117 protein-coding genes, 1 tRNA gene and 1 pseudogene (2 of these 119 only partly in view) are annotated in these 108,721 nt (G+C 63.7%); 49 read left to right on the top strand and 70 right to left on the bottom strand.

What is annotated here, in order from left to right; all coding sequences use genetic code 11:
• The 7 genes from CK230_RS09085 to CK230_RS09060 form a co-directional block, all read right to left on the bottom strand.
• Positions 1 to 458 carry the beginning of an anti-sigma factor gene (locus CK230_RS09085; RefSeq protein ID WP_095816825.1) on the bottom strand. It extends 478 nt beyond the left edge of the window, so the window shows 458 of its 936 coding nt (coding positions 1-458); it begins with the start codon at positions 456 to 458; its stop codon lies beyond the left edge, outside the window.
• Positions 445 to 1,017, bottom strand: coding sequence for a sigma-70 family RNA polymerase sigma factor (locus CK230_RS09080; protein ID WP_095816824.1), 573 nt, complete (start codon positions 1,015 to 1,017; stop codon positions 445 to 447). Before CK230_RS09080 ends, CK230_RS09085 begins: the two co-directional genes overlap by 14 nt.
• A gap of 16 nt (positions 1,018 to 1,033) precedes the next feature.
• A complete protein-coding gene (locus CK230_RS09075) occupies positions 1,034 to 1,243 on the bottom strand; it encodes a hypothetical protein (RefSeq protein ID WP_095816823.1) in 210 nt (69 codons plus the stop codon).
• Between the two features lie 3 nt (positions 1,244 to 1,246).
• Positions 1,247 to 1,369: a hypothetical protein gene (locus CK230_RS33985; protein ID WP_280952524.1), complete on the bottom strand. Its 123-nt coding sequence runs from the start codon at positions 1,367 to 1,369 to the stop codon at positions 1,247 to 1,249.
• A 123-nt stretch (positions 1,370 to 1,492) separates the two neighbouring features.
• Positions 1,493 to 2,881: a chromate transporter gene (gene chrA / locus CK230_RS09070; RefSeq protein ID WP_095816822.1), complete on the bottom strand. Its 1,389-nt coding sequence runs from the start codon at positions 2,879 to 2,881 to the stop codon at positions 1,493 to 1,495.
• Positions 2,878 to 3,696, bottom strand: a complete 819-nt coding sequence (locus tag CK230_RS09065; protein WP_095816821.1) for a sulfurtransferase/chromate resistance protein — start codon at positions 3,694 to 3,696, stop codon at positions 2,878 to 2,880. The genes chrA and CK230_RS09065 overlap by 4 nt, the downstream gene beginning before the upstream one ends.
• 180 nt (positions 3,697 to 3,876) lie before the next feature.
• Positions 3,877 to 4,665 (bottom strand): 3-hydroxybutyrate dehydrogenase, encoded by a 789-nt coding sequence (locus tag CK230_RS09060; RefSeq protein ID WP_095816820.1) that lies wholly within the window; start codon positions 4,663 to 4,665, stop codon positions 3,877 to 3,879.
• 225 nt (positions 4,666 to 4,890) lie between these two features.
• On the opposite strand from CK230_RS09060, the gene CK230_RS09055 reads away from it, so the two are divergent.
• The 3 genes from CK230_RS09055 to CK230_RS09045 all read left to right on the top strand — a co-directional run bounded on the left by CK230_RS09055 (position 4,891) and on the right by CK230_RS09045 (position 7,902).
• On the top strand, positions 4,891 to 5,679 hold the full coding sequence (locus CK230_RS09055; protein WP_095816819.1) for an acetoacetate decarboxylase: 789 nt from the start codon (positions 4,891 to 4,893) through the stop codon (positions 5,677 to 5,679).
• Positions 5,672 to 6,832 carry a patatin-like phospholipase family protein gene (locus tag CK230_RS09050; RefSeq protein ID WP_095816818.1) on the top strand — a complete coding sequence of 387 codons (1,161 nt, stop codon included), beginning with the start codon at positions 5,672 to 5,674 and terminating at the stop codon, positions 6,830 to 6,832. The genes CK230_RS09055 and CK230_RS09050 overlap by 8 nt, the downstream gene beginning before the upstream one ends.
• Positions 6,833 to 7,020: 188 nt before the next feature.
• Entirely contained in the window at positions 7,021 to 7,902 is an 882-nt protein-coding gene (locus tag CK230_RS09045; protein ID WP_095816817.1) for an MFS transporter, read from the top strand.
• 12 nt (positions 7,903 to 7,914) lie between these two features.
• On the opposite strand, the gene CK230_RS09040 is transcribed toward CK230_RS09045, so the two are convergent.
• Positions 7,915 to 9,525 (bottom strand): inorganic phosphate transporter, encoded by a 1,611-nt coding sequence (locus tag CK230_RS09040; RefSeq protein ID WP_095816816.1) that lies wholly within the window; start codon positions 9,523 to 9,525, stop codon positions 7,915 to 7,917.
• Positions 9,526 to 9,616: 91 nt separating this feature from the next.
• Entirely contained in the window at positions 9,617 to 10,150 is a 534-nt protein-coding gene (locus CK230_RS09035) for a TetR/AcrR family transcriptional regulator (RefSeq protein WP_095816815.1), read from the bottom strand.
• Positions 10,151 to 10,295: 145 nt separating this feature from the next.
• On the opposite strand from CK230_RS09035, the gene CK230_RS09030 reads away from it, so the two are divergent.
• Both CK230_RS09030 and CK230_RS09025 read left to right on the top strand, forming a co-directional pair.
• Complete coding sequence (locus tag CK230_RS09030) at positions 10,296 to 11,591, top strand: efflux RND transporter periplasmic adaptor subunit (protein ID WP_245429865.1); 1,296 nt, start codon at positions 10,296 to 10,298, stop codon at positions 11,589 to 11,591.
• Positions 11,588 to 14,671, top strand: a complete 3,084-nt coding sequence (locus CK230_RS09025; RefSeq protein ID WP_095816814.1) for an efflux RND transporter permease subunit — start codon at positions 11,588 to 11,590, stop codon at positions 14,669 to 14,671. The genes CK230_RS09030 and CK230_RS09025 overlap by 4 nt, the downstream gene beginning before the upstream one ends.
• Positions 14,672 to 14,791: 120 nt before the next feature.
• On the opposite strand, the gene CK230_RS09020 is transcribed toward CK230_RS09025, so the two are convergent.
• Positions 14,792 to 15,244 carry a L,D-transpeptidase gene (locus CK230_RS09020; protein WP_095816813.1) on the bottom strand — a complete coding sequence of 151 codons (453 nt, stop codon included), beginning with the start codon at positions 15,242 to 15,244 and terminating at the stop codon, positions 14,792 to 14,794.
• Positions 15,245 to 15,594: 350 nt separating this feature from the next.
• Here CK230_RS09020 and CK230_RS09015 point away from each other — a divergent pair, with 350 nt between their 5' ends.
• Together CK230_RS09015 and CK230_RS09010 are read left to right on the top strand one after the other, a co-directional pair.
• Positions 15,595 to 15,927: a hypothetical protein gene (locus CK230_RS09015; RefSeq protein ID WP_095816812.1), complete on the top strand. Its 333-nt coding sequence runs from the start codon at positions 15,595 to 15,597 to the stop codon at positions 15,925 to 15,927.
• 32 nt (positions 15,928 to 15,959) lie between these two features.
• Complete coding sequence (locus CK230_RS09010) at positions 15,960 to 16,124, top strand: hypothetical protein (RefSeq protein ID WP_095816811.1); 165 nt, start codon at positions 15,960 to 15,962, stop codon at positions 16,122 to 16,124.
• Positions 16,125 to 16,196: 72 nt separating this feature from the next.
• Here CK230_RS09010 and CK230_RS09005 read toward each other — a convergent pair whose 3' ends face one another.
• On the bottom strand, positions 16,197 to 16,898 hold the full coding sequence (locus CK230_RS09005; RefSeq protein WP_095816810.1) for a response regulator transcription factor: 702 nt from the start codon (positions 16,896 to 16,898) through the stop codon (positions 16,197 to 16,199).
• Between the two features lie 93 nt (positions 16,899 to 16,991).
• Here CK230_RS09005 and CK230_RS09000 point away from each other — a divergent pair, with 93 nt between their 5' ends.
• The gene (locus tag CK230_RS09000) at positions 16,992 to 17,720 is read left to right on the top strand and encodes a response regulator transcription factor (protein WP_245429864.1); all 729 of its coding nucleotides are present in this window, start codon (positions 16,992 to 16,994) and stop codon (positions 17,718 to 17,720) included.
• A 151-nt stretch (positions 17,721 to 17,871) separates the two neighbouring features.
• Complete coding sequence (locus CK230_RS08995; protein WP_245429863.1) at positions 17,872 to 19,980, top strand: ATP-binding protein; 2,109 nt, start codon at positions 17,872 to 17,874, stop codon at positions 19,978 to 19,980.
• A 263-nt stretch (positions 19,981 to 20,243) separates the two neighbouring features.
• Here CK230_RS08995 and CK230_RS08990 read toward each other — a convergent pair whose 3' ends face one another.
• Positions 20,244 to 20,654, bottom strand: a complete 411-nt coding sequence (locus tag CK230_RS08990) for a hypothetical protein (RefSeq protein WP_095816808.1) — start codon at positions 20,652 to 20,654, stop codon at positions 20,244 to 20,246.
• 468 nt (positions 20,655 to 21,122) lie between these two features.
• On the opposite strand from CK230_RS08990, the gene CK230_RS08985 reads away from it, so the two are divergent.
• Positions 21,123 to 22,325: an aromatic ring-hydroxylating dioxygenase subunit alpha gene (locus tag CK230_RS08985; RefSeq protein ID WP_095816807.1), complete on the top strand. Its 1,203-nt coding sequence runs from the start codon at positions 21,123 to 21,125 to the stop codon at positions 22,323 to 22,325.
• A 260-nt stretch (positions 22,326 to 22,585) separates the two neighbouring features.
• On the opposite strand, the gene CK230_RS08980 is transcribed toward CK230_RS08985, so the two are convergent.
• Positions 22,586 to 24,004 carry an aminotransferase gene (locus CK230_RS08980; protein ID WP_095816806.1) on the bottom strand — a complete coding sequence of 473 codons (1,419 nt, stop codon included), beginning with the start codon at positions 24,002 to 24,004 and terminating at the stop codon, positions 22,586 to 22,588.
• 289 nt (positions 24,005 to 24,293) lie between these two features.
• On the opposite strand from CK230_RS08980, the gene CK230_RS08975 reads away from it, so the two are divergent.
• The 3 genes from CK230_RS08975 to CK230_RS08965 are packed head-to-tail and all read left to right on the top strand — an operon-like array spanning position 24,294 to position 27,140.
• Positions 24,294 to 25,211 carry an ABC transporter permease gene (locus tag CK230_RS08975; protein WP_095816805.1) on the top strand — a complete coding sequence of 306 codons (918 nt, stop codon included), beginning with the start codon at positions 24,294 to 24,296 and terminating at the stop codon, positions 25,209 to 25,211.
• On the top strand, positions 25,208 to 26,029 hold the full coding sequence (locus tag CK230_RS08970; protein WP_095816804.1) for an ABC transporter permease: 822 nt from the start codon (positions 25,208 to 25,210) through the stop codon (positions 26,027 to 26,029). The genes CK230_RS08975 and CK230_RS08970 overlap by 4 nt, the downstream gene beginning before the upstream one ends.
• 37 nt (positions 26,030 to 26,066) lie before the next feature.
• On the top strand, positions 26,067 to 27,140 hold the full coding sequence (locus CK230_RS08965) for an ABC transporter ATP-binding protein (RefSeq protein WP_095816996.1): 1,074 nt from the start codon (positions 26,067 to 26,069) through the stop codon (positions 27,138 to 27,140).
• On the opposite strand, the gene CK230_RS08960 is transcribed toward CK230_RS08965, so the two are convergent.
• From CK230_RS08960 to CK230_RS08935, 5 genes are all read right to left on the bottom strand, one after another.
• Positions 27,104 to 28,402, bottom strand: a complete 1,299-nt coding sequence (locus CK230_RS08960; protein ID WP_095816803.1) for a flavin monoamine oxidase family protein — start codon at positions 28,400 to 28,402, stop codon at positions 27,104 to 27,106. The genes CK230_RS08965 and CK230_RS08960 overlap by 37 nt on opposite strands.
• Positions 28,399 to 29,475, bottom strand: coding sequence for an extracellular solute-binding protein (locus CK230_RS08955; RefSeq protein ID WP_095816802.1), 1,077 nt, complete (start codon positions 29,473 to 29,475; stop codon positions 28,399 to 28,401). The genes CK230_RS08960 and CK230_RS08955 overlap by 4 nt, the downstream gene beginning before the upstream one ends.
• Positions 29,476 to 29,893: 418 nt before the next feature.
• On the bottom strand, positions 29,894 to 30,976 hold the full coding sequence (locus CK230_RS08945; RefSeq protein ID WP_095816801.1) for an ABC transporter substrate-binding protein: 1,083 nt from the start codon (positions 30,974 to 30,976) through the stop codon (positions 29,894 to 29,896).
• A 58-nt stretch (positions 30,977 to 31,034) separates the two neighbouring features.
• On the bottom strand, positions 31,035 to 31,724 hold the full coding sequence (gene betI, locus CK230_RS08940) for a transcriptional regulator BetI (protein ID WP_095816800.1): 690 nt from the start codon (positions 31,722 to 31,724) through the stop codon (positions 31,035 to 31,037).
• 6 nt (positions 31,725 to 31,730) lie between these two features.
• Positions 31,731 to 32,525, bottom strand: coding sequence for a methyltransferase domain-containing protein (locus CK230_RS08935; protein WP_095816799.1), 795 nt, complete (start codon positions 32,523 to 32,525; stop codon positions 31,731 to 31,733).
• Between the two features lie 252 nt (positions 32,526 to 32,777).
• Here CK230_RS08935 and CK230_RS08930 point away from each other — a divergent pair, with 252 nt between their 5' ends.
• From CK230_RS08930 to CK230_RS08915, 4 genes are all read left to right on the top strand, one after another.
• Positions 32,778 to 34,397: an NAD(P)/FAD-dependent oxidoreductase gene (locus tag CK230_RS08930; protein ID WP_095816798.1), complete on the top strand. Its 1,620-nt coding sequence runs from the start codon at positions 32,778 to 32,780 to the stop codon at positions 34,395 to 34,397.
• Positions 34,384 to 35,958 (top strand): NAD(P)/FAD-dependent oxidoreductase, encoded by a 1,575-nt coding sequence (locus CK230_RS08925; RefSeq protein ID WP_095816797.1) that lies wholly within the window; start codon positions 34,384 to 34,386, stop codon positions 35,956 to 35,958. Before CK230_RS08930 ends, CK230_RS08925 begins: the two co-directional genes overlap by 14 nt.
• Before the next feature lie 211 nt (positions 35,959 to 36,169).
• Positions 36,170 to 37,399: an aminomethyltransferase family protein gene (locus CK230_RS08920; RefSeq protein WP_095816796.1), complete on the top strand. Its 1,230-nt coding sequence runs from the start codon at positions 36,170 to 36,172 to the stop codon at positions 37,397 to 37,399.
• Between the two features lies 1 nt (position 37,400).
• On the top strand, positions 37,401 to 37,652 hold the full coding sequence (locus tag CK230_RS08915) for a hypothetical protein (RefSeq protein WP_095816795.1): 252 nt from the start codon (positions 37,401 to 37,403) through the stop codon (positions 37,650 to 37,652).
• Between the two features lie 107 nt (positions 37,653 to 37,759).
• Here the strand turns inward: CK230_RS08915 and CK230_RS08910 are convergent, their stop codons facing one another.
• The 5 genes from CK230_RS08910 to CK230_RS08890 form a co-directional block, all read right to left on the bottom strand.
• The gene (locus CK230_RS08910) at positions 37,760 to 38,176 is read right to left on the bottom strand and encodes a VOC family protein (RefSeq protein WP_095816794.1); all 417 of its coding nucleotides are present in this window, start codon (positions 38,174 to 38,176) and stop codon (positions 37,760 to 37,762) included.
• Positions 38,177 to 38,234: 58 nt separating this feature from the next.
• Positions 38,235 to 39,293: a dipeptidase gene (locus tag CK230_RS08905; RefSeq protein ID WP_095816793.1), complete on the bottom strand. Its 1,059-nt coding sequence runs from the start codon at positions 39,291 to 39,293 to the stop codon at positions 38,235 to 38,237.
• 253 nt (positions 39,294 to 39,546) lie between these two features.
• Entirely contained in the window at positions 39,547 to 39,846 is a 300-nt protein-coding gene (locus tag CK230_RS08900) for a GNAT family N-acetyltransferase (protein WP_095816792.1), read from the bottom strand.
• Between the two features lie 58 nt (positions 39,847 to 39,904).
• On the bottom strand, positions 39,905 to 40,540 hold the full coding sequence (locus CK230_RS08895; protein ID WP_095816791.1) for an alpha/beta hydrolase: 636 nt from the start codon (positions 40,538 to 40,540) through the stop codon (positions 39,905 to 39,907).
• Positions 40,541 to 40,544: 4 nt separating this feature from the next.
• Complete coding sequence (locus CK230_RS08890; RefSeq protein ID WP_095816995.1) at positions 40,545 to 41,477, bottom strand: VOC family protein; 933 nt, start codon at positions 41,475 to 41,477, stop codon at positions 40,545 to 40,547.
• Positions 41,478 to 41,688: 211 nt separating this feature from the next.
• Here CK230_RS08890 and CK230_RS08885 point away from each other — a divergent pair, with 211 nt between their 5' ends.
• Positions 41,689 to 43,251 carry an alkaline phosphatase family protein gene (locus CK230_RS08885; RefSeq protein ID WP_245429862.1) on the top strand — a complete coding sequence of 521 codons (1,563 nt, stop codon included), beginning with the start codon at positions 41,689 to 41,691 and terminating at the stop codon, positions 43,249 to 43,251.
• A 76-nt stretch (positions 43,252 to 43,327) separates the two neighbouring features.
• On the opposite strand, the gene CK230_RS08880 is transcribed toward CK230_RS08885, so the two are convergent.
• Positions 43,328 to 44,692: a PRC-barrel domain-containing protein gene (locus tag CK230_RS08880; RefSeq protein ID WP_095816789.1), complete on the bottom strand. Its 1,365-nt coding sequence runs from the start codon at positions 44,690 to 44,692 to the stop codon at positions 43,328 to 43,330.
• Between the two features lie 246 nt (positions 44,693 to 44,938).
• Between CK230_RS08880 and CK230_RS08875 the strand changes: the two genes are divergently transcribed.
• Positions 44,939 to 45,859 carry a diacylglycerol kinase family protein gene (locus CK230_RS08875; RefSeq protein ID WP_095816788.1) on the top strand — a complete coding sequence of 307 codons (921 nt, stop codon included), beginning with the start codon at positions 44,939 to 44,941 and terminating at the stop codon, positions 45,857 to 45,859.
• Between the two features lie 10 nt (positions 45,860 to 45,869).
• Here CK230_RS08875 and CK230_RS08870 read toward each other — a convergent pair whose 3' ends face one another.
• The 4 genes from CK230_RS08870 to CK230_RS08855 form a co-directional block, all read right to left on the bottom strand.
• Positions 45,870 to 46,091, bottom strand: coding sequence for a hypothetical protein (locus CK230_RS08870; protein WP_095816787.1), 222 nt, complete (start codon positions 46,089 to 46,091; stop codon positions 45,870 to 45,872).
• A 206-nt stretch (positions 46,092 to 46,297) separates the two neighbouring features.
• Positions 46,298 to 46,762, bottom strand: coding sequence for a phage holin family protein (locus CK230_RS08865; RefSeq protein ID WP_095816786.1), 465 nt, complete (start codon positions 46,760 to 46,762; stop codon positions 46,298 to 46,300).
• A gap of 6 nt (positions 46,763 to 46,768) precedes the next feature.
• Positions 46,769 to 47,095 (bottom strand): DUF883 family protein, encoded by a 327-nt coding sequence (locus CK230_RS08860; RefSeq protein ID WP_095816785.1) that lies wholly within the window; start codon positions 47,093 to 47,095, stop codon positions 46,769 to 46,771.
• A 221-nt stretch (positions 47,096 to 47,316) separates the two neighbouring features.
• Positions 47,317 to 48,078 (bottom strand): Crp/Fnr family transcriptional regulator, encoded by a 762-nt coding sequence (locus CK230_RS08855; RefSeq protein WP_095816784.1) that lies wholly within the window; start codon positions 48,076 to 48,078, stop codon positions 47,317 to 47,319.
• Positions 48,079 to 48,225: 147 nt separating this feature from the next.
• On the opposite strand from CK230_RS08855, the gene CK230_RS08850 reads away from it, so the two are divergent.
• On the top strand, positions 48,226 to 48,606 hold the full coding sequence (locus CK230_RS08850) for a response regulator (RefSeq protein ID WP_095816783.1): 381 nt from the start codon (positions 48,226 to 48,228) through the stop codon (positions 48,604 to 48,606).
• Positions 48,607 to 48,640: 34 nt separating this feature from the next.
• On the opposite strand, the gene CK230_RS08845 is transcribed toward CK230_RS08850, so the two are convergent.
• Together CK230_RS08845 and CK230_RS08840 are read right to left on the bottom strand one after the other, a co-directional pair.
• Positions 48,641 to 49,192 (bottom strand): RNA polymerase sigma factor, encoded by a 552-nt coding sequence (locus CK230_RS08845; protein WP_027166584.1) that lies wholly within the window; start codon positions 49,190 to 49,192, stop codon positions 48,641 to 48,643.
• A gap of 3 nt (positions 49,193 to 49,195) precedes the next feature.
• The gene (locus CK230_RS08840; RefSeq protein ID WP_095816994.1) at positions 49,196 to 49,399 is read right to left on the bottom strand and encodes a NepR family anti-sigma factor; all 204 of its coding nucleotides are present in this window, start codon (positions 49,397 to 49,399) and stop codon (positions 49,196 to 49,198) included.
• 218 nt (positions 49,400 to 49,617) lie between these two features.
• On the opposite strand from CK230_RS08840, the gene CK230_RS08835 reads away from it, so the two are divergent.
• The 6 genes from CK230_RS08835 to CK230_RS08815 all read left to right on the top strand — a co-directional run bounded on the left by CK230_RS08835 (position 49,618) and on the right by CK230_RS08815 (position 53,086).
• A complete protein-coding gene (locus CK230_RS08835) occupies positions 49,618 to 50,412 on the top strand; it encodes a response regulator (RefSeq protein WP_095816782.1) in 795 nt (264 codons plus the stop codon).
• A gap of 174 nt (positions 50,413 to 50,586) precedes the next feature.
• The gene (locus CK230_RS08830; RefSeq protein WP_095804584.1) at positions 50,587 to 50,751 is read left to right on the top strand and encodes a DUF1328 domain-containing protein; all 165 of its coding nucleotides are present in this window, start codon (positions 50,587 to 50,589) and stop codon (positions 50,749 to 50,751) included.
• 153 nt (positions 50,752 to 50,904) lie between these two features.
• Positions 50,905 to 51,936 carry a sensor histidine kinase gene (locus tag CK230_RS08825; RefSeq protein WP_095816781.1) on the top strand — a complete coding sequence of 344 codons (1,032 nt, stop codon included), beginning with the start codon at positions 50,905 to 50,907 and terminating at the stop codon, positions 51,934 to 51,936.
• A gap of 137 nt (positions 51,937 to 52,073) precedes the next feature.
• Positions 52,074 to 52,244, top strand: coding sequence for a hypothetical protein (locus tag CK230_RS33065; RefSeq protein WP_176480052.1), 171 nt, complete (start codon positions 52,074 to 52,076; stop codon positions 52,242 to 52,244).
• Positions 52,245 to 52,429: 185 nt separating this feature from the next.
• Positions 52,430 to 52,756, top strand: coding sequence for a hypothetical protein (locus CK230_RS08820; protein WP_095816780.1), 327 nt, complete (start codon positions 52,430 to 52,432; stop codon positions 52,754 to 52,756).
• Between the two features lie 84 nt (positions 52,757 to 52,840).
• Positions 52,841 to 53,086, top strand: coding sequence for a YMGG-like glycine zipper-containing protein (locus CK230_RS08815; RefSeq protein ID WP_027166589.1), 246 nt, complete (start codon positions 52,841 to 52,843; stop codon positions 53,084 to 53,086).
• Between the two features lie 84 nt (positions 53,087 to 53,170).
• Here CK230_RS08815 and CK230_RS08810 read toward each other — a convergent pair whose 3' ends face one another.
• The 4 genes from CK230_RS08810 to xylF form a co-directional block, all read right to left on the bottom strand.
• Positions 53,171 to 54,793: a CHASE domain-containing protein gene (locus tag CK230_RS08810; RefSeq protein WP_095816779.1), complete on the bottom strand. Its 1,623-nt coding sequence runs from the start codon at positions 54,791 to 54,793 to the stop codon at positions 53,171 to 53,173.
• A gap of 130 nt (positions 54,794 to 54,923) precedes the next feature.
• A complete protein-coding gene (locus tag CK230_RS08805) occupies positions 54,924 to 55,724 on the bottom strand; it encodes an ATP-binding cassette domain-containing protein (RefSeq protein ID WP_095816778.1) in 801 nt (266 codons plus the stop codon).
• 15 nt (positions 55,725 to 55,739) lie between these two features.
• On the bottom strand, positions 55,740 to 57,092 hold the full coding sequence (locus tag CK230_RS08800; RefSeq protein WP_095816993.1) for a sugar ABC transporter permease: 1,353 nt from the start codon (positions 57,090 to 57,092) through the stop codon (positions 55,740 to 55,742).
• A 144-nt stretch (positions 57,093 to 57,236) separates the two neighbouring features.
• On the bottom strand, positions 57,237 to 58,277 hold the full coding sequence (xylF, locus tag CK230_RS08795; RefSeq protein WP_095816777.1) for a D-xylose ABC transporter substrate-binding protein: 1,041 nt from the start codon (positions 58,275 to 58,277) through the stop codon (positions 57,237 to 57,239).
• A gap of 269 nt (positions 58,278 to 58,546) precedes the next feature.
• On the opposite strand from xylF, the gene CK230_RS08790 reads away from it, so the two are divergent.
• On the top strand, positions 58,547 to 59,782 hold the full coding sequence (locus tag CK230_RS08790) for an ROK family protein (protein ID WP_095816776.1): 1,236 nt from the start codon (positions 58,547 to 58,549) through the stop codon (positions 59,780 to 59,782).
• A 160-nt stretch (positions 59,783 to 59,942) separates the two neighbouring features.
• Here the strand turns inward: CK230_RS08790 and phoB are convergent, their stop codons facing one another.
• The 7 genes from phoB to CK230_RS08755 all read right to left on the bottom strand — a co-directional run bounded on the left by phoB (position 59,943) and on the right by CK230_RS08755 (position 69,352).
• On the bottom strand, positions 59,943 to 60,632 hold the full coding sequence (gene phoB / locus CK230_RS08785) for a phosphate regulon transcriptional regulator PhoB (RefSeq protein WP_010911896.1): 690 nt from the start codon (positions 60,630 to 60,632) through the stop codon (positions 59,943 to 59,945).
• 17 nt (positions 60,633 to 60,649) lie between these two features.
• Positions 60,650 to 61,357, bottom strand: coding sequence for a phosphate signaling complex protein PhoU (gene phoU, locus CK230_RS08780; protein WP_095816775.1), 708 nt, complete (start codon positions 61,355 to 61,357; stop codon positions 60,650 to 60,652).
• A gap of 20 nt (positions 61,358 to 61,377) precedes the next feature.
• Positions 61,378 to 62,181: a phosphate ABC transporter ATP-binding protein PstB gene (gene pstB, locus CK230_RS08775; RefSeq protein ID WP_095816774.1), complete on the bottom strand. Its 804-nt coding sequence runs from the start codon at positions 62,179 to 62,181 to the stop codon at positions 61,378 to 61,380.
• Entirely contained in the window at positions 62,178 to 63,029 is an 852-nt protein-coding gene (gene pstA / locus CK230_RS08770; protein WP_095816773.1) for a phosphate ABC transporter permease PstA, read from the bottom strand. Before pstA ends, pstB begins: the two co-directional genes overlap by 4 nt.
• A 3-nt stretch (positions 63,030 to 63,032) precedes the next feature.
• Positions 63,033 to 64,019, bottom strand: a complete 987-nt coding sequence (gene pstC / locus CK230_RS08765; protein ID WP_095816772.1) for a phosphate ABC transporter permease subunit PstC — start codon at positions 64,017 to 64,019, stop codon at positions 63,033 to 63,035.
• 64 nt (positions 64,020 to 64,083) lie between these two features.
• Positions 64,084 to 65,142 carry a phosphate ABC transporter substrate-binding protein PstS gene (pstS, locus tag CK230_RS08760; protein WP_095816771.1) on the bottom strand — a complete coding sequence of 353 codons (1,059 nt, stop codon included), beginning with the start codon at positions 65,140 to 65,142 and terminating at the stop codon, positions 64,084 to 64,086.
• A 490-nt stretch (positions 65,143 to 65,632) separates the two neighbouring features.
• Entirely contained in the window at positions 65,633 to 69,352 is a 3,720-nt protein-coding gene (locus tag CK230_RS08755) for a PAS-domain containing protein (protein WP_245429861.1), read from the bottom strand.
• Positions 69,353 to 69,592: 240 nt separating this feature from the next.
• On the opposite strand from CK230_RS08755, the gene CK230_RS08750 reads away from it, so the two are divergent.
• Together CK230_RS08750 and CK230_RS08745 are read left to right on the top strand one after the other, a co-directional pair.
• Positions 69,593 to 69,952: a hypothetical protein gene (locus CK230_RS08750; protein WP_095816770.1), complete on the top strand. Its 360-nt coding sequence runs from the start codon at positions 69,593 to 69,595 to the stop codon at positions 69,950 to 69,952.
• A 165-nt stretch (positions 69,953 to 70,117) separates the two neighbouring features.
• On the top strand, positions 70,118 to 70,351 hold the full coding sequence (locus CK230_RS08745; RefSeq protein ID WP_095816769.1) for a hypothetical protein: 234 nt from the start codon (positions 70,118 to 70,120) through the stop codon (positions 70,349 to 70,351).
• Between the two features lie 17 nt (positions 70,352 to 70,368).
• Here the strand turns inward: CK230_RS08745 and CK230_RS08740 are convergent, their stop codons facing one another.
• From CK230_RS08740 to CK230_RS08725, 4 genes are all read right to left on the bottom strand, one after another.
• Positions 70,369 to 70,713 carry a hypothetical protein gene (locus CK230_RS08740; RefSeq protein WP_245429871.1) on the bottom strand — a complete coding sequence of 115 codons (345 nt, stop codon included), beginning with the start codon at positions 70,711 to 70,713 and terminating at the stop codon, positions 70,369 to 70,371.
• 282 nt (positions 70,714 to 70,995) lie between these two features.
• Positions 70,996 to 71,844, bottom strand: coding sequence for a glutathione S-transferase family protein (locus CK230_RS08735; RefSeq protein ID WP_095816767.1), 849 nt, complete (start codon positions 71,842 to 71,844; stop codon positions 70,996 to 70,998).
• A 22-nt stretch (positions 71,845 to 71,866) separates the two neighbouring features.
• Positions 71,867 to 72,448, bottom strand: coding sequence for a VOC family protein (locus CK230_RS08730; protein WP_095816766.1), 582 nt, complete (start codon positions 72,446 to 72,448; stop codon positions 71,867 to 71,869).
• A gap of 242 nt (positions 72,449 to 72,690) precedes the next feature.
• Positions 72,691 to 74,232, bottom strand: a complete 1,542-nt coding sequence (locus CK230_RS08725) for a winged helix-turn-helix domain-containing protein (RefSeq protein WP_095816765.1) — start codon at positions 74,230 to 74,232, stop codon at positions 72,691 to 72,693.
• 564 nt (positions 74,233 to 74,796) lie between these two features.
• On the opposite strand from CK230_RS08725, the gene CK230_RS08720 reads away from it, so the two are divergent.
• On the top strand, positions 74,797 to 75,048 hold the full coding sequence (locus CK230_RS08720) for a hypothetical protein (RefSeq protein ID WP_095816764.1): 252 nt from the start codon (positions 74,797 to 74,799) through the stop codon (positions 75,046 to 75,048).
• A gap of 42 nt (positions 75,049 to 75,090) precedes the next feature.
• Here CK230_RS08720 and CK230_RS08715 read toward each other — a convergent pair.
• From CK230_RS08715 to CK230_RS08705, 3 genes are all read right to left on the bottom strand, one after another.
• Positions 75,091 to 75,165, bottom strand: a tRNA-Glu gene (locus tag CK230_RS08715).
• Positions 75,166 to 75,250: 85 nt separating this feature from the next.
• A complete protein-coding gene (locus CK230_RS08710; protein WP_095816763.1) occupies positions 75,251 to 75,664 on the bottom strand; it encodes a VOC family protein in 414 nt (137 codons plus the stop codon).
• Positions 75,661 to 76,044 carry a fimbrial protein gene (locus tag CK230_RS08705; RefSeq protein WP_095816762.1) on the bottom strand — a complete coding sequence of 128 codons (384 nt, stop codon included), beginning with the start codon at positions 76,042 to 76,044 and terminating at the stop codon, positions 75,661 to 75,663. Before CK230_RS08705 ends, CK230_RS08710 begins: the two co-directional genes overlap by 4 nt.
• Positions 76,045 to 76,070: 26 nt before the next feature.
• On the opposite strand from CK230_RS08705, the gene CK230_RS08700 reads away from it, so the two are divergent.
• Both CK230_RS08700 and rpoH read left to right on the top strand, forming a co-directional pair.
• The gene (locus CK230_RS08700) at positions 76,071 to 77,135 is read left to right on the top strand and encodes an RluA family pseudouridine synthase (RefSeq protein ID WP_095816761.1); all 1,065 of its coding nucleotides are present in this window, start codon (positions 76,071 to 76,073) and stop codon (positions 77,133 to 77,135) included.
• A 215-nt stretch (positions 77,136 to 77,350) separates the two neighbouring features.
• Positions 77,351 to 78,262, top strand: a complete 912-nt coding sequence (gene rpoH / locus CK230_RS08695; protein ID WP_095816760.1) for an RNA polymerase sigma factor RpoH — start codon at positions 77,351 to 77,353, stop codon at positions 78,260 to 78,262.
• 259 nt (positions 78,263 to 78,521) lie between these two features.
• Here rpoH and CK230_RS08685 read toward each other — a convergent pair whose 3' ends face one another.
• The 3 genes from CK230_RS08685 to CK230_RS08675 form a co-directional block, all read right to left on the bottom strand.
• Positions 78,522 to 79,181, bottom strand: a complete 660-nt coding sequence (locus CK230_RS08685; protein WP_095816758.1) for a peroxiredoxin — start codon at positions 79,179 to 79,181, stop codon at positions 78,522 to 78,524.
• Positions 79,182 to 79,372: 191 nt separating this feature from the next.
• A complete protein-coding gene (locus CK230_RS08680; RefSeq protein ID WP_042641578.1) occupies positions 79,373 to 79,738 on the bottom strand; it encodes a cell division protein ZapA in 366 nt (121 codons plus the stop codon).
• Between the two features lie 18 nt (positions 79,739 to 79,756).
• Positions 79,757 to 80,029: a DUF4164 domain-containing protein gene (locus CK230_RS08675; RefSeq protein ID WP_023763725.1), complete on the bottom strand. Its 273-nt coding sequence runs from the start codon at positions 80,027 to 80,029 to the stop codon at positions 79,757 to 79,759.
• 274 nt (positions 80,030 to 80,303) lie between these two features.
• On the opposite strand from CK230_RS08675, the gene tkt reads away from it, so the two are divergent.
• The 7 genes and pseudogenes from tkt to CK230_RS08640 all read left to right on the top strand — a co-directional run.
• Entirely contained in the window at positions 80,304 to 82,292 is a 1,989-nt protein-coding gene (tkt, locus tag CK230_RS08670) for a transketolase (RefSeq protein ID WP_095816757.1), read from the top strand.
• Between the two features lie 155 nt (positions 82,293 to 82,447).
• Positions 82,448 to 83,458, top strand: a complete 1,011-nt coding sequence (gene gap, locus CK230_RS08665) for a type I glyceraldehyde-3-phosphate dehydrogenase (protein WP_095816756.1) — start codon at positions 82,448 to 82,450, stop codon at positions 83,456 to 83,458.
• Positions 83,459 to 83,865: 407 nt separating this feature from the next.
• Entirely contained in the window at positions 83,866 to 85,755 is a 1,890-nt protein-coding gene (locus CK230_RS08660) for a potassium/proton antiporter (RefSeq protein WP_245429860.1), read from the top strand.
• Between the two features lie 162 nt (positions 85,756 to 85,917).
• Complete coding sequence (locus CK230_RS08655; RefSeq protein ID WP_095816755.1) at positions 85,918 to 87,114, top strand: phosphoglycerate kinase; 1,197 nt, start codon at positions 85,918 to 85,920, stop codon at positions 87,112 to 87,114.
• Between the two features lie 138 nt (positions 87,115 to 87,252).
• The gene (locus CK230_RS08650; RefSeq protein ID WP_095816754.1) at positions 87,253 to 88,278 is read left to right on the top strand and encodes a class I fructose-bisphosphate aldolase; all 1,026 of its coding nucleotides are present in this window, start codon (positions 87,253 to 87,255) and stop codon (positions 88,276 to 88,278) included.
• A gap of 153 nt (positions 88,279 to 88,431) precedes the next feature.
• Positions 88,432 to 89,172, top strand: coding sequence for a thioredoxin family protein (locus CK230_RS08645; RefSeq protein WP_095816992.1), 741 nt, complete (start codon positions 88,432 to 88,434; stop codon positions 89,170 to 89,172).
• Positions 89,173 to 89,207: 35 nt separating this feature from the next.
• Positions 89,208 to 89,390: pseudogene (locus tag CK230_RS08640) on the top strand (SGNH/GDSL hydrolase family protein); the annotation flags it as partial.
• A 14-nt stretch (positions 89,391 to 89,404) separates the two neighbouring features.
• Here the strand turns inward: CK230_RS08640 and CK230_RS08635 are convergent.
• Positions 89,405 to 89,566: a hypothetical protein gene (locus CK230_RS08635; protein ID WP_095816991.1), complete on the bottom strand. Its 162-nt coding sequence runs from the start codon at positions 89,564 to 89,566 to the stop codon at positions 89,405 to 89,407.
• A 204-nt stretch (positions 89,567 to 89,770) separates the two neighbouring features.
• Between CK230_RS08635 and CK230_RS08630 the strand changes: the two genes are divergently transcribed.
• The 3 genes from CK230_RS08630 (at position 89,771) to CK230_RS08620 (ending at position 91,290) form a co-directional block, all read left to right on the top strand.
• A complete protein-coding gene (locus tag CK230_RS08630; protein WP_095816753.1) occupies positions 89,771 to 89,935 on the top strand; it encodes a hypothetical protein in 165 nt (54 codons plus the stop codon).
• A 206-nt stretch (positions 89,936 to 90,141) separates the two neighbouring features.
• The gene (locus tag CK230_RS08625) at positions 90,142 to 90,552 is read left to right on the top strand and encodes a hypothetical protein (protein WP_176480051.1); all 411 of its coding nucleotides are present in this window, start codon (positions 90,142 to 90,144) and stop codon (positions 90,550 to 90,552) included.
• 18 nt (positions 90,553 to 90,570) lie between these two features.
• The gene (locus tag CK230_RS08620; RefSeq protein WP_042641559.1) at positions 90,571 to 91,290 is read left to right on the top strand and encodes a YafY family protein; all 720 of its coding nucleotides are present in this window, start codon (positions 90,571 to 90,573) and stop codon (positions 91,288 to 91,290) included.
• A 158-nt stretch (positions 91,291 to 91,448) separates the two neighbouring features.
• On the opposite strand, the gene CK230_RS08615 is transcribed toward CK230_RS08620, so the two are convergent.
• The 3 genes from CK230_RS08615 to CK230_RS08600 all read right to left on the bottom strand — a co-directional run bounded on the left by CK230_RS08615 (position 91,449) and on the right by CK230_RS08600 (position 93,848).
• Positions 91,449 to 92,141: a DUF1013 domain-containing protein gene (locus CK230_RS08615; protein ID WP_095816752.1), complete on the bottom strand. Its 693-nt coding sequence runs from the start codon at positions 92,139 to 92,141 to the stop codon at positions 91,449 to 91,451.
• A gap of 254 nt (positions 92,142 to 92,395) precedes the next feature.
• Entirely contained in the window at positions 92,396 to 92,536 is a 141-nt protein-coding gene (locus CK230_RS08610; RefSeq protein ID WP_095816751.1) for a DUF1127 domain-containing protein, read from the bottom strand.
• Between the two features lie 301 nt (positions 92,537 to 92,837).
• The gene (locus CK230_RS08600) at positions 92,838 to 93,848 is read right to left on the bottom strand and encodes an NAD(P)H-quinone oxidoreductase (protein WP_095816749.1); all 1,011 of its coding nucleotides are present in this window, start codon (positions 93,846 to 93,848) and stop codon (positions 92,838 to 92,840) included.
• Positions 93,849 to 93,961: 113 nt separating this feature from the next.
• Here CK230_RS08600 and CK230_RS08595 point away from each other — a divergent pair, with 113 nt between their 5' ends.
• The 3 genes from CK230_RS08595 (at position 93,962) to CK230_RS08585 (ending at position 95,792) form a co-directional block, all read left to right on the top strand.
• On the top strand, positions 93,962 to 94,156 hold the full coding sequence (locus CK230_RS08595) for a DUF1192 domain-containing protein (protein ID WP_095816989.1): 195 nt from the start codon (positions 93,962 to 93,964) through the stop codon (positions 94,154 to 94,156).
• Between the two features lie 81 nt (positions 94,157 to 94,237).
• Positions 94,238 to 95,485 (top strand): MFS transporter, encoded by a 1,248-nt coding sequence (locus tag CK230_RS08590; protein WP_095816748.1) that lies wholly within the window; start codon positions 94,238 to 94,240, stop codon positions 95,483 to 95,485.
• 31 nt (positions 95,486 to 95,516) lie between these two features.
• Positions 95,517 to 95,792 (top strand): metalloregulator ArsR/SmtB family transcription factor, encoded by a 276-nt coding sequence (locus CK230_RS08585; protein WP_095816747.1) that lies wholly within the window; start codon positions 95,517 to 95,519, stop codon positions 95,790 to 95,792.
• Between the two features lie 17 nt (positions 95,793 to 95,809).
• Here CK230_RS08585 and CK230_RS08580 read toward each other — a convergent pair whose 3' ends face one another.
• The 4 genes from CK230_RS08580 to CK230_RS08565 all read right to left on the bottom strand — a co-directional run bounded on the left by CK230_RS08580 (position 95,810) and on the right by CK230_RS08565 (position 98,206).
• Entirely contained in the window at positions 95,810 to 96,274 is a 465-nt protein-coding gene (locus CK230_RS08580) for an SRPBCC family protein (protein WP_095816746.1), read from the bottom strand.
• Positions 96,275 to 96,285: 11 nt separating this feature from the next.
• Complete coding sequence (locus tag CK230_RS08575; RefSeq protein WP_095816745.1) at positions 96,286 to 96,621, bottom strand: metalloregulator ArsR/SmtB family transcription factor; 336 nt, start codon at positions 96,619 to 96,621, stop codon at positions 96,286 to 96,288.
• A gap of 6 nt (positions 96,622 to 96,627) precedes the next feature.
• Positions 96,628 to 97,284, bottom strand: coding sequence for a glutathione S-transferase family protein (locus CK230_RS08570; RefSeq protein WP_095816744.1), 657 nt, complete (start codon positions 97,282 to 97,284; stop codon positions 96,628 to 96,630).
• Between the two features lie 94 nt (positions 97,285 to 97,378).
• Complete coding sequence (locus CK230_RS08565) at positions 97,379 to 98,206, bottom strand: alpha/beta hydrolase (protein WP_095816743.1); 828 nt, start codon at positions 98,204 to 98,206, stop codon at positions 97,379 to 97,381.
• A gap of 88 nt (positions 98,207 to 98,294) precedes the next feature.
• Between CK230_RS08565 and CK230_RS08560 the strand changes: the two genes are divergently transcribed.
• Positions 98,295 to 98,828 carry a helix-turn-helix domain-containing protein gene (locus CK230_RS08560; RefSeq protein ID WP_095816988.1) on the top strand — a complete coding sequence of 178 codons (534 nt, stop codon included), beginning with the start codon at positions 98,295 to 98,297 and terminating at the stop codon, positions 98,826 to 98,828.
• Positions 98,829 to 98,892: 64 nt separating this feature from the next.
• On the opposite strand, the gene CK230_RS08555 is transcribed toward CK230_RS08560, so the two are convergent.
• On the bottom strand, positions 98,893 to 99,513 hold the full coding sequence (locus tag CK230_RS08555; protein ID WP_095816742.1) for a hypothetical protein: 621 nt from the start codon (positions 99,511 to 99,513) through the stop codon (positions 98,893 to 98,895).
• Positions 99,514 to 99,677: 164 nt separating this feature from the next.
• Positions 99,678 to 99,803 (bottom strand): type B 50S ribosomal protein L36, encoded by a 126-nt coding sequence (ykgO, locus tag CK230_RS08550; protein ID WP_040974291.1) that lies wholly within the window; start codon positions 99,801 to 99,803, stop codon positions 99,678 to 99,680.
• 242 nt (positions 99,804 to 100,045) lie between these two features.
• Here ykgO and CK230_RS08545 point away from each other — a divergent pair, with 242 nt between their 5' ends.
• Positions 100,046 to 100,471 carry a lysozyme inhibitor LprI family protein gene (locus CK230_RS08545; RefSeq protein ID WP_095816741.1) on the top strand — a complete coding sequence of 142 codons (426 nt, stop codon included), beginning with the start codon at positions 100,046 to 100,048 and terminating at the stop codon, positions 100,469 to 100,471.
• A gap of 4 nt (positions 100,472 to 100,475) precedes the next feature.
• On the opposite strand, the gene CK230_RS08540 is transcribed toward CK230_RS08545, so the two are convergent.
• The 8 genes from CK230_RS08540 to CK230_RS08505 all read right to left on the bottom strand — a co-directional run bounded on the left by CK230_RS08540 (position 100,476) and on the right by CK230_RS08505 (position 106,975).
• A complete protein-coding gene (locus CK230_RS08540; protein WP_095816740.1) occupies positions 100,476 to 101,552 on the bottom strand; it encodes a 5-(carboxyamino)imidazole ribonucleotide synthase in 1,077 nt (358 codons plus the stop codon).
• Entirely contained in the window at positions 101,549 to 102,046 is a 498-nt protein-coding gene (purE, locus tag CK230_RS08535; RefSeq protein WP_095816739.1) for a 5-(carboxyamino)imidazole ribonucleotide mutase, read from the bottom strand. Before purE ends, CK230_RS08540 begins: the two co-directional genes overlap by 4 nt.
• A 76-nt stretch (positions 102,047 to 102,122) precedes the next feature.
• A complete protein-coding gene (locus tag CK230_RS08530; RefSeq protein ID WP_095816738.1) occupies positions 102,123 to 103,328 on the bottom strand; it encodes an aminotransferase class V-fold PLP-dependent enzyme in 1,206 nt (401 codons plus the stop codon).
• An 18-nt stretch (positions 103,329 to 103,346) separates the two neighbouring features.
• Positions 103,347 to 103,808, bottom strand: a complete 462-nt coding sequence (locus tag CK230_RS08525; RefSeq protein WP_095816737.1) for a RidA family protein — start codon at positions 103,806 to 103,808, stop codon at positions 103,347 to 103,349.
• A gap of 37 nt (positions 103,809 to 103,845) precedes the next feature.
• Positions 103,846 to 104,640 carry an amino acid ABC transporter ATP-binding protein gene (locus tag CK230_RS08520; protein ID WP_095816736.1) on the bottom strand — a complete coding sequence of 265 codons (795 nt, stop codon included), beginning with the start codon at positions 104,638 to 104,640 and terminating at the stop codon, positions 103,846 to 103,848.
• Positions 104,641 to 104,644: 4 nt separating this feature from the next.
• Positions 104,645 to 105,295, bottom strand: a complete 651-nt coding sequence (locus CK230_RS08515; RefSeq protein ID WP_095816735.1) for an amino acid ABC transporter permease — start codon at positions 105,293 to 105,295, stop codon at positions 104,645 to 104,647.
• Position 105,296: 1 nt separating this feature from the next.
• Complete coding sequence (locus CK230_RS08510) at positions 105,297 to 105,962, bottom strand: amino acid ABC transporter permease (protein ID WP_095816734.1); 666 nt, start codon at positions 105,960 to 105,962, stop codon at positions 105,297 to 105,299.
• 182 nt (positions 105,963 to 106,144) lie between these two features.
• Positions 106,145 to 106,975 carry a transporter substrate-binding domain-containing protein gene (locus CK230_RS08505; protein ID WP_210201473.1) on the bottom strand — a complete coding sequence of 277 codons (831 nt, stop codon included), beginning with the start codon at positions 106,973 to 106,975 and terminating at the stop codon, positions 106,145 to 106,147.
• A 164-nt stretch (positions 106,976 to 107,139) separates the two neighbouring features.
• Here CK230_RS08505 and CK230_RS08500 point away from each other — a divergent pair, with 164 nt between their 5' ends.
• Positions 107,140 to 107,940: an IclR family transcriptional regulator gene (locus CK230_RS08500; protein ID WP_095816732.1), complete on the top strand. Its 801-nt coding sequence runs from the start codon at positions 107,140 to 107,142 to the stop codon at positions 107,938 to 107,940.
• 166 nt (positions 107,941 to 108,106) lie between these two features.
• Here the strand turns inward: CK230_RS08500 and CK230_RS08495 are convergent, their stop codons facing one another.
• Positions 108,107 to 108,310, bottom strand: a complete 204-nt coding sequence (locus CK230_RS08495; protein WP_040985243.1) for a DUF465 domain-containing protein — start codon at positions 108,308 to 108,310, stop codon at positions 108,107 to 108,109.
• Positions 108,311 to 108,551: 241 nt separating this feature from the next.
• On the opposite strand from CK230_RS08495, the gene CK230_RS08490 reads away from it, so the two are divergent.
• Positions 108,552 to 108,721, top strand: the 5' portion of a protein-coding gene (locus tag CK230_RS08490) for a YdcH family protein (RefSeq protein WP_095816731.1). Its footprint extends 10 nt past the window's final position; the window shows 170 of its 180 coding nt (coding positions 1-170); the start codon lies at positions 108,552 to 108,554; the stop codon falls past the right edge of the window.

The raw sequence follows: 108,721 nt of genomic DNA, 5'->3' as shown, positions 1-108,721 counted from the left end.
TGCGTCGCGCCGCTGGCGAGAAACGCCGTCAGCACGATCGAGGCCGCCATCTGGCGCCAGTCGAAGGAGTTGAACCAGCGCGACGCGCGTGGCCGCATCTCTATGACTTTGCCCTGTTGCATTTGCGGCTGCTGCTCCGCCTTTGCGGAAGCGGCTTCCGGCGCCTCCGCTTCTTCCGGGCTTTTCACCTCGGCAATGGCGGCGATGCGCGCCAGGAAATCGTCGCTGAGGGCCGGACGCGGCAGATTGGCGACAGCGCCGCGCAGCGCCACAAGGCGTGCATGCTCGGCGGCAAGGTCAGGATCGGCGGCCATGCGCCGCTCGAGGGCCAGTGCGGCCGCGGCATCGAGCTCGCCATCGACAAGGGCGTGGATCATCAGCTTCATATCCTGCGGGTCTTTCGGCAATCCATCCTCACGCGGGCGATTTTCATGCGGGCCATTTTCATGCGGGCTCATGGTGGCGCCCTCCAAGTTCCGTCATCAACAGGCCGCGGGCCCGTGCCAGCCGCGACATCACCGTGCCTTGCGGCACGCCGAGCATGGCGGCGATCTCGCGGTAGCTGAGACCGTTTATGTCGCGCAGCACCACCGTTTCGCGGAAGGCTTGCGGCAGCCTTGCGATCGCCGCTTCCACCGCCGCCGAATTCGCCTTGGCGATCAGCGCCGCTTCCGGGCTGTTGGAATCACTGTCGGGCGGCGGCGAGACGTCGTCGAGATCGGCGAGGTCGCCGACCGCCACCACGCCGCGCGGACGGTTCTTCGCCATCCATGTATAGGAGGCGTTGCGCACGATGGTGAGCAGCCACGCGCGGGGGTTTCCCCCAGCGAACCCGGCAATACCCGCATGCGCCTTGAGGCAGGCCTCCTGCACCACATCCTCGGCATCGGCCGTGTTGCCGGTCAGCCAGCGCGCGAGCGACAGCGCATCGCCGAGATGCGGCAGCACCACCTCGGCAAAACGCGCGGCCAGCATCTTTTCGCTCAAAACCGTTCCGCCATCGGGCGCTCCCGCCATGGGTCTGCCGCTTCCCTCAGCGGGAGGCGACGATCTGTCCCTGCTCGTGCGGGTGAAGATCGCGACCGCAGGCGATGGCGCCTGCTTCGAGGGAGGAGAAGGCATTGGTGTCACCGGAGTCAAGAGTCTCGGAAGCAAGGGGCGCCTCGCAAGGGGACGGCGCATCGCTGGCTGCAACGGGGTGCTCGCCGTCATGGTCGTGGATCTCGATGGTTGCGATCGGCACGGATCAGGGCCGGCGGCGCGGTATCGCCCAGAACAGATGCGCCCAGCGCCAACGCTCCAAGGGGCGGCGGCGACTGACGCCCTCGCCCTCGTCAGCCCGTACGTATTTGTCTTCGTGTCGCTTCATGGGTGGTCTCCTGCTGTTGCGCACGTGGCGCATGCCCTGAAGACCGGCGGACCGGGCCGTTTATTCCCGGTCGGTCGGCTTTTTTTGTTCAAGCCTGGCGTGATCGACTTCTCGGGCCGTCTCTCACAGCGCCTGCAGCGCCAGCCCGGCCAGCGCCGATCCGGCCAGCGTCGGCAGCATGCCGGCCTTCAACCTGAACATGGCGACCATCGCCGCCGTCGACAGCAGCGCGGCGCGCCAGTCGAGCGAGGACAGGACCGGCACCTCGACGCCCCAGCCGACGCTCCCGACCTTGCCGAACACGACATGCAGCGCGAACCACAGCGCAAGGTTCATGATCACGCCGACTACTGCCGCCGTGATCGCGCCGAGCGCCGCCGCCAGCGCCTTGTTTTGCCTTAGCTGCTCGATGTAGGGCGCGCCCAAGAATATCCAGAAGAAGCAGGGCACGAAGGTCGCCCAGAGCGTCAGCAGCGATCCGAGCGATCCGGCCAGCAACGGGCTGGCGAAACCGGCATGGCGATAGGCGGCGGCGAAGCCGACGAATTGCAGCACCAGGATAAGCGGCCCGGGCGTCGTCTCGGCAAGGCCGAGCCCGTCGACCATCTCGCCGGGCGACAACCAGCCGAATGAGGCCACCGCGGCCTGCGCGACATAGGCCAGAACCGCATAGGCGCCACCGAAGGTGACGACGGCCATCAGGCTGAAGAAGCCGCCGATCTGCGCCCACACGCTGCCCGGCCCCGCCAGCAAGGCGATCAGCGCCACCGGTCCGAGCCAGAGCGGCAGCCAGATGGCGACGGTGCGGGTCGCGTGCCATCTGGTGGGCACGGTGTGGGCCAACTCGCCGCGCTCGAACATCAGGTCGACCACGCCGATTCTGTCGATGCTGGCCCCGCCCTTGCCATGCGCCGAGCCAGAGAACAGGCCTGGTGCGAAGCGGCTGCCGATCCAGCCGATGAGGCCTGCCGCAAGCACGATCAGCGGGAACGGCAGCTTGGCAATGTAGATGGCCAGGAAGGCCGCCACCGCGATCGCCACCATGGCACGGTTCTTCAGTGCCCGCTTGCCGATGCGGATCACCGCCTCGACGACGACGGCCAGCACCGCCGCCTTGACGCCGAAGAACAGCGCCTCGACGACCGGCGTGTCGTTGTAGAGCATGTAGAAGCTGCTCAGGCAAAGCATCACCAGCGCGCCGGGCAGCACGAACAGCGTGCCGGCGACCAGCCCGCCCGCCGTACGATGCAGCAGCCAGCCGATATAGACGGCAAGCTGCTGCGCCTCCGGCCCAGGCAGAAGCATGCAATAGTTGAGCGCGTGCAGGAAACGCTCCTCACCGATCCAGCGGCGCTCCTGGACCAGCTCCTTGTGCATCAGCGCGATCTGCCCGGCCGGCCCGCCGAAGGACAGCAGGCCGATCCTGGCCCAGAGCCGCGTCGCTTCGCGAAAACTCGGCATGGCCGGAGCCTCGGCCGGACGCGCGGCTCCATCCTTGGCAAGGACAGTCATGGCGCCTTGCCTCCGGCCGGCCAGTTATGCGTCTCGTCCGCCGCGTCGCGGCACCAGCGGAAAAAGGCGTCGTAGAGCAGCATGCCGGCTTCGAGCTGCTCGAGATCGTCGCGGAACATGCGCGACAGGCCGAGCGAGGCAGCGAGGAACCCGGCCGCCTGAGGCACGAGGTCGAGCCGCGCCGTGTCTGCCGCGCGCACGATCAGCGCCAGGCGGTCGAGCGGCTCGGTGCGCAGGCCGAATTCCTCGATCATCGTATCGAAGCTGCAGCGCTCGCCACGGTGGCTCCAAAACACGCCTTCGATGTCGAAGGGCACCGCGGCGAAGCGATCGGCCACAAGAGGCACCTCGGCCGGATCGACGAACAGGAACACCGCCTTGGGATCGACGAAGCGGCGAATCAGCCACGGGCAGGCGATGCGGTCGACCTTCGGCCGGGAACGGGTGACCCACACTGTGCGCCCCTTCTCGTCGCGCGGCGGGATTGCGCCGGCAGTGACTAAAGGCGCCTTGGCGGCGACCCAGGCCTCGAAGCCGCCTTCCAGCGACTCCGCCTGAATGCCTTCGTGGCGCAGCCATGCCGCCACGCCTTGCGAGAGTTTTTGGCCTCTCTGGCAGATGACGGCGACTTTCGATCCGGAGAACTCGGCCGCCCAGGTCGAGACGGTTTTGAAGTCGCGCCGGCACGAAGCCGGCAGCAGGCGCGGATCGGCCGCGTAGTCGTCGTCGACGCGCACGTCGATGAGAACGGGCGCATCCGGTAGGCCGACAAGGCGGGAAAGCTGCGAAACGGTAATTGCGGTAGTTGACGGCATGGCGTCCACCTCCAGAATGAAGAGAGTTTGGACGCGATCGTTGGGCTGACGCCTCACGGGGTCGTCGCGGGGAACCCCTTGACCAGGATGCTGGAACGCTCCCCAGCGATTGTCAAGAATCCAATTGTCGAGAAAGTCGGAACCTTCGCCCCGCCTTGCTCTGCAAAAAAGCCGTTGGGACTACTGTGCCGTCCAGCCGCCATCCATCGGCAGGGTGGTGCCGGTGATCTGCTTGGCCGCGTCGGTGCAAAGGAACAGCGCAAGCGCGGCAAGCTCCTCAACGGTGACGAATTCCTTGGTCGGCTGCGCCGCCAGCAGCACGTCGTGCTTGACCTGCTCCTCGGTCATCCCACGCGCCTTCATCGTATCGGGGATCTGCTTTTCGACCAGCGGCGTCCACACATAACCGGGCGCGATCGCATTCACCGTGATTCGGTCTTGCGCCACTTCCAGCGCCACCGTCTTGGTCAGGCCGGCAATGCCGTGCTTGGCCGAGACATAGGCCGACTTGAACGGCGATGCGACCAGCGCATGCGCGGAAGCCGTGTTGATGATGCGGCCCCACTTACGCTGCTTCATGCCCGGCACCGCCGCCTTGATGGCGTAGAAGGCGGCCAGGAGGTTGATGCGGATGATGGCCTCCCACTTGTCGTCGGGAAATTCCTCGATCGGCGCGACATGCTGGATACCGGCATTGTTGACCAGGATGTCAAGGCTGCCGAACGCCTCCTCGGCCTCGTGGATCATGGCGGTGACGGCGGCACCATCCATCATGTTGGCGTCCGAGTAACGGCACTTGACGCCGAAATCCTTCTCGATGCCGGCCCGCTCCTGCTCGATCGCCGCGGCATCGCCCAGGCCGTTGATGGTGATGTTGGCGCCCTCCGCGGCGAAGGCGCGGGCGATTGCAAGGCCGATGCCGCTGGTCGAGCCGGTGACGAGCGCGTTCTTCGAAGACAGGGAACCCATGGGAGATCTCGCGACAGGAGGGAAGGAATCTAAGGCACATAGTTTGTGCGCCGCAGCATGACAATGCCATGGTCAGATGTCGTTGCGATTACAATGTTGTGATGCGGTGTGAGAGCCCTGGAGCTGGCGCTCGAAGACCATGACATGGCACTGTCATGGTGCCGTGCAACATACCCCTCCTGCGCCTTTCGCGCGTATCATTTCCTGAACCGACGGGTGAACAGTATGGAAATCGCCGATGTCGTGAAGCGCGCCTATGCGATGCCGCTCACCAACCCGTCCTTCCCGCCCGGCCCCTATCGTTTCTTCGATCGCGAATACATCATCATCACCTACCGCACGACGCGCGAGGCGCTGGAAGCGGTGGTGCCGGCGCCGCTCGAGATCGACGAGCCGCTGGTCAAATACGAGTTCATCCGCATGCCGGACTCGACCGGCTTCGGCGATTACACCGAGACCGGCCAGGTCATCCCGGTGCGCTACAAGGGCCAGCATGGCGGCTATGTGCATTCCATGTATCTCGACGACGACGCGCCGATCGCTGGCGGGCGCGAGCTCTGGGGTTTTCCCAAGAAGCTCGCCAGCCCCAAGATCGTGCATGAGGGCGAGGTGGTGGTCGGCACGCTGCATTATGGCAGCGTGCTGTGCGCCACCGGCACCATGGGCTACAAGCACCGCGAAGCCGATCACGACCAGGTGCTCGCTTCGCTCGCCGCGCCCAATTTTCTGATCAAGATCATCCCGCATGTCGACGGCAGCCCGCGCATTTGCGAGTTGGTCCGCTATTACCTCACCGACATCACGCTGAAGGAAGCCTGGACGGCGCCCGCCGCGCTCGACCTGCGCCCGCATGTCATGGCCGATGTGGCCAGGCTGCCGGTGCTCGACATCGTTTCGGCCGTGCACTTCAAGGCCGATCTGACGCTCGGCCTCGGCGAAGTCGTGCATGATTATCTCGCGGACCGCGGCCGATCGGCTGCCGTCGCGAACAAGCTGGAGAAAGCTGGTGCTTGAGCGTACCCGCAACAAGGCGGCCGCCGCCACCATCGCTGAAATCACCGCGCAATATGACCGCGTCGCCCTGGTCTTCCAGGGTGGCGGCGCGCTCGGCGCCTATCAGGCCGGCGTCTATCAGGCGCTTGCCGATGCCGGCTGCGAGCCGACTTGGCTGTCCGGCGTCTCGATCGGCGCCATCAACGCCTCGATCATCGCCGGCAACGAACCGAGCCGCCGCCTGCAGCGGCTGGAACAGTTCTGGCAGACGGTCTCGGGCCGCAAGATCTGGGCCTATACGCCCGAAGGCGACATCTATCGCGATATCCGCAACCAGACCTCGTCGTTGATGACAATGACCATGGGCCAGCCCGGCTTCTTCAAGCCGCGCAGCCCCAACCCCTGGTTCCAGCTCTCGGGCGCCGAAGGTGCAACCAGCTTCTACGACACCGCCGAGCTCAAGGACACGCTGGAGAGCCTGATCGACTTCAACGTGCTGAACGACGGCAGAAAGCGCTTGAGCGTCGGCGCGGTCAATGTCAGGACCGGCAACTTCGTCTATTTCGACACCGACAAGGTGCGCATCGGGCCGGAGCACATCATGGCGAGCGGCGCGCTGCCGCCGGCCTTCCCCTCGATCCGCATCGAGGGCGAATATTATTGGGACGGCGGCATCGTCTCCAACACGCCGCTGCAATATCTGCTCGACCAGGAGGAGGATCGCTCCTCGCTGGTGTTCCAAGTCGACCTGTTCAGCGCGCGCGGCGTGCTGCCGCGCGGCATGGCCGATGTCCTGTCGCGGCACAAGGACATCATGTATTCCAGCCGCACGCGTCAGAACACCGACAATTTCGAGCGCATCCATGCGCTGAAAATGAAACTGCTCGACGCGCTGAAGCGCGTGCCGCCGGAGCAGCTCAAGGACGGCGAGAAAGAGCTGATAGCCGACTATTCCGACGCCGGCGTGGTCAACATCGTCCACCTGATTTACCAGCACAAAGGCTATGAAGGCCACGCCAAGGACTATGAGTTCTCCGGCACCTCGATGCGCGAGCACTGGGAGATGGGCCTGGAAGACACCGAGCGGACGCTACGCCACAAGAAATGGCTGATGCTGCCCGACAATGCCGAAGGCGTCACCATCCACGACCTGCACCGCGAAGACCCGACCTGATCCTTGCATCCAGCACAGGCGGGGCAGGAAAGGCCGCGGAAGTTGCGATGCGGCGCGCTTGGAAACGCTCGCCGACTGTGAAGTCGTTCTTCATAGCCTGTCAACATTGTCGCGAATAGCCGCTCGCGTAAAGCAGGCGTACATCCGGACAGCAGCGCAAAAGCGCTGAGCTCAACGGAGTATCGCCGGTGACCACCGAAGCTCTTCCCCCTGCTATCGTTCCGTCTGGTGACGCGTGGCGCGGCCTGCTTTGGCTTGCGCCGCTCACGGGGCTTTGGCTGCTGCTGATCTTTGCCTTCCCGGCGATCCAGGCCAGCGGCGTTCCGACCACGGCCCACCAGCTCGCGGCCCACGGGCTTATCGCGCTGGGATTGTGGCTCGGTCTCGAACAGACGACTCTGACCCCGGACCAACGCCGGGTGACCTTGCTGGCGGTCATGATCCCGGATGCGCTGTGGCTCGCCATCGCCTGGAGCGCCGCGATCAATGGTGCCTTCCACACGGACGCCTTGTCTTTACCGATATTACCCTCGGCGATCTTCCTGCCGGTGATCATAGGCGCGCCGCCGCTGTTGTTATCGAAGCGGATCGGCCAGGTGCTCGATGCGATGCCGGCTAGTTGGCTGGTCGCGCTTCAGCTCTACCGCATATTCGGCGGTTGGGCTCTCACGGCCTGGCTGCATGGTGGCCTGCCAGGCGCGTTCGCGGTGCCCGCAGGCATCGGCGATGTGCTGACCGGGCTGCTCGCCTTGCCCGCGGCGTTGGCGGTGGCGACCGGCACAGTGGGGGGCCGAAGAGCAGCAACTCTCTGGAACATCATCGGCCTCGCCGATTTCGCGGTCGCGGTTACCATGGGCGTGATCACCTCGCCCGGTCCGGCGCAACTGATCGTTCCGGATGTGCAGAGCATCGGCGCCGGCGCCTATCCGGGTGTGCTGACCCCTGCTTTCGTGGTGCCAAGCTCGATTCTGTTGCACATGTTGTCGCTGCGCCAGTTGCGCCGCCGCAGCAGGGCTGAGGCCGCGCTGGCGTGGACGGAAACGGCGCCGCGAGCCGCGCCGTTTCCTTGAGTGTCTTGCCACTCAGAAAACGTGGCGGAAGATCACGAACAGCAAGAAGGCAAGCGCGATCGAGCAGGGCAGCGTGAGCACCCAGGCCAGCAGAAGGTTGCGCACGGTCGACCACTGCAGGCCAGAGCCGTTGGCCGCCATCGTGCCGGCGACGCCGGAGGACAGCACATGGGTGGTCGACACCGGCAGGCCGAGACGGTCGGCCATGCCGATGGTGATCATCGCGACCAGCTCGGCGGCGGCGCCCTGGCCATAGGTAAGGTGGCTCTTGCCGATCTTCTCGCCGACGGTGACGACGATACGCTTCCAGCCGACCATGGTGCCGAGCCCGAGCGCCAGCGCCACGGCGATCTTCACCCACAGCGGGATGAACTTCGTCGCGTTGTCGACCGCCTTGTGGTAGTCGGTGACCGCCTTCAGGTCGGCGTCCTGCATCGGCAGCAGCTTCTTTTTGTCGATCAGCTTCAGCGCCTCGCCGATCAGATAGATGTCGTTGCGCGCGTTGCTGACCAGGTCGGTCGGAACATTGTCGACCGAGGCGTAAGGCTGCAACCCGGCGGTCGTGTTGTGGATGTAGCTCTGCAGCGCGAGCGTCGTCTGATCGCTCCACGACTTGCTACGCACGGCTTCCTGCACGGCAGCCTTTGCAGCATTGGCATCCGCGACGGTGACGCCCGGCTTGACGTATTTGCCCAGCGCCTGCTCGACGGCGACGGACGCCGACTTATAGGCGTCGAGATAGTTGATGTCGGGCGTGCGGTTGAGCGCATAGGCGGTCGGCACCACGCCGATCAGGATCAGCATGATCAGGCCCATGCCCTTCTGGCCGTCATTGGAGCCATGCGCGAAGCTGACGCCCGTGCAGGTGAAGATCAGCAGCGCGCGGATCCACCATGGCGGCGGCGTTTTGCCCTTCGGTGCTTCGTAGAGGGCGGGATTACGCACCAGGAGCTTCATCGCATAGAGCAACACGGCAGCGGCGAAGAAGCCGATGATCGGCGAGACCAGCAAGGTGGTGCCGACATTGGTCGCCTGGCCCCAATCGACGCCGCTGGTGGCGCTTCCGGCCGGGGCCATGAACTGGTTGGCGAGGCCGACGCCGATGATCGAACCGACCATCGTGTGCGAGCTCGAAGCCGGCAGGCCGAGGAACCACGTGCCCAGGTTCCACAGGATGGCAGCGACCAGAAGGGCGAACACCATGGCAAAGCCCGAGGACGAGCCGACCTGCAGGATGAGCTCGACCGGCAGCAGCGACAGGATGCCGAACGCCACCGCCCCGCTCGAGGTCAGGACGCCGAGGAAGTTGAAGACGCCGGACCACATGACCGCGAATTCGGCCGGTAGCGACCGCGTATAGATGACGGTGGCGACCGCGTTGGCGGTATCATGGAAGCCATTGACGAACTCGAAGCCCAGCGCAATCAGAAGGGCTATGCCGAGCAGAATCCAGGGAACCGTCTTGGCAATCGCCAAATCCTGGCTCAGCGCGTAGCCGACATAGATGATGCCGACCAGCACCAGCACGCCGAAAGCCGGCAGGAACCATTTGGCGCCGCCCGATTGTTCTAGGGGATGATCCGGTCTCGGGATCCCCGCCCCACTTGAAACTACGTCCACCATTGTCCCACTCCATTTGCATCGCAGCAAAGAACCGGGAAGGACGCTATGTCCCTAGGATGAAGCTGGTGTGACGCCTTGGCCGGCTGGCGACCTATCCGGCTATCTTCAGGAGCGAGGCCACCAGAAGCTTGTGCTCGTCTTCGGAAAGCACATCGGAATCGAAAAGGTTCATGCTGCGCATCCCCTCGATGGCGAGGAAGCAGACCAGCAGCGAGCCGAGATCGCTGGTCTCTTCCTTCAACCGTTCGAGCAGCTGGTGCTTGAAGGCTTTTATCGGCGTCAGGAAATCGGGATCTTCGGCGATCGCCGAGAACATCCAGGAGGCCGGGGGTTTCGGACGCTCGCAGTCGTCGGCCGACAGTTTGATATAGGCCGAGAGAACGCTTTCGTGCCTGGCCCCGGCGGCGCGCGCTTCCAGCGCCTTCTGGAAGTCGCGGAGATAGCTTTCGACAAGCCCCTGCATCAGCTTGGCCTTGGTCGGGAAGTTGTAAAGCAGGCCGCCCTTCGACACCCCGGCGCGGCTGGCGACCGCCTCGAGCGACAGGCTTCCCGGGCCTGCCTCGCGCGCCACGTCGGCGGCTGCGGCAAGTATCTTCTCGCGTGAGTTTGCCTTGCGTGGTCTCATCGCGCCCCCCTTACATTAGCGTAGTCGGAATTGACAAGACCGTCCAGCCGGTACAGTAAAGCGCGCCGTTTGAAAACGGGACCTGTCGTCGATATGTGTCCCGGCATCGATTGTTTTGCCGGTTGCCGGCTCGAGGGGACTGTCCGTGAAGCGCTTTATCACCATCGCCGTGTTCCTGATTCTGCTCGCTGTGGTCTGCGTCGGCATCGTTGGTTTCAACTTCATGCGCGATGCCGGCATCAAGCAGTATTTCGCCACCATGAAGCCGCCGGCCGCCACGGTCTCGACTGTGATCGTCAAGCCTTCGGAATGGACGCCTGGCGTCGAGGCGATCGGTACCGTCAATGCCGTGCGCGGCGTCGACCTTACCGTCGAAACGAGCGGCATCGTCAAGAACATCCTCTTCCACGCCAACCAGAAGGTCGCCACCGACGCTGTGCTCCTGCAGCTGGACGACGCGGTCGAGAAGGCCGATCTGGTGGCGCAGAAGGCGCAGGCCGCCTCGGACCAGGCGGCGCTGACCCGCGCGATCGAATTGCAGCGGCGCGGTGTCGGTACCGACGCGACGCTCGACGCCGCGCGTGCTGCCGCGGATGCCTCGGCCGCGCAGGTGAACAAGCTGCAGGCCGTGCTCGATCAGAAGCAATTGTCCGCGCCCTTCGGCGGCACGGTCGGTATCCCGAAGATCGATATCGGCCAATATCTTGCCCCCGGCAACTCGGTGGTGACGATCCAGGATCTGGACACGATGCGGGTCGACTTCACCATCCCCGAACAGCAGCTTCCGCTGCTCAAGATCGGCCAGGCCGTCAAGCTCGGCAGCAGTCTCGCCGACATGTCCTTTGCCGGCTCCATCCGCGGCATCGACCCCAAGATCGATCCGGCGAGCCGGCTGGTCTCGATCCGCGGCGAGGTCGCCAATCCGGAAGGCAAGCTGACGCCTGGCCAGTTCGTCCAGATCCGTGTCGAGCTGCCGCAGGAAAACAATGTCATCTCCGTGCCCCAGACAGCGGTGACGACGAGCCTCTACGGCGATTATGTTTTCGTGGTCGTGCCGGCAAAACCGGCGGAGGGTGCCGCTGCTACGCCGGCAAAGCCGGACGATCAGAAGGCCGCCACCGACAAGCCGGCCGCCGACGCCGCCAAGCCGCAGGCCGATGCTTCCAAACCCGCCACCGACGCGACCAAGCCCGCTGACAACGCGACGAAGGCGGCTGACGCCAAACCGGCCGAGGCCGCGCAACAGCCCACGCTCGTCATCTCGCAGGTGTTTGTGAAGCTCGGCCGCCGCAACAACGGCATGGTCGAGATCACCGAGGGCCTCAAGGATGGCGACCAGGTCGTCACGGCCGGGCAGAACCGGCTCTTCAACGGCATGTCGGTTGCCGTCGACAACACCATCGATCCCAGCAAATCGGCGAACAAAGAGGTTCAGCAATGAACTTTTCCGACCTCTTCATTCGCCGGCCCGTCCTTTCGACGGTGCTTGCCTGCATGATCCTGCTTCTGGGATTCCAGGGCATCTTCAACCTGTCGATCCGCCAGTACCCCAAGGTCGACGAGACGGCGATCACGATAACCACGGCCTATCCGGGCGCCAGCGCCGATCTGATCCAGGGCTTCATCTCGGCCCCGATCGCACGCGCCGTCGCTTCGACCGAAAACATCGACTACGTCACCTCATCCAGCCGTCCGTCGTCTAGCACGGTGACGGTGCAGATGAAGCTCGGCTCCAATCCGGACGTCGCGCTCACCGAGGTGTTGTCGAAGGTCCAGGGCGTGCGCGGCACCTTGCCGGAAGCGTCCAAGGACCCGGTGATCGTCAAGGGCACCGGCCAGCAGTTCGCGATGATGTACATCTCGATGCAGAATCCGAACATGACGAAGGAGCAGCTCACCGAATATATCGAGCGCGTCATTCGTCCACGCATTTCGACGGTGGAAGGTGTCGCCAATGTCCAGGTCTTCGGCGCCCAGGAATATTCCATGCGCATCTGGATCGACCCGATCCGCCTCGCCGCGCGCGGCGCCACGGCCGTGGACGTGCTCACCGCTATCAACAACTCGAACTTCCTGTCGGCGCCCGGGAACACCCAGAACGAGTATGTGGTCTCCTCGATCACCGTGCATTCGACCCTGCAGACGCCGGAGGCCTTCGCCCAGCTGCCGATCCGCTCGACGAACGGCGAGGTTGTGCGCCTGCGCGATGTCGCGCGTGTCGAGCTCGGCGCGGAGAACACCGACACCAGGGTGAGCTTCAACGGCAAGCCCGGCACTTTCCTTGCCATCTTCCCGACGCCTGCGGCTAACCCGCTGACGACCGCGGCCGCGGTCACCAAGCTCGTGCCGGTGATTCAGGAAACGCTGCCGAAAGGCATGACGATCGAGGTCGTCTACGACGCTACCGGCCAGATCAGCGCCTCGATCGAGGAGGTGTTCAAGACCATCGGCGAGGCCGTCGCCATCGTCGTGGTGGTCATCCTTCTGTTCCTCGGCTCGTTCCGCTCGGTGATGATGCCGATTGTGACCATCCCACTGTCCCTGATCGGCGTCTGCTTCATTCTGTTTGCGGTCGGCTACTCGATCAATCTTCTGTCGCTGCTGGCCATGGTGTTGGCCATCGGCCTCGTCGTCGACGATGCCATCGTGGTGGTGGAGAACATCCACCGCCACATGGAAGAGGACCACATGTCGCCGATGCAGGCGGCCTTCAACGGCATGCGCGAGATCTTCTCGGCCATCGTCGCCATGACCATCACGCTGGCCGCGGTGTTTGCGCCGCTTGCCTTCACCGGCGGTCTGACGGGCGCGCTGTTCCGCGAATTCGCGGTCACGCTTGCCGGCTCCGTGGTGCTGTCCGGCCTGATCGCGGTGACCATCACGCCTATGATGTCGGCGCGCCTGCTGAAGGCCGGCGCGCATGGCCGCTTCCAGCGCATCGTCGATGGCATCTTCGGCCGCGTCGAGCATGTCTACGAGCGCGCGGTCACCGCCTCCTTGAGAAACCGGCCGGTGACGTTGATCATCGTCGTGGCGCTTGTTGCGCTTACCGGCTTCATGTTCACCAAGACCTCGACCGAGCTTGCGCCGGAGGAAGATCAGGGCTTCCTGCTCTCGATCGTGACCGCGCCGCGCTACGCGACGTCGGACTACACGGAGACCTACGTCAACCAGATGCTCGGCCTGGTGAGGGATATCCCGGAGACCAGGGCGCAGTTTTCGGCCGTCGCCTTCGGCGGCGCGACCAACGGTGCTTTCGTCGGCTTCGCCTTCAAGGACTGGGCCGACCGCAAGCGCAGTTCGAAGGAACTGCAGGCCGACATCACCGCACGGCTCGCCAAGGTCGCCGGCGTTCAGGCCTTCGTCTTCGCGCCGCCGACGTTGCCCGGCTCCGGCGGCGGTCTGCCCATCTCCATGGTGGTTCGCTCGATCGGCGATCCTTCCGAGGTCTTCGACCAGGCGGAGAAGATCAAGAACAAGGCGCAGGCTTCCGGCCGCTTCATCGTCGTCCAGAACTCGATGGCCTACGATGCGCCGCAGGTGACCGTCACCATCGACCGCGAGCGCGCGGCGGCATTGAACCTGCCGATCGCCGATATCGGCAATACGTTGACGCTGCTGGTCGGCGGCGCCGAGGTGGCGCAGTTCGACCGCGACTCCAACAGCTACGACATCATCCCGCAGGTGCCGCAGGAATTCCGCGACAACCCCGAGAAGCTCGGCGAATATTTCGTTCGCAGCGTCGACGGCAAGATGGTGCCGCTATCGGCGGTCGTGAAGATCTCGACCAATGCCTCCCCGGCGGCCATCGAGCAGTTCAACCAGCTGAACTCCTCGACGATCTCGGCCTTGCCCCTGCCTGGCGTGACCACCGGCGACGGGTTGCAGGTGCTGGAGAACCTTGCCAAGGAGACCCTGCCCGACACCTTCTTCGTCGACTATTCCGGCCAGTCGCGGCAAGAGAAGGAACAGGGCAACACCATCCTGATCGCCTTCGCCGCGGCGGTGGTCGTGATCTATCTGGTGCTGGCGGCCCAGTTCGAGAGCTTCCGCGACCCGCTGATCATCATGATGGCCGTGCCGCTGTCGATCTTCGGCGCGATCGTGCCGCTCAACATCGGCCTGGGAACGCTCAACATCTATACCCAGGTCGGCCTGATCACGCTGATCGGACTGATCACCAAGCATGGCATTCTGCTGGTGGAGTTCGCCAACCAGCAGCGCGAGATCCACGGTATGCGCCGCCGCGATGCCATCATCGCTTCGGCCAAGGTGCGCCTGCGGCCGATCCTGATGACGACGGCGGCCATGGCGCTGGGCGTCGTGCCGCTGATCATCTCCAGCGGCGCGGGCGCGGCCGCACGCTATTCGATGGGCCTCGTCATCTTCACCGGCATCCTGGTCGGCACCATGTTCACACTCTTCGTCGTGCCGATGTTCTACACCTTCATCGCCAGCAGGGACCTGCCGCATCTCGCCGAGAAGCCTGATCCGAAGCTGATGCCGGCGCTGCCGAGCTGAGAAGGCGGCGAACCGAAAAACAAAAGAGGCCGGAATTTCCGGCCTCTTTTTTGGCGGCTGCCTCACGGCTTCGGCTTAAATCGCTGAAGGCGGCACCTGCCTGCTACTCGATCCAGCCTGTTACTTGCCGATCACGATGCTGGTGTTGCCGGGGCCGAAGGCCTCGACCAGCTGGTAGAAATCGGCCGCGGCATCGGGGTGCAGCCGCACGCAGCCATGCGAGGCCGGATGACCGAGGCGGTTGACGGCGTAAGTGGCATGCACCGCATAGCCGCCGCTGAAGAACACCGAATGCGGCATCGGCGCGTTGTCGTATTTCTTCGAATACCACATCTCATGCATGCGCGTCGGCTTGAACGAGCCGGTCGGCGTGATGTGCCCCCTGGCGCCGGTCGACACCTTCCACGTGTAGGTCGGGCGGCCGTCGACCGTGACTTCCATGATCTGTTGCGACAGCGAGACCTTGGCGACGATCTGGTTGGCGTGGGCATTCCCGGCGCCGAAGAGCAGCGCGGCACCGGTGAGCGCGGCGGCGGTGATGTTGATGAGCTTGGCGGAAATGGCGGTGTGCATGACGGTCCCTCTGTTTTTTGCCGTTGTGTCCGGCTTCAATTTCGATGGGCTCTTATCGTGCTCGTCCGTTTCCGAGCTATTTCGCTTAATGCTCGTTTCTGTTTCGAATTCGTTTCCATAAGTTAACAAAGGCTCCGACCAGCCGTTACATCGGACGGCTTCCGGGATGCGGGAGGGTCGACGCTACGCAATGAGCCTGGATCGGAAACGAAAGTTCATTTCATTTGTATATGAAACATTTACGCCCACCTTCGAAACCAACCTGCAACAAAGTGCAGCAACGGCGGCATGATCTGGATACAGGCCGACGGCAGATTTGACGCAACGGGAACAGACATCTGCAAACGAAAATGGGCAGGAAATCGAAACTCCGCTCCTGGCTTCTCAGGATCGCCGTCGCGGCAATCGCGCTCGGCGGCGCCGGCTCGATGGCCGGCAGCCCGGTGACGGCGCTGGCGGCAATGACGTCCGGCGAGGTTTCGACACTGCACATGGCTCTGTTCATCGCCACGGTCTGGATTGTCTCCAGCCTGCGCGTCCACCGGCTGAAGGCCCTCTGGCGGGTCGGCCTCCGGCTGATGAGGACGCGCGGCCCCTCCGGCTACTTGCTGCCGAGAGGACCGAAGGCCCGCGCCGCAGCGGGGGGCTCCGTCAGCGGCGCGGGCGCTTCGGGAGTTTCCTGAAGCACCTACGATATCGAGATTGGGGATAGATCATGAAGACGAAATTTGCTGCCTCGGTGCTTTCGGCACTGCTCTATGCTCAAGGCTTGCTCGGCTTTGCCGCGCTGGCGACGGTGCTGCTCAAGGAGCGCGCCCACGCAGAGACTGCTGCCGGCGCCGACATTTTATCTGGCCCCTCGATCATCGTGGTGCGCTGACCGCCAGGCGCCGGACCCGAAATGACCACCGCTTTGGGGAATCCGATGCGTGGAAGCCTCGCCCACTCGAATTCATTCATTGCGCGGCGACGGCGGATCGAAACGATAGCCCGCGCCCCTAATGGTGGTGATGGTATCGGTGTCGAGCTTGCGACGCAGCCGCACGATGCGCGAATCGATCGAACGGTCGAAGGCGTCCGCATTCTCAGCCGGGGCCGCGGCAATGATGTCGTCGCGCGTCAGCACCTTGCGCGGGCTCGCCAGGAACAGCTTCAGCAATGCCACCTGCCCCGGGGAAAGCTGATCCTCCGCCCCCGAGCGATGCATGACCATGGCCGATCGCAGGTCGACGGTGGCGTTCTCCAGCACGATCAGTTCCCCGGGGGCCCTGCCGCGCCTCATAAGCAGGCCGCCGATGCGCGCGGCAAGCTCGCGCACATTGAGCGGGCTTTCGACCACATCCGCCGCGCCGAGCTCGAGCGCCAGCACCTTGTCGACGAGATCGCGCGGCCGGCAGATCAGGATGAAATCGGGGCCGCCTTCGCCGCCCCCTCCCTGGCTGCTGTACCGCTTAAGCAGTTCGCGGCTCTCGGCTTGGGTGACGTCGTCGCCGACCACCACCACATCGATGCCGCCGGCCGAAAGCAGCGTCTCCGCCTCCCAGGGCTGGCGCGCCTGGCGCACATCGTGCCCGCGCCGCTCGAGATGGTCGGCGAGATCGCCCGCCACCACCTCGGCGACGGACACAAGCGCAATGACGGATCGTGCAGCCATTTTCTCCACCCCGCCACAGACAACTCGAGATGAGTGCTGGACATCATGTTTATACCCAATCTACTTTCCGCTGAAAGCGGGAGCGAGCGCGTAGTGAAGGCACGCATCATCGTCGTCGAGGACGAACCGGATCTGAGGGAAGCCGTGGCCGAGTATCTCGGCGCCAGCGGCTATGACGTCGTGACGGCCGAGAATGCCGTGGCGGCGCGCGCGCTGTTCGAAGCGCAGCCCTTTCACCTCGCCATCCTCGACATCGCCATGCCCGGCGAGGACGGACTGTCGCTCGGCCGCTGGCTGCGCTCGAAAACGCAGATCGGCATCATCTATGCCACCGCCGCCGGCACCGCACTCGACCGCATTGTCGGGCTGGAGCTCGGCGCCGACGACTACATCGTCAAGCCGTATGAATTGCGCGAGGTGCTGGCGCGGGTGCGCAGCGTTTTGCGCCGCGTGCCGCAGCCGGCCGAGCCGCAAGCCGCGAAGGCCGAAACCGGCAATCGTCGCTTCATGAATTTCGGCGGCTTCCAGGCCGATTTCGACGGCAGGCTGGTCACTGCCGCCAATGGCGCGGTGATCGAGATGGCGAAGAGCGAGTTCGACGTGCTCGAGGTTTTCCTCACCCGGGCCAACCGGCTGCTGACGCGGGCGGCGATTTCGGAAGCCATCGGCTTCGTCGAGGATCCGGAATCCTCGCGCGCGGTCGACATCCGCATCATGCGGCTGCGAAAAAAGATCGAGGCCGACCCCGCCAATCCGAAATTCCTGCGCACGGTGCGCGGCGAAGGCTATATCTTCTCGCTGCCGAGCGGCGACGCGAACTGAGCATTCCGGGAATGGCGTGAAATGGCCGGGCTCGGCACCTTAGCCGTAGCCTTCCGTCCGGAATTGCGTCAAAACAAAGCGACAGAGCAGTTTGCCGTTTCCGTCGGAACGGGGATGCTCTGAACCACCGACGTCCGGGCCTGGAATGACCATGACTGCTGATGCAGCTCGCAGCGATACGCATAGCTCGCGCCCGGGCGGTGCCGCGATGGCGGCCGTCCACGTCGTGCGCCGCCTGCGCGAGGCAGGCGACTGGCAGCGCGAGATGGACGATATATTGGCGACGATGTGCCGCAAGATGGATTGCCAGCGCGGCATCCTCTTCCGGCTGCGTGAATTGCCCGGCGAAGGCTTCGCCCAGTCCGTCGCCGCTTATTGGATCGACCCGGATTTCGGCGGCGAACTTGCGTCGCCCACGGTGATCATGCAGTCGATCATTAACTCGGATTCCTTGCTGGAGCGCCTGCAGGAAGACGAGCGGCAGGGCAAGATCTTCTCCGGCCACACCCGCGACCTCGACGGTTTCCTGCGCACCGATTTCGAGAAGCAGAACATCAAGTCGTTCCTGTCCGTCTCGGTTTTCGCGCATGGCCACCTTTGGGGCACGCTGGCCATCAACGACTGCGTCGCCGAGCGCGCATGGACGGATGAGGAAGAAGCGACGCTGCACATCATCGCCCTGGCGATCGGCGACGCCATCGAGCGCTCGCCGTCGGAGGCGCATGCCAGCGAGGTGATTCGCCGCACCATGCTGCAGGCCTCGCTCGACGCCATCATCGTCATCGACGAGACGGGTTCGATCATCGAGTTCAATCCGGCCGCAGAGAAGATGTTCGGCTTCCAGCGCAGCGCCATACTCGGCAAGGACCTGCTCGATACCATCGTTCCGATATATTACCGCAAGGGCTATGCCTCGGGTGCCGAATACATGGCCGGCCGCGGCGCGGCGATGGTCGGCCAGCGCCTGGAGACCGTCACCCAGAACGCCGTCGGCGAGATCTTCCCGATCGAGCTGACGGCGACGGAGATGCGCGTTGCCGACCGCCGCCTGATCTTCGGCTCGATCCGCGACCTGCGCGAAAAGCTGCAGGCCGAGGAAGAGATCAACCGCCAGCGCGAGAAGCTGCATCAGAACGAGAAGATGGCGGCGATGGGCTCGCTGCTCGCCGGGGTCTCGCACGAGCTCAACAATCCGCTGGCGGTGGTGGTGGCGCAGTCGACGCTGCTGCACGAATTCGCCGGCGACCCGCAGACCAAGGTGCGGGCCGAGAAGGTGCGCGCGGCCGCCGAGCGCTGCGGCCGCATCGTCAAGAGCTTCCTGTCGATGGTGCGGCTGCACCCGACCGAGCAGGCCGAGACCGATCTCAACCAGGTAATGCGCTCGGCGCTCGAAGTCACCGCCTATGGCGCGCGCTCCAGCGGCATCATCATCGACACCGACTTTGCCAACGGGCCGCTGCTTGCCATGGCCGACGCCGACCATATCACGCAGGTGGCGGCCAACTTTCTCATCAACAGCCAGCATGCGCTCGCCGGCGTCACCGGCGAGCGGATCATCAAGGTGCGGACCTTCCGCAACGAGCGGGCCAATCCGGGCTTCTCCGTCGAGGACAACGGGCCGGGCATTCCCGAGGCGATCCGCGCGCGCATCTTCGAATCCTATTTCACCACCAAGCCGGTCGGGGTTGGCACCGGCATCGGCCTGTCGATCTCGAAGTCGATCGTCGAGCGCCACAACGGCAACATCTGGTTCGAGGAGGTCGTGCCGCAGGGCGCGCGCTTCGTCGTGCAATTGCCGGCGATCACGAGTGCCGGCGCCGCGCCCGGCGAAGGTCCGGCGCGGTCGAGCGGGTTGCGCCATGCTTTGATCATCGACGACGAGCCCGACGTTGCGGGTTCGCTTTCGGACATTCTGGAACTGATGGGCCTTAAGTCGCGTGTCGTGGCAAGCTGGACCTCTGCCGCCGATGTGCTCACCGGCCATATGCCGCCGGACATTGTCTTTTCCGACCTGCGCATGCCGGGCACCAGCGGCATCGCGATCTACCGTCAACTGCTTACTGAGAAGCCGGCGCTGGCAAAGCGCTTCGTGCTGGTGACCGGCGATCTGATCGGCGCCAAGGCGGAGATCGAAGCGCTGCCGCCACCGCAGCGCCCGCACATTCTGGAAAAGCCCTTCTCGACGCTCGACGTCCGCGGCATCCTGTCGGCCGTCGCCGACGAAGCCGCAACCGCAGCCGACAACGGCGCCCAAAACTGAGCCAAGATCGCTGAGGCGGGCCGAACTCTGGGTTCGCACGCCGTCGGCTTTGTCGAGATTCAGGTCAGGCCGAGCCGAGAAGGGTGGCTTCCGAGAACCGGAGCGGAGCGTACTTAAAGTACGTGAGCACCGGAAGCGCAGGAAGCCACTCTTCGCAGGCCGGGCTCACCTGAATATCGACGGAGCCGAAAAAAAGAGGCTCCCGACCGACTTCAGCGGCGGGAGCCTGACTTGAGCGCAGGAGGGAGCGCTCTGGGGAGGTCTTAAAAAATGTTCGGCGTGCTGGTGAGCGGCGCGGCGTTGGCGATCATGCGCACAGCGCGCTCGCGGTGCTGGCCTGACTGCTGGGCGATGGCGCGCAGGCAGTCGATGCTCTCGGCGCCCCAATTCTGGCCCTTGCAGGCAAAGTCGATTGCGCTTTCCGGCAGGCGGGCGGTCTTGAGCGTGGTCTGCGCGCCTTCCACGACATTGGCCGGCGGGTTGATAGAAGCGAAGGCCGGACCGGAAGCAGGCGCGGCCAGCATGCCGACGAAGGCGCAGGCGGCAATCAGCATGAACATCGCCATCGGATGGTCGTTGGCGCGCTGACGCAGCGCAAGCTTCGGCCGGCGATCATTGCGCTCCGGGCCATGCAGACGGCGATTGGTATCGGCGGCATGAACTTTCGCAAACATCGGTCGGTCCCTTCATTATCTTTCTTTTTGGCTATGAAACGAACTTAATTGCACCGGGTAACAACAGGATATTGGCTGCGGCCGACTCTGTAACAGGATTGAAACAGCGCTCGGCATTCTCGCCCTGCCGCAACCATTCCTTGGTTCGAAGCTGGTCGACGCAGATAATGCCACCTGTCGCGGCCGGCCGACTGTAAACGACCTCACACAAGCCTGCCGGGATCAGCCACCTCGGCGGCGTTGCCGCCCGCCTCGCAATCCATCGAGACGGGCCTTCTTCGAGACCGCTGTGCGCGCTCACAATCGCTGTTCCGCTTCCCCGATTAAGGCCCGGATTTCCCGGGATTTTTCCGGTCCAGGCGAGGTAGAACCTGCCGCCACGGAATTTCCATATTTCCGCAAACCGTTGCGTTTCAATGATAAATATGTCTATATTGAATGAGTATTCAACAAAAGAAGAGCATTCCGATGAACCCGCACCTCCGTGACGTGGCGATCCCCAATGATTGGGACCGGCGGGGTTTGCCGGGGTGGAGTTATCACTCCAACGCCCTTCTCGAGCTCGAGAAGGAATACGTCTTCCGCGATCACTGGCAGATCGCCGGCCATGTCTCCGACGTGCCGAATCCAGGCGACTATCTGACCATGGACGTCATCGGCGAGCGCGCGCTGATCGTGCGCGGCAAGGACGGCGTCGTGCGCGCCTTCAACAACATGTGCCGCCACCGCGGCAGCCGCGTCGTGGCCGACAGCCAGGGCAGCTGCAAGAACGCGCTGGTGTGCCCATTCCACGGCTGGGTCTACAATCTCGACGGCACGCTGCGCGGCGCTGCCCGTCCGCGCTCCTTCCCCGAGCTCGACAAGACCGAATTCGGCCTGATGCCGCTCGATGTCGAAATCTGGATGGGCTTCATCTTCACCCGCTTCCGCAAGGGCGGCCCGCAGCCTTCGGTGGCCGAACTCTTGAAGCCCATCGAAGCCGAGATGGCGCATTACAACATCGCCGATATGGTGCCGTCCTGGGGCATCTGGACCCAGAAATCGCCAGTCAACTGGAAGTCGGTGCGCGACGTCGACAATGAAGGCTACCACGTCGCCATGGCTCATCCGGCGCTGCAGGACCTCTACGGCGCGACCTATTTCGACGAGCCCTTCATCAACGGCGTGTCGCGGTCCTTCGCCACCTACAATCCGCATGCCGGCCGGCGCTGGAGCGTGCGCGAGTACATCAAGCTTGCGCCTGAGGCCACGCATCTGCCGGAGCATCTGCGCAAGGCCTGGATCTACTACGGCATCTTCCCCAACAACGCGTTGTCGATCATGCCGGAATCCGTGCAATTCTATCAGGAGTTCCCATTGTCCACCGGCGAGACGCTGCTGCGCGGCGCCATCTACCGCTACAAGGACGAGACCCGCGAACAGGCGGCGGCGCGCTATCTCGCCTACCGCATCGACCGCGACACGATGAACGAGGACGTACAGCTTTCGGTCTGGTCGAACGAATCCATGCTGTCGGAGGCTTTTGAAGGCTTCTACTTGTCGGATTTGGAGTATGGCGTGCGCACCCACCACGACCATTTGCGCAGGCAGGTCCCGGTGCTGAACCTGGAGACGGCGCCAGAGGAAAAGGACATGTGGGGATTGAACGACGCGCTGAGGTCGAGGGGATGAGCTCTGCCTTCTCCCCGTTCCACGGGGAGAAGGTGCCGAAGGGCGGATGAGGGGCAGCGCCGGCGTCCCGCGATTGGCTGCCCGCAAGCTCAGAAAGCTATCTTCGACTAAAATATCGTAAGCCCGCGCTGCGCCGCCTGGTGAGATCATCACCTCATACGGATAAATTCATTCGGCGCGGCCAGCCGCCAACGTCGGCGCCGCCCCTCATCCGCCTGCCGGCACCTTCTCCCCGTGAAACGGGGAGAAGGAAGAGCTAATCACCCGTGCCACACCCCTTCTTTCCTCAAATCATCCATCGTCCGCGAAATCCCCTCGCGCAGGATTGCCACCATGTCGTCGACCTGCTCCTTGGTGATGATCAGCGGCGGCGACATCACGCACATGTTGATCAGCGGCCGCACCAGAAGGCCGAGTTCGTGGCAATGCGCGTCGATGCGTTTGCCGACATTCTTGTCGAGCTGCAGCGGGTCCTTGCTTTCGCGGTCGGCGACGCATTCGACGCAAGCCATCAGGCCGAGGCCGCGCACCTCGCCGACCAGCGGCAGCTCTTCCAGCGTCTTCAACCGCGCCTGGAAATAGGGCGCGATCTCGCGCGTGTGTTGAAGTACGCCCTCTTCCAGCAGGTCGAGGTTCTTCAGCGCCACCGCGCAGCCGATCGGGTGGCTGGTGTAGGTGAGGCCATGGCCGAACATCGCGTCCGGATGGTTGGAGCGGCGCAGTTCTTCCAGCAGCCGTTTCGAGATGATGACGCCGCCGAGCGGGAAATAGCCTGACGTGACGCCCTTGGCGAAGGTGATCATGTCCGGATCGATGCCGAACACGTCACCCGAGGCAAACACATGCCCGAGCCGTCCGAAGCCGGTGACCACCTCGTCCGAGACATAGAGGATGCCATTGTCGCGGCAGATCTCGCGGATGCGCTTCAGACACCCGTCCGGCGGCACGATGACGCCTCCGGAAGCCTGCACCGGCTCGCCGACAAAGGCGCCGATGCGCTCCGCGCCGACGCGCGCGATCGTGTCGCGGAACTGGTCGACCAGGAAGTCGGTGAAGGCTGCAACGCTCATGCCCTTCGGCCGGCGGAACGGATCGGGCGAGGAGAGCTTGATCACCAGATCGCTTGCGCCGTCCATCCAGTCGTGATCGCGCGGACGGCCGTTGAGCGAGGCCGAGAGATAGGTCGAACCGTGATAGGCGCCGCCGCGGCTGAGGATCAGCTTTTTCTCCGGCCGTCCGCGCACATTGTTGTAGAACTGCATGAAGCGCAGCGCCGTCTCCACCGCCGACGAGCCGCCGGTGGTGAAGAAGGTGTGGCTGAGGTCGCCGGGCGCGGCATCGGCAATGCGCCGCGCGAGTTCGACCGAGGGCGCGTTCATCGTATACCAGGGCGTGTTGTAGGAGAGCGCCATCGCCTGGTCGTACATGGCCTTGGCCAGCTCCTCGCGGCGATGCCCGACATTGATGCACCACATGCCGGCCGGGCCGTCGATCAGCCGCTTGCCCGCGGCGTCGGTGATGTAGATGCCGTCGCCCTCGCCGATCAGCGTGCGCGCCTCGGCGCCGACCGAGCCGGCAAAGGGCCAAGGCTGGACGAGATGGCGCTTGGCGAGCTCGACCGCGTTGTCGTCGCCGGGCTCGATCAATTCGTTCGCGTTGACCTTGCTTTGAGCCGCCATCTTCGCCTCACATCATCGGGTTGCAGAAATTTGCCGCACATCAAACAGCGCGGAAAACCAGGGAAATTCGGCTTTTCAGCACTTCATTTTGAATGTTCGTTCAATCAATATTGCAGAAATAGCGCTTGATTTCAATCGGCGGATGCGCTCATGATGAAAGAATGTCGGCAAGCCAGGGAGCCATCGCGCTTCAAGCATAAATCGGGAACAGGCAGCCGGCGGTAGAATGGGAAGGCCGCATGGCGGGACAGTCCGAGCCAGCTACCGAAGTCACGCCTGGAGCGCTGCAATGACGGTTGCCGCGGAAGGGTCGCCCCCGTTGCGCATAGCGGGGGCCAGACGAAATCCCCTTCTGCAATCGGAAGCCGTTCAGGGCTTTGCCCTGATCAGTCCCACCTTCGTCTACGCCCTTATTCTTCTCGTCCTGCCGATCCTGGTCGTCATCGCCCATTCTTTCTGGACGCAGAACTACCTCACCATCGACCACACCTTCACGCTGGAGAATTATCGGATCGCGCTGACCGAGCCGATCTACCGCGACCTGCTCTGGCGCTCGCTTTACATCTCGCTGACGGTTAGCCTGTTGACGGTGGCGCTCGCCTACCCGATCGCCTATTTCATTTCCTTCCATGGCGGCCGCCACAAGAGTCTGTGGCTGTTCCTCATCACCATCCCGTTCTGGACGAGCTACCTGCTGCGTGTGATGTCGTGGAAGGTGATCCTCGGCTACAATGGCGTCTTGAATTCCGGTCTGATGGGCCTTGGCATCATCAGCGAGCCGTCGGACGCGCTGCTCTATAATTCCACCGCCGTTATCATCACGCTCACCCATGCCTGGGCGACCTTCGCCATCCTGCCGATCTTCGTTTCGCTGGAGAAGGTCGACCGAACCCTGGTCGAAGCGGCAACCGACCTCGGCGACGGGCCGCTGCGCTCTTTCCTGCGCGTGACCCTGCCGCTGTCCGCGCCCGGCGTCATATCGGCGGCGCTGATCGTCATGATCCCGACCGTCGGCGACTATGTCACGCCGAAGCTTGTCGGCGGCAAGGACGGCGTCATGATCGCCAACACCATCCAGGCGCAGTTCGGCAAGGCGTCGAATTGGCCGCTGGGCGCCGCGCTCTCCGTCACCACGATGATCATCGTCTCGCTGATGGCTGGCGCCACCGTGCTGGTCATCCGCGCCTTGCAGAGGCTGGCACGATGACAGCGACAAGACGTTTTCTGCCTGGATGGCTGTCGAGCTACGCCACGCTCTACATCCTGTTCCTTTATCTGCCGGTGATCTTCCTGCCGATCTTCTCGATCAACACGGCGGCGACACCGAAATTCCCGCTCTCGGGCGTGACCTTACACTGGTACGAGGACCTGCCGAAAACGCCGGCGCTGATCGACGCGACCTGGAACAGCCTGATCGTCGGCGTCTCCGCCTCGATCCTGTCGACGGTGCTGGGCATCCTCGCCGCCCGCTCGATCACCCGCTACCGCTACCCGGGCCGCCGCGCCATCAACGGGCTGATCATGGCGCCGCTGGTGCTGCCGGAAGTGATCGTCGCAATCTCGATGCTGCTGGTCATGCTGCAGCTGGGCCTCAGCCTGTCGCTGCTCACCGTGGTGCTCGGCCATGTTCTGGTCTGCATCCCCTATTCGATGACCGTGCTGACCTCCGGCTTCGAGGGTTTCGACCGCAGCCTGGAGGAGGCTTCCGCCGATCTCGGCGAGAGCGCCTTCGGCACCTTCCGGCGCGTGACGCTGCCGATGGTCGCGCCGGCGATCATCTCCAGCCTGCTGGTCTGCTTCACCATCTCGCTTGACGAATTCATCATCGCCTTCTTCCTCACCGGCACCGAGGCGACACTGCCGATCTACATCTGGGGCCAGTTGCGCTTCGCGGCCAAGCTTCCCGGCGTGCTGGCGCTCGGCACCTTGCTGCTTTTCGCATCCTTCGTGCTGATGACGATTGCCGAAATCCTGCGCCGCCGCGCGGCGAGACGCACCCAGAACGAGGGAGGCCTCTATGCTTGAGCGCGTCCAATCCGAGCGTATCCAATCGGATCGCACCATGATCGACATCCGCGACGTCACCCGCAGCTACGGATCGTTCAAGGCGCTGGACAACGCCTCGCTGGCGATCCGCGAAGGCGAGTTCTTCTCGCTGCTCGGGCCCTCGGGCTGCGGCAAGACCACGCTGTTGCGCATGATCGCCGGCTTCGACACGCCGACCAGCGGCTTGATCGCCGTCGACGGCCAGCCGATGGACGGCATCCCCGCCAACCGACGGCCGACCAACATGGTCTTCCAGAGCTACGCGATCTTCCCGCATCTCAATGTCGAGCAGAACGTCGCCTATGGGCTGAAGCGTCTGAAGCTGGCGGCCGGCGAGGAAAAGCGCCGCGTCGAGGAGGCGCTGGCGCAGGTCTCGCTGACCGGCCTCGGCAAGCGACGCGCGACCGAGCTCTCCGGCGGCCAGCGCCAGCGTGTCGCGCTTGCCCGCGCGCTGGTGATGCGGCCCAAGGTGCTGCTGCTCGACGAGCCACTTTCGGCGCTCGACAAGAAATTGCGCGGGCAGATGCAGGTCGAACTGCGCCGCTTGCAGCAGGCGGTCGGCATCACCTTCGTATTGGTCACCCACGACCAGTACGAGGCTTTGGCGATGTCGGACCGCATCGCCGTGATGTTCGGCGGCCGCATCGCGCAGGTCGCCTCGCCCAAGGAGATCTACCAGCGCCCGGTCAATCGCCAGGTCGCCGACTTCCTCGGCGGCATGAACTTCGTCAAGGCCGAGATCGTCGAGGAGAACGGCGCTTCACTGCTGCTCGACACGCTGGGCTTCGGCCGCGTCAGGACCGACAAGCCGAAGGCTTTCGTGCGCAATGGCGGCGCGGCGACGCTTGGCATCCGTCCGGAACGCCTGCGCGTTCTGTGGGACAATGCGTCGGCGAAATTCGAGGTGGCGGGCAAGGTGGTGGAGCGCCACTATTTCGGCGAGATCACCCATCTGATCGTCGAGATACCGGGGCTCGAAAAACCGCTCTCGGTGACCGAGACCAACGATTTCGGCGCCGACGACATTCCGGTCGGCGCGCCGATCCGCCTCGCCTACGATCCCGAGGCCCTGGTGGCGATGGCCGACTGAATCTTGCCAGCAGCGACGCGCCCGGCGACGATCGCGCCTTCGACATAGCCCGGGAAAGACGGCGAGATTTCCGAAGCGGCGAAATGGACCGGCGGCGCGCCGGCGAGGATCACACGCTCGGCATCGCGCGCCGTGACATCGATGATGAGATCGCTATAGGCGCCACCGCTCCAGCGGTCATGCGTCCAGTCACGCGCGCTGAAATCGACGATGTCGGCGGCCTGCGGGCCGAGCGCCTGGACAAGCCTCGCGGTGATTTCCGCCTGCAATGCCGCCTCGCCGAGTGGATGCCAGCGCAGCGCCAGCGGCCCGCCGACAAACACCACAAGCGCCGCGTGATCGGCATCCTTGCTGGCGTCGCAGGCAAACAGCCCCGGCTGGTCGCGCCACATGACCATGCCGCACAGGCCCCGCTCGCGCCAGAACGGCTTTGCGTAGCGCACCAGGATCTTGATCACCGCGCCGCTCTCCCAGACGCCGAGCGCGCTTGCAAGCTCGGCAGGCAGGGCAGGCGCAAAGTCGAGCTTGGCGGCCGTCGCCGGCGGCAGCGCGATCAGAACCTCGCGCGCTTCGATGACCCCGCGGGCCGACACGACGCGAACGCCTTGCGGCCCATGCTCGATCCGCGTCGCGGCTTCGCCGAGCCGCAACCGGTCGGCGAGGTCGCCGGCAAGATCGTCGGCCAGCGACTGCATCGTGTCGCCCAGAAAATACTGCAGCTCGAACACCTCGTTGGTGATGCGGCGGTCATTGTCGATCAGGTACCAGAGCGGCACTTTGTCCGCCGCCAGGCACCACAGGCCCTCGACCAGCGAGCGAAAAGCGGCCTTGGCGTCAGGCTCATCGTGCTGGCGTTCCAGCCAATCGGCTACGGTCAGCCCGGCAATCGCCGGATCGCCCGGATCGATCCGGTTCATACGCTCGCGGATCGCCATCGAGACATGATAGGTCCGCTCCGCCCGCGCCGGCGTCATCGACGGATGGGTGATGAACTCGCCTTCGATATAGGTCTCGACGAAAGTCTTGCCGCGCGCCTTGGCCAGCGCCATCACTTGGGGCATATCCACGCACAGGAACTGGCCACCGCTGTCGATCAGCTCGCCGAGCCCGTTGCGGACAGCCTCCACCCTGCCGCCGACGCGGTCTCGCGCCTCCAGCACAAGGAAATCGATACCGGCGCGCTTCGATTCGAGAGCGGCGGACAGGCCGGTGAAGCCGGCGCCGACGATGACGACGTCGGTTCTTTCAATGATGCTGCTCAATAGCCGGCCTTGATCTTCTCGAACTCCGCGACCATGCGCTGCTTGAGGTCCGGCGCAACCGGCTGCTGGAACAGCGTCTTGTCGAGGAACTTGTCGAGATTGTCGAAGCCGCGGTCGCTGAGCAGCTTCTGGTCCATCGCCGCCATGCCGCCGCTGTTGCCGTGCCCGTAGCCGAAGGTCTTCACCATATACTCCGAAACACCCGGCGCGTTGACGGCGCTCAGAAAATCATAGGCCTGGTCGAGCTTGCCCGGCGCATCCTTGAGCAGCACATAACCGCACACCCAGGTCGAGATGCCTTCCTTGGTGTCGCGGTTCATGGCGATCGGCAGGCCCTGCCCCTTCAGCGTCACATAGGTCTCGTTCCAGCCCCAGACCAGGTCGACTTCGTTGCCCGTGAAGGCCTGGTTGAGATCGGTGTCGTCGGTCCAGTAGAAGCGGACATTCTTGTGCACGTCGCGCAGGAAAGCGGAGGCTTGGCTGAACTGCTCGTCGGTCATCTTGGTCCAGTCCTTCAGCCCGATGACCAGGCTCGCCAGCGCATAGGCGTCGTCGACATTGTCGCCGATGGTGACGCGGCCCTTGAACTTCGGGTCGGCGAAGATCTTCAGCGACTGCGCCTCATCCGCCGTCACCTTGTCGGTGCGGTAGAGCAGCGAGGTGTTGCCCCAGTCGAAGGGCATGAACCAGGCCTTGCCGTCGGCGGTGGTGGCGAGGTCCTTCATCGCCATGATGCCGGGATTGAGGTCCTTCCAACCGGCGATCCTCGAGGTGTCGAGCGGCTGCAGCAACCCGGCCTCGCGCCATTTCACCACGCTTTGCGAGCAGGGATGCGCGATATCGGCCTTGAAGCCGGCGCGCATCTTCTCGAACGCCTCGTCCTCGTCGCCGAAGAAGGAGAAGGTCGGCTCCGCGCCATGTTTGGCGGTGTAGGCCGGATGCAGAAGCGGGTCCTCGTAGCCGGACCAGTCGAAGACGACCAGGTCGCCGCCGCCTTCCGCAAGCGCATAGGCGGTGCCCGTGCCGACGGTGACGACAGCAGCAAGGACAAGGCGGCGAAGCATGGATTTCATGGCGCGAGAAACTCCCCCATCGCGGGCATATCGGGGAGAGGTTAGGAGAATTCCCGGGCTTTGGCGAGCCCGCCTGGGTCGCGTCCAACCAATAGCTTCGAACCGATGACAGCCTCCAACTTGGGGTCAAATCCAATAATTTTCGAAGTCGGCGTTGCCCCTCATCGCCCTGCCGGGCACTTCTCCCCGTATAGTGACGGGGAGAAGGGGCTGGCCGCAACCTCGGCGCCTTACTTGCAACGTTCGAAATTGGCGAAACCATCGATGGGAGCGCCCCTCTCCCCGTCACTATCCGGGGAGAGGATGCCGGCAGGCAGGTGAGGGGCGGCGCCAACGTTCGAAAAGCTATGGGCAAATTTGAACCTAAGCGATTGCCCTGTTCTCGTTCCACGAGAAAACCGGGGCCACGAAAAAGCACTCAATAGCCGGCTTTGATCTTCTCGAACTCGGCGATCATCTTCAACTTGAGCTCCGACGGCAGCGGCTGCTGGAACAGCGTCTTGTCGACCCATTTTTCCACGTTGTCGTAGCCCTTTTCCTTCAGGATCGCCGGGTCGACGCCCGCCATGCCCTTGGCGTTGGCCTGGCCGTAGCCCCAGTCCTTGACCAGCACCTTGGCGACTTCCGGATCGTTGACGGCATTGAGATAGTCATAGGCTTTGTCGATGTTGCCGGGCGCGTCCTTGAACAGCACGTAGCCGCAGACCCAGGTCGAGATGCCTTCGTCGGTGTCCTTCCTGGACTTGATCGGCACGCCCGCTGCGGCCGACTGCACGGTGGCGTCGTTCCAGGCCCAGGCGAGATCGACTTCGCCGCCCGAGAGCAGCTGCACGATGTCGGTGGTGTCGGTCCAGTAGGAGCGGACATTCTTGTGCACCTGGCGCAGGAAGTCGGACGCCTGTTTGAACTGGTCGTCAGTCATCTTGGTCCAGTCCTTGAGCCCGATGGCGAGGCTGGCCAGGGCATAGGCGTCGTCCACATTGTCGCCGATCGAGACCCTGCCCTTGTATTTCGGATCGGCGAAGGCCTTCAGCGACTGCACGTCCTTTTCGGCGATCTTGTCGGAATTGTAGGTGAGTTGGGTATCGCCCCAGTCCCAAGGCATGAACCAGGCCTTGCCGTCGGGCGTGGTGGCGAGGTCCTTCATCGCCATGATGCCGGGATTGAGGTCTTTCCAGCCAGCGATCTTCGAGGAGTCGAGCGGCTGCAAGAGCCCGGCCTCGCGCCACTTCACCACGCTCTGCGAACAGGGATGGCCAAGATCGGACTTGAAGCCGGAGCGGATCTTTTCGAACGCCTCGTCCTCGTCGCCGAAGAAGGCGAAGGTCGGCGAGTCGCCGTTCTTCTCGACATATTTGCCATGGAAGCTCGGATCCTCGTAGCCGGACCAGTCGAACACGATCAGGTCCTTGTCGGCGGCAACGGCGAACGCCGCCGCCGAAGCCGCGAGCGCGCTCCCAAGCGCCAATGTCAGTGTCAGGCGACGGCTGAGTTTTTTCATGCTTGCTCCATCCTCTTTTGGTCTGCCGGTCTTGCTGGCCGGTTGTTGTTAACCCCGGCTATTGCTGGCCATAGTGTTTCGGGAAGGCGGCGGCCAAGAACGCGTTCGCCGCCTGCAATGCGGTCTCTCGCGTGGTGTCCTCCGTCCCCATCATCAGCCGCAGCCACAGGCCCTCGAGCATGGCGCTGAGCGCAAGCGCGATGACCTGGGGGTCATAGCTGTAGCCGCCGCTTTCTTTGAGCGTCGCGCAAAGATCGATGAAGACCTGCTGGTAGTAATTGTCGCGCGAGCTGCTCAGCGCCTGGTAGGTCGGCCGCGACTTGGCCTCGCCCCAGAAGGCGAGCCAGGCGGCGAGCTTGCGCTTGTTGCAGATCGCGCGGTCGAAATCGGCCCACACCAGATGCTGCAGCTGCCGCGCCGGATCGTCGCCCGCCTTCTGCAAGGCCGTGCGCCAATGCGCCGAATACTCGTCATACATGTGCTGCAGCGTGGCGATCAGCAGCTTTTCCTTGCTCTCGAAATGGAAGTTGACGATGCCGCGCGACAGGCCCGCGCCGTCGGCCACGTCGGCCATCGTCGTTTCGGCATAGCCGCGCTTGGCCAGGGAATCGATCGTCGCCTCGATCAGCTGCAGCTGCCGGACCTCTTTCGAGGCCTTGCGCCCGCGTTTTTCGGCATCGCCTTTTTGCGCCGTTTCGGAGAGAGCATCGCTCGCCTCAGTCTTCATGGGTGTGACGGTCTCCAGCATCGCCGGCTATCCAACCGGCTTCCAACCGCGCAGATGAGTGGGGCGGTGCTCGCCACTGTCAAGCACCTTCTGCATTGCCTCCCAGGTCCTGATGTTCTTGTCGACATAGGCCGCGCCGACCGCTGCCGCGGCCTGCGCGTAGAGCGGCCCCTTGAGCCGCGAAAGCTCTTCGCGCGCGACCTCGCGGTACCATGGATTGCGGTCGCGAACCGTGATGTCGGTGAAGCCGGCCCTCCGCATCGCTTCGGCATAGCGCGCCGGCGAGGCCATGGTGAAGGAGAGTTCCTCGGCCGCGACATAGGCCTTCATCTCAGGCGACGGTTCGCCGTCATGCCCGATCATCCAGTTCGACGCGGCAAAGACCCCGCCGGGCTTCAGCACACGGAAGATTTCGGCGAACAGCGCGTTCTTGTCCGGCACATGCAAAAGCGCGTCCTTGGAGAAGACGACGTCGAAGGAGGCATCGGTGAAAGGTAGCGGCCCCGGCGGCGCCTGGACGAAACTGACGCGGTCCTCGAGGCCTTGCCTGATCGCCCCTCGCCTCGCCGTCCCAATCACCGGCCTTTCCAGGTCGAAGCCGGTAGCTCGAGCCGCGCCGTGCGTTGCCACCAGATGCAGTGTGATGCCGCCGGCGCCGCAGCCGATATCGAGGATCGTCTTGCCCTTGAGCGACACGCCTTCGACGACGCGGTCGACCTCGTCGGGACCGCCCGGCGACAGATAGCCCTCGCCCCATAGCGCTTCCAGGAAGCGGATGGCGGAGTCGTCATATTCCGGCTCGGCGTCAGCCGTCTCGATCATCGGATCTTCAACCCCAAATGCCGATGTGGATCAATCCAGAATGCTGCCAAAGCCTAGCGCATCAACGCGAAAACGCAACATCATTTGTTGAACATTCATTCAAAATGGCTGGACAAAAAACCGTGATCCGTGCCAAGTTCTGGCAATCAGGGAACAAACGCACCGAGCAATCCCGGGAAAAGCGTGAAGCGGTTTCCGTCCGGGATTGCGCAAAAACAAGAAGATAGGCGACCGGATGGAGGTTCTGCGCACATGAAGGCCTGGGACGCGATCGTCATCGGCGGCGGCCACAACGGGCTTGTCAACGCCTGCTACCTGCAGCGCGCCGGACTGGACGTGCTGGTGGTCGAGAAGAACGACTGGGTCGGCGGCGCGGCGACCAGCCGCGAACTGACGCCGGGCTTCCTCTATTCCAACTGTTCCTATGTCTGCTCGCTGTTCAGGCCCGAGATCATGCGCGACCTGGAGCTGCCGCGCTTCGGCCTGCAGGTCATCTCCTACGAGGGCGGTGCCGTGTTCACGCGCGACGGCGATTATCTCGCCAACTACCGCGATCACGACGCGCATCGCCGCGAGTTCGCCCGCTTCTCGAAGCGCGACGCCGAGGCCTATGACCGCTACTCGCGCGACGTCACCAGGCAGTGCCGCTTCATCCAGCCGCTGTTGATGCGCACCGCGCCCGACCCGACCAGTTTTCGGCCGCGCGACCTCGGCGAATTGCTCTATCTGGGGAAAAAATTCGCCGGCCTGTCGGCTGAAGAGACGGCGCTGACCTTGCGCTTCTGGACCATGTCGATCTCGGACTTTCTCGACGAGTATTTCGAGACCGACGTCATCAAGGCCAATTTCGCGCTCTCCGGCATCATCGGCACTGCGCTCGGGCCGATGTCGCCCGGCACGGCTTACGTGCTGCTCCACCACTATATGGGCGAGGTCGACGGCTCGGTCGGCGCCTGGGGTTATGCGCGCGGCGGCATGGGCGCCGTCACCAAGGCGCTGGCCGCCTCCTTCAAGGCCTCCGGCGGCACCATCCGCACCGGCGCCGAGGTCGACCATGTGCTGATCAAAAATGGCAAGGCCAAGGGCGTGGTGCTCGCCGGCGGCGAGGAGATTTATGGCAAGCTCGTCATCTCAAATGCCGACATCAAGCGCACCTTCCTGAAGCTGGTCGAGGAGAAGGAACTGCCCGACATCTTCCTGCGCCGTGTGCGGAACTTCAAGATCCGCGGCTCGTCGGGCAAGGTCAACATCGCGCTGGATTCTCTGCCCGAATTCCCGGCTTTGCCGAAGGACTCGCCGATCTACCGCGCCGACATGCACTTCACCGATTCCATCGAGCGCATGGAGCGCGCCTATGACGACTGGAAGGCCGGGCGCTGGTCTTCCGATCCCTTCCTCGACATGATGATCCCGACCACGCTCGACCCGACCATGGCGCCGCCGGGCAAGCACTTCATGAGCTGCTTCGTGCAATACGCGCCGCCCAAGATAGGCGGGCGCGACTGGACCGACGCCGACCGCGACGGCTTCGCCGAAAGCGTGATTTCCCAGATCGCGCAATATTCGCCCGGCTTCCGCGACCGCATCGTCCACATGGAAGTGCGCACGCCGCGCGAGATCGAGGCCGAGGTCGGCCTCACCGAAGGCAATATCTTCCAGGGCGAGCTCACCTTCGACCAGTTGCTCTTCAACCGCCCGGTGCCGGGTTACGCGCAATACCGTTCGCCGGTCGGCGGGCTCTATATGTGCGGATCCTCCACCCACCCGGGCGGCGGCGTCATGGGCGCGCCCGGCCGCAACGCCGCCGCCGAGATCCTGCGCGACCTCGCCAAGCCAACCCTGCATATGAGCCCGGCCCATGACGTCATCTGATTTGAACTGGGACGCCATCGTCATCGGCGGCGGCCACAACGGCCTCGTCGCCGCTGCGACACTGGCCGAGTCCGGCCGTAAGGTGCTGCTGCTCGAAGCCGGCAAGGAGGTCGGCGGCGCGGCCCGCACCGAGGAATTCGCGCCGGGTTTTCGCGTCTCCGCCGTCGCCCATCTGCTCAACCGACTGCATCCCGATGTGGTGAAGACTCTGGAGCTGGAGCGCCACGGGCTGAAAGTCGAGCGCGGCGACTTCGTGCCCTCGGTCGCGCTGTCCAAGAACGGCCCGCTTACGCTGCACGGCGCCTATGGCGAGGTGCTGACCGGCGCAAGCTCGGCGGAGCAATCCGCCTGGAAGGAACTGCGCGCGCAGCTGTTGCGCTATGCCGGCGTGCTGAAACCTTTTCAGTCGCGCCGGCCGCCGGACCTCGGCAACATGTCGCTCGCGGAAATGACGGGGCTTGGCCAGACGGCGCTGGCGCTGAAGCGGCTCGGCAAGGAAGACATGCGCGATTTCCTGCGCGTGCTCCTGATGAATGTCTACGACCTGCTCGACGAGCAGCTTTCGGACGACCGGCTGAAGGGCCTGCTTGCTTTCGATGCGACGCTCGGCTCGCATCTCGGACCGCGCTCGCCGACCTCGCTGCTCGGTCTTTATTACAGGCTTGCCGGCGAGATCGGCGGCCTCGCCGGCGCGCAAGTCCAGCCGAAAGGCGGCATGGGCGCCGTCGTCGCCGCCATCCGCGCCGCGGCGGAAAAGGCCGGCGTTTCCATCCGCCACGCTTCGCCGGTCGCCAGGGTGATCGTCGAAACGGGCCGCGCCATCGGTGTCGTCACGCAGAGCGGCGAGGCGCTACGCGCAAAGACCGTCGTTTCCGCCGTCAACCCGGCGACGACGATCCTCGATCTCGTCGGGCCGCGTGAGGTCGATACCGGCTTCGTGCGCAAGGTGAGGAACATCCGCATGAAAGGCGACGCAGCCAAGCTCCATCTGGCGCTCGACCGGCCGCCGCAATTTACCGGCGTCGATACCGCCGGTCACAAGGGCCGCCTCGTCATCGCGCCTTCGCCCGACCATGTCGAGCGCGCCTTCAACCCGTCGAAATATGGGGAGTTTTCTCCGGAGCCCGTTATGGAGATCACGCTCCCCAGCCTCGCCGATCCTTCGCTCGCGCCATCCGGCGCCTGCGTGCTCTCGGCCGTGGTGCAATACGCGCCCTATGCGTTGAAAGAGGGCTGGACCTCCGGCAAGCCAAAATTCCTCAAGGCGATCATGGGTGAGCTCGAAACCTATGCGCCTGGCATCGGCGCGACGGTGCGCCACGCCGAGCTCCTGACGCCGGCTGATATCGAGGATCGCTACCGCATGCCCGGCGGCCACTGGCACCATGGCGAGTTGCAGGCCGACCAGATGCTGATGTCGCGGCCGGTCTCCGGCTGGTCGGGCTATGACACGCCGCTCGAAGGCCTGTTCCTTGCCGGTGCCGGCTCGCATCCGGGCGGCGGCATCTCCGGCGCGCCCGGCCTCAACGCCGCGCGCCGCATCATCGCGATGAGGGCATGAGGATGATTTCGCTATTCACAAACGCAGCGCTCCACGGCGCCCCCCTCTGGCCTGCCGGCCATCTCCCCCACGAGGGGGGAGATCAGCTGTCCGCACGCCCGGCTCACCTCCCGCAACGTTGGCGATTGGCGAAAGCCAGGGCGACGGCCAATCTCCCCCCTTGTGGGGGAGATGTCCGGCAGGACAGAGGGGGGCGCGAAGGAACGCCGTCATGATTCGTCATGTGGAAATCAACTCCGCGCGCAGCGCGGCACAATCCCACTTCCGCACGCTGCGGCTGGGCACTCCCTTCCAGCCGCGCATCGACGCGCTGGGGCTGAAGCAGGACTGGTACAGCTGGGCCGGCTATCGCGCGCCGCATTCGCTGTGGGACGAGGAGCTTGAATATTTCGCCATCCGCAGCCAGGCGGCGCTCTTCGACATCTCGCCGATGACCAAATATCGGATCGAGGGTCCGGACGCCGAAGCCTATCTCGATCGCGTCACCCTGCGCGACGTCACCAAGCTGAAACCCGGCCGCGTCCACTACACCGCCTGGTGCGACGACGAGGGTTTCGTGCTCGACGACGGCACGCTGTTCCGGCTGTCGCCGACGCGCTTCCGGCTGTGCTCGCAGGAGCGGCACCTGCCCTGGCTGCTCGACAGTGCCATCGGCTATGAGGTCAGCGTCGAGGAAGAGACAGAGGCTGTCGCCGGCCTGGCGCTGCAAGGCCCGACCTCATTCGCTATCCTGCGCGACGCGGGCTTCGTCGGTGTCGAGCGGCTGAAAGTTTTCGACCTGGCCGAGTTCGAGCATGATGGCGCGACGGTGACCATCTCACGCACCGGCTTCACTGGGGATCTCGGCTACGAGCTGTTCGTACCGGCCGACAAGGCGCTGAGCCTATGGGACAGGCTGATGGCCGCGGGCGAATTGCGCGGCATCCGCGCCATCGGCTACACGGCGCTGAACCGAGCCCGGCTGGAAGCCGGCCTGATCGTCGCCAATGCCGACTTCACAACGTCCGAGCATGCCATCCGCACCGACCGTCTGCGCATGCCCGACGAGATCGGACTCGGCTTTATGATCGATCCGGACAAGGGACATTTCAACGGCCGCCGCGCCATCCTCGAAGCGCGCGCCAGGAAGAAGCTGCGCCATGTGCTGGTCGGGCTGGAGATCGAAGGCAACATCCCGGCCGAGCACGCCATCGTCTATTATCGCAAGAGCCAGGAGGTCGGGCTGGTCAGCGCGGCGATGTGGTCGCCCATGGCCAAACGCAACATCGCGCTCGCCTCGCTCAAACGGCCTTATGGCGACACCATCGTCGACGACCTCTGGGTCGAGATTTACGCCATGCGCGAGCTGCAGTACCAGAAGCTGATGAAGCGGGCGAAAGTGGTGCCGCGGCCCTTCATCAAGCTCGACCGCCGCACCGCCAACCCGCCCGCGGATTTCTGAGATGGCAAGCGAAGCCGAAGACGTGGAGGCGGAAGCCGCCGAGCAGTGGGAGTTGGTCAACACGCCGCCGGGCGAGATGTGGTCTGGCCGCACCCGCTACGCGGCGGCGATGTATTTTTTCAAGCGCGGCGAGATGAATGCCGAGACGCTGGAGGTCTATCGCATCTGCGCCCGGCTTGATCATGAAAATCCATTGCCGATCATCCGCGACCGCGGCGTCGGCAAGGAATGGCTGAAGCGGATGGGCCTTTAAATTAGAGCAATTCCAGGAAAAGTGTGAGCGGTTTTCCGTCAGGAATTGCGTCAAAACAAAGAGATAGAGCGGTTCGCCGTTTCCTGAAACGGTGAAACGCTCTAGTGTCAGGGTGCCTGCACGCCGCGACAGACAGCGGCGAGCTTGTTGCCGTCTGGGTCGCGCACATAAGCTGCATAGAAGTCCGGGCTGTAGTGCAATCGCAGGCCAGGGGGACCTTCGCAACTTCCTCCCTTGGCGAGGGCTGCGGCATGAAAGTCGTCGACCTGTTTCCATGACCGCGCTCTGAACGCGACCATGCTGCCATTTCCCGTTGTCGCGACTTTTTGGTCGAATGGCTTTCCGATCCAGAACGCCAGTTCGCGCAAGCCGCCATCCTCGTAGGTGCCCCAGCCAGCAGAAATGCTATCCCAGTCAGGATCGCCGGTGACGCAGCGTTCCATGCCCAGCGGCGCTAGCGCGGCATCATAGAACACTGTGGCCCGCTTCAGGTCATTTGTTCCGAAGTAGACATATGTGAGCATGACGCACCCATTGTCCGACAAGGGGCATGAACCGTTTACGAAAGACGGCCGGTCCACTTCACCCTATGGTTCTTTCCAGCACGCTCAACCAGTTTCGATAAGCGATCTTCTCGATCAGCGCGCGTCCGAATCCGCGCGCGGCGAGCGCGTCGATGAGCTTGGGCAGGCCGGCGACGTCGCCGATCGGGGCCGGGATCATGGCGCCGTCGAAATCGGAGCCGAGACCCACGCCATCCTCGCCCAGAGCCTGCAGCAGCGAGTCGATATGGCGCACCATGATGTCGATGCTGGTGTCGGCGTTCATGCGGCCATCCTCGCGCAGGAAGCCGGTGGCGAAGTTCAGGCCGACCATGCCGCCCGATTCGCGGATCGCGCCGAGCTGCCAGTCGGTCAGATTGCGCGAATGGCCGCAGATCGCATGCACGTTGGAGTGGGTCGCGACCAGCGGCGCGTCGCTGAGCTCGGCCACGTCGCGAAAACCCTTCTCGTTGAGATGCGACAGGTCGATCATGATCCTGAGCTGGTTGCAGGCCTTGACCAGCGCCTTACCGGCATCGGTGAGGCCAGGCCCGGTATCGGGCGAGGAGGGAAAGCGGAACGGCACGCCGTTGCCGAAGGCGTTCGGGCGGCTCCAGACGATGCCCAGCGAGCGCAGCCCGGCGGCATGCAGCACGTCGAGCATGGCAAGTTCAGGATCGATCGCCTCGACGCCTTCGATGTGGAAGATCGCCGCGATCGAGCCTTTCGCCATGGCGGCGCGCACATCGCCGGCGCTGCGGCAGACGGTCAGCGCGCCGGCGCGCTCTAGCCTGAACAGGATCGAAGCCATGCCGATGGTGGAGGTGATAGCCTCGGCCTGCGGCAGTTCAGGCGGCAAGGGCTCGTTGTCGCTCGGCGCCGGCGGCACCGCGCTGCGCTTAGACTTTTCGACCGGCGGCGGAAAGATCGCGAACATGCCACCGGCAAAGCCGCCCTTTTTGGCGCGCGGCAGGTCGATATGGCCGCCCGGCGTCCCGTCGATGAACAGTTTTTCGACGTCGGCTTCCTTCGACTGGTAGAGTCGAAGCAGCGTGTCGTTATGTCCGTCGAAAACGGGGATCAGGTCAGTATCGGTCATCAGGGGAGCCATTCAAATCAGTGACGGGCGGGACGACGGAGTTCGTCCGAAGCGAACCGTCAACTTAGGCAAGATGGCCGGGCGGTGCAAATGGCTCTTTCCCTTCTCCCCTTGTGGGAGAAGGTGTCGCCGAAGGCGACGGATGAGGGGTGTTCCAGGGAACGCCGACGTCTCACTTCGCTGGAGCACCCCTCATCCGTCTCGGCGCTACGCGCCGATCCACCTTCTCCCGCAAGGGGAGAAGGAGAAGGCGCTACTGCTTCAGCACATCCGCCCATTCCGGATGACGGCGGAACTGGGCGTTGGCGAAGGGGCAGAGCGGGATGATCTTCTTGCCGGCGGCGCGCGCGTCCTCGACGGCGCGGGTGACGAGCCGGAGCCCGGCGCCCTGGCCGCGAAACACGTCCGTCACTTCGGTATGATCGATGATGAGCTGGTGCTCGCCGATCTTGGTGAAGGTCATCTCGGCCTCGGCGCCGCCGGGGCCGCGCAGCACATAGCGCCCCTTGGAGCCGCGGTCTTCCAGTTCGATCTCGGGCAGTTGGTCAGCCATTTTTACTTGTCTCCTCAGAGCATGATGCCGAAAAGTGTGAAGCGGTTTTCGGACGACATCATGCTCCATCTCTTTGATTTGGAGCCGGCGCCGGCGCGAAGAACCGCCGCGCCGCTTCGATTTCATTCGGCTGAACCTCATGCCCGCCGTCGTGCCATTCCACTGTGACATCGGCGCCGTCGGCGCGCAAATAGGCCTCGAGCCGCGACGTCAAATTGGGCGGGCAGATCGGGTCGCGCCTGCCGGCCGTGATCAGGATGTGGCGGCCGGCAAGGCTGCCTTGGACATCGGGTTCGAACGGGATCAGGGGATGCATCAGCGCCGCGGCGTCGAACAGGCCGGGCTCGGCGAACACCACCGAAGCCAGGATGTTGGCCCCATTGGAGTAGCCGAGGCCGAACACGGCCGACGGTTTCACCGCCTCGACATGCGACTTGACGAAGCCCGCCATCTTCGATGTCGCGCGCGTCAGGTCGTCCATGTCGTAGACGCCCTCGCCGGTGCGGCGGAAGAAACGCGCGGCACCATGCTCCGACACATCGCCGCGCGGCGAGATGATCGTCGCCGAAGGCACAAGCTCGCGGCCGAAGCCAAGAAGCTGGTTCTCATCCGCGCCGGTGCCGTGGAAGACGAAGAGCAGCGGGCTGCCCGGCGAACCGGGCAGCATCTTGTGGATGTAAGCGTCCTTGCTCATGGCTTCAGTCTTCCAGCTTCTGCAGATGCTCTTCGAGGTAAAGTCTGAGATGCTGATGCTGCGACGGCAGCTTCAGCGCCTCGCCAAGATGGGCGGTGTCCTCGTCGCGGTCGAAGCCGGGCTCGTTGGTGGCCACCTCGAACAGCACGCCGCCCGGCGTGCGGAAATAGATCGCCCAGAAATAGTCGCGATCGATAACCGGCGTCACACCGTAACCGGTGTCGACCAGCGCCTTGCGCACCTCGAGTTGCTTGGCGCGATCCTCGACCGCGAAGGCAACGTGGTGCACCGAGCCGGCGCCGAGATTGGCGAAGCCGGCGCCCGGCAGCGATTCGATGTCGACGACATCGGCGCCATTGCCGTTCTTGATCGCCAGCCGGCGGACGTTGCCGGACTTGTCGACCTCCTCATAGCCCATGAATTTCAAGAGCTCCTCCGTGGCGCCGCCATCCTTCAGCCGGAGCGAGACCGAGTGAAAGCCGCGGATCGCCTCGTCGGAGGGAACGCCGCCCTTGACCCAGGGCGCTCTGCTGTCGGCCTTGTCCTCGACCAGCGCGAAGCTGTCGCCGTCAGGACCGGTGAAGGTGAGCCGCTTCTCGCCGAAACTTTCGCTACGCGCCACGTTGCCGACGCCTTCATCGGCGAAGCGCTTTTCCCAATAGGCGAGCGTGCCGTCCGGCACCGAGAACACCGTGGTGCCGACTTCACCGACGCCGTGCCGGCCCTTGCCGATATCGGGGAACGGGAAATAGGTCATCACCGAACCCGGCGTGCCGACCTCGTCGGCATAGTAGAGGTGATAGACATCCGGCGCGTCGAAATTGACGGTCTTCTTCACCCGGCGCAGGCCGAGCTTTTTCGTGAAGAAGTCATTGTTGCGGCGTGCGTCGCTCGCCATCGAGGTGACGTGATGCAGGCCCTGGATCTGGTTGAGCATGATCGCTCCTTCCTTTGTTCTTGCGCGGCCCTCGCCGCTGTCCACGCCAATATGAGGATAGGCGAGCCTGCGGCAAAGCGGTCAAACACAGAATGGACTGTGTCATAAAAGTGAACGACTGTCCGAAATATGTTCACCAATCTATCACCGTCACAGGCTTGCACCGCTTATGATTTCCGTTCCATCTGGGCGCTTCCACACGGAGACCATCTTGGACCACCAGCCTCACCACCCGAATGTTCTCCTGATCACCTGCGACCAATGGCGTGGCGATTGCCTGTCGGCGGCCGGCCACCCGGTGGTGAGGACGCCAAATGCGGATGCGCTCGCAGCCGAGGGCGTGCTCTTCCGCCGCCATTATGGCGGGGCAGCGCCTTGCTCTCCGGCCCGCGCCTGTCTCTTTACCGGCCTCTACCAGATGAACAATCGCGTCTGCCGCAACGGTACGCCGCTCGACGCGCGCCATGGCAACATCGCACTTTCGGCGCGCGCGGCGGGCTACGATCCAACCCTGTTCGGCTACACCGATGTCGCGCTCGATCCGCGCCAGCTTGCGGCGGGGGATCCGCGCCTGCGCAGTTATGAAGGCGTGCTGCCTGGCTTCACCGTCCGGCAGGCTTTGCCCGAGCATCAGAAGCAGTGGCTGTCGTGGCTGCGCGCGCAAGGCATCGACACAAGCGCCGGAAGCCCCGACATCCACCGTCCAGCCGGCGGACAGGACAAGGGCGACGTGACCAACGCGCCTCCGATCTACACAAAGGACCAGACGCCGAGCGCTTTCCTGGCTGGCGAATTCATCCGCTGGCTTGGCGAGCAGGAGAAGAGCGCGCCATGGTTCGCGCACATCTCCTTCATCAGCCCGCACCCGCCTTTCATCGTGCCGGAGCCCTACAACGTGATGTACGATCCGGCTGAAGGTCCTGCCTTCAGGCGCGCGGCAAACCCCCAAGCTGAAGCCGCGAGCCACCCCTACCTCGCCTACGATCTCGCCCTCCAGAAAAGAACGAAATTCGTTCCGGGCATGGAGGGCAAGGTGCCGGACTGGAGCGAGGAGAATTTCCGCCGTATCCGCGCGATCTATTACGGGATGATTTCGGAGGTCGACGCGCAACTCGGCCGCATTTGGCAGGCGATCAGGTCCGCCGGTGCCTGGGAAGACACCGTCATCGTGCTGACATCCGATCACGCCGAGATGATGGGCGACCATTTCATGCTCGGAAAGGGCGGCTTCTTCGACGCCAGCTACCACATTCCGCTGATCGTCCGCGACCCCCGCCGAAGAGCCTCGGCCGGTTCATCCGTGGATCATTTCACCGAAGCCGTCGACGTCTTTCCCACCGTGCTCGACCTGATCGGCGCCGCGCCGCAGCGCCATCTCGACGGCTGCTCGCTCACGCCGTGGCTTGACGGCGACCGGCCCGGGAACTGGCGCAACACCGCGCATTGGGAGTTCGACTTTCGCACGGTCGCGGAAGGCGAAGCGGAACGCCATTTCGGCATGGAATCGCGCGACTGCAACCTCGCCGTCATCCGCTCGGCCGACTTCAAATATGTCCATTTCGGCGGCGGCCTGCCGCCGCTTCTGTTCGACCTATCGAAAGACCCGGGAGAACTGAACAACGTGGCGAACGACCAGGCCTATCTGCCGGTACGGCTGGAGTTCGCAGAGAAGATGCTAGCCTGGCGCGCCGCTCACCTCGACCAGTCGCTGGCACTGGCGGAACTGACGGACGATGGCGTGGCCGGGTACGTGGGGCAGGCAGTAGGCAGGTAGGCAGTAGAATACTCCAAACGGCCTAAAGTGCTGGCCAGCGAATTTCCCTACTGCCTACTGCCTACTCACTACTCCCTTACTTCAGCATCATCCGCTGCTGGTCGCGATTGGCGGCATAACTGCTCTTGTCATAGGCCGTCTGCGCCTCCAGCTGCTCCTTGGTGAAGTTGGTGTAGAGGTATTTGTTGCCGTCCTTGTCGGTCATGAATTTCAGCTTGTCCATGCCGACCGCCACTTCCTTGGCGCCGATGCCGAGGAAGCCGCCGACGTCGATGACAACCGCGTCCGGCTTGTTTTCGGGCGTCAGCACGACATCGCCGATGGTACCGATCTTGGCGTCGTTGGCGCCATAGACCGTCGTCCCCTTCAGATCGTCGACCCTGATATTGCCCATGGGCATTTCCGTCAGCGTCGACTTGTCGATCGAAGCGGTCTTGGTCGCGTCTGTGGCAGCAGCGCCGGTATCGGCCGGCTTGTTTTCAGCCGTGCTCTGGGCGGGCGGCGTCGCAGGCTTGGCCTCCGCAGTCGACTTGGCGGGCTCTGCAGGCTTGGCCCCCTTGTCGGAGGTCGTGTCCGAAGACACCACCGCAGGCGTGGTCGCTGCAGGAGCGTTGTTCGCGGCCGCCGTCGTGGCCGGTGCCGGATCATAGGCCTTGCGGTCGAAGTCCGGCTGCGCCTGAAGCTGCTCCTTCGTCGTCTCCGCCACCAGCCAGCGATCGCCGTTCTTCTCGGCCCACTTGGCCTTGTCGAAGTCATAGGTGACGTTCTTCGTGCCGATGCCAAGGAAGCCGCCGACGCCGATCACCAGCGAGTCCGCCTTGCCGTCCTTGGCAAGCACGATGTCCTTCACGTCGCCGATCTTCTGGGCATCGTCCGCGGTGCCGTTATAGACCGACTCGCCCATGATGTTGGAAGCGAGGTTTCCCTCCGCCTTCTTCACCGGCTCGGCCGGTGCGGCCGCCGGAGCCTGCGCTGTCGTCGTGTTGTTGGTAGGCTGCGTTGTGTCGGTCGACTGCGCCGGCGCAGGGTCATAAGGCTTGCGGTCGAAGGCCGGCAGGGCGTTCAGCTCATCCTTGGTCGACTTCGCGACGAGCCAGCGGTCGCCGTTCTTTTCGGCCCATTCCAGCTTCGCGTAGTCGAAGGCGACGTCCTTTTTGCCGACGCCGAGGAACCCGCCGACGCCGATGATGGCGGACTTGGCCTTGCCGCTGGAATCGAAGACGACGTCATCGACCTTGCCGATGTCCTGGGCATCGTCACCGGTGCCATTGTAAACGGATTCGCCGATGATGTTGGACATGAGCGCGCCATCGGCGCGCGGCACCGGAGCCGTATTTTCGGCCGCTGGGGCCTGTTGCGCCGGAGCGGGTGTCGTCTGCGCAAAAGCGCCGGTTGCGAGCAGTGTAGCGATCGCGGTGGTCGCAAAAAGAGTGCGGATCATGATGGTCTCTCCTCGTGCCTGATTTGTGCATTGCGCTCATCCGGCCAACCTGTGAACGGCGGGTCGGGAGCGGCAGTGTCGACAGGTTCACAACGTCGTGACCGGGGTGTTGTTCCAATCACGGCCGTCCACGAGCATCTGGGTTGCCAAACCTCCGGGGGAACCTTTGCGGCCGCATCCTCGTTCCAGCCTGCGGCTGAGGGGCCCTGGCGGCTCAAAGCGGCCTGAAGGGAATACGGAGCGGATATGCGATTTGCTGCGGTGCTTAATCACGACGGCGGCACGCTCCGCACCGTCGACATGGACGCTTTCTCCGGACAATTGCGTCAGGCGCTTGAAGCGGCGGGACATTCGGTCGATATCGACATCGTAGCCGGCCGCGATGTCGCTACCGCGCTGGAGAAGGCCATCGCCAGGCGCAACATCGACGTAATCCTTGCCGGTGGCGGCGACGGCACGATCTCGACCGCGGCGTCCCTTCTCATGAACAAGAAGAAGGCGCTGGCCATTTTACCTGCGGGGACGATGAACCTCTTCGCGCGCGGCCTGGGCATTCCGCAGACATTGGAGGCAGCGCTGCAGTCCTTTGCCGATGGCGAGGTGATCGCCGTCGACATGGCGAGCGCCAATGGCCAGCCTTTCGTGCATCAGTTCTCGGTCGGCATGCATGCCAAGATGGTCCAGCTGCGCGAGAAAATGGATTTCGGCTCGCGCCTTGGAAAGATGCAGGCCTCCGTGCGCGCCGCCTGGGCGGCGATCAAGAATCCACCGGCGCTAAAAGTGAGCCTGAGCATCGGCAAGGCCGAGATCGTGACGCGCACGACGGGCATCGGCATCTCCAACAATCTGTTCGGTGAGGGCCACCTGCCCTATGCGGACAATCCGGCCGGCGGCGTGCTCGGCATCTATGTCAGCGTCGCGCGACGGCGTCACCATTTGGCAAAGCTGCTGCTCGACATGCTGCGCGGCCGGCTGCGCCAGAGCGCCCATGTCGAAGTTCATCAGGCCGGCAAGGTTGTCCTGAAGATCCTCTCGCCCGCCAGGAAATTCCGCGCCGTCCTCGACGGCGAACTGATCAGGCTGGAGGGCGAAACTACGATCGAAATCCACCCCGGCGCGTTGAACGTGCTTGTTCCGTCAAGCGGCGTCAGCGCAAAGGCAGCTTGAAGACAGCGCTTCAGGGTTTCGCGGTCGGCTGGCCTGGAGCAGTGCCCTGCTCGGTGCCAGGCGGCTGCGGGACATGCTGCTCGCCGGAGGTCGGCGACTTTATCAACTCCCCGTAAATCTCCGCCGCCCCCCACGCAATGAAGGCCAGCAACAGGCCGGCTATGAGAATCCTTAAAGCATGCCAACCCCAGTGTCCCTGCCGGGCTTTGTCTTCAGGAACGATCTTGGTCATGATTGGCCTCCATGTTGCGTGGCGGCGGGCGTTTCGGGCGCGGCACGATTGGGTAACGGGCCCTTGCCGTGAAGGTTCCGAGCGGGTGACACAGCGTTGAAGATCATTGGACGAATGAGGCCCAAAGCAGGCGTTTGAAGCTCGCCAGCAAGTCAGCCGCGAAGGCCATGCTTAAGCGGGCCGCCACGCCGAAAGACCTCGACAGCCTAATGCAGGTCGTCCCGACCTTGCTTTGGCGGCGCGGGCTTGGTGTTCTCCCGATAGATGGCGTAGGCGACGACCGCGAGGGCGGGCGCGGCAATGGCTGCCAGTCCGCCCCTGCTCTTGGCAAATGCCGGAAGCAGGGCAAGCGCCGCGGTAACACCCACCGCCGTCATATCGGCCTGTCGCCGTCGCGCGCGCCGTTTGCCGCGCATGTTAGCGGTCAGCTTGTGGATGACGATGATCAGCCCGGCAAGCACTAGGAACCCGATGCCGAAGCCCAGGCTGGTCGCCAACGGTCCGTAGCGCGCCGCCAGCGAGATATAGGCGGCGCCGATAAGGAAGCCGACGCCGCAAAGGGCAAGAATGGCGGCAAGCCCATAAAGGATGACGGTTATCCGCGCCCTTTGCACGGCAGCCATGGCCTCGCCCGAGGCGAGGGCAGAGATCAGCGAGACAAGCGTCCCCATCTGCGGTTAGCGGCGGGAAAGGAGGGCGAAGAGATAGCCGACGCCCGCGGCGATCGCCAGCGAGGTCACCGGCTTCTCACGCACCTTGGCTATCAGCTGCGCTTCGATGTCCTCCGCACTTCCCCGCATGCTTTCGAACGCGGCTTCGCCTTGGGCGCGCAACTGTTCAACGCCATCCGCGGCGGCGCGCCGCGCCGCGCCGTAACCGTGTTGGCCGGTCTTGGCGAGTTGCTCCGTGAGTTTCTGGATATCCGCCTTCAACTGCTCGATATCGGCCTCGAGATCGGCGGTGGTTGCTTGGTCCGTTGCGGATTTGCCTGCGGCGGTTGCCATTCTCTAACTCCTTGCGTTTGCGTTGGTTTCAACGCCCGTTCTGCACCATGGTTCCGGGTCCGGCCTCTCACTGCACTTTAGGGCGTGTTGAGATTCGGGTCAGGCCGAGTCGAAAATGGTGGCTTCCGAGAACCGGAGCGGAGCGTACTCAAAGTACGTGAGCACCGGAAGCGCAGGAAGCCACCATTTGCAGGCCGGCCTCACCTGAATCTCAACACGCCCTAGATCAGCGGCCTGCGTTCCTCGCCCAACCCTTCCCAGCGCGCGAGCTTCTTCAGCCCATCATAATCGATCACTTCGCAGCCACCATCCCGCCACAGGACCAATTTGCGGTCCATCAGCTTGCGGATCGTCTTGTTGGTGTGGACAAGCGAGAGGCCAAGCGTGTTGGCGATGTGCTGTTGCGTGATCGGGATTTGCACCGGCGTCTTGCCGTTGAGGCCGGCGCCGCGAGCCCGGCTGGTGATAAACGCGATAAGATAGGCGGCGCGCTCGAGCGCGGTGCGACGGCCGATGCTGAGCAGATTCTCGTCCAGCATGCGCTCCTCTCGCGAAGCGATCCAGGTTATGTCATAGGCAAGGCCGGGGTGGTTGCGATAGAGTTCCTGCAACTGCTCGCGTTCGAAGACGCAAAGCAACATCGGCGACAGGGCTTCGACGGAATGCTGCATTTCGCCCATCAGGCTGCCCTGCAGGCCGATGAGGTCGCCGGGCATGGAAAAATTGAGGATCTGCCGCCGCCCGTCGGGCAACAGCTTGTAGCGGAACGCCCATCCCGACAGTACCGTGTAGAGGTGGGCGCTGTGGCTGCCTTCGACCAACACCGTCGCTCCCTTGTCGACGGCAAGTTCCCCGCGCTTAAAGGTGCTGATGAATGACAATTCCTGCTTGTCGAACTCACGGAATGCAGGCAAGGGCCGCAAGGGGCACTTTTCGCAAGGATATTGACGGCTGGCGACCGGACGTGCGCTTTGGCTGGACATTTCGACCCCTCTTCGAAATCCCTGCCCTTGTGGGCGCAGGGAAACGCTTGAGTCAGGCAGGGGTTCCGCGAGGCGGACCCCATGTCTTTTTTAAATGACATGACAGCCAATTCCGCGCATGAGTGCGGCCCTGCCGAGGAGACATAGGTGCCAGCATTGCTTGACGGACTGCGTATCCTCATCCTGGAAGACGAGTTCCTGATCGCGATGGATGTCGAGCAGCTTTGCCGCGACCATGGCGCCGCAGACGTCACGATCGCCCGCGAGCTCGCGGAGATCGACGGGCAGGCCCTGCCGGAGCGCTTCGACGTGGCCGTCGTCGATCTGATGCTTGGCGGCGTCTCGACCCTGGATTTCGCCGCACGGTTGCAGAGCGAGGGCGTGCCGTTCGTATTCGCCTCCGGCTATTCGGATTCGGACGAAATCAAGGGCTCATTCCCGGACATAAAGCTGGTGACCAAGCCTTATTCGGGCGAAGACCTGATCGAAGCCGTGGCGATGGCCTGCGGCCGGGTCGCCTCGGCTTGAGGCCATCATGCTATCGGAATTGCAGGCGATCGGCTCACGCCGCGTTCGAGCCTGTCACTTGCGCCGAGATCGCGTCAGGTCCGAATTCATCCTCGCCGGAAATCTTGAGGATCTCCTGCAGCCTGGTGCGCGCCCGGCTGACACGGCTCTTGATCGTGCCGACCGCGCAGCCGCAGATTTCGGCGGCCTCCTCGTAGGAAAAGCCGGAAGCGCCGATCAGGATGATGGCTTCGCGCTGGTCCTCGGGCAGCTGCTCGAGCGCGCCGCGGAAATCCTTGAGGTCGAGCTGGCCGTGCTGGGCCGGATGAACGGCAAGCCTGGCGGTCATGATGCCGTCGCTGTCCTGCACTTCGCGGCCGCGCTTGCGCATCTGCGAATAGAATTCGTTGCGCAGGATGGTGAACAGCCAGGCCTTGAGATTGGTGCCCGGCTGGAAACTCTCATGCTTGTCCCACGCCTTGACCAGCGTTTCCTGGACGAGGTCGTCGGCCCGGTCGGCGTTCTGCGTCAGCGACACCGCGAAAGCACGCAGGCTCGGGATCGCGCCGAGCAGCTCGGTCTTGAAGCTCTGGGATACCGCCGCCATGCCTCAGTCCTTTTTCTGGGCAGGTTCGGTCTGTTCCAGTTGGCTCAGCAACTGAGCGAAACGGTCCGGCACCTGGTCCGAGACCAACTCGTCATAATATTGCTTGAGCTTGCGAGCAATTTCGGAGTTCGCCCCAAGCGGGTTGCCATCCCCGTTCCGATGCCTGCTTTTGGCACCAGCCATCTGCTTTTTTGACATTTCTTTCATGGTCGCCCTAGTTTCCAGCACCCGAACCGCTCTTCGACTTCACACCACAACGCAAGCGGAACCTTCGTCTGGTTGCCCATCCCGAGACCGCGAAACGCCGGCCTGCTAATTTAGTTCCACAGCCGGCGGAACTTTTTCCGAAAGCCGGCGTTGGTTTTCTAGGGGCTTGCAGTGGTATGGCCTTGAACGTGCAACGTCATCTGAGGGAGACGTAAATAATGAGTTTGTCCGCCACCATCGCTCCGCATCTTCCGTTCCTGCGCCGCTTCTCACGCGCGGTGTCCGGGTCGCAAGAGAGCGGTGACGCGCTGGTCGCCGCGATGCTGGAAGCCATCATCGCCGACACCAATATCTTCCCCGAAGCCTCCAGCGACCGTATCGCGCTATATAAGGTCTTCGCCAGGCTATTCACCTCCGTTGCCATCCGCGTGCCGCAGGAGCAGGCCCAGACAGCCTGGGAGCAGCGGGCGGCGGCCAATCTGAACGCGATCGCGCCCCTACCGAGGCAGGCTTTCCTTCTTGTCGCCGTGGAAGGTTTCAGCGAGGACGAGGCGGCGGAAGTTCTCGACGTCGACGAGGACGAGTTCTCGGAGTTGCTTGCGCAGGCAAGCAACGAGATTTCGCGACAGGTCGCGACCGACGTGCTGATCATCGAAGATGAGCCGCTGATTGCCATGGACATCGAAGAGATGGTCGAAAGCCTCGGCCACCGGGTCGTCGGCACGGCGCGTACACATGCCGAGGCAGTGGCCATGTTCGGCAAGACGCGGCCGAAAATGGTGCTGGCCGACATCCAGCTCGCCGACGGCAGCTCTGGCATCGAAGCCGTCAACGAGATCTTGTCGTCGACGCCGGTACCGGTGATCTTCATCACCGCCTTCCCGGAACGCCTGCTGACCGGCGAACGCCCCGAGCCGGCCTTCCTGGTCACCAAGCCTTTCAATCCCGACATGGTCAAGGCTCTGATCAGCCAGGCCCTGTTCTTCGACCGTCAGGCCAAAGCCGCCGCCTGATCCGCTCCGAGTTTTGGACCGTTTTGAGCGTCATGCGAGGCCTTCGCGCCTCGCATGACGCTCGTCCGTTTGCGATCTGAAAAGTCCCCTCAAAGGGGATCGTCTTTTTCAGCAAATGGTGGAACAAACGGCACCGACCCACGTTCTTTTCCCGACATAACAAGGAGACGCATCATGCTGTACTGGGCGCTCGTATTTCTCGTAGTTGCGATCATCGCCGGCGCGCTTGGGTTCGGCGGCATCGCCGGCACATCGGCGGGCATCGCGCAAATCCTGTTCTTCATCTTCCTCGCCTTCCTGATCATTTCGCTCATCGCAGGCCTCTTCAGGAGAGCCTGACCGCGACACTGGAAGCCGCACCCCTCAAACGGTTTCCAGCCACCGCCGGGCGGCGTCTCGAAAGAGCGCCGTCCGGCGGACCGTTTTGGAGAGCATAGCGTCGGAACCAGTTGCGGATTGAGCCGTTCAAGGACCGAGTGCGGGGATGTTCCAATGCCTCCCGAGGATTCCACGAAGGACAGGACTGAAAATCAGGACACGGAGGTGATCGCGATGCATCCCGCTGAAAGCGGGATGCAGGTGGGGCGAGCCTTGCTTCATGCCCTGCACAATGCCGGAATCTCGGTTCTTTATCAGGATCGGCAGATGAAGACGGTCTGGGCGCGCAACATGAGCGCGCCCTGGGCGTCCGAAACCGCCGACGGCAAGGATCTGCTTTCGCCGGCACAGGCCGAACGCATAAGGGCCGCCAAGCTCAAGGTGATCGAATCCGGCGACGCGGACCAGCTCGAGCTCAGCATTCCAGGAAGCCAGGGCGTCCGTTGGTTCCAGCTTTGGATCGATGCCGACCGCAGTGACACCAGCGAAGTCCTCGGCGTCGTCACCACCATGGTCGAGACGACGGAGCAGAAACGCCGCGAGCAGACGCTGAAGACATTGCTGCGCGAAGTCAGCCATCGATCGAAAAACCTCCTAGCCATCATCCAGAGCATCGCCACACAGACAGGGCGCTACACGGAGACGCTTGGCGAGTTCCTGGCGCGGTTTCGCGGCCGGCTGCAATCGCTCGCTTCCTCGCAGGACCTGGTCACATCCTCCAACTGGCGGGGTGCGGCACTGCACGAACTCGTATCCGGCCAGGTCGGCCGCTACAGCGCCGATCTGGGGCGAAGCCTGCGGTTCGCGGGCGACAATCCGTATCTTAATCCCAATGCCGCCCTGCATATTGGCTTGGCGATGCACGAATTGGCTGTGAACTCAGTGAGCTACGGCGCGCTATCGCAACCGGACGGCCATGTCGAAGTGAGCGCAAGGCTTGAACCTGAAAGCGGAACCTCGCCCAGCCTTTTGCTGACGTGGACGGAGTCGGTCGGCGACGCGCCGCGCAATGAAAAGCGCTTTGGCAGCGTGGCGCTGGAGCGCGTCGTGCCGATGTCGCTGAACGGCTCGGCGACGCTCGAAATCGGCAAGGACCGCATGGAATACCGCCTCACCGTCCCGCATGGAAATTTCGAGACGGATTGATTGCGTCCCCATGGCGCCAAGCTTTGCAGCGAAGGCCTTTAACCCCCTGTTCACCATAAAGTCAGATCCTATGTTGCCGGCTGGCGATGCGCCGGAAACCCGTCCGTGCCTCCCGGCGCGCGATCTGGGAGACTGGAATGATGGTTGCCGACATGAACAAGCTGGAGCAGGCCGCCCGTGTCTCGATGAGCGGCTTCCAGGATGCCGAGCCGCAGCCGGCACCGCGACCATTCCATCTTTCGCTCCGCCTTGGCGCGGTCGCGCTTCTCGCCGCCGTGGCCCTGACCGCAGCCTGGCAATTGTTCTGACTCCGTATGCGGCTTGGACCGCGGGCATGTCGACCAGAGTTGCGCGGCAGCGTCGGGTAAACGACAGCCATCAGGAACAGGACTTAAAGCGCGTCGCCTGCATCCAATTCGACGCCACGCTTTGAACCCGGCTCCGGAACTTTCGCTCGCCGAGAATCGTTGTTTGCGGCGAGAGGTTTGGAGCCATGGAACACATCGCCGCACTGCTCTTCGTCGTCGGTTGCTCGAGCACAATGACCGATTGCCGCGAACTCGAAGTGCCGGTCAGCGTCTTTGAGACCGCGCAAGCCTGTGTCGCCGAAAGACCCTTCGCCCTTGGCGACCTGCGGGGCCGGGCTCCCCGCATTATCGGCAAATGCCTGGCCGTCGATCCGGCCCTGGAGGACGATTACGACCACATCGCCTGGAACGTGCGGCCCGACGGCACGCTGGTCGCGTCTCTGGAGGTTTCCGGCATGCTTGTCGCGTCGAACAGCGCACGCCCCGAAAAAGACTATCTTAAACAACAGTAAGATCGGGCAGGCAAAGCCCGTTTTTTCATGCTAAATGGCGGCTGGCACTGCCGAAAAGTGAGGACAAAAGTGAGGAGCATTTCAATGCGGAAAATGATTATTGCCATGGTTGCCGTTGTCGCTGTCAGCGGCTGCACCACGACCGAGCAGGATGTCGTGGGCGGTGGCCTGATCGGCGCCGGCGTGGGCGGCCTGGTCGGCGGCGGCAAGGGTGCGCTGATCGGCGCGGCCGTCGGCGCCGGGTCGGGCCTCCTGGTTCGCAACCTGCGCAACGGCTATTGCCAGTATCGCGATCATCGCGGCCGGATCTACACGGCTCGCTGCAACTGATACCGGAAAGGAACCGGAGGCCGCTAACCGGCCTCCGGTTCCAATCCGCTGGATAACCCCCCCATCGCGGGAGATCTTGGCCGCTCACTCGGTCAGCGGGATTTTGATTTCCACCTTTAATCCGTCGCCGCGATAATCGCGCGCGATCGTGCCGCCCAATTCGCGCGTGACGTTGAGATCTATCAGCTTGGTGCCGAAGCCGGTCTTTGCCGGCTCCTCCAATTTCTTATGACCCGCTTCGCGCCAGTTCAGGGTGAGCGTCCGATCGCGACCGCGCCCCTCCACGTTCCAGTCGACCTTGAGGGCGCCCACCGAGCTGCCAGCCTCGCCGTATTTCAACGCATTGGTGGCGAGCTCGTGGAAGGTCAGACCGAGCGCCTGCGTCGTCGTCTCGTCGAGCAGCACCTCCGGCCCTGACAACACCCCTTCGGGGAGGTCCTTGCCGAACACCTGCCCGAGCTCGATACGCAGCAGGTCGCCGAGATCGGCCTTCTGCCAGCGCGAGCGCGTGAGCATATCCTGCGATGCGGCCATGGCCTGCAGGCGCGCCGAGAACGATGCCGAAAACTCCTTGACGTCGGTGGCTTGCGAGGCCGTCTGCCGCGCGATCGCCAGCACGCGGGTGATCGAATTCTTGATGCGGTGCTTCATCTCCTGCAGGATCAGGTCCTTTTCCAGCAGGCTCTTTTCCGTCGCCTCGTGCAGCGCCGATTTCGCGTCATACGCACGCTCCTGATAGCGCGCCACCAGGGCGATGGCGCCGGCGAGCAATAGGCCGAACAGCCCGAGCATCACCGGAATGGCGCGCGAGGACGGTGGCTCGAAGGCGCTTGTCGGCCTGAACAGCACCGTCCAGGGCCGGCCCGCGACGACGATATCGCGACGCGCCAGAAGCTTCGCGCCGATACGTTCCGCCGGCGGTGCTTCCGAACGGAAAAGCAGATTGCCGGCCTCCGGCTTGCCGTCATAGACCTCGACATTGACCGGCAGCAGCGGCGAATGGCTGAGCGCGACCTGGAACAGGTCCTGCGCGCGGAACGCGGCGTAGAGAAAACCGGCTGTCGAGGAGCGGCTTGCATTGATCACCTCGGGTGCGGTTTCGACGTTAAGCCGCACGAAAACCAGGAATCCGGTGAAGGTCTGCGCCACGCCGGCGCCCTGGCCGAGCTGGACCATGCCGCTCGCATGCTGCTGGTCGTCGGCCATCGCCCTCTCGATCGCCGCGCGCCGCACCGGCTCGCTGAACATGTCGAACCCGATGATCGACTGGTTGGACGTGTCGAGCGGCTCGAACAGCACGATGGGCGTGCGCCATTGCTGGGTCGTCGCAGGGTAGATCGGGTGGGCCGACCCATGGTCGCGCAGGATATCGCGTTCGACCGCCGCCTCGTCGCCGGCTTTGGCTAGCCTCAGGAAGCCGATACCGCGCAGCCCGGCGAAATTGTCGTTGATGTCGAGCGCGGTGAAGAAAGCCTTGAACTCGCCGCGCGTGATGTCACCGTTGCGCGCATCGAACAGCGCCTGCGTTGAGCGCAGCAGCGACAGATGCAGGTCAATGCGGCTCTCGATGCGGCTGAGCGCATCGTCGGCGGTGCCTTCGAACTTTATCCGCGCTGCCTCTTGCGTCGCGAAATAGGCGAACCCCGCCATCGTAAGGCTGATCAGCGCGACGGCGATGAAAGCGACGATGGGGAAGAGTTTCTTCAAATCAAGATGCGGCCCGTGGACGGTCGACCATCTTTATGGGCAAGTCCCCGCGCCAACACAATGGCGCGGTCAAATCATCAACCCGGCTGGTACATCACGCAGCCGTTAATTAGCCGGCTATATACCGGCGTTATGCCGCGATCTTCAGCGCGCCCGGGCCGGGGATGGCGCCGGGCGGGCATTTGCCGAGGATGATCATCCCGAGCACCTCGTCCTGGGTGACGTCGGTGGTGCGCGCGGTGCCGACGACCTGGCCGTTCTTCATCACGCAGACCCGGTCGGCGAGCTCGAACACGTCGTGGATGTCGTGGCTGATCAGGAAGATGCCGATGCCGTCGGCCTTGAGCTGCTTGACCAGCTCGCCGACCTGGGCAGTCTCCTGCGGCCCGAGCGCGGCCGTCGGCTCGTCCATGATCAGGATGCGGGCGTTGAACAGGATCGCGCGCGCGATCGCCACCGACTGGCGCTGTCCGCCCGACAGCTTGATGACCGGCTCCTTGAAGCGCTGGAAGCGCGGATTGAGCCGCCCCATCACCTTGCGCGCCTCGGCTTCCATGGCGACGTCGTCGAGCGTGCCCCAGCCGGTCATCAGCTCGCGGCCGAGGAAGAGATTGGCGGCGGCATCGACATTGTCGGCCAGCGCCAGCGTCTGGTAGATCGTCTCGACGCCGTATTTCTTGGCGTCGCGCGGATTGGAGATCGAAGCCTCCTCGCCATTGATGAAGATCTGTCCGTTGTCGCGCTTGTAGGCGCCTGACAGAATCTTGATCAGCGTCGACTTGCCGGCGCCGTTGTGGCCGAGCAGCGCCATCACTTCGCCGGGGAAAAGATCGACGGACGCGTCGTCGACGGCGCGGATGCCGCCGAAGGCAATCGAGATGTTGCGCATGTCGACCAGCGGAACGCCGGAGGGAGCGGATTTGTCAGCCATGTTGTTTCTCCTCCCTCAGGCCCGCTTGCGATAGAGGGTGTCGAGCCACACCGCCACGACCAACACGGCACCCACGACAATGCTCTGCAGCGGCGAATCGACGCCGAGCAGCACCATGCCGGACTGCAGCGACTGCATCAGCAGCGCGCCCAGCATGGCGCCGAGCACGGTGCCGGAACCGCCGGCGAGCGACGTGCCGCCGATGACGGCCGCTGCGATGACCAGCAGCTCGTCCAGCGTTCCGAGCGCATTGGTGGATGAATTCTGCCTGGCCGACGAGATTGCCGCCGCGATCGTCGCCAGCACGCCCATGATCATGAACACCTTCATGGTGATCCAGCGTGTGTTGATGCCGGCGAGGTTGGCCGCTTCCGGATTGCCGCCGATGGCGAAAACATAGCGGCCGAAGCGCGTGCGCTTGGTGACGAAGGTCATGATCAGGCCGACGGCGACCGCCATCAGCACCGGAATGGCGATGCCATGCGCGATGAACAGTCCGCCCTCGGGGATGGTGATGTTGTTGGCGGCGGCGTAGCGGTTCACGATGCCGACCGGCCAGGGATAGGAGTTGGCGAGCCACACGGCGCCGAGGATGATCGCGCAGGTGACCGTGGCGAGCAGCGTCTCGGCCCAGACCGGGCGCAGCGGGAAGCGGAAGCGCTTGCGCTGCACGCGGCCGTTATAATGCATGAAGATGACCGCCAGGCAGGCCACGATGCCGACGACCCAGCTCCATTTGGCGCCGATCGAGCCCGCCGGGCCGCCGCCCATCAGCTGGAACGTGGCGTCGAGCGGCGCAACGGTCTGGCCGCTGGTGACCCACCAGGCAGCGCCCCGCCAGACCAGCAGACCGCCCAGCGTGACGATGAAGGCCGGCACTTCGAGATAGGCGATGATGAAGCCCTGAAAGGCGCCGATGACGAGGCCGAGCGCCAGGCCGATCAGCAGCGCCAGGACCCAGATCCACGGGTTGCCGAGCTCAAGTCCGACGAAGCGAACCAGGAAATGCGCCTGGGCGAACCCCATGACCATGCCGATCACCCCTTCGGCCGATCCGACGGACAGGTCGATGTTGCGCATGACGATGACCAGCACCATGCCCGAGGCCATGATCGCCACGGCCGAAGTCTGCACCGACAGGTTCCAGAGATTGCGCGGCGTCAGGAACGTGCGGCTGTCGAAGTCGAGCGGATTGACGCCAAGCCGCAGGCTGGAGATCACATGCAGCCCGATCCAGATCAGGAGCAGCGCGCCGATCATGCCGAGCATGCGGGTGTCCAGCTCGGTTGCCTTCAGGAACCGGGCAACGGCGCCCAGCTCCGATGCGCGCGCGGTGTCTGCCTGCGAGGTAGACGTCATGTCGGTCATGATTTCCTCCGCCGGCTTGCCCGTCTGGCGCGCATGCCGGAGCAAGCCTAGAAGCTATCCGCCAAAAGCGGAAACACAAATATTCTGAGAAAACGCCGCGGCCTTTAAGCCGCGGCGCAGGTATCTCGATCGAACTCGGCAAGCTTAGTTGCAGACCTTGACGCTGCCGGCGGCAACGCCCGCGCAGACTTCGTCCTTCTTGATCCAGCCGGCGTCGATGACGAGGTTGAGATTGTCCTTGGTGATCGCGATCGGGGTCAGGAATAGCGACTTGACGGTGTTGCCGCCAGGCGTCGTGAAGTCCTTGGCGCCGGCGATGTCGGCATTCTTCTTGCCATCGGCAAGCTGCGAAGCGATCTCGGCGGCGTTCTTGCCGAGCTCGCGCGCATCTTTCCACACCGAAACGGTCTGCGTGCCGAGCGCGATGCGGTTGAGCGCCGCGTGGTCACCGTCCTGGCCCGAGACCGGAACGGTGCCAGCCAACCCTTGCGCCGTCAGCGCCGCGACGACGCCGCCGGCGGTGCCGTCATTGGCGGCCACGACCGCGTCGACCTTGTTGTCGTTGGCGGTCAGGAACTGCTCCATGTTCTTCTGCGCGTTGGCGGGCAGCCAGCCGTCGGTATAGGCCTCGCCGACATTCTTGATCTTGCCGCTGTCGATCGCCTCCTTCAGCACTTCCATGGAGCCGGAGAACAGGAAGTCGGCATTCGGATCGGAACCCGAGCCCTTGATGAAGACGTAGTTGCCTTCGGGCTTGGCCTTGAACACCTCACGGGCCTGCATGCGGCCGACTTCCTTGTTGTCGAAGGTCAGGTAGAACACGTCCTTGTTCTCGATCAGGCGGTCATAGCCGACCACCGGGATGCCTTCATCGAGCGCCTTCTGCACCGCCGGGCCGATCGCCGAGGCATCCTGCGCCAGGATGATCAGTGAATTGGCGCCCTGCGAGATCAGGCTCTCAACGTCGGTCAGCTGCTTGCCCGGATTGGACTGCGCGTCGGCCGAAATATACTTGTCGCCGGCGGCCTCGATGGCGGCCTTCATCGCCGCTTCGTCGGTCTTCCAGCGCTCTTCCTGGAAATTCGACCACGACACGCCGATCACCTTGCCCTTCGCCTCGGCGACCGAAGCCAGCGTCAGCGACATGGCAACACCCGCCAGAATGGCGGCTGCGAATTTTTTCATGATATCCTCCCTGCGCCCTGTATGGCGCGACCCAGACTGGCCCGAAGGCCGGCATAGAGGCTTTTTTTCGAGCCTCAAAAAAATAGTGATGCAGCGAAATGATGCTGTCAACCGAGATTCTGATGGCATTTGATGGGTCCAGGCATTTTTTTCGGGGTCCGCAATAAATAATGACATCGGCTTTGGCTTCTGCCACTATCCCTAGCGTGTCAGCGACAGGCCATGGCATCATTACAAGGCCGCGATGACCGGGGAGGACGTGCGAGACGATGTCGGTCGGAATCCGCCACGACGATTTGCGTCGGCGCAACCGCGCCATGGTGATTTCGGCCGTGCGCCGTGCCGGCCAGCCATCGCGGACGGAAATCGCCGCCACCACCGGCCTCAGCCACTCGACCATTTCGGCGATCTCCGCCGATCTGATCCAGGAGGGCATTCTCACCGAGAGCAAGGCCAGCGAGCCGACGGCGTTGAAACGCGGCCGGCCGCAGATCGGCCTGGCGCTGAACCCCGAAGCCGCCGCAGTGCTTACGGTGGTGCTGTCGCTGAACTTCCTGTCGGTCGCCGTCATCGATTATGCCGGCCAGGTGATCGCCGAGGAGCAGCAGCGGCTGGACACGCTCGTCATGCCGCGCGACGAGCTCATCGGCGAATGCCTGGCAATCGTCCGGCGCCGGCTGCAGGATCCCGATCTCGACGTGGGCAGCGTCGCCCGCATCGCCATGGGCATTCAAGGCATCACCGATTCCCACGCCCGCGCCATGCTGTGGTCGCCGATCACGCCGGTGACCGACATTCCGTTCGCCGACATCCTGGAGAGGGAATTCGAAATCCCCGCCACCATGGAGAACGACTGCAACATGATGGCGGTGGCGCTGCGATGGCGCGATCCCGAGCGCTATCGCGACAATTTCATCGCAATCCTGCTCTCGCACGGCATCGGCATGGGCCTGGTGCTTAAGGGTGAATTGTTCACCGGCACGCATTCTTCCGGCGGCGAGTTCGGCCACATGATCCATCGTCCGGGCGGCGCGCTTTGCCGCTGCGGCCGCCGCGGCTGCGTCGAGGCCTATGCCGGCAATTATGCCATCTGGCGCAGCGCCATGGGCATAAGCGAGGACGCCGCGCCGATCGACATCGGCGACGCCGACATGCGCGCCCTGGCCGCCAAGGCGCGCGAAAAGGACGGCCCCGAGCGGGAAGCCTATCGACGGGCCGGCGAAGCGCTGGGCTTCGGCCTGGGCAGCCTCTTCGCCCTTATCGATCCGGCGCCCGTCGCCATGGTCGGCGTCAGCGCGGCCGCCTTCGACCTGATCGAGCCGGCGCTGAGAGAGGCGATCGCCCAGACCGCCGGCGGCCAGCACTCGAACTCGATCTCCTTCGACACCGAGCCGAACGAGCTGCCGCTGATCCGAGAAGGCTGCGCCATGCGCGCGCTGACCTTCGTCGACCAGGAGATTTTCGCGCCGGGCATGCAGGCAAGAGCGGGCAAGGACGTCGCATAGTGGCGAGCACAGGCGCCGGGATACGCTGAGATTCAGGTCAGGCCGAGCCGAGAATGGTGGCTTCCGAGAACCGGAACGGAGCGTACTTTAGGTACGTGAGTACCGGAAGCGCAGGAAGCCGCCGTTCGCAGGCCGGCCTCACCTGAATATCGGCGTATCCCTAATCCTCGCGGATCGCATACCCCGCGCCACGGATGGTGCGGATGACGTCCGGCATGCGGCCGTTGTTGACGGCCTTGCGCAGGCGGCCGACATGCACGTCCACGGTGCGCTCGTCGATATAGATGGTCTCGCCCCAGACATTGTCGAGCAGCTGGCTGCGCGAGAACACGCGGCCGGGATGCCGCATCATGAATTCGAGCAGCCGGAACTCGGTCGGGCCGAGCCTGATCTCGCTCTTCTTGCGGTAGACGCGGTGAGATTCGCGGTCGAGCACGATGTCGCCGACCTTGAGCACGCTGGACAGCACCTCCGGCTTGGCCCGGCGCAGCAGCGCCTTGACGCGCGCCATGAATTCCGGCGTCGAGAACGGCTTGACCAGATAGTCGTCGGCGCCGGTCGAGAGGCCGCGCACACGATCGCTTTCCTCGCCGCGCGCGGTCAGCATGATGATCGGCAGCCGCTCGGTCTCCGGCCGCATCCGCAGGCGCCGGCAGAGCTCGATGCCGGAGACGGCCGGCACCATCCAGTCGAGCACGAGCAAGTCGGGAACATTCTCCTGAAGGCGGATTTCGGCCTCGTCGCCGCGGGTCACCACTTCCACCTGGTAACCCTCGGATTCGAGGTTGTAGCGGAGCAGCACCCCCAGCGGCTCCTCGTCCTCCACCACCATGATGCGTGGCGCGATCATCGGGGTAACCTTTTCCGTCAGGCGGCCGGCGCCGACATTGCCGTCTCGTCCTGCTTGGGACGGTTGGCGGGCAATTGCGTGCCGGTCAGCACATAATAGGCGTTCTCGGCGATGTTGGTCACATGGTCGCCGATACGCTCGAGATTCTTGGCGCAGAACAGAAGATGCGTGCAAGCGGTGATGTTGCGCGGGTCTTCCATCATGTAGGTCAGGAGCTCGCGGAAGACGGAGGTGTATTTGACGTCGATGCGTTCGTCGTCGTTGCGAAGCTTGGCCAGCGCCGTGGCGTCGCCCACCGTATATTCCTGGATCACGGCCTGGACCTGGATAAGCACCAGCTGCGCCATGGAATCGATCGAATGCGTGAGGTCGCGCGGGGCGGTGCTGACGCCGACCGACCCGACGCGCTTGGCGATGTTCTTGGCGAGATCGCCGATGCGTTCGAGGTCGCCCGCCATGCGGATCGAGCCGACCACGTGGCGAAGATCGTCAGCCATCGGCTGCCGCTTGGCGATCAGCGTGATGGCGCGATCGTCAAGCTCGCGCTGACGCGCGTCCATGATGGCATCGTCGGAGACGACGCGCTGCGCCAGCGCATTGTCGCTTTCGAGCAGGGCCCTGGTCGAGCCGCCGACCATGGAGCCGGCGAGATCGCCCATGTCGTTGATGAGCCGGCTGATCTGCCTCAGATCCTCGTCGAAGGAGGCGACGGTATGTTCGGCCATGATGGTGTCCTCGTATGAACTCAGCCGAAGCGGCCGGTGATGTAGTCCTGGGTGCGCTTCTCGCGGGGCGAGGTGAAGATCTTCTCGGTCCGGTCGAATTCCACCAGTTCGCCCAGATACATGAACGCCGTCTGCCGCGACACGCGCGCCGCCTGCTGCATGTTGTGGGTGACGATGACGATCGTGTAGTCGGCTTGCAATTCGTCGATCAGCTCCTCGATCTTGGCGGTCGAGAGCGGATCGAGCGCCGAGGCCGGTTCGTCGAGCAGGATGACCTCCGGCTTCACCGCGACGGTACGGGCGATGCAAAGGCGCTGCTGCTGACCGCCGGAGAGGCTCTGGCCGCTGGCGTTGAGCTTGTCCTTGACCTCGTTCCACAGCGCCGCGCGCTTCAGCGCCGACTCGACGCGGCTGTCCATCTCGGCCTTGCTGATCTTCTCATAGAGCCTGACGCCGAAGGCGATGTTTTCATAGATCGACATCGGGAACGGCGTCGGCTTCTGGAACACCATGCCGATCTTGGTCCTGAGCAGGTTGAGGTCCTGCGAGCGGTCGAGGATGTTCTTGCCGTCGAGCAGCACCTCGCCCTCGGCGCTCTGCTTCGGGTAGAGCTCGTAGATGCGGTTCAAGACGCGCAGCAGCGTCGACTTCCCGCAGCCCGACGGGCCGATGAAGGCGGTCACGCTGCGCTCGGGCAGGGACAGGTTGATGTCCTTCAGCGCCTTCGACTGGCCATAGTAGAAGTTGAGGTTCTTGACCTCGATCTTGGCCTTCTCGACGGTCGTGTCGGCTACGTTCAGGTCGGTGGACAACATCGGTTTCATCTGTCCTCTCTGCGTCCGGTCAGGCTGCGGGCGATGATGCTCAGCCCGAGAACCGTCAGGGTGATTATGAGTGCGCCCGTCCAGGCCAGTTGCTGCCATTCCTCGTAAGGGCTGAGAGCGAACTGGAAGATGGTCACCGGCAGGCTGGCCATCGGGGCATTGAGATTGCTCGACCAGAACTGGTTGTTGAGCGCGGTGAAGAGAAGCGGCGCCGTCTCGCCGGAGATACGGGCGATCGCCAGCAGGATACCGGTGACGATGCCCGACATCGCGGCGCGGTAGGCGACCGAGCGGATCACCACCCAGCGCGGCGCGCCGATTGCCGTGCCCGCCTCGCGCAGCGCGTTGGGCACGAGGTTGAGCATGTCCTCGGTGGTGCGCACCACGACGGGGATCACCAGGATCGACAGCGCCACGGCGCCAGCGATCGCCGAGAAATGACCCATTGGCCGTACCAGCAGCTCATAGACGAACAGGCCGACGATGATCGAGGGAGCCGACAACAGGATGTCGTTGATGAAACGCACGATTGTCGTAAGGCGTGAAAAGCGCCCGTACTCGGCCATGTAGGTGCCGGCCAGCACGCCGATCGGCGTGCCGACGACGATGCCGATGATGGTCATCACGATGCTGCCGTAGATGGCATTGAGCAGACCGCCGGCATCGCCGGGAGGCGGCGTCATTTGCGTGAACACCGCCAGCGAGACGCCGGACAGGCCCTTGTAGATCAGCGCGCCGAGGATCAGCGCCAGCCAGGCGAGACCGATGCCGGCGGCGACGACGCAAAGCGCCATCATCACGCCGTTCTTGCGCTTGCGGCTCTGGTGGAGAGACAGGGCTGTCGACATGGATCAGGCTCCCGCGCGGCGATCGATACGCAGCAGCATGTAGCGTGCGATGGCAAGGATGATGAAGGTGATGATGAACAGGATCAGGCCGAGCGCCACCAGCGAGGAGGTATAGAGCTCGCCATCGGCCTCGGTGAATTCGTTGGCGATGGTCGCCGAGATCGTGGTGCCGGGCGCGAACAGCGAGGCGCTGATGCGATGCGCATTGCCGATGACGAAGGTGACGGCCATGGTCTCGCCGAGCGCGCGGCCGAGGCCGAGCATCACGCCGCCCATGATGCCGACTCGGGTATACGGGATGACCACGCGCCGCGTCACTTCCCAGGTCGTGCAGCCGATGCCGTAGGCCGATTCCTTCAGCACGGCGGGCACCGTGTCGAAGACGTCCTTGGTGATCGAAGTGATGAAGGGCAGCACCATGATGGCCAGGATCAGCGAGGAGGTCAGCAGGCCGATGCCGTAGGGCGGGCCGGCAAACAGGCTGTTGAGGCCGGGGATGCCTTTGAAGACCCAGATGATGAAGGGCTGGATCGTCGTCTGCAGGAACGGCGCGAAGACGAACAGGCCCCAGATGCCGTAGATGATCGAGGGGATGCCGGCCAGAAGCTCGACGGCAATACCGATCGGGCGCCGCAGCGGGCGCGGGCACAACTCGGTCAGGAAGACGGCGATGCCGATGCCGATCGGCACGGCGATAAGAATGGCGATGGCCGAGGTGACCAGGGTGCCGTAGATGGGCGCCAGGGCGCCGAAATTCTCAGTGACCGGGTTCCAGGCCTCGGTCGTCAGGAAAGAAAAGCCAAACTTCGACAGCGCCTGCCATGAGCCGGCAAACAACGAGATGGCGACGCCGCCGAGAAGAACCAGCACGAGGATGGCGGAAAGGCGCGTGGCGGAGCGGAAGATCGTATCGGTGAGAGCGAAGCGGCGCACCGTCGCTTCTCTGGTCCGCATGGCGGACGTGGTCACGGCTTCGGAAACGGCACTCATTTTGCCCCTCGCATTTCGAAAGAGACAGGAGGGCGCCGGAAGCGCCCTCCTTATTCCGCAGAAATTACATGCCGGAGTAGAGCGGCTTGCCGTTCGCGTCGACGATGTCCTTGCCCCACATTTCCTCGACGCTCTTCACCACCGCGTCGGGCATCGGAACGTAGTCGAGACCAGCAGCCATCTCGTCGCCCTTGGCGTAGGACCAGGCGAAGAACTTGAGCGCTTCGGTCGTGGCCGCGGCATCGTCGGGCTTCTTGTAGACGAGGATCCAGGTGGCCGACGTCATCGGCCAGGTTTCGGCGCCGGCCTGGTTGGCCAGGATGACGCCGTAGCCAGGTTGCGAGCTCCAGTCGGCACTGGCCGCCGCAGCCGAGAACGCCGCGGCGGTCGGCTCGACCTTCTTGCCGTCCTTGTTGATCAGGTCGGTATAGGTGAGCTTGTTCTGCTTGGCATAGGCGTATTCGACATAGCCGATCGCGCCGCCGGTCTGCGAGACGTTGTTGGCTACGCCCTCATTGCCCTTGGCGCCGATACCGACAGGCCATTCCACAGCCTTGTCGACGCCGACCTTCGACTTCCAGTCGGCGCTGACGTCGCCGAGATAGTAGGTGAAGTTGAAGGTGGTGCCCGAACCGTCTGAACGGTGAACCACGGCGATCGCCTGCGAAGGCAGCTTGACGTCGGGGTTGAGCTTCTTGATCGCCGGGTCATCCCAGCTCGTGATCTTGCCGAGGAAGATGTCGGCCAGCGTCGGGCCGTCGAGCACCAGTTCGCCGGGCTTGACGCCTTCGAGGTTGACGACCGGAACGATGCCGCCCATCACCATCGGGAACTGCGCGAGGCCGGTGCTGTCGAGTTCGTCGCCCTTCAGCGGCGCGTCGGAAGCGCCGAAGGTCACGGTCTTGGCCTTGATCTGTTTGATGCCGCCGCCGGAGCCGATCGACTGGTAGTTGAGACCGATGCCGGTCTCCTTCTTGTAGGCGTCGGCCCACTTCGCGTAGATCGGATAGGGGAAGGTGGCGCCGGCGCCGGAAATGTCGGCAGCCATCGCGGCGGCGATGCTAAAGGTAGATGCCGCAGCCATTGCAATCGCAACGGCCGCCGAGCGGATGAAATGTCTCATGTGGCCTGCTCCTGTTCGGAAGATGGTCTTTCGGCACCCGTTCTATCGGCGCCCGGTGAGCGCAATAGCCCTCGATTATTACAGTCGCATGACAGTTTCGTGTCAGCCCGGTAACGTCTGGACGGGGATGCCTGGAGAGGTCGGCGGAGGCCTCGAAGGACCGGCCGAAGTTTGCCGCGGGAATCAGCAACTTGTCTGACTTTTGAATCAAAAATTATCCCGGCGGCCATATGGTGGCCGCCGGGAAATAAAATCCGGACGAGAGCGCGTTGCCTGCACGCCAGAGCGGATCATAGCATGGCCATCGCCGAAAACAGGTCCGTTGGGGTAGAGTCGACACTGTTTCTTGTTGGCGGTCGCTTGCTCCCGCCCGTAACCGGGGAGCGGAATCAATGACACATTGTCCAAGCTTGGCTTTTGCTTTGGTATGGTGCGATCGCACCATACGCATGCGTCAACGCCTTCCGCCCCCCTGCCGGCTAAATTCGCTCTAACCCGCGTTGCGCCGGGTCTCGACGTCCGATCCCAGCCAGCGCTCGAGCTTCTCGAGCAGCGCCCGCGGGCTGATCGGCTTCGGCAGGTAATCGTCCATGCCGGCCTCGAGGCAGCGTTCGCGATCGCCCTTCAGCGCATGCGCCGTAACGCCCACGATCGGCACATGCGTGCCCGTCTCCTCCTCGAGCTTGCGAATGGCGCCTGTCGCCTCCAGCCCGTTCATTTCCGGCATCGACACGTCCATCAGGATCATGCGCGGATTGAGCTTGCCAAAGGCATCGAGCGCCTTGCGGCCGTTGCCCACGATCTCGAAGCGGTAGCCGGTCTCGCCAAGGATCTGGGTGAACACCATCTGGTTCACCTCGTTGTCCTCGGCGACGAGGATGTCGAGGTCGCGCTCGGCTTCGGCCGGGCGCGGGCGCGCACGCACGGGCGGTGGCTGCAGCATGGCGCGGTCCGACGCCGCCGTCTGCGCCGGCGCGGCTTGCGGTGGGCTGCCGCCAACGGCGGGTTGCGCCACGGAGCTGCTGTGACGATGGCGCTGGATGGTCGCGACCAGCGTTTCCAGAAGGACGGAGGAGCGCGCCGGCTTGATCAACTGCGCATCGATGCCGAGGTCGCGATAGGCGGTGTTGGCAAGCGACTGGTCGACCGAAGTCAGCATGATGATGGGCGTGGGCGCCAGACCCGCGGTGTTGCGCACGATGCGCGCCATCTCGGCGCCGGTCATGCCAGGCATCTGGTAGTCGAGCACGATGCAATCGACCGGCACGCCATAGGCGGCGGCGGCAATCAGCACCTTCAACCCTTCGGCGCCGCTTTCGGCCGCGCAGGCATCGAACGTCCACGATGCCATCTGCTCGCTCAGGATCGAGCGGTTGACGCCGTTGTCGTCGACGATGAGCACGCGCGCGCCGGTGACGTCGACCGGCGTGATGCGCTGCCCGCCCTGCTCGGCCCTGGGCAGCGTGACGGTGAACCAGAAGGTCGAACCCTTGCCCTCCGCGCTGTCGACGCCGATCTCGCCGCCCATCATCTCGACCAGCCGCGAGGTGATGGCGAGGCCGAGGCCGGTGCCTTCATGCCTCCTAGTCGACGAGGTATCGACCTGGCTGAACTTCTCGAACACCAGCTTCAACTTGTCCTCGGGAATGCCGATGCCGGTATCCGTCACGGAAATGGTGAGCTTCGTTCCCGCGCGAACCCGCTCGCCCGTCACGTCGACCAGGACATGGCCCTCGTCGGTGAACTTCACCGCGTTGCCGAGCAGGTTGGTGACGATCTGCCGGATGCGCCCGACATCGCCGACGAATTGGCCGTCGAGGCCCGGCTGGACGCGCACGATGAGCTCGAGGTCCTTCTCCTTGGCGCGCGTCGAGACGAGCGTCGCCACATCCTCGATCGCCTCGGCCAGATTGAACGGCGCCGGGTCGAGCACCAGCTGGCCGGCGTCGATCTTGGAGAAGTCGAGGATGTCGTTGATGATGGTCAGCAGCGCGTTGCCGGATTTGACGATGATGTCGGTGAAGGTCTTCTGCTTCGGATCGAGGTCCGACTTTGCCAGCAGTTCCGCCATTCCAAGGACCCCGTTCATCGGCGTGCGGATCTCGTGGCTCATATTGGCGAGGAATTCCGACTTGGCCCGGTCTGCGAGCACGGCACGTTGCCGCGCTTCGCTGAGCTCGGCCTCGCGCTGCTTGAGCTCGGTGATGTCGGTGGTGGAGCCGATGAGGTAGAGCGAGCCGTCGGAGGCGATCATCGCGCCCTTGCGCGCGAACTGGTGCCGGACGCTGCCGTCCGGCAGCGTCACCATCTCTTCGATCTCCTGCGTCTCTCCGGTGCGCAGCACGGCAAGGTCACCGGCCACGAAAGCTTCGCCATCCGCGCCGAATATCTCGACGTCGGTCTTGCCGATCGCCTCTTCCCTGCTGAAGCCGGTGAGATCGCACCAGCCCTGGTTGACGTAGAATTGCCTGAGGTCCGAGCGCTTGGCGTAGATCGACACCGGCACATTGTCGATGAGGCTGCGGAACACCTCGTTCTCGCTCATGCTTTGCCGAAGCGCCTGTTCGCGCGCCTTGACGTCGGTGATGTCGGTGCTGGAACCGACCAGATGCACCGAGCCGTCGGTCGCCACCAGCCGGCTCTTGCGCGTCATCAGCTGCCGCACCGTTCCGTCGCGATGGGTGACGGCCTCCTCGATCTCGCGTCCCGCGCCGGTCGCCACGACTTCGGTATCGTCATTGCTGAAGCCGTCGGCTTCTTCCGACGCGAAAAGCTCGCGATCCGTCTTGCCGAGCACCTCGTCCTTGTCGAATCCGGTTAGCGCGCACCAGGCCTTGTTGACGAATTCCATGCTGAGATTGTCGGCCTTGATGAAGGCCGCCACCGGCAGCTCGTCCATCACGTGCCGGTAGAGGTCGATCTGGCGCATGGAGTCACGCAGCGCCTTCTCGCGGACCTTGATGTCAGTGATATCGACGCGCACGCCGATGAACGTCCCGTCATCGGTGCGCATGTCATAGACCTGGTACCAGCGCCCGTCGGCGTTGAGGCGCTCGTAGGCGGAATTTGGCAAACGGTATCGCTTGAGCATGGCGTCAAGCCAGCGCTCGGTGTCGACGCCATATAGACTGTCGATCTGGGTGTCGCCGCTCGAGCGGAAATAGCCGACCGAACGACCGAGAACCAATGCCTCGCGAAACGTGCAGCCCGGTTGCCAGGCCGGCTTCAGCGCCGGCAGCGTGTCCTGCAGCTTGCGGTTGGCAAAGACGAAGCGGTCGTCGCGGTCGTAGATGATGACGCCGGCCGGCAGCGATTCCAGAACGGTGGCGAGGTTCCTGCGCGCATCCTCGGCCTCGGTCTCGCGCTGCTTCATGTCGGTGATGTCGACATACGAGATCAGCCGCTTGCCGCCCGGAAGCGGCGCCAGCGAGGCGATCAGGGTGCGGCCGTCGCTGCGCGGCAAATGCCTGGAGCCTGCGGCGCCGGCCTGGATTTCGGCTTCCCGCTCGGCCACATGGCTTTGCCAGTTTCGCTCCTCGCCGCCGAACGGATCGGCGGCACGAGTGGCTTCCATGAGGTCGCGAAAAGAGATGCCGGCCGGAGCGCGCAGCGGATCGACCTTCCAGAAGTCGTAGAAGGCCCGGTTGATCACCTCGACGCGCAATTCGGCATCGACAACGATGACGCCGATCGGCATCGAATCGACCATCAGGCTGAGATTGCTGAACGTCTCGGCCGTCCTGGCATTGGCCCTTTCGATCTCGGCGTCTCGGCGCTTGACCTCGGTGACGTCATAGTAGGTCAACAGGCGCTTGCCGCCGGACAACGCCGTCACCGAGAATATCATCGTGCGGCCGTCGGCATGGACGAACTCGCGCGGCGCGACGGAACCGGCACGAATTTCCGCGATTCGGCTGGCGAGGTAGCGCTGCCACTCCTGTTCGTCGATCTCGCCATAGATGCCGTTGCGGCGATTGAGATCCATCAGGCGGCTGAATGGCGCACCGACAGTCACCGCCCCGTCGGGGATCTTGGACAACTCCCGGTAGGCTTTATTGATGATCAGCGTGTCGAGCCGAGCGTCCAGAAGTACGACGCCCATACGCATGGCGTCCATCGTGCGTTCGAGATCGGCAAGATGCTGTTCGCCGCCTTCGCCGACGGGCGTGTCGTCGTCATGCCCAACTGTTGCGTCGAGAGGGCTGCGCACTCCGCTAGTCCCACTCGTCTTGTCCACGTCCGCCATGCTGTTGCCACCCCCAGCCGAACCCCCTTCGCGGTTCGTCGGCGGAATGTGCCCGACAAGCATTAACGATCCGCTAACCATAATGATTGCAACCGCCTGCCTTTCGATGCCGTTGAGAGAACCAGGATCGTGGCGCCGGTTGCGGTAATCCGCCTGTTGGCGATTGGGGCAACGACACATTATAAAGCGCCTGAGGTGTTGCTAATGTTCAGTCGAATCGCCGCTTTCGTCCTGTGCCCGGCGCTGCTTGCAGCGGGCGCCTGCACGCGAAGTGACGACGGCACGGTGATCGTTCCAAGCCGGATGGATGTCAGGCGTGTCTGGGACGAGGCGCCGCCCGGCACGACCGCCTCGCGGCAGATCGTGTCGGATGTGTTTCCCCCGCCGCCGAGCGCGCCGGCAAGCCTTCCGGCGAGCCCGACCGTCCGGCGCCATTCCAGACCCGCTTCGACCAAGCCGTCCTTCGGCCAGGATCTGCCCGACCCGGCATCCGGCGAGCAGAGCCCCCTCACCTGCAGGAATGTCGGCGAAGACGGCAAGCGCTATCGCGTCGTCTGCGAATAACGTTCATTCAGTCCGTGGACCCAGTGCCGGCCGCACAGCGCCGAACAACCGCCGGCGTAAGAAACCGAGCCGCCGTCGCGATCACGGATTGCTGATGAAACCTTTGACCGGTGGTGGACGTTTCCCGGCACTGATGTGATCCGCGCTGCACCCAGGAGACTGAAGATGTCCATTCACTTCACCGTCTCTGGCCTGACCAGGAACCTGATCCATTCGCTTGGGTTGGATCATGAGCAGGCGCCGAGGCCCCTTACCCCGGAACAGAACCTTCTGCTGGATTGTTACCTGGCCGGGCAGATCCCAGACTCGGCTTGGAGTGACTACGTCTTCGAGATGCCGGAGTTGGAAAAACATGCCCAACTCAGGCGCGCCAGGTCAGGCGTGGGCGGCCTGACCTGAAACGGTGAGCCTGCCGCTCATTTCTTCGGTGAGTTGAACTGCAGCGTGAAGACGTTGCCGGGAATGCCTTGCGCCAGAGCCGGCGAAAGGCTGAGCGGCAGGCAGTCATTCAGCGCCTTTATCGCCGCATCGACATAGGCTTTGCGCGCCTTGTCGTCGCCGGCGACACGAATGGCGGTTGTTTTAGGCGGCCCGATCAGCGTGCCGTCGCGCTTGAAGCTGAAGCTGAGCGTGACCGAGGAATTGTCGGAATTGGCCGGTGGCGTCCAGCAGGCGAGCAGGGCGGCGCCGACCTCGTTCATGCCGTTGAGCGATGCGGTGGCGGCCGACGGAAAGGGCACAACCGACAGCGCGCCCGCCATCATCAGAAATCTTGCCGTGTTCATCGCAGGTCCTCGTCGCCGTTGCTCTGCCCCTGACGGTATCGTACGATCCATGACGAGGATGACAATAGGCTTTCAGTCCACCCGTCGGTGGTGCAATCATACTGTCGTGATTTCGGCGATGGCCGCGAAAAGCAAAAGGCCGGCACGGAGCCGACCTTTCCCTTGCCTCGCCATGGCGCCAGTACATCCGTGGTCGCAGCGAGGTCTAAACCCAGTAGACAGGTCTTAGGTAAACGAAACCTTAACGCCGGGGGACCGCTACGCCCTGGCCTGGGATTTCACATGCGCGATGTAGCCCCGCACGTCGCCGGCCGGCTCCGCATAGGCCTTGCCGAGTTTCTTCTCCAGCGCCGCCATGTACTCCTTCGCCCATTTGGGCAGCGCATAGTCGACGACCGCCAGGAATTCGAGCGTTGCCCCCAGCCTTATGTCGGCGATCGACGGGTTGTTGCCGCCGATGAACGGTTTGCCGTTACGGAAGAAAGAGTGAAACACCTCGAGCGGCTCGGCGATCGCGGCCATCGCCGCCTTCTGCGCTTCCGATTTTTTGTCGGGATGAGCGTCGCTGTGGCCGACCTCGCCGGCATATTGCGGGAAGCCGAGCGCCGGATAGGTGGCGCGCGCGACATAAGGATAAAGCGTGCCGATTAGATAGAACATGGCGCTGTCGATCATCGCCCGCTTGGCCGGCGCCTTCGGATAGAACTTCTCCAGACCGTGCTTGTTGGCGAGATACTGCATGATGGCGCAGCTTTCCCACAGCACGCCGCGCGGCAGGCCCTTGTCCTCGATCATCGGCGTCAGATGCGCCGGATTGCGCGCCAGGAATTCCGGCGAGCGCGTGTGGCCCCAGGCGTCGGTTTCAGCCGGATCGAGCCCGGCCGCGCGCGCGAACACCCTGACCGTCATGTTGTTGACGCTCGGCCTCAGCATGCTAAGTTTTATGCCGGGCTTCTTGGCCGGTTTGGCCTTGGCTTTAGGTGCGGCTTTTGCCGTCACTTTAGGTGCGGCTTTTGCCGTCGCAGCCTTTGCCGCCGCCTTCGCGGTCGGCTTTGCCGCGGCCTTGGCCGCGGGTTTCTTCGCGCTCTTCGCTGCAGCCTTTGCCATCTGTTCCTCCCTTATGGCTTGCTCAATATGGATTCTTCGCCGTCCGCTCATCCGACAGGGTTTCGCGCGACCGCTCGACCAGCGCCTGAATGGCGTCGGCCAGATGGAGTTCGGCGATATTGTAGTCGCCGCGCGCCACGCGGATCTTGTGCGCCTCCATCAGCACGTCTGCATGGGTGAAGCCGGCCGGCGGCTCGAAACGGTAGGAAGCAAGCTCGATCAGAAGTCCCAGCGGATCCTCGAAATAGATCGAATCCATGAAGCCGCGATCCTTGACGCCGCTGTGCTTGATGCCGCGCTCGTCGAGTCGCGCGACCGCCTGCAGGAAGGTGACCCGCGACACCGCGAAGGCGATGTGATGGACGCAACCGATATCGGTCGGCGTCCGCCGCTTGACCGGGGTGCGGCTCTCGTCGGTGAAGACGGTGATGAGGCGACCGTCGCCCGGATCGAAATAGAGATGGCTCTCGCTCGCCTTGTCGAGATTGGGCTGCTCGAAGATGAAGGGCATGCCGAGCACCCCTTCCCAGAAGTCGATCGAGATCTGGCGTCCGGCGCCGACCAGCGTGATGTGATGAACGCCTTGCGACTGCAGCTTCCGCATTGGTTCCTCCCCGCGTTCCGCTCGCCTCTTCTGCCGGGCAAGTTCGAAACCGCATCCCCTGGCGCCTTCGGCCAGGGCAGCATGATGCAATGCTAATTCAATCCGCGACACCACGCCAGAAGGGACATGTTGCCGCTAGATCTGAACCTGGACCGAAGACCTTGTATGACTGAGGAGAATCGACCCCTATTCCCGCCGTTGCAGTTGCCCCTCGCGAAGCAAGGCTCCTCGAAACGCGTACATCATTCGAGGCCGGCGGTCCGCAGCCCCTCAAGATAGGCGGCGCGATCCTGTTTCCGGGTCATCGGGTAATATTTCTCCACCCATTGGACCGACAGTGTTGGATGGAGTCGCTTCGCCTCTGAAAGGGCATGCGTCGCCTCATCGAGATCCCCTGCCATTCCTGCCGCGGCGGCCAGCGTCCGCCACGCAGCGCCAAAATGTGGCCGAAGCTGCACTGCCCGGTGCTCGAAACTCGCTGCGTCGACATATCGTTGGGCAACGAAGTGACACATCCCGGTCACGGTCAAAACTCCCGGCTGCTGCGTGGAATCGCGCGGGCTAAGTCGCTCGGCGATCGCGAGATGGTTCAGGCCCTCCTCCGGCATTCCACCAAAGCCGTACGCGGCGCCCAGAATGACATGTGCGATGGCCAGGTTTGGATTGAGGGTGATCGCATCGGTTAGTGCGGTGACGGCCGCCTGCGATCGGCGTGCCATCATGTGCACGTAACCGGCAGCGAAATGCGTCCAAGGATCGTCGGCATCATGCGCAATGGCTCGCTGAGCCATCTCATTCGCCTTCGGAAGAACCTCGGCCGGCTCCGCCAATCCGAGCAGCACCCGGGAAGCCATCGTCCAGGCGAACAGGCTATTGGCACGCGGGTAGTCCGGGTCAGCGTCTACGGCCCTGCGTAGCAGTTGTTCGGCGACCGCGAGCTCGCTTTCCGAGCTCCAGCTCCATATGTGAGGCATCGCCTTCATTACAAAGCCCCAGGCGTCCAGGCTGGCGGGGGGCCGGCTAATGTAACGCTGATGCTCTGCCGCATAGAGCTTAGGTTCGACGGCACCGATGACGCTATCGGCGATCTGATCCTGTAGCGTGAAGAAATCAGCCAGCTCGACGTCGTACCGCTCTGTCCATACTTGGCGCCCACTGGAGGTGTCACTCGCCTCGGCGCTGATCCTGAGCCGTTGACCCGAGCGGCGGACACTGCCGCCCAGCACGTAACGGACCCCGAGTTCACGCCCGACTTGTTTCACGTCGATGGCTTTGTCCCTGTAGCTGAAGGACGAGTTGCGGGCGCAGACGAAAAGCCACCGCAGCCGCGCCAGCCGCATGATGATATCTTCAGCGAGACCGTCGGCAAAATATTGCTGCTCGGCATCGTCGCTCAGGTTGACGAAAGGGAGCACGGCAATCGAAGGCTCAGGCTCCGCCGAATTTCGCGCGGCTGCTGCCTCGTCGAGCCTCTCGATCGCGCCGGTGAAACGGTAACCAACCCGCGGGACGGTTGCGATCCACTCTGTTCCGTCTGCCATGGAGCCGAGAAGGCGCCGCAGGGACGCGACCTGGACCGAGAGATTGCTTTCCTCGACTGCGGTCCCCGGCCAAGCGGCGTCCAGTAGTTCGGACTTGGTCAGGACCTCCCCGGCGCTCCTTGCCATCGCCGATAGGAGCAGCAGCCCCCGGTAGCTGATCGCGACAGGCAGGCCCTGCCTCAGAAGCGTTCCCGCCTCGGGGTTGAGCACAAAAGGACCAAATGCGAGCCGCTGCTCCGGCATCACGAGACATTATGTGTTTTCGGCGATTTTCGGAACTGTTCGGCCGCGCTTCGATACGTTTTGCAGGCGGCCCGACATCTTGGCTCCAGCTCAGCCAGAGGAGAGCGTGCAATGCCTGGGAGCCGGGACTACCCGACGATAGCAACTGAAGCCCCAACTGTGCGGGCGGTTCAAAGCCCTCCCGGACGTGAGGAGGAGTTCCGTGCCGCGCTCGATCGCTACATCGCCTTCTATGCCGAACGACAAAGACACCATACAGAGTCCGCCGAGCGGTCTGGCGAACCCGCAGGATCGTGTGTGCGCATGCGGAAACGTTCAACGTCCTGGTGGGACCTTTCGCCGGTGAAAATCATCGACAAGTTTCGCAGCAGTCCCAAATTGTATCCATTGGGAAAGTTGCTCTTAAAGCGCCTCTAGGCCGGCGCACGGCTCAGCAGTCTGGACCGATTCGGACATGCTTTGCATTGTCGCGGTAGCTGTAGCTGGGGCAGGCTCCAATCGAGACCTGCGTTTTAAGAACCTGCCCTACGGAACTCCCTGCCCGCCGTGACCGTTTAGCGGTTGATGGCACTGGCTGACGACATCCAGATGGCGGAACGGCACGTTCTGCAAGCAGAGCGGCACATCAAGTGCCAGCGCGCGCGCATCGCCGCGCTGAAGCGCCGTCGGTTGCCGCGTGGCAAAGCGTCCAACTTTCTGCAATTGCTTGAAGATGCGCAATCGATGCACCTCCAGCACCTGTCGAGGTTGTTGGAGCAAGCGTCACGCGAAAGAACGGAAGCCGGATTCGCCGCCGTCGCCCTTGCTGCGGAATGATCTGCCTTCTGGATTCTTTTCGAAAATCAGTTTTTGGAAGCTTGGTACGCCCAAGGGGAATCGAACCCCTGTTCCCGCCGTGAGAGGGCGGTGTCCTGACCGCTAGACGATGGGCGCGCTCAAGAACCGGCTACATAGGCTGGCGGCTGGGAAAAAGCAACTGGGGTTTCGGGCTGTCCGCAGACTTTGCGAAATACCCCTGTCAGCCTTGCCGTTTCGGCTCGATCAGGTCCCAGAGATTGCCGTAGAGATCGGAAAATACCGCCACCGTGCCATAGGCTTCGTGGCGCGGCGCCTCGCGGAACTCGATGCCCCTGTCGAGCATCGCCCGATGGTCGCGGGCAAAATCGTCGGTCTCGAGGAAGAGAAAAACCCGGCCGCCGGTCTGGTTTCCGATGCGGCTGGCCTGCTCCTCGCCGGAAGCTTCCGCCAGGAGCAGCCGCGCGGCTTGGCCTTTCGCCGGCGCGACGGTGACCCAGCGCTTGCCGCCGCCAAGGTCAACATCCTCGGCAAGCACGAAGCCGAGCCGCTCGACATACCAGGCGATCGCCTCGGCGTAATTGGCGACGACGACCGCCACGGTCGCGACGCTGCGATGTTCGGCAAAGCCGCTCATTTGTTTCGGATTGGGAATTGGCCGATCACGCGGCGCTCGGCGATGTCGTAGACGAAGATCGAACGGCTGCCATCGGCAAGCTCGGCGTCGATCGACAGGCGGTTTCCGGAGAGCGACTGGCTGATCACCTTGGCGCCCACGGGAAGCACGATGTCGCCCGAGAGCGACGCGCCGACCGGAACCTGGACATCGCCGGCAGGCGCCGGTCCGGCAACAGGCGCGTTGCGCGCTTTGTAGACAAGCGCGCCGATCACCACCATAAGGGCGAGAAACAGAAGGCCGAGATTGACGATCATGAAGCGGACGAGCTTGCGGCGCACATTCTCGGCCGCGGGGTCGAGCGGCTTTTCCTCATCTTCTTCGGCGATCGGCCGGGCCATGGCTAAACAATCCGCAACGGGTTTCGATGAGCGCTCATAACGAAGAGACCCCGATATTGATAGAGGACGAATTGGCGGACGAGGAATCCGGCGAAGCCGTCGTGCTGGAAGCCGGCCCCGACGCCGCCGGCCAGCGCCTCGACCAGTGGCTTGCCGTCAGGCTCGGGCCGGAGCTCTCGCGCAGCCGTGTGCAGGCGCTGATCCGCCAAGGCGCGGTTTCCATCGCCGGCAAGCCGGTGCTGGAGACCAAGCGCAAGCTGATTTCCGGTGAGCGGATCGAAATTCTGGTGCCCGCGCCCGAACCGGCCGAGCCGCAAGGCGAGGACATTCCCCTCGACATCCTCTACGAGGACAACGAGCTGATCGTCATCAACAAGCCGGCGGGACTGGTCGTCCATCCCGGCGCCGGCAACTGGACCGGCACGCTGGTCAACGCTCTGATCCATCATTGCGGCGAGACCCTGTCAGGTATCGGCGGCGTCAGGCGGCCGGGTATCGTGCACCGGCTGGACAAGGAGACCAGCGGCGTCATGGTCGTGGCCAAGACCGACCGGGCGCACAAGGCGCTGTCGGAAGCCTTTGCCGACCATGGCCGCACCGGCGATCTCGAGCGCGCCTATCTGGCGCTGGTCTGGGGCATTCCGCAGCGGCCGACCGGCACCGTCGACGCAGCCTTGGGCCGCGCCGCCGACCGCGTGCGCCGAGCCGTGGTGCCGGAAGGCCGCGACGATGCCCGTCATGCCGTCACCCATTTCTCCGTCATCGAGCGCTTCGGCGAGGGCCAGCAGGCCTTCGCCACCGCAAGCTTGGTCGAATGCCGGCTGGAGACCGGGCGCACCCACCAGATCCGCGTCCACATGGCCCATATCGGCCACCCGGTGGTCGGCGATCCGGATTACGGCCAGGCCTTCCGCACCAAGGCCAACCGGCTGCCCGTCCCCCTGAAAACCAAGGTCCAAGCCTTTCCCCGGCAGGCCCTGCACGCCTGGCTCCTTGAATTCCGGCACCCGACCACCCATTTAACGATGAGGTTCGAAGCGCCGATGCCGGGAGACATGGAGGAACTCGTCGGCGACTTCCGAAAACTTTGAACCGGCCCGCCACGAACAAGCTGCAAACCAGCCATCAAAAAACCTGACCGGCGTTGTTCACTTCAGCGTGACAGACTGTTTAGCGTTGAACAAATGCCTGTCTTTTCTGGTTTTGTTCCTATATACACAGGTTGTCGCGGATGAGCCTTTGGCATCCGTGACGTGTGCCCGCCGCGTTTCGGGGGCATCCACTCCAAAGAGAGAGGGGCGCTATCATGGCCCAATCGTTACCCAGTATTGTTTCCGGTGAAGGCGGTCTCGCCCGTTACCTGGAAGAAATCCGCCGCTTTCCGATGCTTCAGCCGCAGGAAGAGTACATGCTCGCGAAACGTTACGCCGAGCATCAGGACACCACCGCTGCCCACAAGCTCGTCACCAGCCATTTGCGGCTCGTCGCCAAGATCGCCATGGGCTATCGCGGCTACGGCCTGCCGATCGGCGAGGTGATCTCGGAAGGCAATGTCGGCCTCATGCAGGCCGTGAAGAAATTCGAACCGGAGCGTGGTTTCCGGCTCGCCACCTATGCCATGTGGTGGATCAAGGCCTCGATCCAGGAATACATCCTGCGCTCGTGGAGCCTGGTCAAGATGGGCACCACCGCCAATCAGAAGCGTCTGTTCTTCAACCTGCGCAAGGTGAAGGGCAAGATCCAGGCGCTCGATGACGGCGACTTGAAGCCCGACCAGATCGCCGAGATCGCCACCCGCCTCAACGTTTCCGAGGCCGAAGTGGTGTCGATGAACCGCCGCCTGTCGGGCGACGCCTCGCTCAACGCTCCGATCCGGGCAAGCGAAGGCGAGTCCGGCGAATGGCAGGACTGGCTGGTCGACGACCACGAAAGCCAGGAAGAGATGCTGATCGAGCAGGACGAGCTGGAAAACCGGCGCTCCATGCTGTCGGGCGCTCTGTCGGTCCTCAACGATCGCGAGCGGCGCATCTTCGAGGCGCGCCGCCTCGCCGAAGAGCCGCTGACGCTGGAAGAGCTCTCGGCCGAGTTCGACATCAGCCGCGAGCGCGTGCGCCAGATCGAGGTGCGCGCCTTCGAGAAGGTGCAGGACGCGGTCAAGGCCGCCGCCAAGCGCCAGATGCAGGCGCTGCGCACCATCGAAGCGCAGCCGGCGGCTTAAAGGTCAAGGCACGAAATGAAAAAGGCGGCGCTTCGGCGTCGCCTTTTTTGTTTGGCGAAGGTGGTGAATCATGCCCTTTCTCCCCGTCACTATACGGGGAGAAATGTCCGGCAGGACAATGAGGGGCAGCGCCGACGCTGCGAGGTTACCGTTCCAACAATCGGATCGGGAGCCGGCGCGCTCATCCTCGATCGCCGCGCCGCCCCTCATCCGCCCTTCGGGCACCTTCTCCCCGTTCAACGGGGAGAAGGAAAAAAGCTCACGCCGTCGGCTGCTTGGTCTTCCTTAGGTAAGGAAGAACAGTCTCATACGCGCCAAAACGCTTGATCGCATCCTCATTGGAGACGGCGGCAGTGATGATCACATCGTCGCCCTGCTTCCAGTTGGCCGGCGTCGCCACCTGGTGTTTTGCGGTCAGCTGGATGGAATCGATGACGCGCAGGATCTCGTCGAAGTTGCGGCCCGTGGTCATCGGATAGGTCAGCACCAGCTTGATCTTCTTGTCCGGGCCGATGACATAGACCGAGCGCACCGTGGCGTTGTCCGCCGGCGTGCGGCCCTCGGAGCTCTCGCCGGCGCCCGCCGGCAGCATTTCATAGAGCTTGGCGACCTTGAGGTCCTTGTCGCCGATCAGCGGATAGTGCACCGTTTGGCCGGTAGCGGTCTTGATGTCGGCCTGCCACTTGTCGTGGCTCGACACCGGATCGACCGAGATGCCGATGATCTTGACATTGCGCTTTTTGAACTCGCCCTCGAGACCGGCCATTGTGCCGAGCTCGGTCGTGCAGACCGGCGTGAAATTCTTTGGGTGGCTGAAAAGCACCGCCCAGCCGTCGCCGATCCAGTCATGGAAGTTGATGGTGCCCTGCGTGGTCTCGGCCGTGAAATCCGGCGCGACATCGTTGATACGAAGACTCATGACCTGTCCCTACCCTTTTTGAAAATCGTAGCCGGCTTGCGGCTGGCCGTCGCCGGCGGCAAAAGCGTAGCACCATCGCGCCTTGGATTAAACGCTCGCGATGATGGTGATGGCCCACGCGAGGCGAATTTTTTGCGTGACCGCCGGCAATTCGCGGCAGGATTTTCCGTCGGAACGGGTACCGGAGCCGCTCAGGCCTTCTTCACCGCGAGCGTCACCGCGAGATCTTCCATGCGCTGCGCAAGCGCGCCGAGCGCCGTTGTCAGCACGCTGTCGCTCTTGTCGGCCTTGGTCAGCGCCTCGTCGCGCGTCTTGCGCAAGGTCAGCACCTCGCTCTCCATGCCCTTGACGCGCTTGGTGAGCTCGGACAGCTCGTCCATCACCATGATGCCGGCCATGACGGTGAGCCGCTGGTCGCCGATCTCGCCGAAGGAATCCTTCAGATGCGAGACATAACGGTCGAAGCGCTCGGCAAGGTCGATCAGGTGCTCTTCCTGGCCCTCGTCACAGGCCATCCGATACTGCTTGCCGTCGATGGAAACCGTGACCTGTGCCATTGCGCTACCTGTCCAGCCCTATCTGTCCAACACGGCGCGGATGGTTTCCATGGCGGTCACCAGCCGTCGCGACACTTCCTTGTTGGCGTCTTCAAGCCGCTCGGCACGCGCCTCGGAATTGTCGAGCTCCTGCGCCAGGCGCGAACGGTCGGCGTTCATGCGCTGCACCTCTGCCTCGGCTTCCGAATAATCACGCTCATGCTCGAGCTTCGCCGCCACGGCGTTTTCCAGCCCTTCCATGGCCTTGCCCAGCCTGGCGATGACTTCCTTGAGGGTCGTTTCCCCGGTCATGGCTTCGTCCTATGCCCTGCCCATCACCGAATCGCACGCATTCAGAACGCGTTACCTCGGAAAGATTAGGCGCCGGGTGAAGGGCGCGTCAACAAAGCTCTCGCGACTGTCCCCCGCTATCGCTAATGTAAGGCGCTCGACACACAAAAAAGACGCCATCACAAGCCCGGCAAAATCCATCCCGATTTGTTGACTAAAAGGCCGTGCCTGCTATGTGTCGCGGCATCCTTTTCCAAGGGTTCTCCCCAGGCTCCAACCCACTTCCGGAGGAAGCATGACCTCGCGTGAACAACATGATCGGATGGCCAACGCGATCCGTTTCCTTTCCATGGACGCCGTCGAGAAGGCGAATTCCGGTCACCCTGGCCTGCCGATGGGCTGCGCCGATATCGCCACGGTGCTGTTCAGCCGTTTCCTGAAATTCGACGCCAAGGCGCCGCACTGGGCCGACCGCGACCGCTTCATCCTGTCGGCCGGCCATGGCTCGATGCTGCTCTATTCGCTGCTGTACCTCACCGGCTATGAGGACATGACGATCGACCAGATCAAGAGTTTCCGCCAGCTCGGCTCCAAGACAGCCGGCCATCCCGAATACGGCCACGCCGCCGGAATCGAGACCACCACCGGTCCGCTCGGCCAGGGCCTGGCCAATTCGGTCGGCTTCGCGCTCGGCGAGCGCATCATGAACGCCGCCTTCGGCAATGATCTCGTCAACCACTACACCTATGTGCTAGCCGGCGACGGCTGCCTGATGGAAGGCATCTCCCAGGAAGCCATCGCGCTTGCCGGGCATCTGAAGCTCAACAAGCTGATCGTCTTCTGGGATAACAACAACATCTCGATCGACGGCCCGGTCTCGCTGGCCGACAACACCGACCAGGTCGCCCGCTTCCAGGCCTCGGGCTGGAACGCCAGCCACATCGACGGCACCGATCCGGAAGCGATCGCCTACGCCATCGAGGCGGCGCGCCATTCCGACAAGCCGACGATGATTGCCTGCAAGACCACCATCGGCTTCGGCGCCCCGACCAAGGCCGGCACCAACAAGGCGCATGGCTCGCCGCTCGGCGCCGAGGAAATCGCCGGCGCCCGCAAATTCTTCAACTGGGAGTCGCCGCCCTTCGAGATTCCGGCCGACATCCTCGACGCCTGGCGTACCGTCGGCGCCGGCGGCGCCAAGGCGCGCGCCGACTGGGAAGGCCGCCTGGCCAAGGCCGAGCCGAAGCTCAAGGCCGAGTTCGAGCGTCGCATCGCCGGCAAGCTGCCTTCCAATTTCGACGCCGTCATCGCCGACTACAAGCAGAAGCTGTCGGCCGACAAGCCGAAGGTCGCCACCCGCAAATCCTCCGAGATGGCGCTGGAAGTCATCAACGGCGCAGTGCCGGAAACCATCGGCGGCTCGGCCGACCTCACCGGCTCCAACAACACCAAGACCAGCCAGACCAAGAACATCACGCCCGACGATTACGGCCAGCGCTATGTCCATTACGGCATCCGCGAGCACGGCATGGCGGCGGCCATCAATGGTCTCACGCTGCATGGCGGCCTGATCGCCTATGGCGGCACGTTCCTGTGCTTCTCCGACTATGCCCGCCCCTCGATGCGCCTCGCTTCGCTGATGGGCATCCGCTCGATCTTCGTCATGACGCATGACTCCATCGGCCTCGGCGAGGACGGCCCGACCCACCAGCCGGTCGAGCACATGGCGGCGTTGCGCGCCATCCCGAACCACAACTTCTTCCGCCCGGCCGATGCGGTGGAAACCGCCGAATGCTGGCAGATCGCGCTCGAATCTGAAAAGACGCCGTCGACCCTGGCGCTGACCCGCCAGAACCTGCCGACGGTGCGCACGGAGCATTCGCAGAAGAACCTCTCCAGCCAGGGCGCCTACGAGCTTGCCGCGGCAAACGGCGAGGCGGTGGTAACGATCTTCGCCACCGGGTCCGAGGTCGAGATCGCGCTCGGCGCACGCGACCTGCTCGAAAAGCACGGCCATCCGACCCGCGTCGTCTCGGTGCCATGCTTCGAGCTGTTCGACCAGCAGAGCGACGACTACCGGGCCAAGACCATCGGCAACGCCAAGGTGAAGGTCGCGATCGAGGCCGGCATCCGCCAAGGCTGGGATCACCTGATCGGCACCGACGGCATTTTCGTCGGCATGCACGGTTTTGGCGCCTCCGGCTCGATCGAGCAGCTCTATCCGCATTTCGGCATCACCGCTGAGGCCGCGGCGAAGGCGGTCGAGACTCGTCTGCACGGGTGACCGGCTGCGTCAATTCGCGGGGCCGCAAATAAGCGGCTCCCCGATGCTGGACCAACCTAATCGATTTAAGTTCGACCTTCTGCGGCTGGATTCTTTGCCCCGTGGCCGCTATGAAGCAGCGGACCCAATCGCCCCCAGTCCCTAGGGAGAAAACAATGACCGTCAGAGTTGCCATCAACGGATTTGGCCGCATCGGCCGCAACATCCTGCGCGCCATCCATGAATCCGGCCGCAAGGACATCGACGTCGTCGCCGTCAACGATCTCGGCCCGGTCGAGACCAACGCGCACCTGCTGCGCTATGACAGCGTGCATGGCCGCTTCCCGCACGAGGTGAGCGTCGACGGCGACCAGATCTCGGTCGGCAAGGAGAAGTTCAAGGTCACCGCGATCAAGGATCCGACCCAGTTGCCGTGGAAGGAGCTCGGCGTCGACATCGCGCTCGAATGCACCGGCATCTTCACCGCCCGCGACAAGGCCGCCGCGCACCTTGCCGCCGGCGCCAAGCGAGTCCTCGTCTCGGCCCCGGCGGAAGGCGCCGACCTCACCGTCGTCTACGGCATCAACCACGACAAGCTGACCAAGGACCACATCGTCATCTCGAACGCGTCCTGCACCACCAACTGCCTGGCGCCGCTGGCGGCGGTGCTGCATGAGACCGTCGGCATCGAGAAGGGCATGATGACGACGATCCACTCCTACACCGGCGACCAGCCGACGCTGGACACCATGCACAAGGACCTCTACCGCGCCCGCGCGGCAGCGCTGTCGCAGATCCCGACCTCGACGGGTGCCGCCAAGGCGATCGGCCTGGTCCTGCCCGATCTCAAGGGCAAGCTCGACGGCATCTCGATCCGCGTGCCGACCCCGAACGTCTCGGTGGTCGACCTCAAGTTCATCGCCAAGCGTTCGACCAGCGCGCAGGAGATCAACGAAGCGCTGATCGCCGCCTCGAAGGGCAAGCTGAAGGGCATCCTTTCGGTCACCCACCACCCGAACGTGTCGATCGACTTCAACCACGATCCGCATTCCTCGATCGCAGCGCTCGACCAGACCAAGGTGATGGACGGCAACTTCGTTTCGGTGCTGTCCTGGTACGACAACGAATGGGGCTTCTCCAACCGCATGGGCGATACCGCCGTCGCCTTCGGCAAGACCATCGCCTGATCGAACGCCCGCTAAGCGGTTTGAAACGCCCGGCTTCGGCCGGGCGTTTTCGTTTTAGTCTCGGCGGTTCCGCATGCCGTGGAGATTAGCCGCAACACCCAGTCGCGTCGTCATTCCAGGGCGGAGCAAGGAGCGAAGCGACGCGCGCAGACCCTGGAATCCATGCCGTTACCTTGGCCGGAGGATGCAAACGGTGCAAAATTCTGCACCCTTGCTACGGATCCTCGGGCCTGCGCGCGTCGCTTCGCTCCTTACTCCGCTCGTGGATGACGACAGGAAAGCGGCTCCTCCATTTCCCCACGCCAGCAGAATCCAAAAAACCACGCCATTGCCTTGCACCGGCCATGTCTTCGCCCCACTCTCTGGTGAAGCGGGAAGCAGTGGGGATTCTGGAGGGGCAATAGCGGATGGAGCATGCGATCTATCTCGTGACGCTGGTCGGCACGGCGCTCATTGTCGCCGCCGCGTTTTCGAGCCTGATCGCCTTCCGCTTCGGCGCTCCTTTGCTGCTGCTCTTCCTCTGCATCGGACTTGCCACCGGCGTCGACGGGCTCGGCATCGAATTCGACAACGCCCGGCTGGCTTATTTTGCCGGCTCACTGGCTCTCGCCATCATCCTGTTCGATTCCGGTTTCGGCACGCCGCTCAACGCGCTCAGGCAGGCGGCCGGACCCGCGCTGTCGCTGGCCACGATCGGCGTGATCCTGACCACTGGCATCTTTGCCGCTGCCGCGTCCTATGTTCTCAAACTGAGTTGGCTGGAATCCTCGCTGCTTGGCGCCGCCGTCGCCTCCACCGACGCGGCCGCCGTGTTCTTCCTGCTGCGCGCCGGCGAGATCCATCTGCGCGAACGCGTGCGTTCGACCCTCGAAGTGGAATCCGGCACCAACGACCCGATCGCCATCTTCCTCACCATCACCCTGGTCGAGATCATCGCCGCGCACGCCAACCCGGAAGCCAATGTGCTCGCCACCAGCCTTTTGCTCGGCTTCCTCGTGAATATGGGGCTCGGCGCCGTCATCGGCGTGCTCGGCGGCTTCGGCATCGTGCGTCTGGTCGAGCGTCTCAATCTCGACCATGGCCTACTGCCGATCTTCGTGCTGACGCTGTCGCTGATGGTCTTCGCGGCAGCCGGCGCCATCGGCGGCTCGGGCTTCCTCGCTGTCTACCTTGCCGGGCTGATCGCCGGCAATTCCGACATCCGCGCCGTCACCATCCTGAAACGCTTCCAGGACGGCATGTCATGGCTGGCGCAGATCATCATGTTCCTGATCCTCGGCCTGTTCGCCACGCCCTCGCAGTTCCCGACGATCCTGGTGCCGGCGATCCTGCTCGGCCTGTTCCTGATCTTCGTGGCCCGCCCGGTCGCCGTCTGGCTGTGCCTGATCCCGTTCGGCCTGCCGCGTCCCGAGGTCGCCTTCGTGTCCTGGGTCGGCCTGCGCGGCGCGGTTTCGATCCTGCTTGCCATCACGCCGCTGCTCGGCGGCCTCGAGCATGGCCGCCTGATCTTCAACGCCGCCTTCATCATAGTGCTTGTCTCGCTGGTGGTGCAGGGCTGGACGGTCGGTCCGCTGGCGCGCCGCCTCGGCCTGATCGTGCCGGCCCGTCTCGGGCCACTGGACAAGGTCGAGCTCGAACTGCCGGGCTCTGCCCATCACGAGCTGCTCGCCTATCGCGTGGCGCCTGGCAGCCCGGTGGCGCGCGGCGAGCGCATCCCGCGCTGGGCCCGGCCCTCGCTGGTGCTGCGCGACGGCCGCTCGATGCGCTTCCAGGATATGGGCCGGCTCACCGCGGGCGATCAGGTCTACATCTTCGTGCCGGACCGCTACCCACGCCTGCTCGACAAGCTGTTCGCCAGCCGCGCCGTAGTCGATCCCGAGGACGCCGACTTCTTCGGCGCCTTCGCGCTCGATCCGGCCCGCCCGGCGGCAGAACTGGAAGCCGCCTACGGGCCGGGTCTGACCGAAGCCGAACAGAAGCTCACCGTCGCCGCGCTGGTTTCGGAGCGGCTCGGTGGTCGTCCCGAATATGCCGACCGCGTCGTCATCGGCCCGATCGAGCTGATCGTGCGCGATGTCGACGAAAAGGGCAGGATTACCGGACTTGGCCTCTCCTTCGAGCCAACCGCGCCGGTGGCGCGCGTGCCGGTATTCATGAGCGCCGGCGAGATCGGCGACCGCATAGCGGCGCTGATCCGCAACTGGCGCAGGCCGGTGGAAAAGCAACCGGTCGAGGACGTGCCGATCGACCCCGTGGCGCCGGCACCGGGCGAGCAAAGGGCAACCGGCGAAGGCTGATGTCTCACGGCGACATCATTTTTGCGCGCGCGCCGTCGACGCGACCCTTGCATCGTCCTTCGCGCCGGGTAAGGTCGCCCGCGTTTTCGCTAAAGCAATTCCAGGAAAGGTGTGGAGGGTTCTCCGTCCGGAATTGCGTCAAGGCAGTAGGAAGGAACGACCATGGCCGGCTTCAAGACACTCGATGATATCGGCGCCGTCAGCGGCAAGCGCGTGCTGGTGCGCGTCGACCTCAACGTTCCCGTCGCCGACGGCAAGGTGACCGACGCCACCCGCATCGAGCGCATCGCGCCGACCATCGCCGAGCTCTCGAAAAATGGCGCCAAGGTCATCCTGCTGGCGCATTTCGGCCGCCCAAAGGACGGTCCATCGGCCGAGTTCTCGCTGGAGCCGATCGCCAGAGCGACAGCCGAAGTGCTTGGTCGTCCGGTCGGCTTCGCCGCCGACTGTGTCGGCGACAAAGCCGCCGAGGCCGTTGCCGCCATGAAGGACGGCGACGTCCTGCTGCTCGAAAACACCCGCTTCTACAAGGCCGAGGAGAAGAACGAGCCGGCCTTCACCGAAAAACTCGCCGCCAATGGCGACGTCTATGTCAACGACGCCTTTTCCGCCGCGCACCGGGCACATGCCTCCACCGAAGGCCTGGCGCGTCATCTGCCGGCCTATGCCGGCCGCACCATGCAGGCCGAGCTCGACGCGCTGGAAAAGGGCCTGGGCAATCCGGTGCGCCCGGTGGTCGCCATCGTCGGCGGCGCCAAGGTCTCGACCAAGATCGACCTTTTGATGAACCTCGTGAAGAAGGTCGACGCGCTGGTGATCGGCGGCGGCATGGCCAACACTTTTCTTGCCGCGCGCGGCACCGATGTCGGCAAGTCGCTCTGCGAGCACGACCTCGCCGGCACAGCCAAGCAGATCATGATCGAGGCGGCGGAAGCCGGCTGCGCCATCATCCTGCCCGCCGACGGCGTGGTGGCCAAGGAATTCAAGGCGGGTGCCGCGAGCGAGACCGTTGCCATCGAGTCCGTGCCGGCAGACGGTATGATCCTCGATGTCGGCGCAAAGACCGTGCAGAGCGTCAACGACTGGATCGACCGGGCCGCGACGCTGGTCTGGAACGGCCCGCTCGGCGCGTTCGAGATCGAGCCTTTCGACCGCGCAACGGTGGCCGCGGCAAAGCATGCCGCGGCCCGCACCAAGGAAGGCAAGCTGGTGTCAGTCGCTGGCGGCGGCGACACGGTGGCGGCGCTCAACCATGCCGGCGTCGCCGACGACTTCACCTATGTCTCGACCGCCGGCGGCGCGTTCCTCGAATGGATGGAAGGCAAGCCGCTGCCCGGCGTCGAGGTGCTGAAGCGGTAAGACCAGCCAGGGGCGACCAACACTGGGCTGGCCGATTTCAGTCGTGAAAACTTTCAATCGATTCGTGCTTTTCGACGCCATTCCCTTGGCGGTAGAGTTCCGCTAAGCGCGGAACCGACACCGTCAAGGAGAGCACCCATGAGCGAACGTCTCGAAGATATCGCCGCCGCTATCGTAGCCAATGGCAAGGGCCTGTTGGCCGCCGATGAGAGCTCCGGCACCATCAAGAAGCGCTTCGACGTCATCGGCGTCGAATCGACCGCCGACAACCGGCGCGACTATCGCGAGATGATGTTCCGCTCCAAGGAGGCGATGACGAAATACATCTCGGGCGTCATCCTCTATGACGAGACCATCCGCCAGAAGGCCGCCGACGGCACGCCGCTGGTCGATATCATCAAGGCGGCCGGCTCCATCCCGGGCATCAAGGTCGACGCCGGCGCCAAGCCCCTGGCCGGCTTTCCGGGCGACACCATCACCGAGGGCTTGGATGGGCTGCGCGAGCGGCTTGCCGATTACTACAAACTCGGCGCCCGTTTCGCCAAATGGCGCGCGGTGATCGACATCGACACCGGCAAGGGCGTGCCTTCCGCCAATTCGATCGCCTCCAACACCCATGCGCTGGCCCGTTATGCCGCGCTCTGCCAGGAGGCCGGGATCGTGCCGATCGTTGAGCCGGAAGTGCTGATGGACGGCGCGCACTCGATCGACACCTGCTACGAAGTCTCCAAGGCGACGCTGGTCAAACTCTATGACGAGCTCTTTACGGCACGTGTCGTGCTGGAAGGTTCGATCCTGAAGCCCAACATGGTCATCTCCGGCAAGAAGTCGGGCAAGACGGACAGTCCGGAGGAAATCGCCGAAAAGACAATAAAACTGTTCCGCGAAGTGGTGCCGGCGGCGGTGCCGGGCATTGCCTTCCTCTCCGGCGGCCAGGAGGATGAGGAGGCGACCGCCAACCTCAACGCTATCAACGCCATCGGCCCGCATCCCTGGAAACTGACCTTCTCCTATGGCCGCGCGCTGCAGGCCGCGCCGCAGAAGGCATGGAGCGGCAAGGCGTCGAACATCGCCGCCGGCCAAGCCGCCTTCACCCACCGCGCCCATATGAACCATCTGGCCGCGCTCGGGAAATGGCAGCCGGCGCTGGAAAAAGTCGCCTGACGTTTATCCATCTCGTTCATCGACAACCCGGGCCAGTGGCTCGGGTTTTGTTTTTTGCAGGCCGCACTCCTACCTGAGGCAGCGAAACAACGGCGACTGTGTCGGGTTGAGCCGATGTCGAACGTCCTTGGCAGGAGAGGACAGGAGATGGTCATGCAACGCAATGCCGTGGTTTCACGCGAGGACTGGTTCGAAGCGCATCGAAAGCATCTTGAACGCGAAAAGGAGCTGACAAAGTTTCGCGCCCTTATTGCCGCCGAGCGGCGGCAGCTGCCCTGGTTCAAGCTGCGCAAGGATTATGTCTTCGAGAGCGAAGCGGGACCGAAGCGCCTTGGCGACCTCTTCGCCGGCAAGAGCCAGCTCATCGTCTATCATTTCATGATGGCTCCGGGTTGCGATCACCGTTGCCAGGGCTGCTCGTTCCTCGCCGACCATATCGACGGCGCCAACCAGCATCTGAAACATCATGACGTATCGCTGGTCGTCGTCGCACGCGCGCCGCTGGCGGAGATCCTGCCCTACAAGCAGCGCATGGGCTGGAAGTTCGACTGGGTGTCGTCCTATGCGTCCGACTTCAACTTCGACCTGCAGGTCTCCTTCACCGACAGGCAGATCGCGGCCGGCGAGACCACCTACAATTTCGAGAAGCGTCCGTTGCGGTCGAAAGACCTGCCCGGCACCAGCGTCTTTTATCGCAACGAATGCGGCGACATCTTCCTGACCTTCATGTCGCGCGCCCGCGGCGGCGACGCGTTGATCGGTGCCTATCATTATCTCGACATGACGCCCAAGGGCCGCGACGAGACCGGCCCCTATCACAGCCTGATGGACTGGGTACGCCTCCACGACCAATACCAGGACAGGGACGAGAACCGGCCGGACTGCTGCGCGTGATCGTCTCGTTCACCTCGGCTGAAACATGCGCTAAAACCGAAATGAACCGAATGGGCGTGCGGCTCTGCAACGAGCGCGGCGCTATTGCCGCCGCGCGCCTGCCGATCACCAACCCGGAAGCCGGCTTCGCCTCTGACGGCTTCCACGCTTCCGAAGCAGGTTATCGCGCCTGGGCGGAGCATCTGCTGGATTTCGTGCTGGATAACGAAGCAGCCTAACCGGTCGGCCGCGTTTAAGCCCAATGACCCAAGACGGCGGCAAGCGAGATAGCCAGCATGGCGAGCAGCGCCAGCTTCCAGAAATCGCCGCGCCGCTTCAGCCCCGGCCAGCCCAGCGGCTTGATGACCTGGATCAGCATGATGCCGCAGATGACAAGGGCGAGCAGTTTCGTCATGCCGCCTTTGACCAGCAACGATGGCGGCTGTCAAAGCTGTTCTTACGGCACTGTTCGGGCCGAGCACTCCTGACAGAAATCGGCTTCATCCGGGCCCTGCGAGGGACACCGCGCCCCTTCTTCCCTACCCTGCCAACCTCCTGACAGACTGCTGTCAGGAGGGGTGTGAGATACTCTTCTCATTGAAAAGAGAGGAGTGAGGTCATGAACGGTTTTACCATCCTGCGCAGCGTGCAGCACTATGTCGGCAGGATCCGCACGGTGCGCAACGATATCCGCACCCAGCGTTTCCTGAACACCTTGCCGGCGGACATCCGCAAGGACATCGGCTGGCCGGATCTTTACCAGGGCCGCGTGCGCGAAAACTGAAATTTTGCCGCCGCGACTTGGATTGTGGCGGCACCACGCCCAGATGTAATGCGGCCAGTGATGTTGAGTTCAGGGAAACAGGCCTTTGTTGCCGATAGCTTCGCCGCAGCCTCCTGACAGTATGTTGTCAGGAGGAATGCGGTAATTGGAGCGGCTTCGATCCTGACAGTGACGAACATGAACCGACGATCCGGAGTAATCCGCGTATGGTGAAAAGCTGGAACGACAGGCTGAACACGCCGGGCATCAACGGCATCAAACCGTCGCCGCGCTCGGTCGGCGATGTCGTCGGGGGCCAGCCGATGCTGGTGCCCACCGCACGCCAGGTCGACGACTTCATCCGCTCTATTCCCGAAGGGGTGGAGATGGATGTTCGCGCGCTACGCACCGCACTGGCCATCGAGCACGGGGCCGAAGTGACATGCCCGGTGACGATCGGCTATCATCTTCGCACCGTTGCCGAGGCCGCTCACGAGGATCTCGAGCGCGGCATGGCGTTGAGCGACGTCGCGCCGTTCTGGCGCGTGCTGGACGCTGAGACGCCGACCACGGGCAGACTGTCCTTCGGAGCGAAATTCGTTGCCGCGCAGCGCAAGCGCGAAGGGCTGAAGCCATAAACCCCGGGGGAGGAATCGATGCGCCGCGCCGACAGGCTTTTCCAGATCGTGCAGCATTTGCGGGGTGGCCGGCTGGTCACCGCACAGAAGCTCGGCACGTGGCTCGAGGTTTCCGAGCGCACCATTTACCGCGACATAGCCGACCTGCAGTCGACCGGCGTGCCGATCGACGGCGAAGCAGGCGTCGGCTACATGATGAGGGAGGGTTTCGACCTTCCGCCGCTGATGTTCACGCGTGACGAGATCGTGGCGCTGGTTGCCGGCGCCCGCATGGTGCGCGCCTTTGGCGGCGCGGCAATGGCAAGGGCGGCCGACGAGGCGCTGGTCAAGATCGGCGCCGTGCTGCCCGATACCGAGAAGGACCGCATCGCCCGCACCGAAATCCACACGCCGATGTGGGTGGTAAGCGATGCCGCGCGCGAGGCGATCGACCTGATCGAGCGCGCCGTGGAGAAACGCCAGGTGCTGACCATCGACTATTCCGACGAGGCCGGTCGCGGCACCGCGCGCGACATCAGGCCGCTCGGCCTGTGGTTCTGGGGCAAGGTCTGGACACTGGTCGCCTGGTGCGAGATGCGCGACGATTTCCGCGCCTTCCGTATCGACCGCATCGCCTCGGTCGTCATCGCCGGCCGCACCTTCAAGCCGGAGCGCGGCAAGCAGCTCGCCGATTTCTACCGCGCCGTCGAGCGCTCCGAGGATTACGGCATGGCCCCCGACCGCGCCGCGCGGACGTGACTTGCGCTTTTCTCCTTCTCCCCTTGTGGGAGAAGGTGGATCGGCGCTTTAGCGCCGAGACGGATGAGGGGTGTTCCAGCGGAGTGAGACGCTGGCTTTCCCCCTCATCCGTCGCCTTCGGCGACACCTTCTCCCACAAGGGGAGAAGGTAAGAGCGCTCACTCCTCGCCTTCGTCCTTGTCCTTCGACTTCAGCGCCGAGAGCTTGGCGAACACCGCGTTGGCGTCGAGCTCCTGGTCCTCGTCCTTCGGCTTCTCCGGCGCCGGGACCAGCCGTTCGGTGAGTGCGGCCGGCAGCAGCGTGTCGCCGACGGGCTGCGGCTGCTCGCGGCCGCGCGAGGCGCGATTGACTTCGAGGTCGAGGTCGATCTGAGAGGTGAGGCCGAGCGTCACCGGGTCCATCGGCTGCAGATTGGCCGAATTCCAATGCTTGCGTTCGCGGATCTGCTCGATTGTCGACTTGGTGGTGCCCACCAAACGGGCAATCTGCGCGTCCTTGAGCTCGGGGTGGTTGCGCACCAGCCACAGGATGGCATTCGGCCGGTCCTGGCGCTTCGACAGGGGCGTGTAGCGCGGGCCCTTGCGCTTCGATTCCGGCACCCGCACCTTCGGCTCCGACAGCTTCAGCCGATAATTGACGTCCTTCTCGCCGCGCGCTATCTCGTCGCGCGTCAGCTGGCCGGTGATGATCGGGTCCATGCCCTTGATGCCCTGCGCCGACTCCCCGTCGGCGATCGCCTTGACCTCCAGCGGATGCAGCCCGCAGAACTGCGCGATCTGCTCGAAGGAGAGCGCGGTGTTGTCGACCAGCCAGACGGCGGTCGCCTTGGGCATCAGCAGCGTATTGGCCATGTCAAAAATCCTTCTCGTTCGCCCGCGTTCCCGCGCGGGCGGTGGTTTTAGAGCCACCAAAATGGGAAATTCGCGGCCTGTATAAACGCTCCCTCGAAATTTCGCAATGTTTTTGGGAAGGACCGGATTCAGGGCCCTGAAAAGACAAAACCCGCTGGACGATGTCCAGCGGGCTTGGAACCGGAAACGAAGCAAGCGTCTCGACGGCTCTTGCTTGCCTGTCCAGCCCGGCCTTGCGGCCGGGCTGCGTCTGATTACACCGCCTGGCGGGCGATGCGCTCGATGTCGCCACGGCTGATGCCGAGGTCGTTCAGCTGGCGGGCATTGAGCTTGTTCAGCTCGCGCACGGTTTCGTTGTACATGCGCCACTTACGGAAAGCACGGATCGGGTTCATTTCAGTTTCTCCAGTCATTTGATGAAATCGTTTGATGCCGCGTAAATAGGCATGCCTGCCCAAGAATTGAACGGACGCTTTTGCATGGCCGCAATGCGTTTTGTGCATTGCACCATTAACGATGCGTTCAGCTTGGAACTGGGGGACAAGCGCAGACCCAGGATGGGTCGAGATTCAGGTCAGGCCGAGCCGAGAATGGTGGCGTTCGAGAACCGGAGCGGAGCGTACTTTTCGTACGTGAGCACCGGAAGCGCAGAACGCCGCCATTCGCAGGCCGGCCTCACCTGAATATCGGCCTATCCTACCCGACGTCGAGGACGATCTTGCCGATATGCTCGCCCTCTTCCATCCGCTCATGCGCCCGCCAGGCTTCGGTTAGCGGAAAGATCATATCCATGACGGGAGCCACCTTGCGCGTGCCGAGCAGCGGCCACACCTGGGCCTCCAGCGCGGCCGCGATCGCCGCCTTGAACTCGACGGTGCGCGGCCGAAGCGTCGAGCCGGTATGGACAAGGCGCTTGACCATGAGCGTCGCGAAATTGGTGCTTGCGACAGCGCCGGCCTGCACGGCGATCTGGACGATGCGCCCCTCGACGGCCGCGGCTTCGTAGTTGCGGGCAACATAGTCGCCGCCGACCATGTCGAGAATGACGTCGGCGCCCTTGCCGCCGGTCGCCTCCTTGACCGCGGCGACGAAATCCTCCTCGTGATAATTGATCGCCCGGTCGGCGCCGAGTTTCAGGCAGGCCTCGCATTTCTCCCTGCTGCCGGCGGTGGTAATCACATAAGCGCCGAAGGTCGACGCGAGTTGGATGGCCGTGGTGCCGATGCCGGACGAACCGCCATGGACAAGCAGCGTTTCGCCTTTCTTCAGCCCGCCGCGCTCGAACACATTGTGCCAGACGGTGAAGTAGTTTTCCGGCACCGCCGCTGCCTCCGAATAGGTGAAGCCCGCCGGCAGCGGCAGCACGCTGCCGGCATGCACCTTGACATATTCGGCATAGCCGCCGCCCGGCGTCAGCGCGCAGACCCGGTCGCCGATGCGCCAGCGCGATATCTCGTCGCCGAGCGCCGCGATTTCGCCGGCCGCCTCGAGACCAGGCAGGTCAGAGGCGCCGGGCGGCGGCGGATAGGCGCCCTTGCGCTGCTGCACGTCCGGCCGGTTGACGCCGGCCGCGTGCACGCGGATCAGCACTTCGCCGGGGCCGGGGACAGGCACGTCGCGGGTTTCCGGCTTGAGCACCCTGGGACCGCCGGGTTGCGAGATCGCGATGGCTGTCATCTTCTCCGGGATCTTGTCCTTGTTCGCCATCGCTGTCCCGTCTCCTCGAATCCTGTCTTGTCACAGTGGTTTGCATCGGCGCCCCTGCCCTATGTATGCTGATTGCCAAATCAGGCAAATGGCCAAGCAAGGGAGAAGCGACGATGGCGATCTTCGACGACGAACCCCGGAAGAATGCGCGCCCGCACGAGATCGGCCAGGACCTCTCGCTGCTTTCCGTCGACGAATTGTCGGAGCGCATCGCGCTGCTGCGCGACGAGATCGCCAGGCTGGAGGCAGAGCGGGCCGCCAAGGGCGCCACCAAATCCGCCGCCGACGCATTGTTCCGGCGCGGATAATCTCGTCGGCGCGCAAGACCGCCGCCGAAAAGCCCCAATACGCCTGTTCTCAGACGCCGGCGCCCGAACCAGGATCAAGCGATGTTTGCAACCTACCGACCGATCCTCTCGCTGCTTCGCGGCACGGCATTTCTGCTCGCCGCATCCGGCCTGCACGGCCTGCTGTTGCCGCTGCGCGGCCAGATCGAGGGCTTTTCGACGGCATCGCTCGGCCTGATGGGCACGGCCTGGGCAGGCGGCTTCGTCACCGGCTGTTTCTTCGCCCCGCGGCTCGTGCGCCGCGCCGGCCATGTCAGGGCCTTCGGCGCCTTCGCCGCGTCGGGCGCCATCATCGCGCTGCTCACCGGCCTCATCATCGACGAGTATTTCTGGATCCTTTTGCGGGCCTTCACCGGCTTCACCATGGCCGGCGCCTTCATGGTGATCGAGAGCTGGCTGAACGAGAAGGCCACCAACGAGAACCGCGGCACCGTCTTCGGCCTCTATATGATGGTCACCTATGCCTCGATCATGGGCGGCCAGATGATCGTCGCCGGCGGCGATGTGCGGTCGGCTTCGCTGTTCATGATCACCGGCATCCTGTTTTGCCTGTCGCTCATCCCGACGGCGGTTTCTACCCAATCGACCCCGAAACCGCTGCAGGACGTCAAGCTCGACGTCAAAGGCCTCTACGCCAATTCGCCGGTGTCGGCGGTGGCCTGCCTCCTGGTCGGCATCGCCAACGGCGCCTGGGGCACGCTGGGCGCGGTCTATGGCGCCCGCATCGGCATATCGACCGCCCAGATCGCGCTGATGATGAGCCTGGTGGTCATCGCCGGCGCCGCCATGCAGCTTCCAGCCGGGCGCCTTTCCGATACAACCGACCGCCGCTTCGTGCTGGCGGGTGCTGCCTTCGGCGCGGCCCTGGTCGCGGTGCTGATCTTCCTGATCGCACCGCGTTCGGGTGTCTTCGTCATCGTGCTGACCGCCGCCTATGGCGGTTTCGCCTACACGCTCTATTCGATCGCCGTCGCGCATGCCAACGACCACGCCCGCGCCGAGGACTTCGTCAAGGTTTCCGGCGGCCTGCTTCTGCTCTACGGCTTCGGCACCATGATCGGTCCGCTTTTGGCCGCGGCTTTGATGGGGTGGGTGCGTGCGGAGGGGCTTTTTCTTGCAACCGCGCTCGCGCATCTCAGCCTCGCCGGTTACACGCTGCTGCGCATCCGTGCCCGCGCGCCGGTACCGATCGAAAACCGCGATGCCTTCAAGACGCAACCCGCGGACCGCGCGCTCACGCCCGAGGCCACGCGGCTCGATCCGCGCAGAAAGGTTGAAACCGACGGTTGAGATTTGGAAAACTTTGCCCCACAAATAAGGTATGAACTTTTCTGATGCCTTCGTGGCGATAGCCGATCCCAATCGGCGCTATCTCTTGGAAGAACTCCGGCGCGGCCCGAAGACGGTAAACGAACTGGCGGCCGGATTGCCCGTCTCGCGCCCGGCTGTTTCCCAGCACCTGAAGGTTCTGCTCGATGCCGGCCTGGTCAAGGCCAAGGCCGAAGGCACAAGGCGTGTCTATACCGTCAGCACCGCCGGCTTCCTCAGGCTCAACATCTGGCTCGACCAGTTCTGGGAAACGGCGCCGGGGGAATAGGCCGCCGGCTGGAGGCCTCAATTCGCCAGATCCAGTGCCGCGCCAAGCGCGTCGAGCAGTTCGCCGGTTCCGTGCTCGCGCGTGGCTGGCGAGTCGATGCCGTCGAAGAAGGCCCCCTGCTCCGTCAGGATAAGCCGCGTTCTCTTGCCTTCCGCGATAAGCTCGATCGTTGCAAGCGACACCGAGACCCGCGTTTCGCCAAACAAGAGCTCATAGCTGTAGACGATGCGCCGGTTTGGCACGATGTCCTGATAGACCGCGTTGTAGAAATGCATCTGCCCATCGCTGGGGCAGCCTGCATTCACCTCCTTGCCGCCGACACGAAAATCCATTTCATGCCGGCTCGGCATCGGGTTGTCGGGATCGAAGAACCATCGCTTCTTGGCCTCGGGATCGCTGAGGGCGAAATAGACCTTGGCCGGCTCTTGCGGATAGACGCGCTCGATGACGAAGGTGGAATGGACAACGGATCGTTCGGTCATGACGGGACCCTTCAGCTTTCATCTTTCGTTTCAGCGAGAAAATCGCCGAGACGATCGAGGCGACGCTCCCAGGCAAGCCGCCGCTCGTTGATCCAGTTCTCCGCTGCCCTCAGCGCCTTCGGTTCGATCTGGCAGGTGCGCACCCGGCCAAGCTTTTCGGTCCTGACCAGGCCGCTCGCCTCGAGCACGTTGAGATGCTGGACGACGGCCGACAATGACATCGCCAGCGGCTCGGCCAGCTGGCTGACCGACGCCGGCCCCCGCGACAGCCGGTCCACCATCTGGCGCCGGGCTGGATCGGCGAGCGCCTGGAACATCAGGTCGAGCTGGGAGGGATCGTGCAGCATCTCGCTCTAGCCGTTGTTATAGGGGAAGAGCTTGAAATAGGGCTGCGCTTCCTCGATGACGCGGGCGAAGGACGGGCGCGCCAACAGCCGGTCGTGATAGCGTTTCACCTCCGGGAATTTTTCGCCGAACGGCTCGACCTTGTTGGCGTAGAACAGTGCCGGCGAAGCGGCGCAGTCGGCCATGGTGAAGCTCTCGCCCACCGCCCAGGTCCTTCCCGCCATCTCTTCTTCGATAATGGCGTAAGAATTGCGCAGCTGCGCGCGGGCTTCCTCGACGCCGAACGGGTCGGTCTTGTTCTTTGGCCGCAAGCGGTCGCCGACGATCTTCTGCATCGGATGCTGCACGTAAAAATCGTAGAAGCGGTCGGCCTGGCGGACCTGCAAAGCGAGATCGACATCGGCCGGAACAAGCTCGACCGGCCCCGGATAATGCGCGGCGAGATATTCGACCACGATGGTGGATTCCAGCACCGTGCGGTCTCGCGCATCGTCACGCAGCGCCGGCATCTTGCCGGTCGGCGACACCTTCAGGAAGGCGGCGCGGGAAGCCTCGTCGCCGAGGTCGACGATCACCCGTTCGAAAGGCGTGCCGTTCTCGTAGAACGCGATCAACGGTTTCCAGCAGAACGAAGCCAGCGGGTGGAAATGCAGCGTCAGGGACATTCTCGCTCTCTTTCGCATTCGGATATAGCGCAATACTGAAGTAATTACTTCACTATTGACGCAAGCCCGCCGAGTCAAGCCGGAGCTTCTGCGCCTAGTGGTGGGCGACGATGGCATCTACGATCTGCGGCGAGTCGTTGCGGTGCAGTTCGTGACCGCCGCCTTCGATCCGCACCAGCCTTGCGCCGGGAACGGCCTTGGCGAGCGCTTCGGCATGCTCGATCGGAAAGAGCGGATCGGTGGTGCCGTGGATGACGAGCAGCGGAGCCGTCAGGTCTCGCACCGTCCGTTTTGGGCCGCCGCCCTTGAGCAGGAAATGGTTGGTCGCGCTGGCGAGACCGCCGGAGCGATCGTAGTCCGCCTCGATCATCGCGCGCGTGCGCGTCTCGTCGAACGGATGCGAAGTGCTTGCAATCGCGCGGGCGTCCTTGACCATGAAATCGAGCACCTGCTTCCTGTGCGACCAGTCGACATCGGCGCCTTGAGCCGAATGTTTCTTGTAGGCCTCGGTCGTGCCGGGCAGGCCGGACGTATCGACACCGAGCGGCGAGCTTGAGATCACGGTGAGCGCGCCGACACGTTCGGGATATTTCAGCGCCACGTTCTGTGCGATCATGCCGCCCATCGACATGCCGGCTACATGCGCCTTGCCGACCCCGTGGTCGTCGAGCACACGGACCGCATCGTCCACCATATCCTCGAATGTGTAGGGCGGCGCCCCCGGCGGATATTTGGTCGACAGTCCAGTGTCGCGATTGTCGTAGCGGATGACGAAGCGGCCGCGCCCCGCGAGTTGCCGGCAGAAGGCTTCCGGCCACCACAGCATCGAGGCCATGGCGCCCATAATCAGAAGGACCGCCGGATCGGCCGGATCGCCGAAGGCTTGCGAAACGATGTCGGGGCGCTGGGTTGCAGCAGTCATCTGCTCCTCCAATCTGATTGCATTATGCAATCAGTTGCACGATAATCAAACCGATATCATAATGCAACTGGTTTTTCTGGAGACTGCCATGAACATCGACCGCCGGTCCGGTTGCCCGATCAATCTGTCGCTCGAGGTTTTTGGCGACCGCTGGAGCCTGATCATCCTGCGCGACATGATCTTTGGTGGCCGGCGCCATTTTCGCGAGTTGCTCAACTTCTCGCTGGAGGGCATCGCATCCAACATCCTGGCCGACCGGCTGAAGCGGCTGATGGCGCTCGGTCTGCTGACCAAGGCCGACGACCCCAGCCACAAGCAGAAGGCGATCTACAGCCTGACCGAGATGGCGATCACGCTCGTCCCGATCATGGCGCAGCTCGGCGCCTGGGGACGCGTCTGGCTTCCGGTCACGGAAGAACTGTCGATTCGCGCCGAACTGCTCGAAAAGGGCGGCCCGCCGCTATGGGAGCAATTCATGGACGAGTTGCGCCATGAGCATCTGGGTGCGCCTTCAAGGACACCGTCGGGCACGCCGACCGTGCGCCAGCAGTTGCGGGCCGCTTATGAGGCCGTCGTCGAGCGCAAGGCTGAGGAACTTCGCCACATCAAAACAGAAGCTTGAAGCGCGTTGCGCGCATCCGGTTCAGCGCGCCGCGATTTAAGATGAAGGGACGCACCTAAGCGCGTCAGATGCCCTCGCCGGCGAGTTCTTCCGAAAGCGTCGAAACCTGGTCCTGGGCGCTGCGCATCATCGGATAGATCGCCAGCACCTTTTGCCAGGCCTCCAGTGCCGACTGCTTGTGGCCGGTCTCGGTCATGATCTGGGCGAGGCCCGAGAGCGCGCCGAAATGACGCGGTTCAAGCTGCAGGGTGCGGTCGATGTCGGCCATCGACTTCCCGTAATTCTTCATCAGGAAATGCACGGTGGCGCGCCGGTTCCAGCCTTCGGCGTAGTCGGGCTGCAAGGTCACGACTTGGTCGAGGAAATCGAGCGCGACGTCGAATTTCTGGTCTTCCGTCGCCTTTTGCGCCCATTGCATCATCAGGTCGATCGAGGCGCTGGCCGACTGGTTCCATTCGCTCCAGATGCGGCCGGCGATGCGCTCGGCCGCCTTTTCATTGCGCTCGCGCTTCAACTCGGTGAACAGCTGGTCGAGGCGGCCCTGCCTGGTCGGCGCGGCCGGCGGCAGTGTCGTGGCGGGTGGCGCGGCATCTGGAGGCAGCGCGCCCGGCACCGTTTCTGCTTCCGCAGGCAAAGCTGCGCCGGACAGCAAAAGGGCGGTGAGAAATGCAAAACGAATCCGCATCGCCGGAATCTAATCCCGGACGGCGGATCGTCAAAGTGATTTTAGCGTGAAAGGGCCGGCGAACCGGCACCCGACATCAGCGCGGCGCGGCCTCGCTGGTGCATGTCGTCCACCCAAAACCGCTTGGCACGTTTGGGCGAGATGCACTAAGCCGCGAGCAAGGGTCAGCCCTGGCGCGCCTTGTAGCGCGGAGCGGTCTTATTGATGATGTAGATGCGTCCCTTGCGGCGAACCAGCCGGTTGTCGCGGTGACGCGCCTTGAGCGCCTTGAGCGAATTCTTGATCTTCATGGTCTTGCCTGTTCGGTCAGGGCCCGTCCCGGGCCGAATTTTAAAGGCGCGCCCGGAAAAAGCGCGCCTTTGAACTTGGCGTGGCTCATAAACGAGGAGTGTTGTCCGTGTCAACCACATGCGCGCGCCCGAATGCCACAAGGGACGCGGCATATCAAATATTTGCCATCCCGGCGGCGCGGCATTGCGCGACTCAAGGGCGACTGGGACGGTGACCCACGCCCAAGCGACTGGAGATCCCCATGCGCAGTCTTTTTCTGTCCGCCTGTGTTGTTCTCCTGGCGACCGCCCCGGCAGCCTTTGCCGAGGAGTGCGACCGCAACAACGACAGCCAGTCGATGCTTAACATCTGCGCGGATGCCGACTATCAGGCGGCCGATGCCAAGCTCAACGCCGTCTATAAGAATATCGTCAGCAGCGACGATCAGGCCTCGAACAAGCTGCTGCAGACGGCGCAGCGCGCTTGGATCGCCTTTCGTGACGCCGAATGCACTTATTCGACCGCCGACAGCGAAGGTGGCTCCATTCATCCGATGGAGGTGTCGCTGTGCCTGACAAAGCTCACCACCGAGCGCATAAAGCAGCTCTCCTCCGAGGCCAACTGCAAGCTGAGCGATCCGAGCTGTGCCGACTCCGACGCGGGCAGCGACGACCAGGATATGCAATAGAGCGTTATGGCTTCCTGATGAGGCGCGTGAAATGGCCCATCTTGCGGCCGGGTCGCGACTCGGCCTTGCCGTAGAGATGCAGCATCAGGTCGGGCTCGGCGAGCAGCTCCGGCACTTTCAGCATGTCGTCGCCGATCAGGTTTTCCATCACGCAATCGGAATGCCGGGCAGGCGAGCCCAGCGGCAGGCCAGCGATGGCGCGGATATGCTGCTCGAATTGCGAGACGACGCAGGCGGCCTCCGTCCAGTGGCCGGAATTGTGCACGCGCGGCGCCAGCTCGTTGGCTAGGAGCGAGCCATCGGCAAGCGCGAAGAACTCGACGCCGATAACGCCGACATAGTCGAGCGCGGCGAGGATTTTCGATGCCGCGTCCTTGGCGGCGGCAGCCGTTTGCGGGCGGATGGTCGCCGGCAAGGTCGAGCTGCGCAATATGCCTTCGCGATGGACATTCTCGGCCGGGTCGAAAGCGGCGACAGTTCCGTCGAGACCGCGCGCGGCGATCACCGAAATCTCGCGCTCGAAAGCGACGAGCGATTCCAGGATCAGCGGCACATTGCCCATTGCCTCGCAGGTACCGGCAAAGCAGCCCGTTTCCATGTTGCGGAAGACGCGCTGGCCTTTGCCGTCATAGCCCATGCGGCGGGTCTTCAGCACGCCGCTGCCGTTGAACGTCCTTAATGCCTCGGTGAGCTGGCCGTCATTGTCGACCGAGCGGAATTCGGCTGTGGGAATGCCGATGCCGTTCAAAAAGCTTTTCTCGGTGACGCGATCCTGCGCCACCTCGAGCGCGCGGGCCGGCGGATAGACCGGAACCCTCGCCGCCAGCGTTTCGGCGGCGCCGACCGGGACATTCTCGAATTCGTAGGTGACGACGGCGCTGGCGACAGCGAGCTCGGCAAGCGCCGCCGGATCGTCATAGGCGGCGACGATCTGCCGGTTGGCGACCTGGGCCGCCGGGCAGTCGGCCTGGGGCTCCAGGACGACGATGCGATAGCCGAGGCGGGCGGCAGCCATCGCCAGCATGCGGCCGAGTTGGCCGCCGCCGATGATGCCGATGGTCGATCCGGGCGCCAGGCTCACGGCGCGTCCGTGGGCTCGGTGGCGACCTTGGCGGTCTGCGCCGAACGCCAGGCGTCGAGCCGGGCGGCGAGCTTGTCGTCGTTGAGCGCCAGCACCGCCGCGGCGAGAAGCGCGGCATTGGCCGCGCCGGCCTTGCCGATCGCCAGTGTACCGACCGGGATGCCGGCCGGCATCTGCACGATGGAGAGCAGCGAATCCTGGCCGGACAGCGCCTTGGATTCGACCGGAACGCCGAAGACAGGCAGCGGCGTCATCGCCGCCGTCATGCCGGGCAGATGCGCCGCGCCGCCGGCGCCGGCGATGATCACCTTGTAACCGGCCGCCTTGGCGCCCTTGGCGAACTCATAGAGGCGGTCGGGGGTGCGATGCGCCGAGACGATCAGCCTTTTGTGCGGGATGCCCAGCGCATCCAGGGTTTCGGCCGCCTGGCGCATCGTCGCCCAGTCGGACTGGCTGCCCATGATGATGGCGACGTCGGCACGCTGATCGGTCAATGTTTCGCTCCCGGCGGCAAAGGCGCGCCTTAGCGGAATTCGCCGATAGCCGCAAGGATTGTCGAGGCTGCGCGGCTTAATCCGGCCAGCGCAGCGCGCCCGACGAATCCTTGCGCGCCACTTTCATCGCGTCAGCCGGCCGGTCCTTCGCCGTCAGCACCGCGCGCAGCCGCTCGGCCACGATCTCCGCCTCGCCTGGATGCAAATTGCAAGGGTCGAGGAAGAAATGGCCGCGCTCGACCTCGTGATTGCGCACGATGATCGGCGGCGAGCCGGCAGCGAGCGCGGAGGCAAGTCCGGCAGCCGTGAAGCGGCTCTCCGGGCGTACGAACACCTGCAGGCGATCGAGAGGGTTGTTGGTCGGGTCGGGAATGATCTGCGCATTGATACCCGGAATGCCCTGGACCGCGTCCTTCCACAGATTGAGCGCCGCCTCCTCGCGCTGGCGGATGCCGGCATGGTCGCGCTTTTCCCAGGCGTCGAGCGCCGCCATGGTGCCGGCGATGCTTTCCTTGCCGATCTTCATCGCGCGGGCCACGCCGCGATTCTGCAGATAGGCGGCGCGCACCAGATCCTTTCGGCCGGTGACGATGCCGCTGGTCGGGCCGCTCAAGAATTTGTGGCCGCTATAGACGACGATGTCGGCGCCGCGCGCCAGAAAGCTGCGCAGATCATATTCCGAGGCGGCGTCGACGATCACCGGAATTTTTTTGGCATGACAGATCTCGCAGAACTCCTCCAGCGAAAGCATGCCGTACTGCACCGTATGGTGGGCGACGACGTAGAGAGCCGCCGCCGTGCGCTCATTGATTGCCTCGCGCACATGGTAGTCCTGCGTGACGCTGACGGTGCCGGCCGGAATGACCTTGGCGCCGGCGACGCGGATCGACTGGTCGATGGGCGCGCCATAGTTGACGATGTGGCCAAGCTGGATCACGACTTCCGACTTCAGCCCTTCCGTGTCGTCCGGCAGCCGCTCGACTGCCAGAAGGTTGGTGCCGGTCATCGCGCCGGCGATCGCCATGGTGATGCCTGAGGCGCAGCAGGCGGTTATGAAGCCGGCCTCACCGCCGGTGAGACGGGCGACGACCGCGCTCGCTGCGCGCTGCAGATCGTCCATCTCCACCCATTGCGAGGCCATCTCAGCCATGGCGCTGATCGCCTCGGGCACGATGATCGAAGCACCCAACGCCGTCATCGTGCCCGAGACATTGATGATGGGTCTCAGCCCCAGGCGCTCGCGGATGGTGGTGTTGGAGCCGGCGCCGGAATAGGTTTTCATGTGAGTGGACTCCGTTAGTCAGGCGGCGATCTCGACGACCGCTTCGATTTCGACGGTGATGTTGCCAGGCAGCGAGCCGACGCCGATCGCCGAGCGGGCATGGCCGCCGATCTTGTCGAAGACATCGGCGAAAAGGTCCGAGCAGCCGTTGACCACCTTCGGGTGGTCGCTGAAGGTCGGGGTTGCGTTGACGAAGCCGAGCAACTTCACCACGCGCACGATGCGGCCGAGGTCGCCCGCCGCCGCATGCATGACGGCAAGCAGGTTGAGGCCGGTAAGGCGGGCATGCTCATAAGCCTGCTCCACGGTGACGTTGTCGCCGACCTTGCCGGTGCACAGCGTGCCGTCAGCGCGCAGCGGTCCCTGGCCCGAAAGGAAGATCAGACGGCCGCTCTCGGCATGGGTGACGAAATTGGCGATGGGTGTCGGCGGCTCGGGCAGGGTCAGGCCGAGTTCGGCGAGCCGTTCGTAAGGCGACATGGAAGGGTACTCCTTGGATGGCGAGAGCCATCCGCTTTCAGAAATGCGAGGCGCGGAAACGCGCCAGGAAGGTGCGCAGCCGCTCATTGGTGGTCTCCGCGGCAAGGACCTCCTTCGGCGGCCCAACGGCCGAGACGCCGCCATCGGCCATGAAGACGATGCGGCTGGAGGCGTCGCGGGCGAAGGCCATTTCATGCGTCACCATCACCATGGTCATGCCGTCCTCGGCAAGGCTTTTCACCACGGCCAGCACCTCGCCCACGAGCTCGGGGTCGAGCGCCGAGGTGATCTCGTCGAGCAGCAGGATTTTCGGTTCCATGGCGACGGCGCGGGCAATGCCGACGCGCTGCTGCTGGCCGCCGGAGAGCTCCGCCGGAAGGCTGTCGGCCTTGTGGGCGAGGCCGACGCGAGCCAGCCAGTGCTCGGCGATGGCGCGGGCCTCGGCACTGCCCTTGCCGCGCACCTTGGTGAGGCCGAGCATGATGTTGCCGGCGGCGGTCAGATGCGGGAAGAGGTTGAAGCTCTGGAACACCATGCCGGTTTCAGCGCGCATGGCCGCCAAATCGCGCTCGCTGCGGCGCTGGCGCGTCGCCGCGTCACGGTATCCGACTTCCTTGCCGTCGATGCGGATCGACCCCGAATCATAGCTTTCGAGGAAGTTGACGCAGCGCAAAAGCGTGGTCTTGCCGCTGCCGGACGGGCCGATGATGGTGACCACCTCGCCCTTGGCGACCTGCAGGCTGACCGAGCGCAACACCGCGACCGGGCCGAAGGATTTCGAGACCTCGGCGATCTCGAGAAGCGCTGGGCTGTTGTTGGAGCTGGTGGCCATGGCGTTAGTCCCGGATGAAGGCGAAGCGCCGTTCCAGCATGCGGCTGGCGTAGGAAAGCGCGTAGTTGACGGCGAAATAGATCAGGGCGCCGAGGATATAGAGCGGCATCGCCTCATAGGTGCGGCCGATGACCTGGTTGACCGCCTGCATGAGGTCGGTGATGCCGAGCAGCGAGACCAGGGCGCTGCCCTTGACGGCATCGGTGACGCCGTTGATCCAGGGCGGCAGGAAGCGGCGGAAGGCCTGCGGGAAGATGACCGAGGTGAGGCGCTGGCGGAAGGTGAGGCCGATCGCCATCGCCGCTTCCGACTGGCCTTTCGGTATCGACGCGACGGCGCCGCGCACATATTCGACGACCTGCGCCGTCTTGAACAGCGTGAGCGCCAGCACCGCCGCCCAGAAGGACTGCAGATGCAGTCCGACCGCGGGCAGGCCGTAGTAGACGAAGAACATCAGCACCAGGATCGGGATGCCGCGGATGGTGTCCGAGAAAATGCGCACCGCCCAACGCAGCGGCGCCGGCCCATAGACGAGGCCGACGCCCAGCAGGACGCCCGCAATCAAAGACAGGACCACGACCAGCAGCGAGACCCACAAGGTCACAGCGAAGCCTTCGGCAAGGAACGGCAGGGCGTAGAGGATCTGGCTCAGCATCTCAGCGCGCCGCCCTGAACCGGCGTTCGACCAGCCTGAGCGCGAACAGCAGCGCGTAGCCGGTCACCAGATACATCGCCGTTGTCACCAGATAGACCTCGACGATGCGGAAGGTGTTGAAGTTGATCCACTGGGCGCCATAGGTCAGCTCGGGCACGGAGATGACCGAAGCGATCGAGGTGTCCTTGAACAGCGAGATGAAGGTGTTGGACAGCGCCGGCAGCGTGATGCGCAGCATCGTCGGCAGGCGTACGTGGACCAGGCGCTGCCACGGCGTCAGGCCGATCGCCTTGCCGGCATCGAGCTGGCCGCGCGGCACGGCTTCCAGGCCGGAGCGGAACACTTCGACCAGATAAGCGCCGCTATAGACCGACAGCGTCACGACAAAAGAGGTGGGCGCGCTGTAAGCGAGGTCTATGACGGTCGGCACACCGTAGAAGACGAGATAGACCAGCAGGATCAGCGGCACGTTGCGGATGAATTCGACATAGGCCGCGATGATCGTGCGCACGACGCGCCCGGCCGAGACGTACCAGACCGCCAGCACCAGCCCGATGACGATGCCGATGGCGATCGAGATTACGGCGAGCTCGAGGCTGAGCAGCAAGCCGCCCCACAGCTTGTCGAAATGCCGCCAGATCAGGTTGAAATTGAGCGTATAGCCCATGCGTCCGTCTCAATGGCCCGCGGTGACGAACAATCTCTTGTTTTGGCGCAATTTCGAACGGAAAACCGCTTCACACTTTTCCTGAAATTGCTCAAGGATTCGTCACCCGGGTGGCCCGTGTCGAGGAGAAACAGGCGGAAGAGCGCCTGTCGCGCTCCTCCGCCGGTTTGGCGCAGGCTCGGTCAGATGACCGGGAAGCCTGGATGGCGCGGCGGCGGCTCCTGGCCGAAATATTCCTTGAAGGCGGCGTCGTAGAGCGCCGTCTCGTGGCCGAACATGGCAATGGTGAAGGTCTGGTTGACGAAGATCAGCCAATCGAGGTCGCCTTGCCGGACGGCAGCGCCGTAAAGCATCGAGTACCAGCTCTTGCCGGCATCGAAATATTTGTCCGGGTTGCGCGAGGCGAGCCAGCGCACGGTCGACAGATCGACGGCCGCGGCGTCGGCTCGCTTGGATTCCAGCGCTTGCAGCACGTTCGCCTGGGTGTCGATCTGCAGCACCTGAGCCTGCGGCAAGGCGAAATGCACCGAGCTTTCGGCGTCGACATTCTGCAAGATCGAGACCCGGGTGTTGGCGCCATTGGCGAGGAGCTTGTCGAAGGTCTTGTTTTCGGAGCCGGGCAGCGTCAGCAGCGCCACGCCCTCGACATAGTAGGGCCGCGAGAAATGGATCAGCTGCGAGCGCTGCGCGGTCATGGTCATGAACTGGATGGTGATGTCGACCTTGTTGGTCGTCACGTTGGGGATGCGCTGCGCCGGGTCCTGGGTGACGAACTCGACCTTGGTCGGGTCGTCGAAGAGGCCCTTGGCGAGGATGCGGCCCATGGTGATGTCCATGCCGACCAATTCGCCGGCGTCGTTCTCGAAATGCCACGGCGCGTTGGTGCTGCCGGTGCCGACGATCAGCTTGCCGCGGTCGAGCGCGGTGCGCAGGACGCTGTCGGACGCGGCTTGCGCGGCTGCCTTCTCGGCGCTGATGGCGGTGAGCGCGCCGGCGGTGGCCAGTCCCGCCATTCCCAGTTTCAGAAAATCACGTCTGCCGGATGTGTCGTTCACGGCGACCTCCTTTGATGGTGTGTTCCCCAATGCAGCAGAAATACGCATCGCAATCAGCGATTGTCTCTTACAAGAGACGTGTGTATCCTGTACAAGACAGATACTAGCATCAGGAATCGACAATGCAAGATGGTGAAACGATGAGCGGCTGGGCGGCGGAAGCCCCGCAGGAGGAGCGGCCGGCCGTCTCGCGCGAAAAGGGCCTCAACAGGGTTCTGAACATCCTGGAATTCCTGCACGCCAACCAGCGGGCGATCGGCATCGGCGAGCTGGCCAAGGGTCTGGGCGCGCCACGCTCGACCACCTACACGCTGGTGCGCGAGCTGGTCGAAGCCGGGCTCCTGGAAATGGCCGGCGACGGCAATCGCGTCTATTTCGGCAAGAAGCTCTATCTCTACGGGATGGCTTATATGCGCGGCAACGACCTGCTCAGGCGAGGCCGCCAGGAGGTCGACACGCTGTCGCGCGAGACCGGCGAGACGTCGGAGCTTTGCATGCTGCAGAGCGGCCGCTATACGATCGTCCATTCCAGCCCGGGCACGAGGCCCTTCCGCATCAGCTCGGCCACCGGCCTGCAGATCCCGCTGCCCTGGACGGCTTCCGGCCGGCTGCTGCTTGCGGGCCTCGACCGCAGCCGGATCGAAGCAATGGTCACGGAAGACGATCTCGTGCTGCCGGACGGCCGCAAGATCGAGCTCGACGACTTCATCGACGACATCGCTCGGGCACGCGTCACCGGCTATTGCGTCACGTCGGGCCTTGTCGACGCCTACACCAAATGCCTGGCAGCGCCCGTGTTCTCGGCGCCTGGCAAGGTCGAGGCGACGATGTGCCTTGTGGTGCCGATCGACACATCGGACGCGCGGACAGGCGAACTGGTCGCGCTGCTGCGCGAGCGCGCCGCCCGGCTTTCGATCTCGTGACGGCGTTGAACCGGTTATCGATCCAAGGCGTGTTGAGATTCAGGTCAGGCCGAGCCGAGAATGGTGGCTTCCGAGAACCGGAGCGGAGCGTACTTGAGGTACGTGAGCACCGGAAGCGCAGGAAGCCGCCATTCGCAGGCCGGCCTCACCTGAATATCGACACGCCTTAGGCGATGATGTCGGGAATGATGCGGTCTTCCAGCGCCGACAGCCGGTCCTTCAGCATCAGCTTCTTCTTCTTCATGCGCTGGATCTGAAGCGGATCACAACCGGTGGCGATCATCGCGTTGATGGCGGCGTCGAAATCGGCGTGTTCCTGTTTGAGCCGGGAATATTCGAGGCGTATTTCAGCCTGTTCCTGTTCGGACATTATCTACCGTTTTGCGTATGCGTCGCCCAATCGGGCTGTCTGGGCGGGGCCGGTCGGGTTTCTGTCTGTGACCGGCGCGCAGCCCTTATCACATTTCACTTTGTCGTGGAATGCTACCACGTGTCATTCGACATCGAGATCGGTTGGTGGCAAAGTGTCATTGTGCCGTCACAGTCTCAACCTGCGGTGGACGTGCCTGCGACGGCTGCAATCGAGGAAACCATGAAAGGGAGAACCAATCATGTCTCTTGCATCCCATCTTGATGAGTTGCAGCGGAAACACGGTGATATCGAGCGTGAGCTTATCGACGCCATGAACCATCCTTCGGTGGACGACCTCGAAATCGTGAATCTCAAGCGACGCAAGCTGGCAATCAAGGACGAGATTGAAAAGCTGAAAGGGAAACCGAC

This window comes from Mesorhizobium sp. WSM3859, from assembly GCF_002295065.1.
In the GTDB taxonomy this organism is placed as follows: Bacteria; Pseudomonadota; Alphaproteobacteria; order Rhizobiales; family Rhizobiaceae; genus Mesorhizobium.
The sequence above is the reverse complement of the archived record's forward strand: the minus strand, read 5'-3'. Positions and strand labels throughout refer to the sequence as shown.

What these genes read in the sequence shown, in the direction of transcription:
- CK230_RS08630 (WP_095816753.1), top strand. Translation starts at nt 89,771, where the DNA reads ATGAACGGTTTTACCATCCTGCGCAGCGTGCAGCACTATGTCGGCAGG.
- ykgO (WP_040974291.1), bottom strand. Translation starts at nt 99,803, where the DNA reads ATGAAGATCAAGAATTCGCTCAAGGCGCTCAAGGCGCGTCACCGCGAC.
- CK230_RS08805 (WP_095816778.1), bottom strand. Translation starts at nt 55,724, where the DNA reads ATGGCTGACAAATCCGCTCCCTCCGGCGTTCCGCTGGTCGACATGCGC.
- CK230_RS08635 (WP_095816991.1), bottom strand. Translation starts at nt 89,566, where the DNA reads ATGACGAAACTGCTCGCCCTTGTCATCTGCGGCATCATGCTGATCCAG.
- CK230_RS08530 (WP_095816738.1), bottom strand. Translation starts at nt 103,328, where the DNA reads ATGAAAACCTATTCCGGCGCCGGCTCCAACACCACCATCCGCGAGCGC.
- CK230_RS08545 (WP_095816741.1), top strand. Translation starts at nt 100,046, where the DNA reads ATGCGCAGTCTTTTTCTGTCCGCCTGTGTTGTTCTCCTGGCGACCGCC.
- CK230_RS08645 (WP_095816992.1), top strand. Translation starts at nt 88,432, where the DNA reads ATGCAACGCAATGCCGTGGTTTCACGCGAGGACTGGTTCGAAGCGCAT.
- rpoH (WP_095816760.1), top strand. Translation starts at nt 77,351, where the DNA reads ATGGCCCAATCGTTACCCAGTATTGTTTCCGGTGAAGGCGGTCTCGCC.
- CK230_RS08585 (WP_095816747.1), top strand. Translation starts at nt 95,517, where the DNA reads ATGAACTTTTCTGATGCCTTCGTGGCGATAGCCGATCCCAATCGGCGC.
- CK230_RS08890 (WP_095816995.1), bottom strand. Translation starts at nt 41,477, where the DNA reads ATGCTCAACCAGATCCAGGGCCTGCATCACGTCACCTCGATGGCGAGC.
- CK230_RS08610 (WP_095816751.1), bottom strand. Translation starts at nt 92,536, where the DNA reads ATGAACCCGATCCGTGCTTTCCGTAAGTGGCGCATGTACAACGAAACC.
- CK230_RS08985 (WP_095816807.1), top strand. Translation starts at nt 21,123, where the DNA reads ATGAACCCGCACCTCCGTGACGTGGCGATCCCCAATGATTGGGACCGG.
- CK230_RS08675 (WP_023763725.1), bottom strand. Translation starts at nt 80,029, where the DNA reads ATGACCGGGGAAACGACCCTCAAGGAAGTCATCGCCAGGCTGGGCAAG.
- CK230_RS09005 (WP_095816810.1), bottom strand. Translation starts at nt 16,898, where the DNA reads ATGGCTGCACGATCCGTCATTGCGCTTGTGTCCGTCGCCGAGGTGGTG.
- CK230_RS33985 (WP_280952524.1), bottom strand. Translation starts at nt 1,369, where the DNA reads ATGAAGCGACACGAAGACAAATACGTACGGGCTGACGAGGGCGAGGGC.
- pstC (WP_095816772.1), bottom strand. Translation starts at nt 64,019, where the DNA reads ATGAGTGCCGTTTCCGAAGCCGTGACCACGTCCGCCATGCGGACCAGA.
- CK230_RS09040 (WP_095816816.1), bottom strand. Translation starts at nt 9,525, where the DNA reads ATGGTGGACGTAGTTTCAAGTGGGGCGGGGATCCCGAGACCGGATCAT.
- chrA (WP_095816822.1), bottom strand. Translation starts at nt 2,881, where the DNA reads ATGACTGTCCTTGCCAAGGATGGAGCCGCGCGTCCGGCCGAGGCTCCG.
- CK230_RS08860 (WP_095816785.1), bottom strand. Translation starts at nt 47,095, where the DNA reads ATGGCAACCGCCGCAGGCAAATCCGCAACGGACCAAGCAACCACCGCC.
- CK230_RS08725 (WP_095816765.1), bottom strand. Translation starts at nt 74,232, where the DNA reads ATGCCGGAGCAGCGGCTCGCATTTGGTCCTTTTGTGCTCAACCCCGAG.
- CK230_RS09020 (WP_095816813.1), bottom strand. Translation starts at nt 15,244, where the DNA reads ATGCACACCGCCATTTCCGCCAAGCTCATCAACATCACCGCCGCCGCG.
- CK230_RS08510 (WP_095816734.1), bottom strand. Translation starts at nt 105,962, where the DNA reads ATGGGCTATACGCTCAATTTCAACCTGATCTGGCGGCATTTCGACAAG.
- CK230_RS08720 (WP_095816764.1), top strand. Translation starts at nt 74,797, where the DNA reads ATGGCACTGGCTGACGACATCCAGATGGCGGAACGGCACGTTCTGCAA.
- CK230_RS08990 (WP_095816808.1), bottom strand. Translation starts at nt 20,654, where the DNA reads ATGTTTGCGAAAGTTCATGCCGCCGATACCAATCGCCGTCTGCATGGC.
- CK230_RS08975 (WP_095816805.1), top strand. Translation starts at nt 24,294, where the DNA reads ATGACGGTTGCCGCGGAAGGGTCGCCCCCGTTGCGCATAGCGGGGGCC.
- CK230_RS08925 (WP_095816797.1), top strand. Translation starts at nt 34,384, where the DNA reads ATGACGTCATCTGATTTGAACTGGGACGCCATCGTCATCGGCGGCGGC.
- CK230_RS09080 (WP_095816824.1), bottom strand. Translation starts at nt 1,017, where the DNA reads ATGGCGGGAGCGCCCGATGGCGGAACGGTTTTGAGCGAAAAGATGCTG.
- CK230_RS08955 (WP_095816802.1), bottom strand. Translation starts at nt 29,475, where the DNA reads ATGAAATCCATGCTTCGCCGCCTTGTCCTTGCTGCTGTCGTCACCGTC.
- CK230_RS33065 (WP_176480052.1), top strand. Translation starts at nt 52,074, where the DNA reads ATGATGGTTGCCGACATGAACAAGCTGGAGCAGGCCGCCCGTGTCTCG.
- CK230_RS08965 (WP_095816996.1), top strand. Translation starts at nt 26,067, where the DNA reads ATGATCGACATCCGCGACGTCACCCGCAGCTACGGATCGTTCAAGGCG.
- CK230_RS08660 (WP_245429860.1), top strand. Translation starts at nt 83,866, where the DNA reads ATGGAGCATGCGATCTATCTCGTGACGCTGGTCGGCACGGCGCTCATT.
- CK230_RS09010 (WP_095816811.1), top strand. Translation starts at nt 15,960, where the DNA reads ATGAAGACGAAATTTGCTGCCTCGGTGCTTTCGGCACTGCTCTATGCT.
- CK230_RS08600 (WP_095816749.1), bottom strand. Translation starts at nt 93,848, where the DNA reads ATGGCGAACAAGGACAAGATCCCGGAGAAGATGACAGCCATCGCGATC.
- CK230_RS08855 (WP_095816784.1), bottom strand. Translation starts at nt 48,078, where the DNA reads ATGTCCAGCCAAAGCGCACGTCCGGTCGCCAGCCGTCAATATCCTTGC.
- CK230_RS08650 (WP_095816754.1), top strand. Translation starts at nt 87,253, where the DNA reads ATGAGCGAACGTCTCGAAGATATCGCCGCCGCTATCGTAGCCAATGGC.
- CK230_RS08595 (WP_095816989.1), top strand. Translation starts at nt 93,962, where the DNA reads ATGGCGATCTTCGACGACGAACCCCGGAAGAATGCGCGCCCGCACGAG.
- CK230_RS08730 (WP_095816766.1), bottom strand. Translation starts at nt 72,448, where the DNA reads ATGCGGAAGCTGCAGTCGCAAGGCGTTCATCACATCACGCTGGTCGGC.
- CK230_RS08615 (WP_095816752.1), bottom strand. Translation starts at nt 92,141, where the DNA reads ATGGCCAATACGCTGCTGATGCCCAAGGCGACCGCCGTCTGGCTGGTC.
- CK230_RS08865 (WP_095816786.1), bottom strand. Translation starts at nt 46,762, where the DNA reads ATGGGGACGCTTGTCTCGCTGATCTCTGCCCTCGCCTCGGGCGAGGCC.
- CK230_RS08970 (WP_095816804.1), top strand. Translation starts at nt 25,208, where the DNA reads ATGACAGCGACAAGACGTTTTCTGCCTGGATGGCTGTCGAGCTACGCC.
- CK230_RS08500 (WP_095816732.1), top strand. Translation starts at nt 107,140, where the DNA reads ATGCAAGATGGTGAAACGATGAGCGGCTGGGCGGCGGAAGCCCCGCAG.
- CK230_RS09060 (WP_095816820.1), bottom strand. Translation starts at nt 4,665, where the DNA reads ATGGGTTCCCTGTCTTCGAAGAACGCGCTCGTCACCGGCTCGACCAGC.
- pstA (WP_095816773.1), bottom strand. Translation starts at nt 63,029, where the DNA reads ATGTCGACAGCCCTGTCTCTCCACCAGAGCCGCAAGCGCAAGAACGGC.
- CK230_RS08590 (WP_095816748.1), top strand. Translation starts at nt 94,238, where the DNA reads ATGTTTGCAACCTACCGACCGATCCTCTCGCTGCTTCGCGGCACGGCA.
- CK230_RS08685 (WP_095816758.1), bottom strand. Translation starts at nt 79,181, where the DNA reads ATGAGTCTTCGTATCAACGATGTCGCGCCGGATTTCACGGCCGAGACC.
- CK230_RS08825 (WP_095816781.1), top strand. Translation starts at nt 50,905, where the DNA reads ATGCCTCCCGAGGATTCCACGAAGGACAGGACTGAAAATCAGGACACG.
- CK230_RS08655 (WP_095816755.1), top strand. Translation starts at nt 85,918, where the DNA reads ATGGCCGGCTTCAAGACACTCGATGATATCGGCGCCGTCAGCGGCAAG.
- CK230_RS08750 (WP_095816770.1), top strand. Translation starts at nt 69,593, where the DNA reads ATGTTCAGTCGAATCGCCGCTTTCGTCCTGTGCCCGGCGCTGCTTGCA.
- CK230_RS09065 (WP_095816821.1), bottom strand. Translation starts at nt 3,696, where the DNA reads ATGCCGTCAACTACCGCAATTACCGTTTCGCAGCTTTCCCGCCTTGTC.
- CK230_RS08495 (WP_040985243.1), bottom strand. Translation starts at nt 108,310, where the DNA reads ATGTCCGAACAGGAACAGGCTGAAATACGCCTCGAATATTCCCGGCTC.
- CK230_RS09015 (WP_095816812.1), top strand. Translation starts at nt 15,595, where the DNA reads ATGGGCAGGAAATCGAAACTCCGCTCCTGGCTTCTCAGGATCGCCGTC.
- CK230_RS08710 (WP_095816763.1), bottom strand. Translation starts at nt 75,664, where the DNA reads ATGAGCGGCTTTGCCGAACATCGCAGCGTCGCGACCGTGGCGGTCGTC.
- CK230_RS08910 (WP_095816794.1), bottom strand. Translation starts at nt 38,176, where the DNA reads ATGCTCACATATGTCTACTTCGGAACAAATGACCTGAAGCGGGCCACA.
- CK230_RS08930 (WP_095816798.1), top strand. Translation starts at nt 32,778, where the DNA reads ATGAAGGCCTGGGACGCGATCGTCATCGGCGGCGGCCACAACGGGCTT.
- CK230_RS08565 (WP_095816743.1), bottom strand. Translation starts at nt 98,206, where the DNA reads ATGACTGCTGCAACCCAGCGCCCCGACATCGTTTCGCAAGCCTTCGGC.
- CK230_RS08830 (WP_095804584.1), top strand. Translation starts at nt 50,587, where the DNA reads ATGCTGTACTGGGCGCTCGTATTTCTCGTAGTTGCGATCATCGCCGGC.
- CK230_RS08920 (WP_095816796.1), top strand. Translation starts at nt 36,170, where the DNA reads ATGATTCGTCATGTGGAAATCAACTCCGCGCGCAGCGCGGCACAATCC.
- phoU (WP_095816775.1), bottom strand. Translation starts at nt 61,357, where the DNA reads ATGGCCGAACATACCGTCGCCTCCTTCGACGAGGATCTGAGGCAGATC.
- CK230_RS08905 (WP_095816793.1), bottom strand. Translation starts at nt 39,293, where the DNA reads ATGACCGATACTGACCTGATCCCCGTTTTCGACGGACATAACGACACG.
- CK230_RS08580 (WP_095816746.1), bottom strand. Translation starts at nt 96,274, where the DNA reads ATGACCGAACGATCCGTTGTCCATTCCACCTTCGTCATCGAGCGCGTC.
- CK230_RS08915 (WP_095816795.1), top strand. Translation starts at nt 37,401, where the DNA reads ATGGCAAGCGAAGCCGAAGACGTGGAGGCGGAAGCCGCCGAGCAGTGG.
- CK230_RS09055 (WP_095816819.1), top strand. Translation starts at nt 4,891, where the DNA reads ATGGAAATCGCCGATGTCGTGAAGCGCGCCTATGCGATGCCGCTCACC.
- CK230_RS08570 (WP_095816744.1), bottom strand. Translation starts at nt 97,284, where the DNA reads ATGTCCCTGACGCTGCATTTCCACCCGCTGGCTTCGTTCTGCTGGAAA.
- CK230_RS08900 (WP_095816792.1), bottom strand. Translation starts at nt 39,846, where the DNA reads ATGGCTGACCAACTGCCCGAGATCGAACTGGAAGACCGCGGCTCCAAG.
- CK230_RS08740 (WP_245429871.1), bottom strand. Translation starts at nt 70,713, where the DNA reads ATGGCGGGCGCGCTGTCGGTTGTGCCCTTTCCGTCGGCCGCCACCGCA.
- CK230_RS08995 (WP_245429863.1), top strand. Translation starts at nt 17,872, where the DNA reads ATGACTGCTGATGCAGCTCGCAGCGATACGCATAGCTCGCGCCCGGGC.
- CK230_RS08875 (WP_095816788.1), top strand. Translation starts at nt 44,939, where the DNA reads ATGCGATTTGCTGCGGTGCTTAATCACGACGGCGGCACGCTCCGCACC.
- CK230_RS08840 (WP_095816994.1), bottom strand. Translation starts at nt 49,399, where the DNA reads ATGAAAGAAATGTCAAAAAAGCAGATGGCTGGTGCCAAAAGCAGGCAT.
- CK230_RS08815 (WP_027166589.1), top strand. Translation starts at nt 52,841, where the DNA reads ATGCGGAAAATGATTATTGCCATGGTTGCCGTTGTCGCTGTCAGCGGC.
- CK230_RS08880 (WP_095816789.1), bottom strand. Translation starts at nt 44,692, where the DNA reads ATGATCCGCACTCTTTTTGCGACCACCGCGATCGCTACACTGCTCGCA.
- CK230_RS08680 (WP_042641578.1), bottom strand. Translation starts at nt 79,738, where the DNA reads ATGGCACAGGTCACGGTTTCCATCGACGGCAAGCAGTATCGGATGGCC.
- CK230_RS08520 (WP_095816736.1), bottom strand. Translation starts at nt 104,640, where the DNA reads ATGGCCACCAGCTCCAACAACAGCCCAGCGCTTCTCGAGATCGCCGAG.
- CK230_RS08790 (WP_095816776.1), top strand. Translation starts at nt 58,547, where the DNA reads ATGTCGGTCGGAATCCGCCACGACGATTTGCGTCGGCGCAACCGCGCC.
- CK230_RS08560 (WP_095816988.1), top strand. Translation starts at nt 98,295, where the DNA reads ATGAACATCGACCGCCGGTCCGGTTGCCCGATCAATCTGTCGCTCGAG.
- CK230_RS08870 (WP_095816787.1), bottom strand. Translation starts at nt 46,091, where the DNA reads ATGACCAAGATCGTTCCTGAAGACAAAGCCCGGCAGGGACACTGGGGT.
- tkt (WP_095816757.1), top strand. Translation starts at nt 80,304, where the DNA reads ATGACCTCGCGTGAACAACATGATCGGATGGCCAACGCGATCCGTTTC.
- betI (WP_095816800.1), bottom strand. Translation starts at nt 31,724, where the DNA reads ATGCTGGAGACCGTCACACCCATGAAGACTGAGGCGAGCGATGCTCTC.
- CK230_RS08705 (WP_095816762.1), bottom strand. Translation starts at nt 76,044, where the DNA reads ATGGCCCGGCCGATCGCCGAAGAAGATGAGGAAAAGCCGCTCGACCCC.
- CK230_RS08935 (WP_095816799.1), bottom strand. Translation starts at nt 32,525, where the DNA reads ATGATCGAGACGGCTGACGCCGAGCCGGAATATGACGACTCCGCCATC.
- CK230_RS08625 (WP_176480051.1), top strand. Translation starts at nt 90,142, where the DNA reads ATGGTGAAAAGCTGGAACGACAGGCTGAACACGCCGGGCATCAACGGC.
- xylF (WP_095816777.1), bottom strand. Translation starts at nt 58,277, where the DNA reads ATGAAAAAATTCGCAGCCGCCATTCTGGCGGGTGTTGCCATGTCGCTG.
- CK230_RS08845 (WP_027166584.1), bottom strand. Translation starts at nt 49,192, where the DNA reads ATGGCGGCGGTATCCCAGAGCTTCAAGACCGAGCTGCTCGGCGCGATC.
- CK230_RS08820 (WP_095816780.1), top strand. Translation starts at nt 52,430, where the DNA reads ATGGAACACATCGCCGCACTGCTCTTCGTCGTCGGTTGCTCGAGCACA.
- phoB (WP_010911896.1), bottom strand. Translation starts at nt 60,632, where the DNA reads ATGATCGCGCCACGCATCATGGTGGTGGAGGACGAGGAGCCGCTGGGG.
- CK230_RS08835 (WP_095816782.1), top strand. Translation starts at nt 49,618, where the DNA reads ATGAGTTTGTCCGCCACCATCGCTCCGCATCTTCCGTTCCTGCGCCGC.
- pstB (WP_095816774.1), bottom strand. Translation starts at nt 62,181, where the DNA reads ATGAAACCGATGTTGTCCACCGACCTGAACGTAGCCGACACGACCGTC.
- CK230_RS08980 (WP_095816806.1), bottom strand. Translation starts at nt 24,004, where the DNA reads ATGGCGGCTCAAAGCAAGGTCAACGCGAACGAATTGATCGAGCCCGGC.
- CK230_RS08575 (WP_095816745.1), bottom strand. Translation starts at nt 96,621, where the DNA reads ATGCTGCACGATCCCTCCCAGCTCGACCTGATGTTCCAGGCGCTCGCC.
- CK230_RS08505 (WP_210201473.1), bottom strand. Translation starts at nt 106,975, where the DNA reads ATGGCGGGACTGGCCACCGCCGGCGCGCTCACCGCCATCAGCGCCGAG.
- CK230_RS08525 (WP_095816737.1), bottom strand. Translation starts at nt 103,808, where the DNA reads ATGTCGCCTTACGAACGGCTCGCCGAACTCGGCCTGACCCTGCCCGAG.
- CK230_RS09035 (WP_095816815.1), bottom strand. Translation starts at nt 10,150, where the DNA reads ATGAGACCACGCAAGGCAAACTCACGCGAGAAGATACTTGCCGCAGCC.
- CK230_RS08620 (WP_042641559.1), top strand. Translation starts at nt 90,571, where the DNA reads ATGCGCCGCGCCGACAGGCTTTTCCAGATCGTGCAGCATTTGCGGGGT.
- gap (WP_095816756.1), top strand. Translation starts at nt 82,448, where the DNA reads ATGACCGTCAGAGTTGCCATCAACGGATTTGGCCGCATCGGCCGCAAC.
- CK230_RS08700 (WP_095816761.1), top strand. Translation starts at nt 76,071, where the DNA reads ATGAGCGCTCATAACGAAGAGACCCCGATATTGATAGAGGACGAATTG.
- CK230_RS08800 (WP_095816993.1), bottom strand. Translation starts at nt 57,092, where the DNA reads ATGACCGACATGACGTCTACCTCGCAGGCAGACACCGCGCGCGCATCG.
- CK230_RS08945 (WP_095816801.1), bottom strand. Translation starts at nt 30,976, where the DNA reads ATGAAAAAACTCAGCCGTCGCCTGACACTGACATTGGCGCTTGGGAGC.
- CK230_RS08735 (WP_095816767.1), bottom strand. Translation starts at nt 71,844, where the DNA reads ATGGCAAAGGCTGCAGCGAAGAGCGCGAAGAAACCCGCGGCCAAGGCC.
- CK230_RS09025 (WP_095816814.1), top strand. Translation starts at nt 11,588, where the DNA reads ATGAACTTTTCCGACCTCTTCATTCGCCGGCCCGTCCTTTCGACGGTG.
- CK230_RS08515 (WP_095816735.1), bottom strand. Translation starts at nt 105,295, where the DNA reads ATGCTGAGCCAGATCCTCTACGCCCTGCCGTTCCTTGCCGAAGGCTTC.
- CK230_RS08745 (WP_095816769.1), top strand. Translation starts at nt 70,118, where the DNA reads ATGTCCATTCACTTCACCGTCTCTGGCCTGACCAGGAACCTGATCCAT.
- pstS (WP_095816771.1), bottom strand. Translation starts at nt 65,142, where the DNA reads ATGAGACATTTCATCCGCTCGGCGGCCGTTGCGATTGCAATGGCTGCG.
- CK230_RS08555 (WP_095816742.1), bottom strand. Translation starts at nt 99,513, where the DNA reads ATGCGGATTCGTTTTGCATTTCTCACCGCCCTTTTGCTGTCCGGCGCA.
- CK230_RS08895 (WP_095816791.1), bottom strand. Translation starts at nt 40,540, where the DNA reads ATGAGCAAGGACGCTTACATCCACAAGATGCTGCCCGGTTCGCCGGGC.